Origin of the sequence: Pseudomonas sp. LABIM340 (assembly GCF_040017195.2) — a bacterium.
Classification (GTDB): domain Bacteria; phylum Pseudomonadota; class Gammaproteobacteria; order Pseudomonadales; family Pseudomonadaceae; genus Pseudomonas.
In genome coordinates, this window is the sequence record NZ_CM200227.1 from 1449605 (window position 1) to 1561855 (window position 112251).

Here is a 112251-nt window from a genome sequence, read left to right on the forward strand (position 1 = left end):
CTGCTGCTCCGGCTGCTGACACGGATGCCGGTGCTGGTTTCGCTCCAGCCGCGCAGCAGCATGCCGCCGATCAGGCCGAGCAGGAGCATGCCGTGGAGCAGGGCGGTCAGTCGCGTGTTGAGCAGCATGTCGCCGTGGTGGATATGGCTGAATTCGTGGGCGATCACGCCCTGCAGCTCGTTGCGGTCGAGCTGCTCGATGGCGCCACGGGTGATGCCGATCACTGCATCGCGCGGCGTCAGCCCGGCGGCGAAGGCGTTGATCGAGCCGTCTTCCAGCACATAAACCGGTGGCACCGGCGAGCCGGAAGCCAGGGCCATCTCCTCGACGACATTGAGCAGGCGGCGCTCATCGGCATTGCCGGCACTGAGGTTGAGCAGGCGACCGCCCAGGCTCTCGGCCACCACCTTGCCGCCGGCGCTCAATTGCACCTGCTTGTACAGCGCGCCGAGCACGACCACGCCGATGATCACGGCGGCCACCGAGAGGTACAGCTCCGGGTCGGGCAGGGAGGCGCGGGAGGTCAGGTGCAGCGCCGGTTCACCCAGGTGACGCCAGAGCCAGCCCAGGGCGAAGCTGGTGATGGTCACCAGGCAGACCACCGCAACGGTCAGCAGCAGGACCAGGCGCCCGGTCTGCTTGCGGGCGCGGTCCTGGTGTTCGAAGAAGTTCATCGCGCGTCCTGCGCCGAGGGTTTAGAAGGCGACTTTCGGCGCGGCCTGGATGGCCTTGCTGTCCTCGAACTCCAGCAGGCTGGCGTCCTTGCTGTGGCCGTAGGTGGTGGCGAGGAAGTTGGCGGGGAACGACTGGCGGTAGGTGTTGTACTCCATCACCGCGTCGTTGTAGGCCTGGCGGGCGAAGGCCACCTTGTTCTCGGTGCTCGACAGCTCCTCGCTGACCTGCTGCAGGTTCTGCGAGGCCTTGAGGTCCGGGTAGGCTTCCAGGGTTACGTTCAGGCGGCCCATGGCACCGCCCAGGGCGTTCTCGGCGGCGGCCAGTTGCGCCATGCGGCCAGCGTCGCCGGGTTGCTCGGAAGCGGCTTTCAGACCAGCGACCGCCGCGTTGCGGGCGGCAATCACCGCTTCCAGGGTCTCGCGCTCGTGCTTGAGGTAGGCCTTGGCGGTTTCCACCAGGTTGGGGATCAGGTCATAGCGGCGCTTGAGCTGCACCTCGATCTGCGCGAAGGCGTTCTGATAGCGGTTGCGCAGCGCCACCAGGCGGTTGAATACGCTGATCAGCAGGAAGATGACGCCAGCGATGATGGCGAGGGTGATGATCGAAGAAACGCTCATGGGATGTCCTTATCGGCAGGCGATCGAGCGTCGATCATAGCGGAAAGCCAGTAAAGCGGGCCTCATCCTTTTCCCGATACTTGGGGCTGGTCGTGCTTTTGCTCGGATCGAGCCCGGTGCGCCCCCTGTAGGAGCGGGCCGCTTTTTAGAACGGCACTTGCGCGCGATCGCGCGCATGGCGCGCTCCTACAGGAGAGTCACCCATCTCAGTGAATCAGCGGTTCAGGTACTCGGCGGTGGACACCACCTCGGCGTAGGCGAAAGCCAGGGACGCCATGTAGGACGCGTGTACCTGGGCTGCCGGAACCTTCACGCCGTTGAACTCCAGGTCCAGGGTGGCGCAGGCGTCGTGCAGCACGGTCACCGGGTAGCCGAAGTCGGCGGCGGCGCGCACCGCGCCATCCACGCACATGTGGCTCATGTGGCCGACCACCACCAGCGATTCCACGCCGTGCTGGTCGAGGATGGCCTTCAGGTCGGTGTCGCGGAAGGAGTTGACGTAGTGCTTGAGCACCACCGGCTCGCCGGGCAGATTGGCGACCTTGCCGTGGATCTTCGCGCCGTCGCTGCCGGGGGCGAAGAACGGAGCGTCGGCGCTTTCGAATTCGTGGCGCACGTGCACCACCAGGTCACCGCGTTCGCGGAACGCGGCGAGGACCTTGGCGGCCTGGTCGGCGGCGGCTTCGATGCCGACCAGCGGCCACTTGCCGGAAGGGAAGTAGTCGTTCTGGATATCCACTAGGATGAGCGCTTGCTTGGCCATTTCCGAATTCCTTATTGAGTGGTGAGGAAGTGCGACCAGTATGGTTCGCCGCGCGCCGTGCGGGGATCAGGCGGAACGACAATAACCGGGGGAAAACTGACAATGGTTGTGGAACGGAGCGTCGTCGAGATCGGGTTGCTGCTCTATCCCGGTGTGCAGACGGCGGCGCTGCATGGGCTCACCGACCTGTTCGCGGTGGCCGAGCGCATCGCCAGCGAAGAAGCCGCGCAGCAGCTGCCGGCACTGCGCGTCAGCCATTGGTCCGGTGAGGACGGCGGTGAGCCGCGGCGTGTATTCGACACGCATCCAGGCGCCGACAGTCGCTTGGTCGCCGTGCTGGTGCCGCCCTCGTTGTTCGGGCTGCCCGACGCCGCGCCACTGCGCAACCTCACCGACTGGCTCGCCGCGCGCCACGGCGAGGGCGCCATCGTCGGCTCGGTGTGCATCGGCGGCCTGCTGGTGGCGGAGGCGGGGCTGCTTGACGGCCGCAGCGCCACCGCCCACTGGAGTGGTGCCGAGGCCTTCGGCAAACGCTTCCCGCGCGTGCGCCTGGAGGCGCACAAGCCGATGGTGGACGACGGCGACCTGATCACCTCCGCCGGGCTGATGGCCTGGTCCGACCTGGGCCTGCGCATCGTCGACCGCCTGCTCGGCCCGAGCATTGCCAACCGCACCGCGCGTTTCCTGGTGGTCGAACACAGCGACAGCGCCCAGCAATGCGGCAGCAATTTCTCGCCGCTGCTGGGGCATGGCGATGCCGCCATCCTCAAGGTGCAGCACTGGCTGCAGGGCAACGGCGCGGTGGACGTCAGCCTCGCCGCCATGGCCGCCCAGGCCGGGCTGGAGGAGCGCACCTTCCTGCGCCGCTTCCGCGCCGCCACGGGGCTCAAGCCCACCGAGTACTGCCAGCACCTGCGGGTGGGCAAGGCGCGCGAGCTGCTGGAGTTCACCAACGGCACGGTGGACCACATCGCCTATACGGTCGGCTACCTCGATCCGGGCTCGTTCCGCAGCACTTTCCGCAAGATCACCGGGATGGCGCCGAGCGACTACCGCAAGCGCTTCGGCGCCAAGCCAGCCGAGGTTGCGCTCAGGGACTGACCGATGGCGTGTCCGCCGCCTGCTGCAGCATCTGCGCGAGCAGCGGTGCATATTCCGCGTCGGTCATGGCCGGGTGTACCTGCAGGTGCATCAGGTCGGTCCACTGCAGCATCCAGCGCTGCACATCGAGCGGGTTCTCGGCCTCCGCCAGGCCGAAGCCAAGCATGTGACCCATGGCGTGCCAGCGGCCGACCAGCTTCACGCCGGGCGGCGGCAGGCCGCCGGTCTTGAGGAAACGCTGGATGATCCTGTCGCGGTTTTCGATGGGGATGGTCCAGTTCACCAGATAAAGCATGTCGCACCTCCGGCCCGGCTCCGGGCTTTGATGGGCGCGGACCCGTACCGGCAACGCCGCCGGCGCCGCGCCTGTGTATCCCAGGCGTGACAGCCTCCGGCTGGGAGCGGCGTTCTTCCGACAGGCATAGCAGCAGCCAGCGAAGCGGGAGCGGCCGCTGATCGGCGGTCACCAGGGCAGGTGATCGACGGTCACACCCAGCGATCATTTTCCGCCGTCCGCTCGCCGCCCTGGTCGCCGGTGTTCAGCACGCCGCGTGGCTCGATCAGCATCAGCTGCACTTCGTGCTCGGCATAGGGTTTGTGCTCCACCCCACGGGGCACCACGTAAAGCTCGCCGGCGCGCAGGGTCAGCGGGCCGTCGCGGAAGTCGATGCGCAGCTCGCCGTCCAGCACGATGAAGGTCTCGTCGGTGTCGGCGTGGCTGTGCCAGACGAAATCGCCCTGCAGCTTCACCACCTTGAGCTGGTAGTCGTTCATCTCGGCGATCACCCGTGGTTGCCAGGTTTCGCTGATGCGGTCGAGCTTGTCCCGCAGGTTGATCGGTTGGCGTTGGGTCACGGTGGTTTTCTCCTTGGGATCGGTCTGCCCAAACTACTGCCGGCGCCGGGAGCGGTCTTGCAGGAACTTGCGCTTCGCTGTCGCTCCCCGTGCCGCTGCTGGTCGCCGTGTAGCGCTGAGCAGCGAAAAGCGGGCGACTATGCTCAGAACATCGCGCCTGTTCCCGCCGGAGACCGCCATGTCCACGCCAGCTCCCATCGCTCGCCCCAGCGTCATTCCCTGCCTGCGCTACCGCGATGCGCCCCAGGCCATCGACTGGCTGTGCGCCACCTTCGGTTTCCAGCGGCAGTTGGTAGTCGCCGATGACCACGGCGGTATCGCCCACGCGCAGCTGGCGCTGGCCGACGGCAGTGGGTTGGTGATGCTCGGGTCGTTGCACGACAACGAGTACGGCCGGCTGATGCGCCAGCCCGACGAGATCGGCGGCTGCACCCAGAGCATCTACGTGGTGGTGAAGGATGCCGAGGTGCTGTACCGCGCGGCAGTGGACGGCGGCGCGCAGATCGTCATCGACATCAAGGACGAGGATTACGGCGGCCAGGGTTTCACCTGCCGCGATCCGGAAGGGCACATCTGGAGTTTCGGCACCTACGATCCCTGGCACTGATTTCGCACGTCCCGTCCGCCTTCGCAACATCCTGCCCAACCCCCGCGCTTGACGCTTTCGTCCGCCGAGTGTTCAGATTCGCCCCGTTTCAGGTGCCCCCCGCCGCCGTGCGTGGGGTGAAACGGGAAGCCGGTGCGTCGCCCTCGTGCGATCAGTCCGGCGCTGCCCCCGCAACGGTAAGCGAGCGGAACATCCATTAGGCCACTGTGCTCAGGCATGGGAAGGCGGATGTTTCATGACCCTCGCAAGCCCGGAGACCGGCCTGGAACCTGTTTGGCAAACCCGCGGTGGGCGGGCGTGAGCCGGTTCCCGGGGCGCGCTCGTTCCGGGTCTCGCTGCGCCGCCTGCGAAATCCCGATTTCGAGGCGATCACCTTGCAACATACTTCGTTCCTGAACCGGCGCGCCCTGCGCTGGACTCCCGTTCTCTCCCTGTGTGCCCTCAGCTCGCAGCTCGCTGCGGCGCCGCTCGACCTGGCCGATGAGATCGTCAGCGGCCCTTCCGTGGAGTCCACCACCGTGGCCGACATGGCCCGCTACGGCAGCAAGCTGGAGGTCATCGACCGCCAGCAGATCGAACGCGCCGGCCCCAGCGCCGACATCACCCGTGTGCTGCAGATGTATGTGCCCGGCCTGTTCGTCGCGCCGAAGAACGGCCCGTTCGACTACGGCACCTACTCGCTGCTCGGCGGACGCAACGACGATACGCTGATCCTGCTGGACGGTGTGCGCCTGAATAACCGCCTCTACGGCGGCATCTACATCGACACCCTGCCGACCACCGCAGTGGAGCGCATCGAAGTGCTCAAGGGCGGCCAGGGCCTGCTGTTCGGCACCCAGGCGGTGTCCGGGGTGATCAACATCGTCACCCGCAGCGCGCGCAGTCGCGAAGCTTCCGGCGAGGTGAACCTCGGCCTGGATACCTTCAAGGGTCGCAGCGGCGATGCCCGCGCCGAGAAGATCGTGCAGAACGGCCTGGGCGACCTCGGCCTGATGGCCTACGTCAGCCACAACCGCTCCGACGGCTACCAGCCTTACCGCGACCGCGACATGACCGACACGGTGAGCGACAAGCGTCGCTCCTACGACGTCAATGTGTTCGGCGCCAAGGCCATCCAGGCCATCGGCGATGCCTCGCGGCTGGAGCTGTTCTACCAGTACGCCGACGCCGAGCTGGACTTCGCCCGGCCGACTTCCAACCACCACACCAGCAACAACCGCGTGCAGCAGATCGCCACGGCGACCTTCCAGCAGAGCGTCGGCGATGACTTCAGCTGGTTCGCCAAGACCCACATCAACGACTGGGATACCCGCTACGACCGCGTCTACAACCTGCAGGGCGGCGGCACCCAGGTGCTCAACCACAACGACTACTGGGGCTTCACCGACTGGGGCGCGCAGCTCGAAGGCAAGGCGAAGCTGGCGGGTGGCCACGAGCTGGTCTTCGGCAACGACAACCAGTGGTACAAGGGCCAGGACGATGTGCTGATCATCGACAACGACAAGGCTGAATCCCACGCGCTCTACGCCCAGCTGCGGCCGAACATCGAGGCGCTGCCCGACTGGCACCCGAGCCTGGGTGTGCGCCGCGAGGAAATCTCCGGCGGCGAGGGCGCCACCGTGTGGATGCTCACTTCGCTCTACGACCTCACGCAGCAGCTCAAGCTGCGTGGCCAGTTCGGCACCGCCTTCAAGCTGCCCACTGCCGAGCAACTGTTCGTCAACGAACCGGGCGACGAAGTGGGCAACCGCGACCTCAAGCCCGAGCGCAGCCGCAACGCCGAGCTGGGCCTGGACTACACCGGCGAGCTGTTCGAGCAGCCGTGGAGCGGCAGCGTCACGCTGTTCCGCCGCGAGATCACCGATCTCATCACCCTCGCGGGCGACCAGTGGGTGAACGGCAATGGCGAGATCACCGTGCGCGGCGTGGAAGCCAACGGCCAGTGGCAGGTCGGCCGGCACTGGCAGGTCTCCGCCGACGCCACGCGCAATCGGGTGGACAGCCGCGAAGGCGTGACGGTGAACAACATCCCGCACTTCTTCGCCCGTGTGCGCCTGGGCTATGACGACAACCTCTGGGGCGCGGGCCTTGCCACGCGCTACGTCGGCTCCATCGTCAGCGCCCAGGACGACGACTACGGCCACTACACGGTGCTCGATGGCGACGCCTACCACTATCTCGACGCCGCCCGCGCGCACCGCCTGAGCCTGCTGCTGGAGAACCTGCTGGACCGCGACTACGCCACCGGCCGCACCAGCAACGGCATCCGCCAGGTGGACAACCTCGGCCGGCCGCGCACCGCCGAGCTGCGCTACACCTTCAGCTTCTGATGAGGGCCATCCTGCTGGTCGGCCCGCTGGCCGGAGCCCAGGGCGAGCGCCTGCACCGCGAGGTGTCGGCGCGTCTCGCCAGTGTCGAATGCATCGATACCGGCGAGGGTTTCGATTCGCTCTGGGGGCGGGTGCGCGCGCTGATGGCGGAGGCGCGGGAGCTTTTGCTGGTCGACCTTGAACCGACCGCTGACGGTGCCTACCTCGACTGGTTGCGTGCCGAGCTGGCCGCGCTGTCAGAAGATCATCCGCAGGCGCCGCCGCCGAAAGTCACCGCGTCGGCGCTCGGCCGGCGCGGGCTGGACGCGGCGGCGGTGCTGGCGGCGATTGGTGACCCGGCGCAACAGCTGGATTGCCAGGGCGTCGGCGCAGTGCCGTCGCAGCCGGACTGGTCCGCGCCGCCGCCGCACCGGCATCACCTGTTCCTCTGTACCGGGCCGCGCTGCGTGCGGCGTGGTGCGCTGCCGTTGTGGAAGACCCTGCGTCGCGAGCTGATCCGCCACGATCTCTATGAGAGCACCGAGGGCGCTCTGCTGACGCGCACCGGCTGCCAGTTCCCGTGCAATCGCGGGCCGTTGCTGACGGTGTATCCCGAGCGCGTCTGGTATGGCCTGCGCAGTGATGAGCAAGTGCGCCGGGTGGTGGCGGAGCATTTGCGCGATGGCGTGCCGGTGGCGGAGCTGCGGGTGGATGCTGAGACATGAAGGGAGGATGGTTTTTTGTAGGAGCGGGCCATGCCCGCGATCGCGCGCATGGCGCGCTCCTACAGGTGTTGCTGTTACTCGCGTTGATTCTGGGGGCGAGAAATGCCTTCGCACAGGACTACCGCAACTGCGCCCAGACCTGGCACATCGACCACCCGCCTCAACGCATCCTCGCCCTCAACCAGCACGCTGCCGACCTGCTGCTGGCGCTGGGCGCCGGGGAGCGGCTGATCGGCGTGGCCTACATTGATGACGATCTCGACCTGGCGAAAGGAAGCTATCGCGGCGTGCCGCTGCTGTCGCGCCAGTACCCGTCGGCGGAAGCGGTCTATGCGCAGCGCCCGGATCTGGTGGTGGCCGGCTTCGCCTCGGCCTTCCGGCTGGGCAACCTGTCCCGCGAGGAGCTGGCCGGCCATGGCGTCGCCAGCTATCTGCTGGATGCCGGTTGTGGCGCGTGGCAGGACGACCTGTTCAGCGGTGTCGAGACGGACCTGACGACGCTGGGCGACCTGCTCGGCGAACAGGAGCGAGTGCGCGAGCTGATCGCCCAGCAACGCGCCGAGCTGGCCGAAGCACGCCGGCTTTCGACCGGCCGCCAACTGCTGGAAATCTTCTACCTCGACAGCGCCAGCAACGGCCTGGAGAGCCAGGGCGGGCGTGGCGTGGTCACCCAGTTGCTGCACGCCGCCGGAGCGCACAACCTGTTCGAGGATGTCGATCTGGGTGGCTTCACCGCCAACAGCGAACAACTGCTGGTGCGCGACCCGGAGGTGATCCTGCTGGCCGATGCGCTGTGGTCCACGGCCGAGCAGAAGATCCGAACCCTGCGTGCCGACCCGGTGCTCTCGCGCCTGCGCGCCGTGCGCGAAGGGCGCTTCGTGGCCTTGCCGTTCACCCACCTGTTCCCCGGCGTGCAAAGTGGCCAGGCTGCGCGCGAACTGGCGCAGGCGCTGGAGCGGTTCTGAGGGAGGGGCGTCCCGTCTGTTCACTGGCCACTGTTCCTACCCAAGTGCCGGAGCCCGTGTTAGAAAACGCCCATCGTTCATTCGGAGGCTGTCATGGGCAAGTTGCGCGTTGGAGTGATTTTCGGTGGGCGCTCGGCGGAGCACGAGGTGTCCCTGCAATCGGCGAAGAACATCGTCGACGCATTGGACCGCGAGCGCTTCGAACCGGTGCTGGTGGGTATCGACAAGGAGGGCTGCTGGCACCTCAACGATGCCTCCGACTACCTGCTCAACCAGGAGAACCCGGCGCTCATCGCCCTCAACCGTTCCAACCGCGAGCTGGCCGTGGTGCCGGGCAAGGCTGAGCAGCAACTGGTGGAAACCGGCAGCCGCCAGTTGCTCGAACACGTCGACGTGATCTTCCCCATCGTCCACGGCACCCAGGGCGAGGACGGTTGCCTGCAGGGCCTGCTGCGCATGGCCGACATTCCCTTTGTCGGTTCCGACGTGCTGGGTTCGGCCATCTGCATGGACAAGGACGTGAGCAAGCGCCTGCTGCGCGACGCCGGCATTGCCATCACGCCCTTCGTCACCCTGACCCGCGCCAATGCCGCGCGCACGCCTTTCGCCGAGGCGCAGCGCAAGCTCGGCCTGCCGCTGTTCATCAAGCCGGCGAACATGGGCTCCTCGGTGGGCGTGAGCAAGGTCGAGGACGAGGCTGCCTACGACGAAGCCGTGCGCCTGGCGCTGGCCTTCGACGACAAGGTGCTGGTGGAGTCCGCCGTGAAGGGCCGCGAGATCGAGTGCGCGGTACTGGGCAATGAGCAGCCCATCGCCAGCGGCTGTGGCGAGATCGTCGTGGGCAGCGGCTTCTACTCCTACGACAGCAAGTACATCGACGAGGATGCCGCCAAGGTCGTGGTGCCGGCGGACATTCCCGCCGAGGCCAGCGAGCGCATCCGCCAGCTCGCCGTGGACGCCTTCCTGGCGCTGGAATGCTCCGGTCTGGCGCGGGTCGACGTGTTCCTTACCGAGACTGGCGAGGTGCTGATCAACGAGCTGAACTCGCTGCCCGGCTTCACCCGCATCAGCATGTATCCCAAGCTCTGGCAGGCCGCCGGGATGACCTACAGCGAGCTGGTCAGCCGGCTGATCGACCTGGCCATAGAACGCCACGCCGCGCGCCGCAATCTGCAGACCAACCGCTGATACGCCCCTCGTTTCCTGCTTCTGCGCTACCCTGACACCCCGCCGCCCGAGCTCGGGCGGCTGGCCCCGTGTCCCCATTACCAGCGCAACAAGGAGCACGAGATGAACACCGTGGTATTCGCCGACGGCACCGCCGTTCCCGCCATCGGCCAGGGCACCTGGCGCATGGGCGAGGACAGTTTCCAGCGCAAGCGCGAGATCGCCGCGCTGCGCGAAGGCATCGAGCGCGGTCTGACCCTGATCGACACCGCCGAGATGTACGCCGAGGGTGGCTCGGAAGAGGTGGTCGGCGAGGCGCTGAGCGGCCTGCGCGACCAGGTCTTCCTGGTCAGCAAGGTCTACCCGCACAACGCCAGCCGGCGCGGTATCCCCGAGGCCTGTGAGCGCAGCCTGCGGCGCCTGGGCACCGATTGCCTGGACCTCTACCTGCTGCACTGGCGCGGCCAGTACCCGCTGGAGGAAACCGTCGAGGCCTTCGAGCGCCTGCGTGAGGCCGGCAAGATCAAGCGCTGGGGCGTGTCCAACTTCGACCTCGACGACCTGCAGGAACTGAACGAACCGGCGTGCGCCACCAACCAGGTGCAATACAGCCTGGAGGAGCGCGGCATCGAGTGGGACCTGCTGCCCTGGTGCCAGGAACAGCGCATGCCGCTGATGGCCTACTGCCCGGTGGGGCAGGGCGGCAAGCTGCTGCGCCACCGGGTGCTGGGAGAAATCGCCGGCCGCCACGATGCCACCCCGGCCCGTGTGGCGCTGGCCTGGCTGATCCACCAGCCGGGCGTGATCGCCATTCCCAAGGCGGTGGAGCCGCTGCACGTGCGTGACAACGCCGCCGCGCTGCAACTGCGCCTGACGCCCGAGGACCTCGAAGCCCTCGATGCCGCCTTCCCGCCTCCGACCCGCAAGCGGCACCTGGCGGTGGTCTGACGCCGGAGCCCCGGTCGTCGCTCGCCAGGGCGCGGCCGGGGTGCGGTGCTAGCCTTGCCCCATGGTCACCGACCGGGGAGGGCTGCAGCGATGAGCAACTACACGGCGGACAGCGCCGCCATCAACCGTGTACTGACGGACTACGTCGAGGGCATGACCTTCGGTGACGAGTCGCGCCTGCGCCTGGCGTTTCATCCGTCCTGCAGGATCATCGGCAACTACCATGGCGCGCTGGAGTGGGCGTCGCTGGATGAGTTCATCGGTGCGATCAAGGCCGAGTCGCCGCCCTCCGAAGGCGCGCCGCCGGCGTGGGAGCTGAAGTCGCTGGACATCACCGGCGACAGCGCGGTGGCCAAGGTCACCGACGAGTTCCTCGGCATGCACTTCACCGACTACCTGGCCCTGCTGCGCATCGGCAACGGCTGGCAGATCGTCAACAAGCTCTATTACCTGCACGAATGACGTGGAACGCATCACCCTGCGCGGCACGCCGGAAACCCTGCTGATCACCCTGTACGCCAAGGCGAAGGAGAGCGAGCTGCCCGACAGCCTGCTGCGCGACCATTTCTCGCGGCAGGCGGTGGAGCACATCGACTACGACTTCGCCCGCCTGCACATCGGCCGCGCCGAGCAGGTGGGCATCGCCCTGCGGGCCCGTCTGTTCGATGACTGGGTGTGCGACTTCCTCGCGCGGTGTCCGTCCTGCGTGGTCCTGCAGCTGGGTTGCGGGCTGGACAGCCGGGTCTTTCGCATCGACCCGCCGTCCAGCGTGCAGTGGTTCGAGGTGGACTTCCCGGAAGTGATCGCGCTGCGCGAGCGCCTGTATCCCGCGCGGGAAAACTGCCACTTGCTGGCCAGCTCCCTGACCGCGCCGGACTGGTGGCGCGCGGTGCCGACCGGGCGGCCGGTGCTGGTGATTGCCGAGGGTGTGTTGCCCTATGTGGAGACTGACGAGGTATTCCGCCTGTTGACTGCGCTGACCGCGCGTTTTGGCGAGGGCGAGCTGGTATTCGACGGTTACAGTCGCCTGGGCATCCGCCTGTTGCAGTGGAACCCGATGATCCGCCGCACCGGCGCCGTGCTGCACTGGGGCATCGACGATCCGCAGGAGCTGGAACAACAGGTGCCGGCCCTGCGTTTCGTCGATGCCATCGCCGCCTACGACCGCGCGCAGATCGCCCGGCTGTCCCTGGGCATGCGCCTGCTCTACGAAATCACCCTGGCCATCCCGGCGATGCGCCGCATGGGCCGGCTGCTGCGCTATCGCTTCGGCCCAACGTCCTGAGCAGATGGCCGCCCCGTGCCCCGGCTGCTTTACTGATGCGTCTACGACGACCTTGTTCAGGAGCTGGCGATGAAGCTCGAGCCGTTGATGGAAATGAACGTGAAGGCCAGTGTGCCGTTGGAGATCGGCCGCGTGCCGCAAGGGCAGCGGCTGATCTCGGCGGCCGGCGGTGGTACCTTCAAGGGACAGCGCCTGAGCGGCGAGGTATTACCCGGCGGCGGCGACTGGATTCTGGTGGACAGTGATGGCGGCTGGCACCTGGAAGTGCGCCTGGTGCTGCGTACCGACGATGGCGCGCGCATCCTGATGCAGCACATTGGTCTTCTCGTGGCCAACCCGAAGATCATCCACGCGGTTTCGCGAGGCGACAGTACCGAGTTCGGCGATACCTACTTCATGATCCAGCCGCGCTTCGAGGTCGGCGACGACCGCTACCGCTGGCTCAACCACCAGCTGGCGGTGGGCGAGGGGCGGTTGGGGCCGGGCTGGGTTGAGTATCGGATATTTTCCCTGTCGAACAGCTGAAATGGATATTTCCCGCAGGTGTCACAACCGCTGAGCATAGTGGGGACTACCAGGTATTCGGAGAAGGACGATGCCGCTTCCCCCTGATATGCATCCGTGCGACAAGATTGCTCTCTTCGATGCCGATTGTCCGCTGGGGCGCGACTGGAGTCGATTCCTCCGCCATCAGGATCACGGCCGTCGGGTGAAGCTGCACAGTGTGCAGTCAGCAGAGGGGCGGGCGATTCTCGACTGGTTCGGGTTGCCCGGTGATTGCGTGCGCAGCCTGTTGTACATCGATGATCGGCAGGGTTATGAGCGCAGCGATGCACTGCTGCAGGCACTGGGGCAACTGACCTCTCCCTGGCGCTGGCTGTGCGTCCTCCGGGTGCTGCCGGAGTCCCTGCGTGACAGTTGCCTGGACCGTGTTGTCTACCGCCGTTACCGTCTGTTCGCGAGCAAGCTCGCTCCTACCGTTTCGCCTTAGCGCCGGCGCGCATTTCGTTGGGCCGAGGGGGACGCCTGGTCCTTGCTCGCGAAGCGGATAGGCACGTCATTTCCCTGTAGGAGCGGGCCATGCCCGCGATCGCGCGCATGGCGCGCTCCTACAGTCGGGCGTTGCGCTGCGTCCGATCAGCGCCCCGCCCATCCACGTCAGAAACTCCTGCTAACGCTGGCCACCACGGTCGCCGTGCACACATCGCCGAAGCCGAACTGCGTGCGGCACTCGTTCTGCGACAGGTCGGTGTCGATGTAGCTCACCGCCCAGTCGAAGCCCAGCAGCTCGTGGCTCAGCTTGGCTTCCCACTCATGGTAGGTATCGCGGGTGTCGCCGCTGCCGGAGAGGTAGAGCGGGTCCTTGGCGTCGTTGCGGCCGTAGCGCACGCGCAGCTTGAACTCCGCCGGCAGCTCGGCGTTATAGGCCAGGTAGGTGTAGAGGTTGGCCTGGTTCTCGCCGAAATAGGTCGGGTAGTCGTTGCCGTAGTAGGCCGCCACTTCGAAGCCGTAGGCGTGGAGGATGGCATAGGTGTCGCTCTGGTTGAACTGAGCTTCCTTCGGGTAGGCGTACTTGATGTAGCCCAGGTCCAGGGCGATGTCGTCATTGGCCTGCCAGTACCATCCGGCGTAGTAGTCGGTTTCCTGGCGGGTCTTCAGGCCGCCGCCGAAGTCGACGTTGGAGGTCCATACGCCCAGGTAGGCGCCGGAGGCGTGCTGCAGGGTCAGGCCGAGCTGGGCGGCGGGGTCGTTCTGCGTCTGCGAGATGCCGCGGGTGCGGTAGTCGCTGACCAGGGCGGTGTCGATCTGCAGGGCAAAGCCCTCACCGAGCTCCACGGCCAGGGCGGAGGTGAGCGGGGCGCAGGCGAGCAGCGCGCCGACAAGCCATTGCGGGCGATTCATACGGGGTTCCCTTTGTTGTGATTGTCTGTGGGCAGATGAAAAATCCCGCGCAGCGCCGACCCTCCCGGTCAACTCGGGAAGCTTCGGCAAGGGTTGGGCTGGCGGGCAGGGCGCCGGGGGTGTTCACGCCCCGGCGCAGGAGCCCGGCTCAGAGAGCCGGTTGGTCTTCGGCGCGGTAGATTTCGCGGCCTTCGAACAGGGTGTGGAGCACGCGGGCCTCGTCCAGTTGCTGGTCGGGCACGGTGAATACGTCGCGGTCGAGCACCACCATGTCGGCCTGCTTGCCGGGGGCCAGGCTGCCGATCTTGTCGCCCAGGCCGATGGTCTGCGCGGCGTTGCGGGTGTAGGCGTAGAACATGGTCTGCCGGTCCACGCGCTCGGCGGCGTTGAGCACGCCTTCCTCACCCTGGCGGGTGACGGCCTGGTAGATGGCCTTCAGCGGATCAGGCGTGGACACCGGCCAGTCGCTGGCGCCGGCGATGGTGGCGCCGTTGTCCAGCAGCGACTTGGCCGGGTACATGTAGCGGTAGGCTTCGTCGGCGATGTAGGGCTTCACCAGTTCCACCGTGTAGACCTCGGCGGTGGCCCAGTCCAGCTGCATCGAGGCGATCACGTTCAACTGCTTGAAGCGCGGGAAGTCCTTGGGGTTGACCAGCTGCAGGTGAGTGATCGAGTGGGCGATACCGCTCTGCCGGTCCTTGCGCGCCTGGGCAACGCCGTTGAGCGATTCGCGCACCGCGCGGTCGCCGATGGCGTGCACGTGCACCAGCCAGCCACGGGCATCGGCGGCGCTGACCAGCTCGCCGAAGTGCTTCGGATCGATCAGCAGCTCGCCCGGCTTGTGGCTGTTCTTGTAGTTCTCCAGCAGCGCGGCGGACTGTGCCGGGAACTCGATCACGCCGTCGGCGAAGACCTTGATGCCCGGCAGCGTCAGGTTGGGGATGCCCTGGAACTGCTGGCGGACCTTCTCGATGACCTCAAGATCGGCCGGCGTGCTCCTGGGGTTGACCACCTGCAGTGCGGCGACGTGGGCGGTGAGTTCGCCGTCGCGAGCCAGATCGCGGTACACCGGCAGTACGCCGACGCTCTTCTCGGTGGGCTTGATGTTGAACACTGCCTCGCCCGGTGCGCCGTTGGCGGCAGGGTCCATCCAGGCGGTGATGCCGAGGCTGTTGTTGTACTTGACTGCGGCGCGGCCGGCGCGGTCCATGGTCTCGGTGCTGGCGGCGGGCATGGTCGCAGCGACCAGGTCGAAGCCCGAGTCCACCAGGAAGCCGGTGGGGGCGAAGTCCTTGCCGTGGGCGATGTTGCCCTGTTCCAGCGAGCTGAGGCCGCGCACCCGCTTGGCGTCCAGCTTGGCGCGCTTGAGCATGGCGGCGTTGGCCCAGGCGGTGTGGTGGTCGCTGCCGATCAGGATCACCGGCACTTTCTCCCATTCGCCATGGTTCAGGCGCTCGGCGAGGCCGTCGGCCTTGGACCAGTAGCTGGAGTTCATGCCGTTCATGACCACGACGTCGCCATTCTTCGCCTTGCCGCTGTCGCGGTCCTGCTTCAGGCGGGCGACGAAGGCGTCGAGGTCCATCTCTTCATCCAGCAGGCTGGCGGAGATCAGCTCCAGGCCGCCGAAGATGGAGTGCGAGTGACTGTCGATGAAGCCGGGCATCAGCACCTTGCCGCCCAGGTCGACCTGCTTGCTGCCGGTGCCGGCGAGCTTGCGGATGTCCTCGTTGGAGCCCACCTGCAGCACCTTGCCGTCAGCGACCGCAACGGCCTGCTGCAACGGTTGGCCGGGCTCGGCGGTGAAGACCTTGGCGTTGTACAGGATCAGGTCCGCGTTCTGTGCCTGAGCTTCAAAAGTACCCAGTGCGATGGCGAGCGCCAGCGCGCCCTTGAGCATGCCGTGCATGACTTCCCTCTGCTTTTCGGTGGATTATTGTTGGTCTGCGGCGCAGGCTACTGGCGGACCGGATCGTGCGGAAGTCGCCGCCAGGCATAACACTTGTGAAGGATTGGCACGAATGACGATGGACAGATTCAGCAGCCTGGCAATGTTCGTCGCCAGTGCCGAGACCGGCAGTTTCAGCCGCGCCGCCGAGCAACTGGGCAAGACGCCCTCGGCGGTGACCAAGGCGGTCGGCCAGCTGGAAATCGAAGTCGGCGCGCGCCTGTTCGAGCGCACCACGCGCAGCATGTCGCTGACCGAAGCCGGCCAGCTCTATCTCGATGGCGCCCGCGAGGTGCTGGCGCGGATGCGCGAGACCACCGAGGAAATCGCCCAGTTGCAGCACAGCCTGCGCGGCGTGTTGCGCATCACCGGGCCGCTGATCGTCGGCCCGGTATTCCTCGACCAGGCCTGCGCCGAGTTCCTCGACCTGCACCCGGACGTGCGCCTGCAGGTGGACCTATCCGACAGCTATGTCGACCTGCTCGACGGCCGCTACGATCTTGCCCTGCGCATGGGCAACAGCGATCTGCCGGGGCTGATCGCCCAGCCGCTGGCCGAGAGCCGCCTGGCGCTCTGCGCCACACCCGCCTACCTGGCCCGGCGCGGCACCCCGCGGCACCCCAGCGAGATACTCGACCACGATTGCCTGGTCTATCGCCATCCGGCGCTGGATGATCGCTGGTGGTTCGATGTGGAAGGCGAGCGCTACTCCACCCCGCGCAACGGCCGCCTGAACAGCGACAACCAGGCTGTGCTGTTGACCGCCTGCCTCGCCGGCCATGGCCTGCTGCCTTGCCCGCGCTGGAGCGTGCTGGAACATCTGCGCAGCGGACGATTGGTGACGGTGCTGGATGACTACTTCTTCGAACCGGACACCTTCGGCGCGCAGATCCTCGCGGTGTACCCGAGCAACCGCCGGGCGACGCGCAAGATCCACGCGTTCATCGAACACCTGCGCGACTACCTGCGGCGCGACGGCATTCTTTAAGAGTCAGAGCAACGCCCCGGCCCAGGCCGATACCAGCAGCAGGATCGCCATCAGTTGGTTGAGCCGCTGCATCTGCGCGGGCGAGAGCAGGCGCTGGCTGCCGATACCCAGGCCGGCCCAGACCGCCGTGCAGGGAATCGACACGAGGAAGAACAGCAGCGACAGCAGTTGCACGCGGTCCAGCCGGTCGACGCCGTGGCCGGCATACACGCTGATGACCGCCAGCGCCATCATCCATGTCTTGGGGTTGACCAGTTGCAGCGCGGCGGCGCCCAGCGCTCCCAGGCGTGCGGTGTCGGTGTCACGTTCCAGGTCCGCCGGCGGGCTGCGGAATATCTGCCACGCCAGCCAGCTCAGCCAGAGCACGCCGACCACGCTCATCGCCTGTTGTACGCGTGGCAGGCTGGCCAGCACTTCACCCAGGCCGCTGCCTACGGCGAGTACCAGTGCGGCGGCCGCCGCGCAGCCGCCGAACATGATCGGCAGCGCGGCGCCCCAGCCGAAGCGGGCGCTGTTGCTGAAGACCAGCAGGTTGGTCGGCCCCGGCGTGATCGAGGCGACGAAGGCGAAGAGGATGAAGGGCAGCCATTGGCCGAGCTGCGAGAAGTGCATGGTGGGAACTCCGGTAAATCCGTGGGAGCTCATCTTCGCCAGTGCGGCGGGCTCAGTCTGGAAGCTTTGAGCAGCGCTTGCGGTAGTAGGCGGGGGTCACGCCGTAGGCGCGGCGGAACCAGCGGCCGAGGTGGCTCTGGTCGGCGAAGCCGAGGTCGGCGGCGATGTCCGCCGGTGCCAGGCCGCGCCCGAGCAGCTGCCGCGCGCGGGCCAGGCGCAGCTGGATCAGGTAGGCGTGGGGTGGCAGGCCGAAGGCCTGCTTGAACGCGCGGGTCAGGCGGAAGCGGTCGCAGCCGCTGGCGCGGGCGAGGTCGTCGAGACCGACGTCGGCGGTGAGGTTGGCGTGCAGGTAGTCCCGCGCGCGCTGCGCCACCATGGGCAGATGAACCTGCGCTTCACCGCGCTGGCGCCAATGCAGGTGGCGGGTCATGCCGTCGAGCAGGTCGTCGATGGCGGTCTGGCGGACGATCTTCAGGTCGTTGCCATGCACCGCCTGGAAGGCGTTGTCGACGCGTCGCGCCAGTCGCGGGTCGTCGATCAGCAGCTCGGGTACGCTCAGCTGGCAGTTGCCCGGCGCCTCCTCGAACAGTGTGCCAATCTCGCGTTCCAGCCAGGGCGCGTCGAGGTACAGGGTGCGGTAGGTGAAGCCGCCTTCGGTGGGCGCCTCGCCATCGTGGATGTCGCCGGGCTCAAGGAAAAACACCTGGCCGGTCGTACTGATGTAGCGCTGGTTGCGGCTGCGGAACTGCTGGACACCCGACTCGGTGTAGCCGATCAGGTAGCTGTCGTGCCAGTGCGGGTCGTAGGCGTGGCCCTTGAAATGCGCGCGCAGGCTCTGGATGCCGGTGTCGGCGTCCTGCAGCAGGTCGATCCAGTTGTCTTTGTGCATGGGCCGCCTCCGCACCGCTTGCCCGGTCGGCCAGCATAGCGCGCGAGGAGTGGCTGTCTGGAAGATTCGTGCAGCCATCGATCCGATGGCTGCACGACCGGGGTGAGGATCAGCCGGCGGCAGCCTCGAAGCTGTCGCTGCGCGCCATGCGCCAGATGCGTTCGTAGAACTCGCCTTCGATGTTGCCCGAGAGCAGTTCGCCGGGTTTGAGGAAGTAGTGCAGGTGCGAGAACAGGCGGATCTCGGTGGCCGAGACGCGGCGCACCAGGTGCTTGGCTTCCAGCTGCGACGGGTGCTGGATGCCCGCGGCGGCGATCATTTCGGCCAGGCCTTTTAGCGTGTTGCGGTGGAAGTGGTAGACGCGCTCGGCCTTGTCCGGCACCACCAGGGCGCGCTGGCGCAGCGGGTCCTGGGTGGCGACGCCGGTGGGGCACTTGTTGGTATGGCAGCTCTGCGACTGGATGCAGCCGATGGCGAACATGAAGCCGCGCGCCGAGTTGGCCCAGTCGGCGCCCATGGCCAGCACGCTGGCGATGTCGAAGGCGCTGACGACCTTGCCGCTGGCGCCGATGCGGATCTTGTCGCGCAGGTTCAGGCCGACCAGGGTGTTGTGCACGAACAGCAGGCCTTCGCGCATCGGCAGGCCCATGTGGTCAGTGAACTCCAGGGGCGCCGCGCCCGTGCCGCCTTCCTTGCCGTCGACGACGATGAAGTCGGGGAGGATGCCGGTCTCGTGCATGGCCTTGGCGATACCCATGAATTCCCACGGGTGACCGATGCACAGCTTGAAGCCCACCGGCTTGCCTCCGGAGAGTTCGCGCAGTTGGACGATGAAGTTCAGCAGGCCGTGGGGCGAGTCGAAGGCGCTGTGGGAGGAGGGCGAGATGCAGTCCTGGCCCATGGGCACGCCACGGGTGGAGGCGATTTCCGGGGTCACCTTGTGCTTGGGCAGGATGCCGCCGTGGCCGGGCTTGGCGCCCTGGCTGAGCTTGATCTCGATCATCTTCACCTGCGGGTCGACCGCCTGCTTGGCGAAGCGCTCGGGGCTGAAGGTGCCGTCGTCGTTGCGGCAGCCGAAGTAGCCGCTGCCCAGTTCCCAGGTCAGGTCGCCGCCGTACTCGCGGTGGTAGGGGCTGATGCTGCCTTCGCCGGTGTCGTGGATGAAGCCGCCGAGCTTGGCGCCCTTGTTCAACGCGCGGATGGCGTTGGCGCTGAGCGAGCCGAAGCTCATCGCCGAGATGTTGAACACCGAGATGGAGTAGGGCTGCTTGCACTCCGGGCCGCCGACTGTAACGCGGAAGGTGCACGGGTCGGCCACCGGGGCCGGGCGGATCGAGTGGGCGATGAACTCGAAGCCCGACTGGTAGACGTCGATCAGGGTGCCGAAGGGCTTGTCGGCGGTCTCGTTCTTCGCCCGCGAGTACACCAGGGCGCGCTGAGCGCGGGAGAAGGGCAGGGCTTCCTGGTCGCCTTCGAGCAGGTACTGGCGGATTTCCGGGCGGATGGCTTCCACCAGGTAGCGGATGTTGCCCAGGACCGGGTAGTTGCGGCGTACCGCGTGGCGTTCCTGCAGCAGATCGAAGACCCCGAGCACGCTCAGGGCGAAGGTGGTGAGGGTGAAGGGCCACACCCAGTCATGCCCGAGGAAGGGCAGGCTGAGCACGGTGAACAGGACGCACGCGGCGAAAAAGGCATAGCGGCTGAGCAGCGACAGGTTCATGGAATCTCCAGTCGTCGGGCTTTGATCACGGTCAGGTTGGCCAAAAGGGCCGCCACAGAGCATGGCAGGCATCGCGCGAACGTGCCTGGGCAAAGGTCAATGGGGCGGACTTTTGGAAGTCTTTCTAGTTCTGGCGGGCACCGACGGTAGCCCGAAGTGGGATAAAAAGAAAGCTAGCTAACGATTTTCTCCGGGGCTGAGAAAGCTTGTGACGTTAGCTGCAAGAAACTTCGTGCCTGGGCGGTTCGCGAGCAAGCTCGCATTCAGCCGGATTAACAGGCAATCACGTTGACCGCCAGCCCGCCCTTCGCCGTCTCCTTGTACTTGTCCATCATGTCGCGGCCGGTGTCGCGCAGGGTATCGATGGCCTTGTCGAGGCTGACCAGGTGCTGGCCGTCGCCGCGCAGGGCGAGCTGGGCGGCGTTGATGGCCTTGAGCGAGGCCATGGCGTTGCGTTCGATGCAGGGCACCTGCACCAGCCCGGCCACCGGGTCGCAGGTCAGGCCGAGGTTGTGCTCCAGGCCGATCTCGGCGGCGTTCTCCACCTGTTCCAGGCTGCCACCGAGGACTTCCGCCAGCCCGCCGGCGGCCATGGCGCAGGCCGAGCCGACTTCACCCTGGCAACCGACTTCGGCGCCGGAGATGGAGGCGTTGAGCTTGCACAGGATGCCGATGGCGGCAGCGGTCAGCAGGTAGCGCTCGATACCTTCGGCGTTGGCGCCACTGTCGTAGCGCGCGTAGTAGTGCAGCACCGCCGGGACTATGCCGGCCGCGCCGTTGGTGGGCGCGGTCACCACGCGACCGCCGGCGGCGTTCTCCTCGTTCACCGCCAGCGCCCAGAGGTCCACCCAGTCCAGCGCGCCGAGGGTGGTGGCGATGAGGTTGCCGCTGTCCGCTTCGTTGAGTCGACGGAATAGCATGGGCGCACGGCGCCGCACCTTGAGGCCGCCGGGCAGCGTGCCTTCGGTTTCCAGCCCACGGTTCACGCAGGCCTGCATTTCATCCCAGATGTGCGCAAGGCCGGCGTGGATTTCCTCATCGCTGCGCAGTGCGCGTTCGTTGGCCCACATCAGGTCGCTGATGCGTTTGAAACCGTGCTCGTGGCACAGGCGCAGCAGTTCCTCGGCACTGTGGAAAGGGTGGGGCATCGGGTTGCCCTGCAGTGCGCGGTCGGTGTTGAAGTCCTGCGCATCCACCACGAAGCCGCCGCCAACCGAATAACAGATGCGTTCGGCCAGCAGTTCGCCGCTGTCGTCCAGCGCCCGCAGGTGCAGGCCGTTGGGATGGGCGGGCAGGCTGTCGTCGTGGAAGATCAGCTGGCGCGCCGGGTCGAAGTCGATCTCCTGCACGCCGCCCAGGCGCAGGCGATGGCGCAGCAGGATGTCGTCCACCTGCGGGGCGAGGGCGGCAGGATCGGCTTCGGCCGGATCAATGCCGAGCAGGCCGATCAGGCAGGCGCGGTCGGTAGCGTGGCCCTTGCCGGTGGCGCTGAGGGAGCCGTAGAGATGCACTTCCACGGCGACGGTGCGTGGCAGCAGATCGTCGTCGCGCAGACGGTCGACGAACTCGCGGGTGGCGCGCATCGGCCCCACTGTGTGGGAGCTGGACGGCCCGACGCCGGGCTTGAACATGTCGAAGACGCTGAGGCTCATGGGATTTCCTCCTGTCCTCAAGCATGGACCCGCGTGGCTTCGAATGCTCACCGACCGCTCGACGGCTGGTTGCAGGGGCGCCTGTGAACCGGCCGGCAGTCCGGCGGACTCAGCCCTGCGCTTGCAGAAACAGCGAGAACAGCTCCGACTGCGACTTGATCCCCAGCTTGGAATACATGTGCTTGCGGTGGACCTTCACCGTCTCGGCGGAGATCGCCAGCTTGCGAGCGATTTCCTTGCTGGAGCAGCCGCTGAGCATCAGGCGGCCGACTTCCAGCTCGCGGGCGGTGAGCGGCGTCTCCATCTGCTGCGCGGTGGACTCCAGTCGGTTCTGCCAGCGCGGCGGCGGGGGCGCTTCCTGTACTTCGCGCTCGAAGGCCATGCGCTGGCGCATCAGCCCGGCGACCCAGGGCTGCACGAGGGCGAGCAGGGCGATCTGCTCCGGGGTGAAGCGGCCCTTGCTGCCCACCGAGCAGCAAAGGGTGCGCTCGACGTCGAGTTGTACGTTGATCTGCACTTCGTCGGCGACCACGTTCAAGCTGAAGTAGCGCTGGTAGTAGTCGGTCTGCTCGAACATCTCCGGCGCCACATCGTCCAGGCGGAACAGCCCGCTGCCGGGCGCCTCGCGGCTGGCGATGTAAAAGGGGTCGAGCAGGTAGAGACCCTTGAGGTAGTCCTGGAACAGCGGATCGGGGCCGCCATCCTCGCCCGGGCATTCGGCGAATACCTGGGGACGGCCGTCGCTGAAGAGCAGCACGACCCAGCTGTCGAACGGTACATACTGGCCTAGCAGGCGCACCAGCGAGGTCCAGAAGTTCGGCTTGTCCAGCGCCTCGATCAGCTGCCCGACCGAGCGGTGCCAGGCGATATCCTGAAGGGAAAGGCTCATGACTCTACCCCCGATGGGTTACCACGCGGGCGTAATTACCCGGTGATGGCACGCCCGGCATACTCGGTGGATGCCTTGAGCCGGCGCGGTGCGCATTCTGACCCTTTTGCATCGTCTGGTCACTGGAAGACAAGAATCCGAGGAAGCCCCATGAAAGTAGAACTCGTCCAACTCGCCGGCCGTGATGGCGACGTAGCCTGGAACCTGGCCCGCACCCTGGAGGCCATCCACGCCTGCGCCGACGACACCCAGTTGGTGGTGTTCCCCGAGACCCAGCTGACCGGCTTCCCCACCGAGCAGAACATCGCCGCCATCGCCGAGCCGGTGGACGGCCCCAGCGTGCAGGCCGTGCAGGCTGCTGCGCGTGAGAAGAACATCTCCGTTGCCGTGGGCTTTGCCGAAGCCGCTGACGATGGCCGCTTCTACAACACCACGCTGCTGATCACCCCCGACGGCATCGCCCTGAAGTACCGCAAGACGCACCTGTGGGCGTCGGACCGCGGCATCTTCACCCCCGGCGACCGTTACGCCACCTGTCTGTGGAACGGCGTCCGCGTCGGCATCGTGATCTGCTTCGACATCGAGTTCCCCGAGTCCGCCCGCGCCCTGGGTCAGCTTGGCGCCGAGCTGATCATCGTGACCAACGGCAACATGGACCCCTACGGCCCGACCCACCGCACCGCGATCATGGGCCGCGCCATGGAAAACCAGGCCTACGCGGTGATGGTCAACCGTGTCGGCGCTGGCGACGACGATCTGGTGTTCGCCGGCGGCAGCGCCGTGGTCGATCCCTACGGCCAGCTGATCGTCGAAGCCGGCCGCGAAGAGTGCCGGCAGATCGTCGAGCTCGACTTCGAGCGCCTGGCGCAGTCGCGCCGCGACTACAGCTACCTGGCCGAGCGCCGCTTCGTGCTCCCCGGCGAGATGCGCGAGCACGAAGATGGCCTGCGCGAGCTGATCATTCCCGCCTGATTTTCCCATCCGGCCCACTGCAACTGGGCCGGGGCGCAGGGCTGCGCCGCCACAGCGTTATTCCACATTCGACGGGCGCCCCGAGCGCCCGCAAGGCCTGCGGGTGAGCGCAGGCCAGCAACTGTGCACTGCCATAACAAACACAACGCGGAGTAAGCAGTAATGGCTCGACTGAAACGAACCCTGACGCTGGGTTCGGTGGTGCTGTTCGGCATCGCCTACATGACCCCGATCATCGTCCTCGGCACCTTCGGCATCCTCGCCGACGTCACCCGCGGCGTAGTCCCCTCGGCCTACCTCGTCGCATCCGTTGCAATGCTCTTCACCGCGCTCAGCTATGGGCGCATGGCAGCCGCCTTCCCGGTAGCCGGCTCCGCCTATACCTATGTACGCAAGTCGATCAGCCCCAAGCTGGGCTTCCTCGCCGGCTGGGCGGTGCTGCTGGACTACCTGTTCCTGCCCATGGCGATCTGGCTGATCGGCGCGGCCTACCTGCATTCCGCCTTCCCCGCCGTGCCCCAGGCCCTGTGGGTGCTGGCGTTCATCGGCGTGACCACCGCGATCAACGTGGTCGGCCTGCGCCTGGCGAAGAACATCAACGGCGTGCTGATGCTGGTGCAGTTCCTCGTGCTGATCGCCTTCGTCGGCCTGGCCATCCACTACATCACCGGTGATGGCAGCCGTCCGCTGTGGACCCTGGAGCCCTTCCTCAAGGAAGGCACCCAGCTGCCGCTGATCATGGGTGGCGCGGCCATCGCCTGCTACTCCTTCCTGGGCTTCGATGCGGTCAGTACCCTGACCGAAGAAACCCACGAGCCGCGCAAGACCATTCCGCGCGCCATCCTGCTGATCACCCTGATCGGTGGCGGCATCTTCATCGCCGCCAGCTACTTCGTACAGCTGGCGCACCCGTCGGTGGAGTTCCAGAACGCCGACTCGGCCGCCTACGAAATTGCCCGCAACATCGGCGGCGACCTGTTCGTCAGCTTCTTCCTGATCGGCCTGATCGTCGGCCAGTTCACGTCTGGCCTGTCGGCCCAGGCCAGCGCCTCGCGCCTGCTGTTCGCCATGGGCCGCGACGGCGTGCTGCCGCGCCCGTTCTTCGGGCGCATCAGCAAGCGCTTCGAAACCCCGGTGAACAGCATCGTGCTGTGCGGCGTGGTGGCCCTGCTGGCGCTGCACATGGACGTCACCACCTCCACCTCGTTCATCAACTTCGGCGCCTTCCTCGCCTTCAGCCTGGTGAACCTCTCGGTGATCTTCCACTACTACCTGAACGCCGAGCGCCGCGGCCTGCGCGAGCTGGTGCTGTTCCTGCTGTTCCCGCTGATCGGCCTGCTCGCCGACCTGTGGCTGATGGTCAGCCTCGACCACCTGGCCATCTGGCTTGGCGCCACCTGGCTGGTGCTCGGCGTGATCTACCTGGCGGTGATCACCGGCGGCTTCCGCCAGCAACCGCCGGAGATGCATTTCGAGGAGGCGTGAGCCCCGCGCGGGGCTATGCTGGGGACTCCGAGCCGTGATGCCCGAGGAGATCCCGCCATGCCCCGCCTCACCCTCTACCATTCGCCCCAGACACGCTCCAGCGGCACCCTGGTGCTGCTGGAAGAACTGGGCGCCGAGTACGACCTCGAACTGATCAACATGAAGGCCGGCGAGCAGCGCAAGCCGGAGTTCCTGGCGCTCAACCCGTTGGGCAAGGTCCCGGCGATCCGTCTCGGCGAGTCGCTGGTCACCGAGCAGGGCGCCATCTTCATCTACCTCGCCGACCTGTTCCCCCGGGCGAATCTCGCCCCCGCCCTCGACGACCCCTTGCGCGGCCCTTACCTGCGCTGGCTGGTGTTCTACGGCTCCAGCTTCGAACCGGCCATCGTCGACCGTGCCCTGAAACGCGATGCCGCCCCGCAGGCCATGAGTCCCTACGGCGATTACGACAGCGTGATGCGCGCCCTCGCCGAACAGCTGGAAACCGGCCCCTATCTGCTGGGTAGCCGCATGACCGCTGCCGACGTGCTGTGGGGCGCGGCCCTGCGCTGGACCATCGGCTTCGGCGTAGTGCCCAAGCTGCCGGTGTTCGAGCGCTACGTGGAGCTGGTGACCTCGCGCCCGGCCTTCAAGCGAGTGTGGGAACGGGACGTGCAGTGGGCGGAAGAACACACCCGCGCGGCGGAAGCGAAAGCGCCCTGACACCCGACAACGGACCGCTCCAGAGCCATAGAAGGGTTTCGGTCAGGCGTGGCGGTCCTGGCGCTTTTTGCGGAATCGGTCTCAGGCTATGTGGGAAAGTTCTTTTTTTCGTGTGGCCTTATTTTCCGCCGCAGGGTGCCGGTCAATGATTGCCCCAACGCCGCGTAACCCCATCACACGGCGCCGCTGGAACCATAAGAACCACAGGTGTTGATCGGTTATGTCCCCCGATGGCCCATCCGCAAGGATGGGCCTTTTTTCTGGGGAGACGTTTTTCGTCAGGCAGCCTTGAGCGCTCGCAGGGGTTGCCCGCAGAGAGCGTGAGAGACCGGAGAGCCCGCGTCAGTTTCTTGCCGCGCTGACACCTTCCAGGGTGGCGAAGGAAGTGTCCTTCGCGGTCAGCAGGAAATCGCGCATGAACGGCGCATCCAGCATGTCGGCGCGGATGGCGGCGAACAGGGTGCAATACAGGCCTTTTTCCCCCAGGCGCTTGGCGGTCACATAGCCCCGCGAGCTGTACTCGTGCAGCGCCCAGTTGGGCAGGCTGCAGACGCCGCGTCCGGACGCCACCAGCTGCATCATCATCACCGTCAGCTCCGAGGTGCGTACCTGCGCCGGTTCGACGTCGGCGGGTTCGAGGAAGCGGGTGAAGATGTCCAGGCGATCACGCTCGATGGGGTAGGTGATCAGCGTCAGGTTGGCCAGGTCTTCCGGGACGATGAACGACTTGCCGGACAGCGCGTGGTGGTTGTCCACCGCCAGCAGCGCCTCGTAGGTGAACAGCGGCACGTAGGTGATGCCGGCGATGTCCACCGGGTCGGAAGTCACCACCAGGTCCAGGTCGCCGCGGGCCAGCGCCGGCAGCGGGGCGAAGGAGAAGCCGGAGGCGAGGTCCAGCTCCACTTCCGGCCAGGCGTCGCGGAACTGGTCGATGGTCGGCATCAGCCACTGGAAGCAGCTGTGGCACTCGATGGCCATGTGCAGGCGGCCGGCGGTACCGCCGGCCAGGCGCGCCAGGTCGCGTTCGGCGCCGCGCAGCTGCGGCAGCACGGCGTCGGCCAGCTGCAGCAGGCGCAGGCCGGCACTGGTGAAACGCACCGGCTTGGTCTTGCGGATGAACAGGGACAGGCCGAGGCGCTCCTCCAGTTCCTTGAACTGGTGGGACAGGGCGGACTGCGTCAGGTGCAGGCGCTCGGCGGCCTCCACTAGACTGTCGGCTTCGCGCAGGGCATGCAGGGTTTTCAGGTGACGGAGTTCAAGCATGGCGCGGCCTCGCCTCAGTATGAGGAAATCTTGATGAAACGGCAGAACAATTGAGCTGCTCTCATGATAAGCCGGCGACTGGCACTTCACCAGCACGCATTCGCCGGGCTCGATTCACCTTGTTGGGGTCACCAGCTCAGATAGAACATGCCCTTGGCCAGCAGCACGATCAGCACCACGTGGGCGAACACGCTGTAGTGGATGCGCCGGGAACGCTGGCCGGTCATGCGCCCTGAGCGGAAGGAGTACATGGCGAAGATGAAGTGGCCCAGGACGCTGGTGGCCAGCAGCAGCTTGAGGCTGAGCAGCGTGGCGAAGGGCGATGCCAGCGGGTCGGTCAGCAGCGGCGCGTAACGCAGGTGCAGCATGCCCAGGCCGCTGCCGAACAGGGTCAGGATCACCCAGGGCATCACCCGGCGCAGGCGACGGCCCAGCGCGCCCTCGACCATTTTCATCGCCCGTGCCGGCACATGGCGGTGGACGCTTTCCAGGATCAGCACTTCGAAGAACACCGTGCCGACGAACATGATCGCGGCGAACAGGTGCAGCACCAGCAGGATGGGGTAGGCCATGAGGAAACTTCCGAGCGGGGGTTTCCTATCTTCGCCAGTGCATGGGGCGACCTCCCTTGATCCGGATCATGGGAAGGTCCGTCGGTGACCGCTCAGCGCCTTTCATCAAACTGTCACGGACCTGTGGCAGAGCGAGCGACGGAAATTCATCAGAATCGCGCTCAACTGGGGTTTTGCGTTCCGGATTTTCATTCATGCGTGCTTTCCTGCTGGCAGTCGCACTTTGCTGCGGCCTGTCCTCTCTTTCTTTTGCCGATCGGGCGGTTGCCGCCGATCGTTGCGATGCGCGGGTGCCGACCGAACTGGTCGACCTGGGTGACGTGCGCCTGGCGTACCAGAGCATTGGTCGTCCGCAGGACCCGACGCTGCTGCTGGTCATGGGCCTGGGCGGCCAGTTGATCCATTGGCCGGACGAAGTGGTCGAGGCGCTCTGCCAGCAAGGTTTCCGGGTGATCCGCTACGACAATCGCGATGTCGGGCTGTCTTCCTGGCGCGTTCCTGTGCCCAGCGGCAACCTGACCTACGAAGTCATTCGCTATCGCCTCGGCCTGCCCGTGAGTGCGCCCTACAGCCTGACCGACATGGCCGGCGACGCGCTGCACCTGCTCGACGCCCTGCATGTCGAGCGTGCCCATGTGCTGGGCGCGAGCATGGGCGGGATGATTGCCCAGCACGTGGCCGACATGGCGCCCGACCGGGTGATCAGCCTGACGCTGGTGATGACCAGTTCCGGCGCCGAAGGCCTGCCGGCGCCCAGCGAATCATTGCTGCGCCTGCTCGCCCGGCGCGAAGCGGCCAGCCGCGAACAGGCGATCGAGCAGCAGGCGGATTTGCTGGCGGCCCTTGGCAGCCCGGAAGTGCGCGATGATCGCCAGCAGTTGCTGCAGCAGGCGGCGCGTTCCTACGACCGTGCCTTCACCCCGGAAGGCGTGCAGCGGCAGATGCTGGCGATCCTCGCCGAGCCGAGCCGGGTGGAGCTGCTCAACCGCCTGAACGTTCCGACCCTGGTGGTCCACGGCACCGCCGACCCGCTGCTACCGGTGATGCACGGCGTGCACGTGGCGGCGCACATCCGCGGTTCGGTGCTCAAGCTGATTCCCGGCATGGCGCACCGCTTCCAGGAAGACTTCAAGGAGCCGCTGCTGGGCGCGGTGCTGCCTTACCTGCGCGAACATCAGGGCGGCGGGCACGTCGCACAGCTCTGATCGCCCGCCTCAGGGTTCGCTGAACGGCAGTGGCGCCTCTGTTTCGCGCCGCACCGAGAACGCGTTGAGCGTCATGGCCACCAGCGCGTAGTAGCCGAAGATTCCCACCAGCTCCACCAGCCCGGCCTCACCGAAGCAAGCTGTGGCTGCTTCGTACAGCGCCTGGTCGATGCGTCGGGTCTCGTACAGCGAGCGGCCCAGGTGATGGATCAGGCGTTCGTCTTCACGCTGGAAGTCCGGTGTTCGATTCTGCCGCAAGGCCTCGATCACTTCGTCGCTGAGGCCGGCCTGGCGCGCGATGGGTTCGTGGATCTGCCATTCGGCCTGGGATTGCCACCAGGCGGCGGTGACCAGGATCGCCAGTTCGCTCAGCCGCAGTTCCAGGCGTGTGCCGTAGCGGCAGAAGGCGCCGAGCTTCTGGGCGTTGTCCGCCAGCCCGGGGCTGTGCACCCAGGCCAGGAACGGGCCGTCCAGATTGCCGCGCGGACCGCTGAGGATCTCCTGCAATACGCGGCGCTGGTCGTCGTCCATGTTGGCGTCGGTCAGCGGAGAGAGGCGTGAATCGATTTTCATGCGAGATCCTTCAGAGGCTGCCGATGGCTTTGACGATGGCGCGCTGCAGCTTTTCAGTCAGTTCATCCAGTTGCGCTTCTTCGAGGATGAAGGGCGGGGCCAGCAGGATGTGGTCGCCGCGGCGGCCATCCAGCGTGCCGCCCATGGGGTAGCACATCAGGCCCTCCTGCATGGCGGCCTTCTTGATCCGTGCGTGCAGTTTCGCTTCGGCGGTGAAGGGCGTCTTGCCGGCGCGGTCGGCCACCAGTTCCACACCCTGGAAAAGCCCGCGGCCGCGAATGTCACCGACGTTGGGGTGCTCGCCAAGGGCGCTGCGCAGGCGTTGCTGCAGCTGTTCGCCCAACTCCCGCACGCGTGGCAGCAGGTTGCGCTGTTCGATGGTCTTCTGCACGGCCAGGGCAGCGGCGCAGGCGGTGGCATGGCCGATATAGGTGTGGCCGTGCTGGAAGAAGCCCGAGCCGTTGGCGATGGCGTCGTGGATGCGCTGGCTGACCAGGGTGGCGCCAATGGGCTGGTAGCCGGCGCCCAGGCCCTTGGCGATGGTGATCAGATCGGCGCTGATGCCTTCCTGTTCGGCCGCGAACAGGCTGCCGGTACGGCCCATGCCGCACATCACTTCGTCGAGGATCAGCAGTACGCCATAGCGGTCGCAGATTTCCCGCACGCGCCTGAAGTAGCCCGGCACGGCGGTCACCGCGCCCAGCGTGGCGCCCACCACCGGCTCGGCAACGAAGGCCATGACCTTGTCCGCACCGAGGTTGAGGATTTCCGTTTCCAGTTCCCGTGCCAGGCGTTCGCCGTAGGCTTCCGGCGTTTCGCCTTCGGCCTGGTCGCGATAGGCGTAGCAGGGGCTGACGTGGCTGACATCGATCAGCAGCGGCTGGAACTGCTGGCGTCGCCAGGCGTTGCCGCCGGCAGCCAGCGCACCGAGGGTGTTGCCGTGGTAGCTCTGGCGGCGGGCGATCAGGTGTGTGCGCTGTGGCTGGCCGATCTCCACGAAGTACTGGCGGGCCAGCTTGAGCGCCGCCTCCACCGCTTCCGAACCGCCGGAAACGAAGTACACCGAGCGCATCCCGGCCGGGGCGCGGGCGATCAGGAAGTCGGCCAGTTCTTCCATTGGCTCGCTGGTGAAGAAGGAGGTATGGGCGTAGGCCAGGGTGCCGATCTGCCGGCGCACCGCTTCGATCACTTCGGCGTCGCTGTGCCCCAGGCAGGACACCGCGGCTCCGCCGCTGGCGTCGAGGTAGCGACGGCCCTCGCTGTCGATCAGGTAGGCGCCGTCGCCGCGAACGGCCGTGGGGTAGGACTGGATGAGGCTGCGGTGCAGGACGTGGCTCATGGTGACCTCCAGGGGTTTGCGCAAATATTAAATGCATTTTAATTCTTGGCAAATTTTTCTTGCTAGAAATGACGCTGCTCTGCATCTGGCTAATGCGCTCCCTGCGGTGCTTTCCTTCGATTTGTCGCGTGCGTCAGGCGGGGAACGGGGTGTTTGAGGTGGGAAAAATACTTGCAAATAAATTTATTGCATGTTTATTTTGCACAAAAGCACGCAAGTGCATGCAGCCCCTGACGGGGGTTAGCCGCTCAAAACAATAAAGTCCGGGTCTTGGCCCGTTGCATCGAACTGCCGCTAATGCGCGCCAGCCCCAGGGCATGGCGCATCCCGCCGTCCCGCAAGAGGAAGTCCTGCATGAAAAAGCTGCTGCAAGCCTCGTTCGCCGCTCTCTCCCTGTTCGCCGCCAGCCAGTCGATGGCGGCCGACAAGGAGCTGCTGATCGCCACCGATACCGCCTTCGTTCCCTTCGAGTTCAAGCAGGGCGACAAGTACGTCGGCTTCGATATCGATCTCTGGGCAGCCATCGCCAAGGAGATGGGCGTGAGCTACCAGCTCAAGCCGATGGACTTCAACGGCATCATCCCTGCGCTGCAGACCCGCAACGTCGATGCGGCCCTGGCCGGCATCACCATCAAGGAAGACCGCAAGCAGGTCATCGACTTCTCCGACGGCTACTACGACAGCGGCTTCCTGCTGATGGTCAAGGCCGACAACGACAGCATCAAGAGCTCTGCCGACATCGCCGGCAAGAGCCTGGCGGTGAAGAGCGGCACCTCGGCGGCGGACTACGCCAAGGCCAATCTGAAGGCCGGCGACCTGCGCCAGTTCCCCAACGTCGACAACGCCTACCTGGAGCTGCGTACCGGCCGCGTCGATGCCGCGATGCACGACACTCCCAACGTCCTCTACTACATCAAGACCGCCGGCGACGGGCAGGTGAAGGCCGTGGGCGAGCAGATGATGGCGCAGCAGTACGGCATCGGTTTCCCCAAGGGCAGCGAGCTGCGCGAGCCGGTGAACGCGGCCCTGAAGAAGCTGCGTGAGGACGGCACCTATGCGCAGATCTACCGCAAGTGGTTCGGCACCGACCCGAAATAAGACGAGGTAGGCATCCATGCATTTTCAATGGTCCGCCATCTGGGACGCGTTGCCGGTGCTGCTCGAGGGCGCCCGGCTGACCCTGTGGATATCCATTCTCGGTCTGATCGGCGGCGCGGTGATCGGCCTGGTGGCCGGTGTCGGCCGCGCCTACGGCGGCTTCATCGGCAGTCGCGCGGCGCTGGTGTTCGTCGAGCTGATCCGTGGCACGCCGATCATGGTCCAGGTGATGTTCATCTACTTCGCCCTGCCGCTGATGATCCCGGTGCGCATCGATCCGTTCAGCGCGGCGGTGGTCACCATCATGATCAACTCCGGCGCCTACATCGCCGAGATCACCCGCGGTGCGCTGCTCTCGGTGAACAAGGGCTTCCGCGAGGCGGGGCTGGCACTGGGGCTTTCCGGGCGCGACACGCTGCGCTACGTGATCGCTCCGCTGGCCTTCCGGCGGATGATCCCGGCGCTGGGCAACCAGTGGATCGTGAGCATCAAGGACACCTCGCTGTTCATCGTCATCGGCGTCGCCGAACTGACCCGTCAGGGCCAGGAGGTGATCGCCGGCAACTTCCGCGCGATGGAAATCTGGTCGGCGGTGGCGGTGATCTACCTGGTCATCACCCTGGTGTTGAGTTACGTGCTGCGGCGCATGGAATCGAGGCTGAAGATCCTATGATCGAGTTCAAGCAGGTCGCCAAGCACTTTGGCGAGACCAAGGTGCTCCACGACATCAACCTGAAGATCGGCAGCGGCGAAGTGGTGGTCATCATCGGCCCTTCCGGCTCCGGCAAATCGACGCTGCTGCGCTGCATCAACAAGCTCGAAGTGATCACCGACGGCCAGTTGTTCGTCGATGGCATGGAGGTCAACGACCCGAAGGTGGACGAGCGCCTGATCCGCCAGGAGGCGGGGATGGTGTTCCAGCAGTTCCACCTGTTCCCGCAGATGACCGCGCTGGAAAACGTCGCCTTCGGGCCGATCCGCGTGCGGGGGGCGAAGAAGGCCGACGCCGAGGCGCTGGCGCGTACGCTGCTGGCGAAGGTGGGGCTCTCCGAGCGCGCCGGGCACTATCCGTCGGAGTTGTCCGGCGGCCAGCAGCAGCGCGTGGCCATCGCCCGCGCACTGGCGGTGAAGCCCAAGCTGATGCTGTTCGACGAGCCCACCTCGGCGCTCGACCCCGAGCTGCGCCATGAAGTGCTGCAGGTGATGAAGGACCTGGCGGAGGAGGGCATGACCATGGTCATCGTCACCCACGAGATCGACTTTGCCCGCAAGGTCGCTTCGCGGCTGATCTTCATCGACCAGGGCCGCATCACCGAGGACGGCGACCCTGCCAGCCTGATCGGCAACCCCACCAGCCCGCGTCTGCGGGAGTTCCTGCAACATGTCGCCTGAGGTGCGCCGATGATCCTGCAACCCCTGAAACTGGGCGGCAGCCCGTATGACATCGGCCTGGGGCTCGGCCGCTTCGGCCGCGATGCGGTGCATCAGCGCCTTCGCCCGCTGCCACTGTGGCGGAGCCTCGCGGCCCTGGCTGGAGCGGGCGTGGCGAAAGCCATGCAGGCGCAGGTCGAGGCCGACTTCCCGCATATCTGGGAGGAAATCCGCGGCCTGGCCGATGGGCTGGAGCTGCCGGTCGAGGAAGTCTTCCTGTGGAACTGCCGCGGCGATTTCGTCAGCCCGCAGAGTGTGGATGGCTGCACCACGGTATTCGGGCCGACCGCCGACGGCTGGCTGATCGCCCACAACGAAGACGGCCTGCCCTCCCTCGAGGGTGCCTGCGGCCTGCTGCAAGCTACGCCGGAGCACGGCATGGCTTTTACCAGCTTCGTCTACCCCGGCTCCATTCCCGGCCACACCTTCGCAGTGAATGCCGCCGGGCTGGTCAGTACGGTGAACAACATCCGCCCGACCAGCATCCCGGCCGGCCTGCCGCGTCAGGTACTGGCCCGTGCGGTGCTGGATTGCGCCAGCCTGGATGAGGCGGTCGACGTGCTCTCCCGCGCAGGCCGCGCCGGTGCCTTCCACCATGCCCTCGGGCAGGTCGGCTCGGCTCATCTGCTGAGCGTCGAAGCCTGCTCGGCCGGCGTGGTGGTGCGCAAGGTGCGGCGTCCCGGCGGGCACTCCAACCATCTGCTGGATGCCGGGCTGGACGCCGCCGGCCAGCGCATCACCGGCAGCTCCGGCAGCCGCCAGCGCCGCGTCGACGGGTTGCTGGGGGAGGGCGGCGGTCTGCTCGACGAGGCCCGCGCGCTGGCGATCCTGCGCGATGGCGCTGATCCCGGGCTGCCGATCTACCGTCGTGCGGCGGACGACCCGGACGATGAGAGCACCCTGGCCACCGCCGTATTTCTCATCGGCGCGAACTCGGTAGAATGGCGCGTCTACTGCCAGCCGGACGTCCAGCACGTGGAAGCCGCCGGCAGTATCCGCCCTTCTTCCGCCAACGGACCTGCCCGATGACCCAAGCGCCCGCCGCACTGCCCGATAACCTGGGAGCCCTCAAGCAGCTGCTGGAGGCTATCGAGCGCGGTGAGTCGGGCATCTCCCTGGGCGGTAGTTCGCGGCGGGTGCTGGCTGCATTGATCGAGGCGCCGCAGCGCACCGCGGTGTCCTCCATCAGCGAGCTGGCGGAGCAGCTCGGGGTGAACGCCTCGACCTTGTCGCGCCTGGCCCAGCGCCTGGGCTACGGCGGTTTCAGCAAGTTCCAGGACCTGTTCCGCCGCGAGCTGACCGAGGGCAAGAATTTCTACAGTGACCAGGCCTCGCGCCTGCTGCTGACTCCTGCCGACACCACGCTGTCGCGCCTGACCCGCCTGGGCCGGCAGGAAAGCACCAACATCGCCAGCCTGATCGAGCAGGTCGAGCCGGAAGTGTTCTCCCGCGTGGTGGAGCTTCTCGCCAGCGCGCGCCGGGTGCGCATCCATGGCATGCGCCAGTTCACTTCGCTGGCGCTGTTCATGTCCTACGGCCTGGGCATGCTGCGCCAGGACGTGGCAGCGCTGGATGCCAGCCGCCAGGGCGTGGCCGATGCGTTGGCGCAACTGGATGCTGGCGATGTGCTGGTGGTCGCCAGCTGCTTCCCCTACACGCCCAGCGTGCTGGCTACGGCGGAAGTCGCCGCGCGCCATGGCATCGAGGTCGTGGCCCTGACCGATTCCTCCAGCTCGCCGCTGGCGAAGGTGGCGCGGCACAGCTTCTATGTGCCCAACCACAGCCTGTTCTACAGCAACAGCATGTGCGCCTTCATGCTGCTGGCGCAGGGCTTGTTGAGCGAGGTGGCGGGGCGATTGGGCGAAAGCGCGCTGGAATCACTGCGCCAGCGCGAAGAACTGATCAGCGAGCTGAACGCGTCGCTCTGAGGCGACGCTGCCTCAGGCAACCTGGGTACTGGGCTCCAGCGGGCTTTCGCTGCTGAGGAACTGCTCCAGGCGCTCGCGCTGCCGGGCATTGAGGAACAGGCCGAGCTTGGTGCGGCGCCAGAGGATGTCATCGGCGTCGCGCGCCCACTCCTCGTGGACCAGGTATTCCACTTCCCGCGCATAGAGCCCGGCGCCCAGGTGTTCGCCCAGTTCGCTGAGGTTGTGCGCGCCGTCCAGCAGCTTCCAGATGCGGCTGCCGTAGGTGCTGGCCCAGCGCCGGGCGAGGGCAGGGTCGAGCTGGCGCAGGCGGTCCATGAGCTGGATGGCCAGGTCTTCCACGCAGGTCATGGCTTCACCGCCAGGCAGCGGGGCACTGGCAGTCCAGCTGGCTTTCATCACGCCGGCGAAGTGCGGCGCCAGTTGTTCGAGCGCGGCCTCGGCGAGTTTGCGGTAAGTCGTCAGCTTGCCGCCGAACACCGACAGCAGCGGCGCTTCACCGGGGGTGTTGTCCAGCGCCAGGGTGTAGTCGCGGGTCACGGCCGAAGGGTCGTCGGATTCGTCGTCGCACAGCGGGCGCACGCCGGAGAAGCTGCGCAGGATGTCCTGGCGGCCCAACTGGTGCTTGAAGTGGGCGTTGACCACGTTGAGCAGGTAGTCGGTCTCTTCTTCGCTGATGCTGATCTTCGCCGGGTCGCCCTGGTACTCGCGGTCGGTGGTGCCGATCAAGGTGAACTGGCGCAGGTAGGGAATGGCGAAGACGATGCGCCGGTCCTCGTTCTGCAGGATGTACGCGTGCTCGCCCTCGTACAGGCGCGGCACGATCAGGTGGCTGCCCTGGATCAGGCGGATGCCGTAGGGCGGCTTCTGGCGCAGTTCCTCGCGCAGGAAGCGGTCGACCCAGGGGCCGGCGGCATTGACCAGCGCGCGGGCGCGCACCGAGTACAGGCTGCCGTCGCGGCGCTCCAGGTGCAGGTGCCACAGGCCCTTGCTGCGCCGGGCGCTGACGCAGCGGGTGCGCGGATGCACATGGGCGCCGTTCTCGCGGGCGGCCATGGCATTGAGTACCACCAGGCGGGCGTCGTCTACCGAGCAGTCGGAGTATTCGAAGCCGCGGGTGATTTCGCCCTTCAGCGGGCTGTCCAGGCCGAAGCGCACGCCACGGGAAGCCGGCAGCTTCTCGCGCTTGCCCAGGTGGTCATAGAGGAACAGGCCGGCGCGGATCATCCAGGCCGGGCGCAGGTGCGGGCGGTGGGGAAGCACGAAGCGCAGCGGGTGGACGATGTGCGGTGCCTTGGCCAGCAGCACCTCGCGCTCGGCGAGAGCTTCGCGGACCAGGCGGAATTCGTAGTGTTCCAGGTAGCGCAGGCCTCCGTGGACCAGCTTGCTGCTGGCGGAGGAGGTGTGGGCAGCGAGGTCGTGCTGTTCGCAAAGGAACACCGACAACCCGCGCCCGGCAGCGTCCGCCGCGATCCCTGCGCCATTGATGCCGCCGCCGACGACGGCCAGGTCATAGACTTCGGCCAGGGGCGCGTGGCGCTTGCTGGTTGGGTTCATGGGGGCCGCCTTGGGGATTGAAAGTGAATCTTGTGATGTTCGTTTTCGAAAATATCCTAGTTCAGTGAATGAAATATGACCAGTCTTGAGCGCGAATTCGCGCAGGCATTCGTCTGAATGTTCGAAAGTGAAGGCGGTGAGCGCGGCTCAGACCAGTTCGAGCTGGACCTTGTGCTGGTGCAGCAGGCGCGCCACGGCGGCGGGCGGCGGGCTGTCGGTGAACACCCGGCTGACCAGGGAAATCGGCCCCAGGCGCACCACGGCGTTGCGCCCGAACTTGCTGGAGTCGGCGGCGAGGAACACCTGCCGGGCGTTGTCGATGATGGCGCGGGAGACGCGCACTTCCTGGTAGTCGAAGTCCAGCAGGCTGCCGTCCTCGTCGATGCCGCTGATGCCGACCACGGCGAAGTCGACGCGGAACTGCTCGATGAAGTCCACTGCCGCCTGCCCGACCACGCCGCCGTCGCCGCGTACGGTGCCGCCGGCGATCAGCACTTCGAAGTCGTCCTTGCCGGCGAGGATGCTGGCGACGTGCAGGTTGTTGGTGATGACCTTGAGGTTCTGGTGGCCGAGCAGGGCGCGGGCGATGGCCTCGGTGGTGGTGCCGATGTTGATGAACAGCGAGGCGTTGTCCGGGATGTGTGCGGCGATGGCATCGGCGATGCGCTGCTTCTCGTCGCGCATCTGGTCGGCGCGGGTGTTGTAGGCGGTGTTCTCGATGCTCGAGTCCCAGGCCGCGCCGCCGTGGTAGCGGCGAAGCAGGTTCTGTTCGGCGAGCTGGTTGATGTCGCGGCGGATGGTCTGCGGGGTCACGGCGAACTGCTGGGCAAGTTCCTCGATGCTCAGGTAGCCGCGTTCGCGGACCAGATCGAGGATGCTTTGCTGTCGGGGTGGCAGGTTCATGCGCTGTGCTCGTGCGGACGGGCGAAGGGACAAGAATGCCGCAGCGGGGGCCTTGCTGTCATGCGCGGCAGTCCCTGTAGGAGCGCGCCATGCCCGCGATCGCGCGCATGGCGCGCTCCTACAGTGTTGCGGTATCAGTCCTCGGCGGCCCAGCCGCGCGTGCGCTCCACGGCTTTCTTCCACCCTGCATACAACCGCGTGCGCTCTGCTTCGTCGCAGGCCGGCTGGAACACCCGCTCGATCACCGCCTTGTTCTTCAGCTCCGCCAGGCTACCCCAGAAACCGCAGGCCAGACCCGCCAGCACCGCAGCGCCGAGGGCCGTGGTCTCGCGCATCTGCGGGCGCTCCACCGGGGTGCCGAGGATGTCGGCCTGGAACTGCATGAGGAAGTTGTTGGCCACCGCGCCGCCATCCACGCGCAGGGCGCGCAGCGGCTCGCCGGCGTCCTGCTGCATGGCGTCGAGCACGTCGCGGGTCTGGTAGGCGATGGATTCCAGGGTGGCGCGGATCAGGTGGTCGGCCTTCACTCCGCGGGTCAGGCCGAACAGCGCGCCACGGGCATAAGGGTCCCAGTAAGGCGCGCCGAGGCCGGTGAAGGCGGGGACCAGGTAGACGCCGTTGCTGTCCTTCACCTTGGTGGCGAAGTACTCGGAGTCGTGGGCGTCGTTGATCACCTTCAGTTCGTCGCGCAGCCACTGCACGGTGGAGCCGCCGTTGAACACCGCGCCTTCCAGCGCATAGGCCACTTCGCCGCGCGGTCCGCAGGCGATGGTGGTGAGCAGGCCGTGGGTGGATTTTACCGCGTTGGCACCGGTGTTCATCAGCAGGAAGCAGCCGGTGCCGTAAGTGTTCTTCGCCTGGCCCGGTTCCACGCACATCTGCCCGAACAGCGCGGCCTGCTGGTCGCCGGCGATCCCGGCAATCGGCGTGCGGTGCACACCCAGGCCGCCGACCTTGGCGTGGCCATAGATTTCCGAAGACGGGCGCACCTGCGGCAGCATCGCGCGCGGTACGTCCAGCGCGGTGAGCAGGCGTTCGTCCCAGTCGCGCTTGTGGATATCGAACATCAGGGTGCGCGAGGCGTTGGTGTAGTCAGTGACATGCACCTCGCCTTCGGTGAGCTTCCAGATCAGCCAGGTGTCGACCGTGCCGAACAGCAACTCGCCGCGTTGCGCGCGTTCACGGGCGCCTTCGACGTTGTCGAGGATCCACTTCAGCTTGGTACCGGAGAAGTAGGGGTCGATGACCAGTCCGGTGGTGTCGCGGATGTGCTGTTCCAGGCCGTCGCGCTTGAGCTGCTCGCAGATCGCCGCGCTGCGCCGGCACTGCCAGACGATGGCGTTGTGGATTGGCCGGCCGGTGGCCTTGTCCCACACCAGGGTGGTTTCGCGCTGGTTGGTGATGCCGATGGCGGCCACTTCGGCGACGCTGATGCTGGCCTGGGCGAGGGCTTCCACCAGGGTCGAACTCTGGGTCGCCCAGATTTCCATCGGGTCGTGTTCGACCCAGCCCGGCTGCGGGTAGATCTGCGCGAATTCGCGCTGGGCCGTGCTGACCACGTTGGCGTCGTGGTCGAAGATGATGGCGCGCGAGCTGGTGGTGCCCTGGTCGAGGGCGACGACGTATTTCTTGTTCGTAAGGTCGGTCATGGCAGCGGCCTTGTGCGGACTCCGTTCGGCAACCCCGGCGGCAGGGCCGGGTAGGGATTGGCGGTGAACATACGGGATTCATCCCCGTCGGTGAAGCGAACACCGTGCAGTGCGCCACACCTTGGCTTACTGTTATGCGCTGGAAAGCCGCCTGCGAGAAGCCCGCCGATCATGACCCCCGCCATCGACCTGCTGAAGAAGAACCGCGCCGAACACCACGTGCTGAGCTACGAGCACGACCCCAAGGCGCCGTCCTACGGCCTGGAGGCCGCCGAGAAGCTCAACCTCGACCCGGCGCGGGTCTTCAAGACGCTGCTGGCGGCAAGCGAGAAAGGCGAGTTGCTGGTGGCGGTGGTGCCGGTGGTGGGCACCCTGGACCTCAAGGCGCTGGCCCACGCGGCGGGCGTGAAGAAAGCCGACATGGCCGACCCCAATGCCGCGCAGCGCGCCACCGGTTACCTGGTGGGTGGCATCAGCCCGCTGGGGCAGAAGAAGCGCCTGCGCACCTTCATCGACGAATCTGCACAGGGCTTCCCGACCATCCATGTCAGCGCCGGCCGGCGCGGCCTGGAAGTGGAGCTGAGCGCCGAGACCCTGGCCGGGCTGACCTCGGCGAAGTTTGCGCCGATCGGCCGCCCCTGATCGCTCAACCCCGGGGACTGTGTGGTCCCCACTGTACGGTTCGCCGCCCGCCGGCTTCTGTCATGCTCGGCCATCACTTACAAGGAGATCGCCATGCTGCTCGACTTCCATCAGGTGGACGCCTTCACCGACCGTCCCTTCGCCGGCAACCCGGCCATGGTCTATCGCCTCGATGCTTGGCTGAACGACGAGCTGATGCAGAAGATCGCCGCCGAGCACAATCTCTCGGAGACCGCCTTCCTGGTGAAGGAGCCCGAGGGCTGGCGCATCCGCTGGTTCACCCCGACCGCCGAAGTACCCCTGTGCGGCCACGCTACCCTGGCCAGCGCCCATGTGCTGTTCGAGGTGTTCGAGGAGCCGGGCGAGGTGCTGGAACTCAATTCGCTGTCCGGCCCGCTGCGCGTGACCCGCGAGGACGGCCGCCTGGCGCTGAACTTCCCGGCGCAGCCGCCGAGCGAAACCGGCGCCACCGTGGAACTGGCCAGCGCACTGGGCGTGGACGTGGTGGACGCACTGAGCAACGCCTCGCACCTGCTGGCGTTGCTGGAATCCGAGCAGGCCGTGCGCGACTGCAAGCCCGACTTCGCCGCCCTGGCGCGCCTGCCGTACCTGGGCGTGATCGTCACCGCGCGCAGTGAGGACTACGACTTCGTCTCGCGCTTCTTCGCCCCGGCCATCGGCCTCAACGAAGACCCGGTGACCGGCGCCGCCCACTGCAGCCTGATCCCCTACTGGTCGGGCCGCCTGAACAAGCTGCAGATGCGCGCTTTCCAGTGCTCCGAGCGCGGCGGCGAACTGTGGTGCCGCCTGGAGGACGACCGCGTGAGCATCGCCGGTTATGCGCGCCTGGTGGCCAGCGGTCGTCTGCTGGTTGTTTGATCTGTGACCGGGGGGATTTCGCCTTCCCGGCGTAGGCTGGCCTTCACTGAAAGCCGCGCCCCTCTGGCGCGGTTCGCAGCTTCGCAGGCACTCCCATGGCAACTCTGGTCATCGCTGACTACCACACCCACACCGGCTCCGCCGTTCTCGCCCCGGCGACCCTGAACACGCTGGCGGCCGCCCGGCAGATCGGCGGTGACGTGCATCTGTTGCTGGCCGGCAGCGGTCTGGGCCAACTGGCGGAGCAGGCTTGCGGCATCGATGGCGTCGCGCGCGTCGTGCTGGTGGACGATCCCGCCTACGACCACCTGCTGGCGGAAAACCTTTCCGCACTGGTCGTGCAGCTCGCTCCCTGCTACAGCCATGTTCTCGCGCCTGCCACCGCCATGGGCCGCGATTGCCTGCCGCGTATTGCCGCGCTGCTGGACGTCGATGCAGTTTCCGATGTCATCGCGGTGATCGACGACGAGACCTTCCAGCGCCCGATCTACGCCGGCAATGCCATCGCTACAGTGCGCTGCGAAGGTCCGGTGAAGGTGCTGGGTATCCGGCCAACGGCCTTCGACCCGGTATCTGCGGAAGGCGGCAACGCCGAGCTGGAAAGACGCAACGGGGCTGGCGACCTCGCGTTGGCATCCTGGCAGGGTGAGGAGCGTCCGGACTTCGAGCGCCCGGCACTGGAGTCGGCGCGGGTGATAGTCGCTGGCGGACGCGGCCTGCAGACCGAGGAAGGTTTCGCGGCGCTCTATCCCCTGGCGGATCGCCTGCACGGCGCCGTCGGCGCTTCGCTGGCGGCGGTGGACGCGGGCTTCGCACCGGCAGAGCTGCAGATCGGTCAGTCCGGGCGCATCGTCGCGCCGGATCTTTACCTGGCAGTAGGGATATCCGGTGCGGTGCAGCACGTGGCGGGCATGAAGGACGCCAAGGTCATCGCCGCGATCAACCTCGACCCCGATGCACCGATCTTCGAGATCGCTGATTACGGTCTGCAGGGCGACCTGTTCGAGTTGCTGCCGGCGTTGATGCTCGAGTTGGACAGCGCGCTCGGCTAGAGCGCCACGCTGCCCTGCGCCGGGAACAGCACCAGGTGCTCGGCGGCTACGCCGATGGCCACTTCGTCGCCCGGTTGATGGTCGGAGTGGCTGGGGAAGAGTGATTCCAGCTGGGTGCCGGTGGGTAGTTGCAGGCGATAGAGCGTCGCCGCGCCGAGGAACGACTTGCCGACAATCCGCGCCTTCAGCGCGCCATCGGCGGCCGGCACCAGGTCGTCCGGACGCAGCAGCACATCCACCGCGCTGCCGTCCGGCAGGCTATAGGCACGGTTGCCGCGCAACAGGCCCAGTTCGGTCTGCACCGCATCGCTCCCGCACATCTGTCCGCGAATGAAATAGCCCTGGCCGACGAAGCTGGCGACGAAGGGTGTCTGCGGTTCGTGGTAGAGGTTGAACGGGGTGTCCCACTGCTCCAGCACGCCATGGCGGAACACGCCGACGTGGTCGCTGACGGCGAAGGCTTCTTCCTGGTCATGGGTGACCAGGATGGCGCTGGTGCCGCGCGCCTTGAGGATGTCACGGACCTCATGGCTGAGCTGCCGGCGCAGTTCCACGTCGAGGTTGGAAAAGGGTTCGTCGAGCAGCAGCAGTTGCGGCTGTGGCGCCAGCGCGCGGGCAAGGGCCACGCGTTGTTGCTGGCCGCCGGAGAGTTCATGGGGGAAGCGCTGGCCGAGGCCGTCGAGTTTCACCAGTTCCAGCAATTCGCCGACGATGCGCTCGCGCTCGGGGTGCTTGCGGATGCCGAAGGCGATGTTGTCCGCCACCGACAGGTGCGGGAACAGCGCGTAGTCCTGGAACACCATGCCGATCCGGCGCTTCTCCGGCGACAGGGTGAAGCCGGGTCGGGAAATCACTTCGCCGGCCAGTTCGATGCGGCCGTTCTGCACCGGCTCGAAACCGGCGATGGCGCGCAGGGTGGTGGTCTTGCCGCAGCCCGAGGGGCCGAGCAGGCAGCCGATGTCGCCGGCGTTCAGGTGCAGGCTGACGCCTTGCACCACACGCTGCTGTTCATAGCCACAGGAAAGATCTTCGAGGTTGAGCAGCAGCGTTTGGGTCATCGGGCTCTAAGCAGGGATCAGGCGTAGTGGGCGTGCTCGACCAGCAGTTCGAGCAGCGCCTTCTGGGCGTGGAGACGGTTTTCCGCCTGGTCCCAGGCCACGGAGCGCGCGTCGTCCAGCAGGTCTTCGCTGATCTCTTCGCCTCGGTGGGCCGGCAGGCAGTGCATGAATAGTACATCCGCCGCCGCGCCGTCGAGCAGCGCACGTGTTACCTGATATGGCTGGAACAGGCGCAGGCGTGCGGCCGCTTCGTCTTCCTGGCCCATGGAGGCCCAGACGTCGGTGCTCACCAGGTGTGCGCCGGCCACCGCCTCGCGCGGGTCGCGGAAGATCTTCACGCGATCGCCGGCCAGTTCCATCAGCGCGGCGTTCGGCTCGTAGCCTTCCGGGCAGGCGACATTCAGCTGGAAGTCGAAGCGGATCGCCGCCTCGATGTAGCTGTTGCACATGTTGTTGCCGTCGCCGATCCAGGCTGCGGTCTTGCCGGCGATGCTGCCGCGGTGCTCGAAGAAGGTCTGCATGTCGGCCAGCAGCTGGCACGGGTGCAGGTCGTCCGACAGGCCATTGATCACCGGCACACGGGAGTTCTCGGCGAACTCGATCAGGTTGCTGTGGGCGAAGGTGCGGATCATCACCGCATCGACCATCCGCGACATCACCCGAGCGGCGTCGGCAATCGGCTCACCGCGGCCCAGCTGGGTGTCGCGCGGGGAGAGGAAGATGGCCTGGCCGCCGAGCTGGATCATGCCGGCTTCGAAGGAAATCCGCGTACGGGTCGAGGCTTTCTCGAAGATCATGCCCAGCACGCGGTTCTTCAGCGGTTCGTAGAGCACGCCTCGGTCTCGCAGGTCCTTCAGCTCGGTGGCGCGGCGGATCAGACCGAGCAGTTCTTCGGTCGTGTAATCCAGCATCGAGAGGAAGTGACGTGCGCTCATGGTTCGTACCTACTACTTATTCTCAGAAATCAGGCCGAGGTACCGACCGGCTTTCGTGAGAAAAAACGGGCTGAACCTGCGGCGGGACCGCATGGAGCGGAAAATGGGGGAAGGCGCGATCCTATAAGGAAATGACGGATCTACGCAAGTTTCCCCCGGAGGGCCCGTCGGGCGGGGCTTCAACATGGTCGTTCCTGATGCCCCGCGATTCACCCGACGGAAGCTGGTGGTGCTTCGCCAGGCCAGGATTCATAGTGCTTTCGACCCCGCGACCGGCCCCATGAGGCGCTGGCGACAACAATAACGAGGCGAGCCATGAGCAAGACCCTCCACCACCGTGCGTGCCACCTGTGCGAGGCCATCTGCGGCCTGACCATCGAGACCGAGGACGAGCGCATCCTCTCGATCAAGGGCGATGCCCTGGACAGCTTCAGCCGCGGCCACGTCTGCCCCAAGGCGGTGGCGCTGCAGGACATCCAGAACGACCCGGACCGCCTGCGCCAGCCCGTGCGCCGCGTCGGCAACGAGTGGCAGCCGATCGGCTGGGACGAGGCCTTCGAGCTGGTCGCCACGCGCCTTGCAGAGATTCGTGAACGCCATGGCAACGACGCCGTGGCCGTGTACCAGGGCAACCCCAGCGTGCACAACTACGGGCTGATGACCCACAGCAACTACTTCCTTGGCCAGCTGAAGACCCGCAACCGTTACTCGGCGACCTCGGTGGACCAGTTGCCGCATCACCTGGTCAGCCAGCAGATGTTCGGCCATGGCCTGCTGATTCCGATTCCCGACATCGATCACACCGACTTCATGCTGATCCTGGGCGGCAACCCGCTGGCCTCCAACGGCAGCATCATGACCGTGCCGGACGTGGAGAAACGCCTGAAGGCGCTGAAGGCGCGTGGCGGCAAGCTGGTGGTGGTCGACCCGCGCCGCACCGAGACGGCGGCACTGGCGGACCAGCACTTGTTCGTCCGCCCCGGCGAAGATGCGGCGCTGCTGCTGGGCATTCTCGACACGCTGCTCAGCGAGGGACTGACCCGCGTAACCGCCCTGCCGGTGAACGGCCTGGAGGCGGTACGCGAAGCGTTGGCGCCATTCAAGGTTGAAGTCATGGCCGCCCGCTGCGGTGTTCCGGCCGACGACATCCGCCAGCTGGCGCGGGCTTTCGCCGCCGCCGACAAGGCCGTCTGCTACGGGCGCATGGGGGTTTCGACGCAAGTCTTCGGCAGCCTGTGCCAGTGGCTGGTGCAGCTGATCAACCTGGTCACCGGCAACCTCGACCGCGTCGGCGGCACCCTGTGCACCACGCCGGCGGTGGACCTGGTGGCGACCACGGCGGGCGGCGCGTTCAATCGCTGGCAGAGCCGTGTATCCGGCCTGCCGGAATACGGCGGCGAGCTGCCGGTGGCGGCGCTGGCCGAGGAGATGCTCACCGAAGGGGAAGGGCAGGTGCGCGCGCTGGTGACGGTGGCCGGCAACCCGGTGTTGTCCACACCCAATGGCCGCCGTCTGGAACAGGCGCTGGATGGCCTGGAGTTCATGCTCAGCGTTGATCTGTACATCAACGAGACCACCCGCTACGCCGACCTGATCCTGCCGCCCACCGCGCCGCTGGAGCACGATCACTACGACACCACCTTCAACGTCTTCGCGGTGCGCAACGTCACCCGCTTCAACGAGGCGATCCTGCCCAAGCCCGAAGGCGCTCTGCACGACTGGGAAATCTTCGTCGGTCTGGCCAAGGCCTATGCCGCGCGCCAGGGCAGCGAGCTGAAGCCGACCATGGCGCCGGAGCAGATGATCGAAATGGGCCTGCGCTTCGGCCCCTACGGCGATGCCAGCGAGCACAAGCTCAACCTGGCGCGGCTGCGCGAGCACCCGCACGGGCTGGACCTGGGCCCGCTGCAACCGAACCTGGCGCCGCGCCTGAAGACCGCCAGCCGCAGCATCGAGGCGGCCCCGGAGATCTTCCTGGGCGACCTGCGCCGCTTCGCCGACAGTCAGTCCCATGCCATTGACCAACTGCTGCTGATCGGCCGCCGTCACGTACGCAGCAACAACTCGTGGATGCACAACTACCACCGCCTGGTGAAGGGCAAACCGCGCCACCAGTTGCTCATGCACCCGCAGGACCTGGCCACGCGCGGGCTGGTGGACGGGCAGAAGGTGCGGGTGCGCTCGCGGGTTGGCAGCATCGAGATCGAGGTGGCTGCCAGCGATGAAGTCATGGCCGGTGTGGTCAGTCTGCCCCACGGTTGGGGGCACGGTCGGCCGGGCGTGCAGCTGTCCATCGCCCGCGAGCAGGGCGGCGCCAGCGCCAACGACCTGACCGACGAGCGCCATCTGGATGCGCTCTCCGGCAACACCGCGCTCAACGGCGTGCCGGTGGAGGTCGAGGCGGCCTGACAAGCTGACGCACGTCACCTGCAAAGCCGAGCGTTGCACTCGGCTTTGCAGTACAATGCGCGGTACCGTGCCGGCCTGTGCCCCGAGAGGCGACTGCCGGGTCAGTGTCTGATTGTTAAGCCGAGGAAGTTCATGGATATCATCGATACCATCAAAGAGCAGATCTCCAGCAACCCTGTTCTGCTGTACATGAAGGGTTCGCCGAACGCTCCCCAGTGCGGTTTCTCGTCCCGCGCCGCGCAGGTGCTGATGGCTTGCGGCGAAAAATTCGCCTATGTCGACATTCTGCAGAACCCGGAAATCCGCGCCAACCTGCCCAAGTACGCCAACTGGCCGACCTTCCCGCAACTGTGGGTCGGTGGTGAGCTGGTCGGCGGCAGTGACATCCTGGCCGAGATGTTCGAGAAGGGTGAGCTGCAACCGCTGATCAAGGACGCCGTGAGCAAGGCCAACGCCTGAGTCTTTCGTGCTGTCGCACAAAGCCCCGCCTTGGCGGGGCTTTGTTTTTGGGAAGAAATAAAAGATGACTGAACAGACGCGGGCCAACGCCGCGCGCTGGGCGTGCGGATACTGCTTCGCCATGGGCGGGATGGTCCATGGCAGCGTGATGGGGCGGGTGCCGGCCCTCAAGAGCATGACCGGGGTGGACGAGCAGCAACTGGGCCAGGCCCTGTTGGGCGCGGGCTTCGGCGCGCTGCTGGCGTTCGCCTTCGCCGGCGCGCTGGTGCGCCGCTACGGCAGCCGGGCGATCACGGTGATTTCCGGGTTGGCGCTGATGGCGACCTTCCCCTTGCTCGGGCTGGCGCAGGATGTCTGGGTGCTGGCGGCGGGCTTCCTCGCCGTCGGCCTGACCTTCGCGACCATGGATGTGGCGATGAACACCCAGGCGGTGGAAGTCGAGCGGCGTCTCGGCCGCCCGTGCATCTCCAGTTTGCATGGCATGTACAGCCTGGGCGGCCTGGTCGGTGCTGTCGGCGCGGCGGCCTTCGCCGACCTCGCGCCGATCTGGCACTTCAGCCTGCTGGCACTGGTCGCCGTGGCGATCCTGCCGTTCTTCGCCCGCCATCTGTTCGAGGGGCGTCCGGAACCTATGGAGGAGGAGGCGCCAGCCCAACGTGGCTGGCGCCTGCCGCCACCGGCTCTGATCGGCCTGGGTCTGCTGACGCTCTGCGCGTTCGTTTCCGAAGGAGCGGTCGCCGACTGGGGCGCCTTGCTGCTGCACCAGGTGCTGGGCGCGTCCGAACGCCTGGCAGCGCTGGGCTTCGCGGCATTCTCCGCGACCATGGTACTGGGCCGGCTGTTCGGTGATCGCCTGCGCGTGCGCTTCGCCGACGAGGCGTTGGTGCGCAACCTCGCACTGCTGGCCATCGCGGGCATGTTCCTGGCGCTGTTCAGCCCGTGGGTTGCCGGCGCGATTGCCGGATTCGCCCTGGTGGGCGCGGGACTGTCGGTGGTGGTGCCGATCCTGATCGGCGCGGCGGGCAACCGGCCGGGCGTCGAGCCTTCGCGCGGCGTGGCGGCGGTGGCGTCGTTCGGCTATGGCGGCTTGCTGATGGGCCCGCCGCTGATCGGCTTCCTCGCCGAGCACGTGGGCTTGCGCCTGTCGTTGCTGGTGGTGGTGGGGCTGTGCGCGGGGCTGGTGCTGAAGGCGTCACTGGTGCGCCGTCCGCCGAAGGCGAACGTCTAGAAGGGAAGGGCACCGGCGTCCACAACTGCGCCGGTGCCTTTTTTCGATCAGTCGTCTTCGTGCATGTGCGACTGCAGGTAGTTCTCCAGACCGACTTTCTGGATCAGGCCCAGCTGGGTTTCCAGGTAGTCGATGTGCTCTTCCTCGGACTCGAGGATGTCCTTGAGCAGGTCGCGGCTGACGTAGTCATGCACGCTTTCGCAATGCACGATGGCGTCGCGCAGGTCCTTGCAGGCCTTGAGTTCCAGGTTCAGGTCGCACTGCAGCATTTCCTGGGTGTTCTCGCCGATCAGCAGCTTGCCCAGGTCCTGCAGGTTGGGCAGGCCTTCGAGGAACAGGATGCGTTCGATGAGCTTGTCGGCGTGCTTCATCTCATCGATGGACTCGTGGTACTCGTGCGCGCCGAGGCGCTTCAGGCCCCAGTCGTTCCACATGCGCGAGTGCAGGAAGTACTGGTTGATGGCGATCAGCTCGTTGCCGAGGATCTTGTTCAGATGCTGGATGACTTTCTTGTCGCCTTTCATGCCGGGGTCCTGCCGTGTGGAGTGGGAGAGATTGAAATTCTCGCGCCCTTATAACCATCTGTCAAACATAAGTCCTTGAATTTGCTATAAAAAGGAATATGAATGCGAATGTTTTCATTCCGCAACTTGGCGCTAAACCACTGAATTGCGGGCATAAAAAAACCGGGCCAAGGCCCGGTTTCTTCGGAATTTCTGCTGAACTGATCAGCGGTATTTTTTCTCAGCTCGCCGCGTAGGCCAGGTTGTAGTTCATCGCCTGGGCGCTTTGCAGTTCGCCGAGGGTATCGCGAACTACCTGTTTGGCCAGGCAGGCGCACTTGCCACACTGAGTGCCGACGCCGGTGCACTCGCGCACTTCGCGATAGTTGCAGGCGCCGTCGTAGATCGCATCGCGGATCTGGGTATCGGTAACACCGTTGCAGAGGCAGACGTACATGGTTGCACTACAGTCGCTGTGGGGTTGTTGGAGGCGATACTAATAATAATGAGAATGATTGTCAAAATTTACCGGGGACGCTTTCGACGGTCTCCGATAAATGGTCGCGGCGTCAGTGAGTTAGCGGTGAAAGCCGCATGGATGAAGGCATTGCGCGCCAGGTGTATGATGGCTGCCCCTCTGGAGCGGCAGCCCCTCAAGCCCGGCAGTTTCGACCGGTCAGCGGGCTTTTCGCTCCCAAGCGCCTCACCATTTCCGGAGACAAGGAATGAGCGTACTCGTAGGTAAGAAAGCTCCCGATTTCAACGTGGCCGCCGTGCTGGGTACTGGCGAGATCGTCGACAGCTTCGTGCTGTCCGAAGCCATCAAGGGCAAGTACGGCCTGGTGTTCTTCTACCCGCTGGACTTCACCTTCGTGTGCCCGTCCGAGCTGATCGCCCTGGACCACCGCATCCCTGACTTCCAGGCGCGCAACGTCGAAGTGATCGGCGTCTCCATCGACTCCCACTTCACCCACAACGCCTGGCGCAACACCCCGGTGGACAAGGGCGGCATCGGCCCGGTCAAGTACACCCTGGCCGCCGACATTACCCACGAGATCTGCAAGGCCTATGACGTCGAGTCTGAAGGCGGCGTGGCTTTCCGTGGCGCCTTCCTGATCGACCAGAACGGAGTGGTGCGTTCGCAGATCGTCAACGACCTGCCGCTGGGCCGTAACATGGACGAGCTGCTGCGCCTGGTCGACGCCCTGCAGTTCACCGAGGAGCACGGCGAAGTCTGCCCGGCCAACTGGAAGAAGGGCGACAAGGGCATGACTGCCTCGCCCGAAGGCGTTGCCGCCTACCTGGCCGAGAATGCCGGCAAGCTGTAAAGCTGCTGGTGAATAAAAAAGCCCCGCAATTGCGGGGCTTTTTTATTCAGGACGGCGCGATCAGTGATCGTCTTCCATCCAGCCGCCGAATTCCTTCCAGCGGTTGACGATGCCGCAGAACAGCTCGGCCGTCTTTTCGGTGTCGTAGCGCGCCGAGTGGGCCTCGCGGTTGTCGAACTCGATGCCGGCGGTCTGGCAGGCCTTGGCCAGGACGGTCTGGCCGTAGGCGAGGCCGGCGAGGGTAGCAGTGTCGAAGCTGGAGAACGGGTGGAACGGATTGCGTTTCACGCCGCTGCGGTTCACCGCGGCATTGAGGAAGCCCAGGTCGAAGCTGCTGTTGTGGCCGACCAGGATCGCCCGCTTGCAGCCGTTGGACTTCAGCGATTTGCGGATGCCACGGAAGATTTCAGTCAGCGCCTGTTCTTCCGGCACGGCCATGCGCAGCGGGTGGTCCAGCTTGATGCCGGTGAACTCCAGCGCGGCCTGCTCGATGTTGGCGCCTTCGAAGGGCTCCACACGGAAGAAGTAGGTGTGCTCGGGGAACAGGTAGCCGCTCTCGTCCATGCCGATGGTGACGGCAGCGATTTCCAGCAGGGCGTCGGTGCCGGCGTTGAAACCGCCGGTCTCGACGTCCACCACGACCGGCAGGTAGCCACGGAAGCGGCGCGCCATCGGGTGGCGCGGGCCGGGCGGGAAGGAACCGTCGAGTTCTTCTTCGAAGATTTCGTTCTCGTCACTCATGCCTCGGTCTCCAGCAGGCGCCAGCGCAGTTTTTCACCCGCGCGCAGCGGGACCACGTCGAAGTCGCCGAACGGCAGCGAGGCGGGGGCTTCCCATTCTTCGCGGACCAGGGTGATGCGGTCGCTGTTGCGCGGCAGACCGTAGAAATCCGGGCCGTGGAGGCTGGCGAAGCCTTCCAGCTTGTCCAGCGCCTTGCGCTGCTCGAAGGCTTCGGCGTACAGCTCGATGGCGGCGTAGGCGGTGTAGCAGCCGGCGCAACCGCAGGCGGCTTCCTTGGCGTGGCGTGCGTGGGGAGCCGAGTCGGTGCCGAGGAAGAACTTCGGACTGCCGCTGGTGGCGGCATCCAGCAGGGCTTCCTGGTGGGTGTTGCGCTTGAGGATCGGCAGGCAATAGAAGTGCGGGCGGATGCCGCCAACCAGCATGTGGTTGCGGTTGTACAGCAGGTGGTGCGCGGTGATGGTGGCGCCGACGTTGGCCGGGGCGGCCTTGACGAAGGCGGCGGCATCGCCGGTGGTGATGTGCTCGAAGACCACCTTGAGGGTCGGGAAACGCTCGACCACGCGGGTCAGGTGCTCGTCGATGAAGCGCTTCTCGCGGTCGAACACGTCGACCTCGGCGCGGGTCACCTCGCCGTGCACCAGCAGCGGCAGGCCGACTTCGGCCATGGCTTCGAGCACGTGGAAGATGTTGTCGACGCTGGTGACGCCGGAATCGGAGTTGGTGGTGGCGCCGGCCGGGTACAGCTTGGCGGCGTGCACGAAGCCGGAGGCCTTGGCGGCACGGACTTCCTCGGCGCTGGTGCGGTCGGTGAGGTACAGCACCATCAGCGGCTCGAAGCGGCTGCCGGCGGGACGGGCGGCCAGGATGCGCTGGCGGTAGGCGTCGGCTTCGGCGGCGTTGCGTACCGGTGGGACCAGGTTCGGCATGATGATGGCGCGGCCGAAGGTGCGGGCGGCGTCGCCGACGGTTTGCGCGAGTGCGGCGCCGTCGCGCAGGTGGATGTGCCAGTCGTCGGGGCGCAGGAGTGTCAGGCGGTCGGACATGCGGATTCCAGGGGTGCGGTTGCAGCGGGAAGAGGGTGAAATGCTACCGGAAAAGGCCGCCGCCGGCACTCGCTATCAAGTTTTGCCGAGGCCGACCGATAGAATCTGGGACGCCTCTTTATCTGTATGGAAGCCACCGTGCGCCAGCCCTCCCTTCTCCTGCTCGCTCTCTGTGCCAGCCTCCCGGCCTGGGGGCTGACCTTCCAGACGCGCATGGAAAGTGCGCAATGGACGGTGGAGGGGGATCAGTTCGAGTGCCGGCTGTCGCAGAGCGTGACCGGATTCGGCCTGGGCGAGTTCGTCTGGCGCGCCGGCGAGTTGCCGACCTTCCGTCTCAAACCGCAGACGGGCTGGCTGGGCAGCGGCTCGGCAACCCTGCTGGCAGCCGCGCCGCCATGGCGCCCGGGGCAGGGCGACCTGAACCTGGGGGCGGTGCGGGTGGGCTCGGGCGATGTTCCCTTCAACAGTACCCAGCAGCAGGCCGGGCGCCTGCTCGGCGGCCTGCTGGAGGGGCGCGCTCCGGAGGTGCGCCACCGCACGCGTACCGGCGAGAATCTGCTGGTACGGCTGATGCCGACGCGTTTCGCCGACGGATACGTGAAGTTCCAGGACTGTTCGACGAAGATGCTCCCGGTCAATTTCGACCAGGTGCGTCAGAGCCAGGTAGGCTTCCCGGACGGCGGCACCGAGGTCGACCCGCTGGGCCGCGCCAAGCTGGACATCATCCTGCAGTACATGAAGGCCGACCCGACGGTGAACCGCATCGAGCTGGACGGCCATTCCGACAACAGTGGCAACCGCCTGGCCAACCGCGAGGCCTCGCGTCGCCGCGCCATCGCGGTGATGGAGTACCTGAAGGCCAATGGCGTGGCGGAATCGCAGATCACCGTGCGTTTCTACGGCGAGCGTTACCCGCTGGTGAAGAACAATTCCGCCGCCAACCGTGCGCAGAATCGCCGGGTTACGGTGAACCTGTCCCGCGAGGCGGTCGTCGAACAGGCTCCCGCCGAAGCCCCGCCAGCCCCTGCCGTACCGGCTCCCAGCCCCGCCAGCGCGCCGACTCAGGGCGCCTCAGCGCCTGCCGCCAACGCCTCCAACCCGCCTGCAACGCCGCCTTCAGCACCCAAGGGCTGAGCTGCGGCGTCGGGTCGCACCGACGATAGTATTTGTCGCTTTGTCGTCAAAAGCTGTCGCCCCTCTGTAAATTATTCCGAGCGGACAGTAGAATCGGTCCCTTTCGTGACAACCCCCGTGGAGTTGAGTGGCATGGCGGACGTGAAGAAGGTAGTCCTGGCGTATTCCGGTGGCCTGGATACCTCGGTAATTCTGAAGTGGCTGCAGGATACCTATAACTGCGAAGTGGTGACCTTCACCGCCGACCTGGGTCAGGGCGAAGAGGTCGAACCGGCCCGCGCCAAGGCCAAGCAGATGGGCGTGAAAGAAGTCTTCATCGAGGACCTGCGAGAAGAGTTCGTCCGCGACTTCGTCTTCCCGATGTTCCGTGCCAACACCGTCTACGAAGGCGAGTACCTGCTGGGTACCTCCATCGCCCGTCCGCTGATCGCCAAGCGCCTGATCGAGATCGCCAACGCCACCGGCGCTGACGCCATCTCCCACGGCGCTACCGGCAAGGGCAACGACCAGGTGCGTTTCGAGCTGGGCGCCTACGCGCTCAAGCCGGGCGTGAAGGTGATCGCTCCCTGGCGTGAGTGGGACCTGCTGTCCCGCGAGAAGCTGATGGACTACGCCGAAGCCCACAACATCCCGATCGAGCGCCACGGCAAGAAGAAATCGCCGTACTCCATGGATGCCAACCTGCTGCACATCTCCTATGAAGGCGGCGTGCTGGAAGACACCTGGACCGAGCACGAAGACGACATGTGGAAGTGGACCGTCTCCCCGGAGAAGGCCCCTGACGCCGCGACCTACATCGAGCTGACCTACCGCAAGGGCGACATCGTTGCCATCGACGGCAAGGACATGTCTCCGGCCCAGGTACTGACCGAGCTGAACCGCATCGGCGGCGCCAACGGTATCGGCCGTCTGGACATCGTCGAGAACCGTTACGTCGGCATGAAGTCCCGTGGCTGCTACGAAACCCCTGGCGGCACCATCATGCTCAAGGCGCACCGTGCCATCGAGTCGATCACCCTGGACCGCGAAGTCGCTCACCTCAAAGACGAGCTGATGCCGCGCTACGCCAAGCTGATCTACACCGGCTACTGGTGGAGCCCGGAGCGCGAGATGCTCCAGCAGATGATCGATGCCTCCCAGGAGCACGTGAACGGCGTCGTGCGCCTGAAGCTGTACAAGGGCAACGTCATCGTCACCGGCCGCAAGTCCGACGACTCGCTGTTCGATGCCAACATCGCGACCTTCGAGGAAGACGGCGGCGCCTACAACCAGGCCGATGCCGCTGGCTTCATCAAGCTCAACGCGCTGCGCATGCGTATCGCCGCGAACAAGGGCCGCAAGCTGTTCTGATAAGCTTGCGTCTCCCGTGACAAGCAGACCCCGGCCACGAGCCGGGGTTTGTGTTTATAAGCCCGCCAACCGGGCACCTGATGAGGAAAGAACCGATGAGACTGCTGCACACCATGCTGCGCGTCGGCGACATGGACAAATCCATCGCCTTCTACACCGAAGTCCTGGGCATGACCCTGCTGCGTCGCAAGGATTATCCGGACGGCCAGTTCACCCTGGCTTTCGTGGGCTACGGCAACGAAGACGACAACAGCGTCATCGAGCTGACCTACAACTGGGGCGTGGACCAGTACGAGCTGGGTACCGGCTATGGCCATATCGCCCTGGAAGTGGCCGACGTCTACAAGGCTTGCGACGACATTCGCTCCCGTGGCGGCAAGATCACCCGCGAGCCGGGCCCGATGAAGCATGGCACCAGCATCCTGGCCTTCGTCGAAGACCCGGACGTACCCCAAAGTATTCACTGATTTGACACCCTTCTAAAGTCGTCTAGATATGGACAGGAGCCTCCTTGGCAGGGATCCTGGTCATGCCTCTCCCTCGCGCGCAATCCGTTCTCGTTAAAAGCTTCCGCCTGACAGAGACCCAGCCCTTGTGCGGTATGGAGGGGACAGTCGTCAGCACTCCCCTAGCCACCTATCGCGTCTCACCCACCGACTCAGCCACGCCGGCGGTCAGCTTCCCGTTGGTCAGAACAGCCGACGGCGCAATTTGGCAGGAAGCCTGTCTTTTCCTGATATATAAATTTCAAAACAATTGTAAGGTCAAAACCTGCGTAGGTTTGGCGAAAGACTTAGCTTTGTATCGGCGATATTTGGATGCTGAGGGGTTAGATTTTCGACATTTCCCATCAGAGCAAAATCGACGTGTCACATATAGCTATCGGGGACATTTAAGGCTTGAGGTTGAGGCCGGTCAGATATCAATAAAAACTGCTAGGCGGAAACTTTCAGCTGTTATTCAGTTCTATAAGTGGCTAGCACAAGAAGGCTTGTTTGTTCCAGAGAATTCTCCTTGGAAGGCTAAGAGGATTCTAATTAGCGTCGATAACGATGGGCGTAAACCAGCTCGTCGTTTAGTAGAATCAACTGACATAGCCTTTAAAATTCCCAATGTAGCAGACATAACGATCGTAACCGACGGGGGAAGGCTTCGTCCTCTGTCGGATGAGGAACTCGATACATTAATTAAATCGCTCTACTCTCTGCAGAATGCCGAGATGCTTTTAGCTCATTTGGTGGCGCTGTCCACGGGGGCACGTATTCAAACTGTTCTAACACTTCGCCAAGAAGATATTGTTAATTGTAGTAAGGGTCTAAATAATTGCGCCTATCTACCTGTTGGCCCTGGAACCGGTATCGATACGAAATATGGGGTCAGCTATACTTTGGTTATGGATTGGTTCTTGGTTGAGCGGCTCAGGATCTATATTTCCAGTGAAAGATACAAAGATCGACTTTATAAGAGCGAAGGTGAAAGATTTAAAGGTAAGGAATATTTATTTCTGACAAATCGAGGGGGGCCATACTTTAAGTCCCTACAAGATCCTGGCTATGATTTGGCAAGATATCATGGTGAAGGTGCGGCGGTTAGGCAGTTTATCCAAGATCGAATTCGCCCGATATTGGCCTCTCATGGGAAGGGCTTCAGTTATACATTTCATGATCTCCGGGCGACTTTCGCAATGAATTTGTTCAACAGTCTTTCTGAACGGAGGGAGTTGCAACCCTCTCAAATACGTGAGTATCTGAGGTTCAGATTAGGGCATGCATCACATAAAGCTCTTGATAGTTATACGAGTTTTAACGAGCTTAATAAAATATCGATGCTTGCGCAAGAGAACTGGGAGGGACGTCTTCGCTCTTTTTTGAGCCGGGAATTTAAAAATGACTATGATTACCCGGCAGACTGAGAACATCTCTTTAAATGATAAGGGTTCCTACACTTCCGTTAACCCCTCGGCAGTTTTGTTGACGTTTGGTAAGAATCGCATCGATATGGGGTCTTACTGCTATTCGGTTAGAGATAGGAGCGCTAATAGTCGTTCGGGTATCAAGAGAGTTGATTTAGATTCATTGTGTCCGGTCAGGACTAGGGTCGTTGATTTAGTTATCAAGTTTCTTTTTTCACAAAGGCATCAAGCCGGAAGATCCGTAGATACAGTTTACGGGTATTGGAGAAATTACAAGTATTTCTTTGAGTGGTGCGAGTCTAAGGGCAGCCTTCCAAGTTTGCTAGATACTATTGCTAGGCGAAGGGCAGTTCAAGATTTTTGTGCTGAGTTGCTCATTGAGTACCGTCTAGATCCAAAAGCTACCAATAGGTACTCATTCCTACAGAATGCTGCGATTGGGCATACGTCGTTAATTTTTTCAGACGAGTTGGTTGGGCAGGGAGTCTCTAAGATTTACCACAATAGCTCTATTGGTGGAGTGACTGAGGCACCTGAAGAAGAGCTACAAGCGAAGTCATATGCAATGTGTGAGGCTGTGTATCTTTGTTTTTCAGGTTTTTTTATGAAAAATTTGCGCTACCCATTTAAGTTTGAGTTGCCTGCTTATCTTGGTGGAAGTGTTTGGGTATTCCCTTGTATTGTTAAGTTTGTGTCGCCATTTAATTTTGATCGGAAAAAGCAAGATAAATCGGCGCGGGCGTATAATTTTGAAAGTGGTTATATTCGGTCGGCCGCCGCTTTAACTGATATCTATAAAAATAGTGATACAGCCTATAGTTGCAGGAAGCTGGCAGAAAGAACATTGTTGGAGTCGAATGCAGATCCTTTTCATTTTCGAAGGGTGGAGTTGGCCAACCACGCCATTACTGCATTTATGAGTATATTCCAAGCAAATACAGGAATGAATTTGGGGCAGGTTATCTCATTGCCTTGGGCTAAAGGGTTTGATGTTGAAAAGGCTGATCAGGGTTTTAGGGTTGTAAAGTGGCGTGCCGGTGGGATAGTCATAAAATTTCGTACGACGTTAGCTTTTTTTGCTGTATTTAAAGAGTTCTTGGAATTTAGATCTTTGCTATTGCAGGGCAAGGAATTTTCTACTCTATTTTTCCATTTGAACAATAGGCGAGGCGCTTATTGCCTGGACTCAGGGATACAGAATAGATTTGAAAAGTTTTTGCGAAAAATTGATTCAAACTTCACGTTGTTGAAAACTCGGCAATGGCGATCTGCTAAATCTGACTCTGTTATTCAGAGGAATAGCATATTTACTACCGCTGATTCCTTGCAGAACACTCCATCCACCGTGCGTGCTCACTATGTGGAAGGCAGCGAGGGCGATCAAAAGCGGCAATTCAAGAACTTCTTTGAAGCACTCTCAAAAGTTGTAGTTTTAATAGGTAGTGGTCTCAAGGATATTGCCTTGGCCAAATGTGAAAATCCTGGTAGTCCCCTGCAAATTACCAATATTCCAGTTATTCCAGACTGTAAGTCTGAGGTTGGATGCTTGTTTTGCACATATTTTCGAGTCCATGCAAACGAAACTGGTCTCAGAAAACTTATGAGTTGTCATTACTTTGTGCAGAGAATTTCTTATTCAAATCCAAGTGATCAGTTTCAAAATGAAATATACCTTCCTGTTATTAGTAGGATTGAAGAAATAGTAAATTATATAGCGGGGCTTTCGCCTGAAATGCATGACCTGGTTAATAAGGTCAGGGTTAGTGTTTATGATGACTATGAACTGGATGCTTACTGGTCGGATAGAATTGAATCATTAGTGCAAGTAGGGTACTTGTGATGAAAACTATACCAAATCTTCAGGGCGGTCCACTGCGTGTTTGCGCTTTGCAAACGGTGCCTGAGTTCTCCGGAGATATGATCGTCTCTTGGGGGCCTGATGGGCAACCGCGATCTTACTTTTCTGATCTTGTTTGGGACTTCTCCGCATATAGCTCCAATGGCAAACCATCAAATTTTTTGTTTAACAACTGGTGTTTGCGTAAGAGATTTCCCACTGAGCAGGAGTGTCTGATAATTGAAGAGTTTAAAAAGTGGATATGTTATTTAATTTATTTGAGGGGCGGAATTCCGATTTCTATAACTACTGTGAAACATTTTTTCGATTTGATCGTCTTGATGTGCCGTTTTGCTCGTGAAAAGAATTTGAATCTTATTCATGTTATGTCTATTGATGAGGTGTGTTTGGAGTTTGTTGAGCGACATAGCCCCAATCAATTGCGAAGTCTAGGTCAGTTAATTTCTACCTTTCAACAATTTTCATTTAGCGAAATTCAGTTCGAGGTAGTTGGGCGGTCCTTGTTGGAGAAGGTTAAGGCCCGCCAAACTGCGTACCGAAACAATCAACCATCTAAGCAACACCCGCCTCTGCCAACGAGAATCTACTCGACATTTATTGCTAACTTGACTGCTGATCTGCAATATAACGAGAAGTTGTTGCCATCTCTATTAGGGCTCACTGCTGCGTGCTTTAATTACCGGAGACTTCCGCAAGCGTGTCGTAATGAGGGTGCATTTGTCTGTTTGCTGGAGTCCTGTGATCTTCATGCCCATTTTAGTGGCCGAAACTTCTCGCTCACCTTAAATGGACTGAATCGCGCAATTTTAGAATTGTTCGCATCGTGCAAGCTGGTCATTCACACTTTTTCCGGTATGCGAGATGGCGAGGTGGAGTTTTTAGAGCGTGACTGTTTAGCTCCGGTTTCGAGATTCGGAGTTAAACACTATATGATTAATGGGTATACGACGAAGTTTACAAATGGAAAGAAAATCTCTGCCAGATGGGTTGTCTCCGAAGAAGCGTATAGAGCAGTTTGCTTAGTTAGAGAAATTTCAGGTCTGATCCATAAGTTAGTATACGGCGTTGATCCTAGGCCAAATTCTCCGCTATTTCTCAGTCCGGGATTGTTTAGTAAAAGATTCAGGACTAAAGAGGGCGCTGAATTAGGAGTGCCTAGACTCGATCTGTGTCATTTTAAAGAGCTTCAAAGGCGTTTAATATCTAATATTGAAGTGGCGGATCTTGAAGAGCTGAATAATATTGATCCGTTTAGAGTATGGGATCTTGAAAGCGATTTCAGGGTCGGTAATCCGTGGCGTTTGACTGTTCATCAATTGAGAAGGTCTTTAGCCTTGTATGCTACACGATCCGGCTTAGTTACTCTGCCTTCACTGAAACGTCAGCTTCAGCATATTACAGAGGAAATGACGCGTTACTATGCATCTGGAAGTTTTTTCGCAAAAAATGTTCTCGAGCCATATTCTGAGCATTTTTCTGAGATTTACTTTAATTCGTTGCCAGAATCCCAGGCTTTAGCCTTCATGAGAAATGTTCTTAATTCGTCGGAACCTATTTTTGGTGCTGCGGGAACCTGGTATAAAAAGCCAGATGGAGTAGAAGTCACTAGTGTCAGTGTTGTGGAAATTACCAAGCAGGTTAAAAAAGGAATTTTAAATAATACTGATACCCCGGTGGGGAGTTGCACAAAGGTTGGTGATTGCCCGCATCGCTCCTTTGGGGTTTTTAGTCATTGTGTGAGCGCGTGTGATAAGTCTGTGCTGAAGCTTAGTAAGCTTGAACTGTTAATTTCAGCACAGCAAAAGAGGGTGGATAATCTGGATTCAGCTAGCATTATGTGGAATAACGAGCATGCGGTCCTTATGGATTACATGTATGCTCGGGATAGAATTTTGAAAAAGAAAGGAGGTCGGTAATGGATGCCTTGAATGAATATTATCAGGCGCTCGAGCGGCTTGTTAATAATACTCCATTAAGACTGGATCGAGGAAGCAAGATATCCAAGGATACTGTCGCTTTAGAGGCGGGGAGAGGTAGGGGTAGCATTAAGAAGTCTCGAGTTCAATTTTTTGATTTGATCGAGGCTATCCAGTTGGCTGCGTCTAATCAGAGGTCTACCACTGCTCCTGGGGAAGAGCTGCGTGAACTTGTTAATCAGTACAGAGACCTTTATGAAGCTGCGTTGGTTAGGGAAGTTTCACTTTTGTCAGAATTGACAAAGTGCAAAGCAGACCTCGCGAAGGCGAGGTCTGCTGGGGTAAAGCGGGTCAAGTAGATTTTTGAATTAGCTCGATTTTATAACCGTCAGGATCCGCAACAAATGCGATAACTGTTGTGCCGTGCTTCATTGGGCCCGCCTCTCTCGTAACAACACCACCATTGTTACGGATGTCGTCGCAGGCTTTTGCAGCGTCTTGGACTTCAATTGCAATATGGCCATAGCCAGTGCCAATTTCATAGCTATCGACTCCCCAGTTATGGGTTAACTCGATAACACTGCTGTCTTCTTCATTGCCATAGCCGACAAATGCCAAGGTAAATTTACCCTCAGGATAGTCCGCCTTACGCAGCAGTGTCATTCCCAAAATTCTGGTGTAGAAGTCCAAGGACTTATCGAGATCTCCTACGCGTAACATAGTATGAAGCAGTCGCATTATGTTTCTCCTCATTAAGTTTTCTTCATTATACATGAATTTAGTTTGGCTAAGTGTTGGGAGTACGATCCAGGCCTGACTTGAACTAGTAATCTGCCAGATTTTCCTCACATTCATTAAGACATTTAGTTCATTTCTCCCGCTCATTGCGGCGTCTCTGGGTTAGCAGCTTTGGAAGAAAAGCGCTTGAAAAAACGATACGTATCGTATAATTAATGAGCTTCCGTTGCCGCTTGCTCCGCTTTCGATTGAGGAAGGCAGCAGCTGTTTAGGGGATCGGAGAGGAGACGGAGCCCTAGAGGTCCGGCCCAGAAGCAGTTTTGGGACTGAGCCTTTCGGCGCGCTCTGTAAGCGATTCCCTCACTAACAAGACTCGGCCCTAGAGAGCCGATTCCGGCGTCATTCCTTTACTGAGAGAAGCCACGAGAATGTCGAACCCAAGAGGTGCCGCTGCGGTGTTGGCAAGCTCACTCCGAATTAACGGGGTGGAGATCAAGAACCGAATCATCCTGGGACCAATGGCTGTATTGAGGCCCCAAGAGGATGGTCGCCCCAGCGATCAAAGCATTGCGTTTTTGAAGCGCAGAGCTCAGGGCGGAGTGGGGCTGGTCATTGTTGGCGGGTCTGTTTGCAGTGAGCGTGCTTGGAACGAGTCACCCTTCGTACCGGTACTTCGTTTCGACAAGGAGGAGTTTCTTGAGGATCTGAAGCGGCTTACTGATGCTGTACATGCGGAAGGGGCACCAGTTTTTGCCCAACTCTTCCCCAGCTTTGGCCGCATGGGGGTGCCTCGCAATGGTAAGTCGATCTCGGCAGCGAGTCCGAAGCCCGTGAGAATTGGTTCCGGAGGTCTGCCTGACCATCTCTACATCCCAGGAGGCCATGTCTCACCGACACCAAACGAGGCGTCTGTGGAAGAGATTCAGGAGCTGCAGGCTAGCGTGGTAGCTGCCGCGCTCCGCGTCAAAAGGGCGGGTTTCGATGGCGTCGAGATAGGGGCGCACATGTGCTATTTCTACTCGTCTTTCCTCTCGCCATTGTCGAATCAGCGCACCGATGAGTATGGCGGTACAGCTGAAAACCGCGCTCGTATCCTCCATGACCTGGTTGCTGCAGTTCGTGCTGAGGTGGGGCCAGATTATCCAGTGGGCGTTCGTATGAGCGTGAACGACCATATGCCAGGCGGGCAAGGACCTGAGGGTTTTGCGGACGTGGCCGCACACATTGCTAGGGCCGGCCTCGATTTCGTTTCGCTCAGCGAGGGCAACTACGAGTCGATGCGCGACAACGTACCTAGCACCTCTGGAAATATGCTCGACCACGGGGAGCCACAGGCTTTCCGGAAAGCCCTCGGCAGCGAGGTGCGGTTATTCCTCTCAAGTACACCAAGGCCGTTCCAGGCGGCGGCAGCAATCGTGGCAGGTCATGCCGATGGCAGCATGTTAGCTCGGCAGATGCTCGCTGACCCGGATTATGCTGTGAAGGTACTTGAGGGACGTGACAGTGAGATCGTCTGGTGCGATCACAGCAACTCATGTCTGCGCCGACTGATCCTCAATGCGCCTGTTGCCTGCCACAAGAACCCCGAGATGGGGCGCGAGGATCCGAATGCTCAGTTGGCCACCACAGGACAGAATCTGGCTGTATGGGCGGCGGGGAATCGATTGCTGATGGGGATTGCTGACAAGATCGCGCGATTCATCAAAAGAAGCACCGCGACTTGAGTTCTTTCCTCTGCTATTCCCCGTGCTGGGGCGACTAAGGATGATCTGAGCGAGGTTCCTGCCTCTAAGGTTTCACCTTCCACTGAGCGTTGTGGCCGCACGTTACCTAGAGGGCTGTCGCTACCTCCACCGCCGCGATACTTTTATAGGCTAGGGATGGGAGGGGAAAAGGATGTTCTGGAAAAGAGAAAAGACGGTGCGGATTGAGTTTCTCAGCCCGCCAGTCATGGTGTCTGCGACCGCACCGCTAAGCGTGGGCGAAACGAAGCCACAGGGACACGGGCTGCTCAGCGTTGAGCAGTTCCTTAAGCTTGCAACGATCATGGTTGCGGTCGTGAATACTGCCTCGGTCGTACTCGGCTACATGCGTTATGTCGGGGTGCTCCAGCAGTATGGGATCAGTCGAACAGAAGTAGCCTTCACGCTCTCTGACCTGCTGTCGTTCGGGTACGTTGGTTTTCTAAACATGACGCTCTCTGGGCAGGTTGCGGTGGCAGCGGTCAGCACTGCGATATGCCTGCCGGTGATGGCTGTGGTGATTCGACTCAAGAAGAGCATGCATCAGTTGCTTCAGTTCCTTCTTGTCTGGGGCATTTCAACGGGGCTCTTTTTTCTGGTAACGGCCCCTTACTGGGTCGGCTATAACCCAGGAAAAGAGGCAGCGCTGCGGATGGCTGCCAAGTCGCTGAAGGTCGAGGAAGATGATCTCAAAGGGCTTTCGATTGAGCAGGAAGTCAGCACGGATACCGGCTCGTTAACGGGCACCATCCTTCTGGCGATGCCTGAGATTACGTATCTGCTAAAAGAAGATGTGCTCTACAAGATTCGTGCATCCGATGGCCATGTTTTGCGGCGGACGCACTTGAAACCGGACCTGAGATCAGCGTCCCCAAAAGAATGAAGCCCGGCACAAGGTGAACTGAGTGCACACCGTTTGGCCAGGCTGCATTAGGTAGAGTACTGCTTACTCTGAAAGTCAGCTGTCGCCAGCCCGCTGTCCTGTGTTGATCAGCTCAGGCTGTAATGCTTGGACGGGGCAACTGATGGAACGAGCGGCTAAAGTAAACAAGTCCATCGCCTCTGTCGCGAACCTCAATGTTGTCTAGTCGCACAAGAAGCACCGAATGGGTACCAACCTCTTGCACTTCAGTCACTTGACCCTCCAGGTTTGCCAGAGCGCCGGCTAGGCGTGGCTGGCTGCCTGGGCGCAATCTCCATTCGTGCAGGCCGAATCGCTGTTCCATAGCTACTTTCGTCATCCCTGCAAATTGCCTAGCAACCTCGACGTGCTCACTGGCAAGCACATTTACACAGACGTGTCCGTTTGCCTTGAAGATTGCGTTTGTTGAGCTGCTGCGGTTAATGCAGATCAGCAGCGTCGGCGGAGTATCCGTAACCGAACAAACCGCTGTAGCGGTGATTCCGCATCGTCCAGAGGCGCCATCTGTTGTGATAACGCTGACAGCAGCTGACATATGCGCCATGGCTTCGCGGAAGGCCTGTTGATGTGGGGTGGGCTGAAGCATGAGACCTCCTACTGACGGATGCGATCGAGGGCATTGATGTCCTGGGGGTTGGTCAAGTGAGGCACCGTCCAGCCTTGTTCGTCGTAGTCGGCCATACACTGCTCCACCAGACTCTGCATGCCAGCTAAGGCACCGGAGGCACGGGCATAAGCTAACGTTTGCAATCGAATGTCATCCTGATTGCCGGCGTAGTTGATCTCATAGAGTTCATGACGGCCGCCGAACTCGCTGCCAATAGCATCCCAGAGGAGCTTGAGTACCTTTACGCGCTGGCGATGGTCCATTCCGCCAGACCCCCGACAATAGGTAGTGAGGTATTGGTCTAGCTCGGGGTTTGCGAAGTCTCGAACGCCACTAGGTTGATAGATCAAGCCGCTGGCCACTGTCTGCTCGATTATCTTTTTGATTGCTGGGTATGCGGTCGGCGCCAACACACGATAAACCTGCTGCGCCTGGTTGCTTGGCAGAAGCGCTGGAGTACTCCAACCTTCCTGTCGTTCGGGTGCGCCGCACATGGCGTCGGTGAGCGACCAGAAGAGATTTCGCCAGGCAATCACTTCGCCTAATTGCGCAGACACGCCACGGAACTCCAGAGAGCCGGTGCACTCCAGGGCACGTGTCAGGAGGCCTGATATGAAGTCCAGCTTCACTGCCAGGCGAGTGCACCCCTGCATTGGATAGAGGCGACCGAACCCGCCCACGCTGGCGAAACGACGGCAGCGGTCGTAGTCGCGGTAAACCAGTACGTTTTCCCACGGTACGAATACGTCGTCCAGGATGAGAATTGCATCGTTCTCGTCGAAACGGCTGGACAGTGGGTAATCGAAAGGAGAGCCACTTAGTCCTGCCTGCAGCTCATACGATGGTCTGCAGATGAGCTTTAGTCCTGGGCTGTTCATAGCCGCAACGAACATCAGGGCGAAGTCCGGATCGTCGCCCATCACCTGAGCAGAGCCGAAGCCGATGAAGTTGTAGTGAGTCAGGGCTGAATTGGTTGCCACTACCTTGGCGCCCTTTACGATGATGCCGCCCTCAACCTCTCGGACGACTCGGATGAAGACATCCTTCACTTCGTCACTGGGTTTGTCGCGGTCGATGGGTGGGTTGACGATGGCATGGTTGAGGTACAAGCACGACTCTTGGATGCGCGAGTACCATGCCTGCGCATTAGGTGCGAAGTCGCCGTAGAACTCTGGATTGGCTCCCAACACGGCACCGAACGCTGCCTTGTAGTCGGGCGTACGCCCCATCCAGCCATAGGACAAGCGCGCCCAGTCGGCGATGGCATCGCGCTGTTCGCGCAGTTCTTCAGCAGTTTTGGCGACGCGGAAGAATTTGTGGGTGTATCCACCATTACCCGTATCCGTGGGCCAGCACAGTTTTTCACGGCTTTCCGGAGCGTGCAGTGCATCGTAGAGACGGGCTATAGAGGCGGCTGAATTGCGGAAGGCGGGGTGAGTCGTGACGTCCTTTACGCGATCACCGTAGATGTAGATCTCGCGATCATCACGCAGGCTGGCTAGATATTCCTCGCCCGTAAATGGGCGATTTTTGGATGCACGCAGGTCTTCGGGGTTCATGATCATCTCCGCTATTTGTAGTTATGGAAGGCCGGATAGGCTGCGGAGAATCATGGCGCCCAGTCGGGCTAGGCAACATGAAGCTTAGGTCGGAAAACTTGTATTTTTCGCAAGCCCTTCATCAAGGCTACAGAAACGGAAGTCACGAGGCGTAACGCCAGTCTGTTGAGAAAAGAAGCGAGAGAAGTACCCCGGATCTTTGAAGCCCAGCGTGAAGCAAATTTCGTTGATTGATAGGCCGCTGTGGACCAGTAGTCGTCGCGCTTCCTGAGTCAGCCGCTCAAAGACCAGGCGTTTGGCTGACATGTTCGCTAGGCGCCGGCAGACCAAGTTAAGCCGGGCTGGGGTTAGCCCCAGGTTCTCTGCATAGCGCGGAAGCGGCCAATGTTCGTGATAGTGCTGCTCCACCAGTTGGTTGAAGCGGTGGAAAAGCAGTAGGTCTTGCCGATGTACGGGCCAATCAGGTTGAGTGCTCTCAGAGAAGCGCAGCATGGTTACGAGGATCAGCCGAACCACGGCGTGCAAGTTGAATTCGCGGCCTGGGCGGTCTGTGGCGAACTCTCTCTGCAACAAGTGAAATAGGTCGTTGATTTGCTCGGCATCTTTGGCCAAATCGCCCTTCTGATGCCCCAGGTCGACACAGAGAGGACGTTCAAGGCGAAGATCAGGCCTCGGGGAGGTTTGACCATTACCAAACAGTTGCCATACCAGTTGCTGGCGTACGGTTAGCACGTGGCCCTCGCAGTCCGCATCGGTGACGAAGGCGTGGGGAATCCCTGGCGGAGTGAAGAACAACATAGGGCCTTGTAGACGATAAGGCCGGTCGTCTAAGTAGACGTGCACTTGGCCGCGGACCATGTAATGCACTTGGAAGAATCGATCATGGCGGTGCACTGCCACGCTGCGACCAAAGAACGCTGAGAGGTGACCGTGGGCGTCATAATGCAGGTCGGCCCCAGCGTAGCGCTGATCGTATTCACGACCGAGATCGAGGATGGGGATTGCGGCTAGGGGACTTGAGCTATTCACAGTGGTGGTCTGCCGCTTTTCGAATTCGGAAGCATGCCTTTGACGGCGCGATTGGGCAATTTCTGTTGCGTGACCACTTACGAATTTTGAGTAGCTTCGCGGAAGGGGTCTAGTGGTCGACCGCTGACGATTAGCGTGAACTCGCTTCTAGCGTGGCAGGCTATTTCGTGCGGAAAAAAATATGAAAAAAATGAGAAGGGAATTTCTTGAAAATTGCTTGAAAGTATTGAGGTAGAGAGGTTTTCGCCTGAGAAATAATCGGCATTCCTGGCTGCTCGAGCTCCTCCAAAATAATACCTGATTCTGCTTTGCGGGGACCCCTAATACTTCTGCGGAGATCGATAATGTATTGGTTCATTAGCGAACACCTGTGGTATCGACTGGCCACCTGTTGGTGAGCGAAGTAATCTCCTCATAGGTAGCCAACTGCCACACAGGATTAGGGATGATCGTATGCAAGACTCTCGTCGCACTATGCCGGCGGTTCTGGATCGTCATATCGAGACCGAGGACCAGGACGCTTTTGGGCACCGGCACTACGCCCAAGCGCTACGATGCCTGATCGAGGATGAAGGCCATCGGCCCCCTTTTAGCATTGGTCTGCTAGGCGGCTGGGGAACGGGCAAAAGCTCAGTCAAAGAGCTTTACACGCGCGCCTTGGCTGACGACACCTCGAAGGATACGAAGCAGCACCCTCGCAGCCAGCGGTTCAAAAGTATCACGTTCAATGCTTGGCGCTTCGGCGGTAAAGAGCAAGACATCAAGCGAGCTTTACTTCGCCATGTCTTCCTTGAGCTTGGGGGCGACGAAGGTAAGCTTCAGGATGAGCTCTACCGAAATGTCACGCATACGGAGTCAGTCACCAAGTCCATCTCCGAATTGACTTGGCAGCATCTCATTAGCTGGGCCGCGCCGGTGCCAGCTTTCTTGATTGCCTTCTTCACCTATCTCCTTGTCGTTTGCGTAGGTTTGGCTTGGCTACCGCTCAATAATTGGAGCGTCCAGGCGGCTTTCGTTTTGGCTGCAACTGGGATTTATGGCTACCTCATAAAGGTCATGAAGCCTTCTTCCGTCAGCCCATTCAACACCGTTACGAGGGTCCATCTCCCCAGTGTGACCGCAGAGCAATACGAAGAGCTACTCCTTCAGCAACTTCGCAAATTCAAGCCCGCCAGAGGTAACGCAGTACCGTACGAGCGACTGGTCATCTTCGTTGATGACCTTGATCGGCTTTCCGCTGAGGAGATGGTCCTAGGGCTGGATGCCGTCCGCACGTTTATGGAGATTCCTACTGACAAGCTTCCAAAGAATTTGGGACTGGTTTTCGTGATCTCTTGTGATGAAGGGAAGGTCGCCGACGCCCTTTCTCGCCGACGAGGTAACCCGGAGCAACCTGGCTCGATCTTCAACCCAACTGATGCCAGGCGTTATCTCGATCGGATTTTTCAGTTCAGGTTGGAGATCCCACCGCCACCGCGTAATGACATGCGGCAGTTCGCGCTCTCAAAGCTCAAAGCTTTCCCAGATATCGTGAGTCAGGTCTCAGAGAAAGGAGCATCGGTCGAGCAGGTAGTTGATCGTATGATCCACGCAAACGTCACAGACCCCCGAAACGCTCTTCAGATCGTTAACGCTTTCACCCAGACTTGGTGGTTGGCTCGGGCAAGAGAACAGGATGCGATTGGAAGTGATCTCCCGGGGGGGCTTCACGAGGGGGCGGTCACGAACCACCCAATCCCCCTGGGTGCCCTCAGTGCAGCGCGAGTCAGCTTCCCTGGGTTCTACCGCGATCTTCAAGACGATCCGCAACTCCTTCTCCGGTTGACCAGCCTGATGGTTAAACACACTCCTCTGAGAAGCGAGCCGATGGAATCTCGCCATGTCCTCAAGCGATATGTGGAGGAAGATGGGGATGGTAAAACCATCCTGGTGGAGGGTAACCGGGAGCTTCGCCAGTTCCTCTCAAGTCTGGTTGGCATCCATTGGCCTGACTCCCTTCAAAGTCTGCTTCTCCTCTCCGAAGATTTTGTGACTCGCCAATACGGCGGCCAGGCTTCGCGAATCTACGGGTACTTGGTCTCTGGAGATACACAAGGTTTCTTGGAGGCTCTTTCGCCGCGAGCCAACGACTTCCTGAGCGATCAGGAGGCGCAGCTGCTTCACGGCATGCTTAGCGAGCTCCATCGTACGGAGGAGACACTCAAATTTAACGCAATGCGCGTTGTAGCAGATGTGATTGGCAGGCTGCCGCCGCGAACACGTACCCTGATCCTTGGCATTCTGTGCAATGACATCGTCACCTCTCGGGATCTTCGCTCTCTCCTTGGCATCGAGAAGATTGCGCGAATTACGGAAGTTGCTGGCCCGACCGATCAACAACATATTGCTTCCGTGCTCGTTGAGGAATTGCTTGTAAGCGATCAGAAAATCACGATGCGGCTACCCAGCGGCCAAGCTCCAAACCTCAATGAAGCTGTTGAAATGGCCAAAGGAGCAGCAGGCATTGTTCTATCGGTGTTTGCTGCCCATGGGTTGCCTTATCAAGCGAAAGTGCACCTCACCGACTGGGTCTGTGAGCGCACCGTTATGGTTGATATCGGTGCCGTCAAACTGAGCTTCATTGAACTGCAGCACTGGGTGGATACCTACGAAGAGGCACTTCTGCACGAGATCGGACCTCGCTATATCGACCAATTGACGACTGAGCTTCGCCGTTTCGAGGAGAAAGCAGAAGGCTTCGAGTCGCTCGACTCATTAGACATGCGATCGATAGCCGCGCGGGTTGACAGCGTGTGGGCGCGTTTGGCTAGCGAGGGGGAAGAAAGCAGGTCGAAGCTTTGGGAGCAGGTCGCTAATCTTGCAGAGGCACATGCTCCTGAAGTGACCGACAGCGTAATGAATGCCGTCGAGAGCTATGCGCCCTATGCTCAGGACGAGCAGTTGCTGGAGTGCCTCACTCGGTTCAGTCATCGAGTGTCTCGCTTTGAAAAAGCACCGCTCGATTATGGACGAGCGTTCCGACTGCTTGTCGATAAAGGTGCGGAGCGCCTGGATCATTTCAACGATGAGTACTTTGACGACTACGCGAGTCTTTCGATTGAGTTGGCTCGTATCAACGGTTGCGGGGACGACGCAGCTGAGGTCTTCCGAACCTTCATCGTTCATAACACGCGTGCCCTCAATTCGGTGGCTAGTGCTTGGATTGAAGAACCGCTCACTAACGTTCCAAGCGTGTGCCGCAGGCAGTTGTTTGCTAGCTATGGAGCCTTGCCGGAAGAGGCTCAGGAGGCGTTGGCCGATAGCTTAACGAACCTGACGGATAGCTCGGAGCTCGACGAAGACGATGGGGCTGTTTACCTCGACGCGGCAGAGAATCTTCCAGCTGAGTCTTGGGGCGATGCTTATTTACAGCTTCATCTTGATCAGTTGCTGCCGAAGCTCAGCGGCAGGGTTGGCAGCTGGGACGAATACCTTTCCCAAATTTTACCTGGGCTTTCTCAAGTCTTTGTCCATACCAGTCCAGGCGTTCTTGGGCCGGCTCTGCAGGCGCTTTTCAGTGGAGCTAGATCGTATAAAGACACGTTTGATCCGCTGCACGGCCACTTTGTCGGTCGATGGCCATCGGTTGAAAAGCTTTCCCATGGATATGCGCCGCAGACCATATTTGGAGAGGTCATGCAGACTGCGAATTCATCGCCTGGGTTCGTAGGCCGCAATGCTCTCGCGTCCATGAAGAGCATGTTGGTCGATAAGGTTGTGCCCGAAACGCTGGCCATCAGTCTCGTCGAAGTGGCGTGCGTAGTCTGGAGGCAACGGCCTGCAGAAGCCGTCGATCTCCTGAGCACGGGGAAGGAGGATTTGTCTGCTGCTCAGGTTGCTGATTTGGTTGACACCATCGACGTCAATGACGATGAAGAGATTGGGTTGCTGGGTCGGGTGTGGGGCGTAGTCGTACCAAACCAGTCTGCTGCGAGTGATCTGGACGTGACAAAAGCGGTTCTGCTTAAGGGGAAACGTGGGACGGTCAACGATCCCGACCTTGCATTCGCAATGTGGTGCAGTGCACTGGGGGACGAAGCTCATAGCAACCTCCGGAAGCTGCTGTTGGACGCTGCGACCAACGATGAGCAGCGAGCACGTCTGTTTAGCCAGATAACTCGCAATATAGGCTTCCAGGATGATGCAGAGCTAAAGGAGATTCCTGGATTGGCCTTGAAACTATTCCAAACAGGCGACTCGCCGCTTGCGTGGGCTGCCGTCAAATCTCGTCGACCGGAGATTGATAAGCTCCTCCATACACAGGAGGAGCGGTTGGGGCTCGCGCGGTTGCTGCTCAATGAGTTGCAGAGTGGTGCTTCTGAGACCGCAAAGGGGTACATGGCGGAGTGGGCAAAGTCCTTGGGAACCGAGGCAGTGTTGAAGGACGTGGATCCCCTAAGGTTGTCTGAGCGAGAGCTCGACATCATCAGCAGCGTGTTTGGAAGCAGCCGTTCAATGTCTGGCCTTCGGCGGCGTTGGAGTCGTCGGTAGCGAGGTAAAGTGAAGGGTTTCAGGAGTCTATGAGAACGGTCGCTAATCCAGAGGGACAATCAAATCGCTCTCCTAGTGACACGTATCCCTGATATCCGTGGTGACAGGGTCAGCGCGTGGGCAGTGATTAGCGTTTTGCTGGCGGTTCGAGTGGACTGACTCCGAGATCTCACCCCTTAGGTCAAAGGCGTTTGGACTACGAGTTGCAGTTCGAGTAATGTACCGCCCAGAGTGTGCATGAGCCTCCCCGCTCTCTAAATCCAGATGAGGTCCGTGTAGCACCCACTGTGGTCAGCTCGTAAAGGGCAAAAAGCAGGACGACCAGGCAGCGGCTGGTCCCTTTCTCGGAAATTGCCTTGCATCGTCGAAGCCCCGCTAGTGCGGGGCTTTTGCGTATCTAACCCATGCCAGCAACTGGGGACTCATAGCTCAATCGAGATTATGAGCAATATGCAAGACAAGCTTCAGGGGCTCAGAACTCGCCGCAATGCCGAAGAGAATGTCTCGCTTGCTGCGAGGCAGCTGCTTCGCGCAACGCTTGGCGGTGGCCTTGATAGCACTGTCAGTGCCATGGATTTTGGCTGCTAGCAGAAGAGCAAGAACAGCGTCCTGAAGGTTCACTTTGAAACGAGCTCCGTGGGGTGACCCACAATGATTTCTTTGTCAGGCGAAGTCCTTAAGTCTGACGCACCCTGACCAATTACCCAAGCGACGTCGCAATCGCTTCTTGTCTTGATACGTTGGCTGCGGCCATGAGGTTTTTGATGCGAACAGATGATGACTTGGAACGCCAGATGCGTGAGGCCCTAGGCGTCCAGCCTAGGAAAGCAAAAGAGACAATTGAAGCTAGTAATCCGATGAGAGGGTACCTGATCGTCCTTAGCGTCCGCCGGCAGGATGGGCCCGCATTTCGGTATGAGTTTCGCTCGCGCTCATTGAGCCGGACTGAGGCAATCCTGGAGGCGGAGAAAAGCGCTCGAGCCGATGGTTACAGGCCCTGGGCGTTGCTGGATGTTATCGATGCGTAGCGATAAGGCTCAAGGGCAGCCTGACTCACCTCGTCGCGACATTGAGATTTTCGTTTATTTCGAATAAAAGAATCGTGATGACCTGGCGAAATTGACGGAAGTATCCATGCCTAAATCTACGGCTACCCCTGTAGCTTTACCTACCGAGATGGAGGTCGTAGCTGCTGCGGAAGCGCTTCGGGTTCTAGAGCCTCTGCTCTCAGCAGAGAAGACATTGGACATGCGGCTGGTTTCCTCTGCCGGTGGTCGTCGGCCTATCGCAGTGCCAACTTTGGCTCTGCACCTGCTTGTAAACCTGCTGAATGAAATCGCTTCCGGAAACGCGGTTAAAGTCGTCCCCATCCAGGCGGAATTGACGACTCAGGAAGGCGCAGATCTGCTTAATGTTTCCAGGCCGCACCTGGTGAAACTGCTGGATGAAGGGGTCATTCCTCATACCAAGACTGGCCGTCACCGGCGGGTGAAACTTGCAGATCTGGTTGCATTCAAGGAGACACGTGAGCAGACCAGTCAGACTGCCATGGATCAGTTGGCAGCGGAGGCGCAGGCGCTTGTGATGGGGTATTGATGACCGGCTCCCAGGAGGGAAAATGGCGGTGAAGGGTGATGCCGATCTGCTTCATTTCCGTCGAACTGACCTTGCTGCCCAAATGGTCTCCATATTTGAGCATCGACTTCAGCCTGCTTTGACACTCTTCGCTTCAGAGCAGAAGGGGATGACGACTTTCCTGCAGCAAGATTTCGTTCCCTTAGCGAGACAGCACGGATTCCTGGTGGCTTCGGTGGACTTATTGGCTGAACCTGACTATCCCGAGAGGGCCATTGCCGTGGCACTTCAAGAGGCTGTCTGCGCAGGTCAGAGTCAGAGCCAGAATCACGATCTGGCGCTTTTACGCAGCTTGAACCTCATGGTGAGAAGAGCAAAAGCGATCTTGAGGGCCCGCCGCGGCCGGGTGTCATTGGCGTCGGGCAAAAGCTGCAACTTGAAAGCGGAGCTCAAGCAGTTCAATAAGGCTGGAAAGGGAAGAGCTTTGCTCGTTATTGAGGCTACTGAACACTTGGCAAGCCGGTCAGCATTCGAGACATTAACGGCTAAGTTGAGAGCGCTTCTGCAGGCTCCGGATAGTGGGGTGCAAGTCGTATTCGCAGGGGCGTCAGGGCAAGGACACGCAGCTCTATTTCGACGTAACGATGCGCCCTTCTACCACTACGGCTTTGAGATGGATTTCCCAGACCACTCACAGGGAGCAGGACACCAGTTAAGCCGACGATTCGGCTAGCTCCACTAGAGAGGCTGACTCGAAATACTGCCTGCTATGGTCGATCGCTGCCTTCACTTTCAGCGGTAAATTCTTTCCTGCAGTCAAAATGAAGACGTCGATGTCGTCCGTGGTCTGGTCTGGCAGAACGGGACAGAGGGAACCGGCACGAATATCGTTGATGACTTCCGGCAGCAGAAAACGACCCACTCCAAAGCCGAGCATGGCCATCTCACGAAGGGCCAGGCTGCTATTGGTCAGGTGCTTTGGAGGCAGCTGTAGGCTTTCCCCCGAGCCCTCAAGCGGCAGATCTATCGAGAAGAATTTAGGGTCTACCGCAGTATTGACGATCAGATCATGATGCTTGAGATCTTCAGGACTGGTGATAGCGGATCGATGAGCTAGGTAGCTAGGGGAGGCGCACAGAATCCGCTTCCAGGTCGCTACTTTGCGGCTGATGAGCGTCGAGTCTTTCTGCGGCCCGAAGCGGATCGCAAAATCCACCTGATTCTCCCTTAGATCGATGAATCCGTCCTTGGAGAAAATTTCCAGATGAAGGCCTGGATTCTCGTTAATTAGGTGCTCAATCGACTTGCTGACGTGAGCAATCGACGTCCCGATAGCGGCGGCGATCTTCAGCCTCCCCGACATCTCCTCTCGATAGTGCGAAAGCTTGGCTTCTGACTCTGATAGTAGAGCCAGTGCTTGCTCGCAGGTCTCGTAGTAAATCCTTCCCGCTTCAGTCAGCGAAATACCTTTTGGAGTCCGGTTGAGCAGGCTCACCCCGATCTGTTTTTCGAGCCCTGTGATCTTCTGACTAATCGCTGATACCGAAACTCCTAAAAGCTTCGCAGCGCGACTCATCGAGGCCAGCTCTGCTACAGCCCGGAACGTACTGAGCGCCGCAAAATCCTTCACCTTTAAGTATCTCTTAAACCTGCTTTAAGCCACAGGGTACTGGAAAGCAGTAGGTGACTAAATATTATTAGGTTGTTCATTGTTAAAACATTTCGGAATAACCATAGAAGAGCCACCTACGTTGAAAATGATCCTTTGGGGCCTGCCTTTGTCGGTGGTGCCGTTTGCCCTCTGCAGTGTTTCCGAGGCCGCCGAACAACCGCAGGCTGTCATTGAGGAGGCCACCACGCTCTCGACTGTCGTGGTCAAGGGCAAGCTTGAAAAAGATAAACAGGACATCGACAAGAAGCAGCTTGAAGACAGCAACCTGCACATTGCATCTGATGGCTTTGACGATCATGGCTATGCAAAGTTGGGGGGCGGGAATTTTCATTCTCGGCTCTACGAGCTCGGTCAGAACATCAATCTGATCGACGACAAGCTTGCTGCTCGCGTCTCCCTGCACAGTGAGTCCCGCGACAGCTACTACGAAAACTTGGATGGTCCAAGCCTCAACCCTATCCATGATGATGCTGCGCGAGTGCAGTTCTTGGTGAAGCCAGACGACGTGTCAGACTTGCTGATTGGTCTGAACTATCGGGACTACCGCGATGACGGCAACATCCGATTCCCGCGGGGAACGTCGGCGACTGGGACTACGAATTTTGGGTACCAAACAGCGGATAGTTGGCACCGGCTCTCGCTGAACACTCCGACGTGGAGTGATCTACGACAGTTCGGGGCATCTAAGAGGGGCCCCAGCTTCGGAGGCAGGCAAGGTGCTTGGCTTCAATCAGTCGTTTTCCTATCTAGGAAACGTAGTTGGGCCGCTGCTAGGAGGAGCACTATATGCGTGGTTTGGCTACGAGGTGTTCTTCCTTGGTCTCGCTGCACTAGCGTTGGCTTCCGCGCTCTCGTTGTTACCTAAGAGAGCTGGAACCCAGATCGACACCTCGAATGCGTAGCCCCCAGAATAAGGGGGCATTGCTTTTTGATCAGCGCTGGCTCTTTCGAGGGCTTTCCAAGCAAACCGAGCCATCGCTTTTATGGTGCTCAAGCTCGTCAAGAGCGCCCTTGGGTCATGGAGTTGATGAAGTTCGCAGCAATGGCAATCGCTTTGCGTCCTTCCGATAGAGCTGGTGCGAACATGTGCCAAACGTGGAACATTTTTGGCCAGACTTCTAGCGTAACTTCCACACCTGCAGCGCCCGCGGCTCTGGCGAGAGCGCATGCATCGTCCAGTAGGATCTCTTCCTCTCCAACCTGAATCAGGAGAGGAGGGAGGCCTTTCAAGTCGGCTGCGAGAATAGGAAGAGGATCGACTGAGAGTCCGCTGAGATACGCTGACGCGCTACCTCTGAGCTTTTCAACAGACAGGAAGGGATCAATGGATGCCTTCGTCTGAATGCTCTCACCTGAGAGTGACAAGTCTACCCAGGGAGAGAGCAGGACGACGCAGCCGGGCATCTGAATGCCTTTTGCCTTGGCTTCAAGCAAGCTACTCAAAATGAGTTGAGCACCTGCTGAGTCACCAACCAGCGCAATTTCACTGCCCGGCTGAGTTTTGAGAATCTCTTCATAGGCATCGAGTACGTCGTTTCGAGCCGCTGGATAAGGGTGCTCTGGAGCCAGCCTATAGTCGAGAACGTAGGCAGTTGCGGACGAGGAGACTGCCAGTGTGCCAGCAATACCTGAGAAGCCCTCTGCGCTACCTACCAGGAACCCTCCCCCATGAACGTAAAGAATCGAACGAGTAGGGGACGAAGACTCGACAATCTGCGCTGGCACGTTCGCTAGTTCAGAGCTGTTGACGGTGCATTGCGAGGGTACCGGGAAACGTTTGCAGAGGCGGTCATAGCCGTCTCGTGCCTCGCTCAGCGATGTCGGAGGGGTCGTTCGCCGAGCAAGTAGCTCAGCATGAATGGAGTCTAGTTCTTGTCGGCTCATTGTTGCCTCAATGCTGCAGCAGTCAGATGTCGAGTACGAGCTTCGCGGACTTGGCGCGGGATACGCATTGGAGAATCACCGAGTTGGAGTCACGCTCTTCATCACTGAGTACGTAATCGCGGTGGTCCACTTCGCCCTCAAGAACACGGCACTCGCATGTGCGGCAGAGGCCCTCGCGGCAGGAGAAGGGGGCCATGATTCCCGCCTCCTCTAGCACATCGAGAATGCTCTTGTCGGCTGGCACGGTGAGCTCCATTTGACTCTGGGCTAGTTCGACCACGAAGCTGTTGTCGGGCCCTTTCTCGGTGTCGGAGGAGGTGGGGACGCTGAAGAGCTCAAAGTGAACCTGGCTGCTAGGCAAGTAGCGTTGGCTCACACCGCGGACTGCATCCATGAGAGGTGAAGGACCACAGCAGTAAATATGATCGGATTGGCCTGCTTGGCTGATGAACGACTCAAGGTCAGGGTGCCCGAGTTTTTCATCATCCGCATGCAAGAACAGGTCTCCCCCTCGAGGCAGATGCTCAATGTACGCGGCGCGTGAGCGGGATCGTACACAGTAGAGAAGTTGCCAGGGTTTGCCGATCGAGTCGCACCAACGAATCATGCTGAGGATCGGTGTGATGCCGATCCCCCCTGCGATGAAAAGGTACTTTTTCGCGTCCGGATTCAGAGGGAAATTGTTTCGAGGAGCACTGATCTCTAGGCTGTCGCCAGCCTGGAGTTGTCGATGAATGAAAGACGAACCGCCGCGTGAGATTTCAGAGAGACCGATCCCTAACGAATAGCTCCCTATAGAGGGATCGTACAGGTGGATCGAGTACTGCCGGATCAGGCCATTTGGCAGGCGAATGTCGATATGGGCACCTGGCTCACTAGCAGGCAGCTGCTGACCGCTTTCTGCCACCAATTGCAGGTCTAGTATCGATTCTCCTGCCTTCGAAATTGATACAACGCGTGTGCGAATCCAGTCATTCATTTCAGACCTCCTGGACCTGCACAGGATTACTCGCGGCCTGTTCGGCTTTGTAAGCCTTAGCTACCAACCACCTGAAGTAAGACAGAGCGGCGTCGGCGCCAATCGGGATCATTTTGAAGTCAGACGTGAGCCTCAGCATTTTGTCTTGCGCATGAATCATGTCGCTGTCTTCTTGGAAAGCCTTGATGACTTGGTCGTGAATCGCTTTCGTGACGTTCAAGTCATCAATAGCGAAGTTATGCGGCTGCGCAAAGAAGTAGTGAGTCGAATCATCGGTTTCCGGGGTGAGTGCTTGCGTGCTTCTGAATTCAGCAGCGTTCACTCGATTGCCCGATTTTGCGTCATGGCCGACCGGCTGCATGCCTGAGTCCATCAGGAAGATGCTCGGGAGCACGAAGTCATAAATGTTCCAGCGATCCACAGGGCCGGGATAATTCTTGATTGCCTGAACAAAGGGAGCCGGTTTAATCCCCTCACCCCAGCGGGTCACTCGGACGCCATTGGGCAGCTTCTCCACTTGAGGAATGCACGCGGCATACGCTTCGTCGCCACCCAGGGTGGTCGGATGGACGTAGGGCAGATGAGCTAGATCCAGTAGGTTGTCTGCGATGAGAAGGTAGTTCGTGGTGTAGTAGGTATAGCCCTCAAGGCTCCGCCATTCCGGGTCATCCAGCCAATGAGTGTCTGGGATTTGTGTCGGATCCGCCAGGCTAGCGTCGCCCATCCAGATCCAAATCCATTTGTGCTTTTCAACGATAGGGAAGGCACGAACTTGAGCCTGAGGAGGGATCCGGTCTTGGCCGGGAATCTCTACACAACGTCCGGCGGTATCGAACAGCAACCCGTGATACATGCAACGAAGTCGATCACCTTCCAGACGGCCTTTCGACAGAGGAGCACCGCGGTGGCAGCAACGATCCTCAAAGGCCGTAACCGAGCCGTTGGAGTCTCGCCACAGTACTACAGGCACATTCAAGAAGGTTCGGGCCAGCATTTCGTCTTTCGGGACTTCACTGGACCAGGCGGCCACGTACCAAGCGTTTCGAATCAGCATCAAATTATCCTCAGGTCTTGTTGTTGTGTTGCCTTGCACTGCATCAGCCTAAGGAGTGATGATGTATGTGCATAGATCATGAGGCTAATTCAGACCATGCACAGTATTCATGGTAAGAAATTCGACATGAACCTTTTGGTTGCCTTCGACGCCCTATTGCGAGAGCGGAACGTGTCAAGGGCGGCAGAACACCTGGGCTTGACTCAGAGTGCTATGAGTCATGCGTTGAGGCGTTTGCGAGAGTTTTACGAGGACCCGCTCTTTGTTCGTGTCGGAGACGCTATGAGGCCAACGCCTTTCGCAGAGACGATGGCCGCCTCTGTGCTGGAGATCATGTCCGCTGTGCAGAGCAACCTCATGATCCAGTCGAATTTTGACCCAACGACGTCCACGAGGGTCTTCAGTCTGTGCATGACCGATATGGGCGAGTTGGTCTTTTTGCCGCGGTTGATTGAGGAGTTGCAGAAGGTTGCCCCCAGCTGCCGAATTAAAACATCTCAACTGCCTTCGGAAAATATTCTTAACTCGCTCGAAAGGGGCGAAGTCGATCTGGCGATCGGCTCGCACTATATTCAGGACTCCAGCCTGTTTCAGCAGGAGCTATTCCGTCACTCGTTCTCAACTATTGTTAGCAGAACATTTGCCAAGGATGAGATGGATCTCGAAACATTCCTTTCAATGAAGCATATTTCTGTGGTGCTTTCGGATAAAAGCACGCGTTACGATCAATTCATTGATGATCTTGGGCACCGAAGAGAGATATATCTGACTACGCCACATTTCATTACTATTCCAATGATACTTGAAAAGAGTCCGCGTCTGATTGCTACCGTTCCAACAGAGCTTGGAAAGACATTCGAACGATATAATGCAATTAAGATAATAAAGCCGCCTGTCCCGTCTCCAGAGTTGTACCTTCGACAGTACTGGCATCCGCGCTATCACCATGAATCAGGAAATATCTGGCTGCGGCAGTTAGTTAAATCTGTCTTTGATAGGTATATGAACTAAAAACGGCCCCGATTGGGGCCGTTGTGATTAGTAAACGGAGTTCATGCCAGGGCTTTGCGCGCTAGGTGTCTTACGATAACGACCGGCCAGTTCCTGCAGTGAGCGCATTAGGAGGGTCGTATCGACGCCTACGGCGACGAACTTGGCTCCCAGTTCCAGATAACGGCGTGCAAGCTTCTCGTCTGCGCTCAGGATACCAGCGGCTTTTCCTGCACGTTGGATTCGGACGATCGCATCTTCAATCGCTGCCTGTACTTCTGGGTGACTTGGATTGCCTCGGTGCCCCATAGCTGCGCTGAGGTCAGCTGGGCCGATGAATACGCCATCAACGCCTTGTACTGCTGCGATCTCGTCCAAGTTGGCGAGACCCTCCAGGTTCTCAACCTGGACCAGCAAGCACATCTGATCATCGGCCTCATCAAGGTATCCAGGAATGCTGTTCCAGCGCGAGGCACGAGCAAGGGCGCTTCCTACCCCGCGTACACCGAAGGGCGGGTAGCGCATTGCGCGTACAAGCTGCAGTGCCTGCTCTGCTGAGTCCACCATGGGCACGAGAAGCGTCTGAGCGCCAATATCGAGCAGTTGCTTAATCAGAACAGTATCGCCAACTACTGGGCGAATGATGGGGTGGGCCGGATAGGCTGCGACCGCTTGTAGTTGCCCGAGTAGGCTTCTGAGATCGTTGGGTGCGTGCTCACCATCCATCAGCAGCCAGTCGAAACCAGCATTGGCCGCCAGTTCTGCACAGTAGGGATCGGCCAGACCGAGCCAAAAGCCGATCTGTGGTTCGCCAGCCAGAAGGCGTTGTTTGAAGGTGTTGATTGGAAGATTCATGGGGCGTCCTTAAAGGGTGAGGGACGGCCCGAGACCCCGGTTGATGCGAGCTGCCAGGCTCATCAGCAGTGTAACCGGGCCGTCACCTCATGATCAGACGAAGCGGCAGGAGATGCTGCCCAGTTGGTCGTAATCAACGTGGAAGGTATCGCCGGGCGCAGCAGCCACTGGACGAGTGAAGGAGCCGCCGAGGATTACCTGGCCAGGCTCAAGAGTTACGTCATAAGGGGCGAGCTTGTTTGCAAGCCAGGCCACACCTTTCGCGGGATGGTTAAGTACGGCTGCGGAAACGCCAGACTCCTCGATAACGCCATTGCGATAGAGGACTGCCGGTACACGACGCAGGTCGATATCGCCCGGTCGTACGGCGCGGCCACCCATCACGACGCCGGCGTTCGCTGCGTTGTCAGAGATGGTATCGAAGACCTTCCGGGTAACCTTCGTCTCCGGATCAACCTGGTGAATTCGCGCATCGATGATCTCGAGTGCCGGGATTACCCACTCAGTGGCTTCCAGCACGTCGAATAGGGTGACATTCGGGCCGCGGAGCGGTTTGCCGAGAATGAATGCCAGCTCGACTTCCACACGCGGGACGATAAAACGCTCGAAAGGAATGTCGCTTCCTTCTTCGAAGAACATGTCGTCAAGCAAAGCGCCGTAATCCGGCTCTGTGATATTGGAGGAGACCTGCATGGCACGCGAGGTCAGGCCGATTTTATGACCTTTGAGTGTGCGGCCGTCGGCGATCTTCTTCTCCACCCACGCTCGCTGGATGGCGTAGGCGTCCTCAATCGCGATATCCGGATAGTCGAGGGAGAACTGACGTACTTGTTGGCGCGAGCGCTCAGCGGCGTCGAGGCGAGCGGCGGCTTGCTTGATCAGTTGCGGGTCGAGCATGGGAACCTCAGGAAGTCTTTGCGAACAGAGGATGAAGGCTGCTGTGCTTGGCGTCGTAGACCTGCCCAGGACTCTCGTCGATCTGCAAGGTGATGCCGATGGGGCGACGAGCCAAAAGCTCATCGAGTTCGTCACGAAGGACTGCCAGGAGGCTGTCTCCAACTTGCTTATGCACAGCAGGACTCCGGCCGGCGCCCATGCGTAAGTTGGCGTAGAGGAAGCCGTAGGCTCCCTTGCCATCAGCTACTGCAGCGTGAGCGGCCGGGTAGGCCAGAACACGGGTCCCGCCAACGGGGAACACCGATTTGCCGGTTTCGTCACGCAGTTCGAGCATACAGTCGGCCAAGGAGCGGCAAAGGCCACTGATGTCCGCTTCCACTTCCAGATCGGGGCTATAGAGCAGAACAAAATGAGGCATGTCTCGCTCCTTACAGCCGGCTGGTGGATGGACGTCCATCCTGATCAGATGCTTGTGCTGCTGGGATTGCAGTGCCGTCTTGCGGAGTTATCGGGAAGATGGCGTTGATCTGGCCGGTGGCGGACGATCCGAAGTAGGGGGTAATCACTTCTGCTTTGCCTTCGTAGTCGGACCAGCCCAGGGCACCAAGAAGCATTGCGGTATCGTGCATGAAGCCTTCACCGTGCCCCTTAACTGCGTACTCGGGGAGCATGTTGCAGAAGGCTTCCCACTCACCGTTCTCCCACATCTTGACGACGCGAAGATCAAGCGTTTCCAGGAACGGACTCCAGACCTTGGTTGCGAACTGAGGCGCTTGCCCGTTCTGAGCAAAACGATGAGACAACGAACCGCTAGCCAAGAACGCCACGCTACCGTCGTAGTACTTTTCAACTGCTCTGCGCATGGCCCAGCCGAGGCGGGCACTGTCGTTGAGGTAGTGCGAGGTGCAGAGCGCGGACACGGAGACCACTTTGAAATGCTGGTCTTCGTTCATGTAGCGCATAGGGACCAAGGTCCCGTATTCCGGGCCCAGGGTCGTTGCGTCATGCGCCATGGTTTCCACCCCTAGTCTGTTGCACTCGTCCGCGAGCAAGCGGCCTAGCTCAGGGTTGCCCGGAAACGCATAGGGCATGTTCGCGATGAAATGGGGCAGCTCGTTACTGGTGTAGATGCCCTCGAATTTTGGGGCGCAGTTGATATGGTAGTTCGCGTTGACGAGCCAGTGCGTGTCGAAGACCACGAGGGTGTCTACACCGAGCTCACGGCAGCGACGACCGATCTCTTTATGTCCATCGATGGCAGCCTGGCGATATCCCTGATTCGGTCCGGGAAGCTCGGACAGATACATGGAGGGAACATGCGTGATTTTGGCAGCCAGAGCGAGTTTGCCCATGACGGTTCTCCTAGCGGCGCCGCCGCAAAAGCGGCGCTCGTATTCTTATGTTTGTTAGCTGCGCGCCAGTGATGGAAGCGGCCTTGATGGACGCTTCCATTGTTGCATGGCTCAGAGCCCCCAGCGCGGAATGTGATGGCTGCCCATGGAGATGCAGACGTTCTTGATTTCGGCAAAGACTTCGAAGCTGTATTGGCCGCCTTCGCGGCCAGTGCCAGAGCCTTTCACGCCACCGAACGGCTGACGTAGATCGCGAACGTTTTGGCTGTTGATGAAGACCATGCCAGCTTCGATGCCTGCGGCCAGGCGGTGGGCTTTGCCGATGTCCTGGGTCCAGATGTAGGACGCCAGGCCGTATTCGGTGTCGTTTGCCAGGCGCAGCGCTTCGGCTTCGTCCTTGAACTTCAACAGGCAAACTACCGGACCGAAGATCTCCTCCTGGGCGATGCGCATCCGATTGTCCACGTCGGCAAAGACCGTCGGCTGGACGAACTGACCACGTGCGAGGTGTGCCGGAAGGTTGGCAGGGCGATCGAGCCCGCCAGCCACAAGGCGTGCGCCTTCTTCGATACCAATGCGGATGTAGCCAGTGACCTTGTCGTAGTGTTGCTGGGTGATCATCGAGCCGACTTGAGTCTTCGGATCTTGCGGGTCACCGACGATCAGGCGCTTGGCGCGAGCTGCGAACTCCTCGACGAAGCGGTCGTAGACCGATTCCTGGATGAAGATCCGGCTGCCGGCGGTGCAGCGCTCGCCGTTCAGCGAGAAGATGGTGAACAGCGCAGCGTCGAGTGCGCGATCAAGGTCGGCGTCGTCGAAGATCAGTACCGGCGACTTGCCGCCCAGCTCCATGGAGTACTTCTTCAGGCCTGCGGTCTGCATGATCTTGCGGCCGGTGGCGGTGCCGCCGGTGAAGGAGACTGCGCGTACGTCCGGGTGGCGCACCAGGGCGTCACCAGCAGTGGCGCCGTATCCTTGCACAACGTTGAGCACGCCCGGTGGGATACCAGCTTCGAGGGCCAGGCGCCCAAGTTCATTGGCGGTCAGCGGCGACAGCTCGCTCATCTTCAGGACCGCGGTGTTACCCAGTGCTAGGCAAGGAGCGGTTTTCCAGGTGGCAGTCATGAACGGAACGTTCCACGGCGACACCAGGCCACACACACCCACCGGCTGGTACAGGGTGTAGTTGAGCATCTGGTCGTCGACCGGGTAGCTGTGGCCATCCATGCGGGTGCACACTTCAGCGAAGAACTCGAAGTTGTGCGAGGCGCGGGGGATCAGGACGTTCCGGGTTTGGTGGATCGGGAGGCCGGTGTCCAGGGTTTCCAGCTCGGCCAGGTTAGGCACGTTCTGATCGATCAGTTCGCCCAGTTTGCGCATGAGCTTCGCGCGTTGCTTCGCCGGCGTGTTGGCCCATTTCGGGAAGGCCTCTTTGGCTGCAGCCACAGCGAGTGCAATCTCCTCCGCACCGCCGCTGGCTACTTCCGCGATAACGTCAGTGGTCGCCGGGTTGATGGTTTCGAAGACTTCTTTGCTTTCGACCTCACGGCCGTTGATCCAGTGTTTGATCATTCTGCTGACTCCAATTACACACGGGCACGGTTCGCGAAGAATTCGGCTTCGCTGACGATTCGGTTGACTAGGCGGCCGACACCTTCTACTTCCACCACCACCTCATCGCCGGGCACCACGTCGGCCAGACCTTCCGGCGTGCCGGTGGCAATCATGTCGCCCGGCTGCAGAGTCATGAAGCTGGAGAAATATTCGATCAGGTAGGGAATGTCGAAGATCATGTCGGAAGTGGAGCCTTCCTGTTTCAGCTCACCATTGATCCAGGTGCGCAGCTTCAGGTTCGACGGATCCGGCACATCAGCGGCATCGACGATCCAGGGGCCAACAGGCGTGGTGGCATCCCGGTTTTTAACTCGCAGGTTGGGGCGGTAGTAGTTCTCGAGGTAGTCACGGATGGCGTAGTCGTTGCAGACGGTATAGCCGGCGAGATACGAGAGGGCGTCTTCCCGTTTTACGTTGCGTGCCGGCTTACCAATCACTGCTACCAGTTCGCACTCGTAGTGCATGTAGGCAACGTTGTCCGGACGCCATGTGGTTTGGTAGTGGCCGGTGTAGGTGCCCTTGGATTTGACGAACGCCAGCGGTTCAGTCGGTGCCTTGAAGGCCAGTTCTGCGGCGTGATCGGCATAGTTCAAGCCGAGTGCAAACATCGTCCCTTCTGCCGGGGGCAGCCATTCCACTTCGCGCTCGCCGAGGAGTTGGCCATTGGGCAGACGAACAGCGTTGTCGCCCTCAACGCTCACAGTGTGGACTTCGCCCTGGTAGCGAATACGTGCATGTTTCATCTCAGGCTCCCTCCGCCACGATGGTGTTGCGCAGACGGCCGAGACCCTCGATCTCTACCACGACTTCATCACCTGGTTGGACATCGACGCGTCCCTCTGGGGTGCCGGTGATCAGCACATCCCCTGCGTGCAGCGTCATGAATTCGCTGATTTCAGCGATCAGCTGAGGAAGGCGGCGCACAAGGTTCGCAGTGCTGTTTTCCTGGAGGACTTCGCCGTTGACCAGCACACGGATCGGGAGGGCGTGAGGATCAGCGATCTGGTCGCGCTCAATCACTTCGCTGCTCAGCGAGCAGAAACCATCGCGGCATTTTCCGCTCACTACTGGGCGGTAATAGCTGTCTTCGGGCAGGCTGAACTCGTTAACGATCACGTAACCCGCCACATATTCCAGGGCATCTGTCTCGCTCACTCGACTGGCGTCTCGTGCAAACACGACGCCAAGCGCAGGTCCCGGTTGGAGACGCTCGACACCAGCGGGGAAGACCACCTTCTTGCCGTCGCCATTTCGAGTGTTTGGCGTCTTGATGAACAGCACCGGCTTGACCGGCGGCTTCTGGTAGGGCGGCTGCTGGAATTCCTCCAGCCGGCTCTGCAACAGGCCTTGATAGTTCAGCGCGACGCCGAACAGGGTGCCGGTTGCTACTTCGCTGGCAGCGCGAGGCATAGCTTTCTCTCCTGGTTCCTTCCGCCCCAATGGCGGTTAGAGATAGTTAACATGTTCATTTATAGTTAATATGTTAACTATGGTCAACCCCCTCAAGGCGCTGGCTGGAGCTAGAAAGGTTGGGAGTGTTTCGCCCTGACACATCGTTTTGCTTGGTTTGCAGGGCCTGAATAGCTGTAGAAGTTGCATTTGCCCGGAAGAGGGTAAAGCTGGTTAAAATCTTTCCAATTTCACTGAGAACGTCCCTTTCATGAACAACCCTCGGCCGTCTTTGACCCTCACCCTTCTGCAGGCGCGTGAGGCCGCCATGGCCTTCTTCCGTCCATCGCTGAACCGGCATGATTTGACTGAGCAGCAATGGCGCATCATGCGGATCCTCCGTCAGCAGGGAGAGATCGAGATATTTCAGCTCGCTCAACAGGCGTGCATTCTCAAACCGAGCATGACTGGGGTCCTGGCTCGAATGGAGCGGGATGGTCTGATTCGCCGGTGGAAGTCCGAGTACGATCAGCGGCGTGTGCTGGTGTGCCTCAGTGAGAAAGGGCAGCAATGCTTCGTAGGCATGAGCGACGACATGGAGCGCAATTACCAGCGCATCCTCGAGCAGTTCGGTGACGACAAGCTCCAGCAGCTTCTGGGCCTGCTTGACGAGCTGAAGCAGATCAAGCCCTGAGCAGGTAGCGGTGAGTCTTCACCATGGCGCGTACACCGATCCCAAATATCGACATTGGCCAGGTCTACGATCTCCGTTATGCGGAGGCCGAGGTGCACTACGAAGAGCTGGGTAAGCTGGCGGCATTCTTCGGACGCAACATGCCGGTGCATCGCCATGACCGCTTCTTCCAGGTGCACTATGTGAAGAGCGGGTCGGTGCGTGTCTACCTGGATGATCGGCTCTACCACCGCCGCGGGCCATTGTTCTTTCTGACGCCTCCAACTATCCCTCACGCCTTTGTCACCGAGGATGATGCTGACGGACATGTGCTGACAGTTAGACAACAGCTGCTTTGGCCGCTCCTCGCGGTGGAGCAGGGGCTAGCTGCTGGCCCTCAGATCAAACCGCTGTGCGTGGCGTTTGATCAATTGGATGACGCTCTCGCTGCAGAAGTGGAGCGTGTCGATAAGCTCTTCGAGTTCTTACGTGAGGAGTTCAGTGGCGAGCGACCTGGGCGAGATGTTGTGCTGGTCGACATGGTTCGCCTGATATTCGTAAGCCTCCTGAGGCTGTCGTCTCGTTCGCTCAAGGCCCAGCCCATGCGGCGAGATGACTTGAGCTTTTTCCAGCGATTCAATCAGCTCATCGAGCAGCACTACCCAGAGCATTGGCCTCTGAGTACTTACGCGGAGTGTATTGGCGTTACTGAGACTAGGCTCAACGATATTTGTCGGAGAGTGGCAGGTCTTCCATCGAAGCGTTTGGTGCACGAGCGACTGATGCAGGAAGCCAGGCGTTTGCTGCTTTTCGGCGGTGGCTCCGTCAACGAGATTTGCTACCAGTTGGGCTTCAAGGATCCCGCCTACTTCAGTCGATTTTTTGCCCGTAACGCCGGTATGGCGCCTGGTGAGTACCGACTCAGCAAGGCAGGTGACAAGGAGGAGGCATGGCGGTAGCTAAGTGCTTTTGCTCTGCATTTGGAGCCGACTCTGACATGTTGTTGACCTAGCATTTCCTCATCTGCTTAAGAGCCGCTAGCCCTGGGTTGAGTGCATTTGGTTAACTTGTTAACTTTGTGTGTCGCCCCGTCCCGGAGCTCTTATGCCGTCCGTAGATCGTCCACAGCGACTAATTGTTGCCCTGGCCGGGCTGGTCGCCTTCGCCCCTCTCTCCATTGATACATACCTGCCTAGCCTTCCGTTGATCGCGTCTGACTTGGCTTCGAGAGCGGATGAGGTGCAGCTGACTATTAGCCTCTTCCTAGCAGGGCTCTGTGTGGGAATGCTGTTTCTTGGGCCTTTGTCTGATTGTTACGGCCGACGCCGGCTGTTGGTCGGAGGAATTGCCCTATATCTGCTGGCGACCCTTGGCTGCATGTTTGCGCATACCACGGCTTCGCTGATTACGTGGCGCTTTTTCCAAGCGTTGGGTGGTGCTGCAGCGTCAGTCCTTGGGCGAGCGATAGTGCGGGACCTGTTCCCTTTGAAGCAGTCCGCACGAGTTCTGTCGCTTATGCACTTGGTGACGATGGTGGCCACATTGGTAGCGCCGCTGTTGGGAAGCCTCCTCGCGGATCTCGCAGGCTGGAGGGCGATATTCGCCTTGCTGTTTGTTTTCGCTGCCATGTGTCTGCTCACTGTGCTATTCCAAGTGCCAGAGAGTCTCCCGGTAGAGCGTCGAGGTAAGTCACTTGGTCAGGCATTTCGTGCCTATGTCCGGATAGCTGCACAGCCTGCCGCGTTGGGATATCTGCTATGCATGGGACTCACGTTTGGGGGAATGTTCGCCTTCATCACGGCGTCTCCGTTCGTCTATATCAAGCACTTTGGAATCTCGCCTCAGGCCTACGCTTGGCTGTTCGCTCTCAATATTGCCGGCGTGATTGTGATCACCAGCTTCAACGCACGCTTTGTGGGGCGGTTGGGACCATCCCGGATGCTTTCCTTCGGCACGGGGCTAGTTCTGTTTGCCGCGATGTTGCTGTTGGTTGTTGGTATGAGTGGCCTGGCAGGGTTTTCTGCGCTCGTGTTCGGGGTGCTGATTTTCGTTAGTGTCACTGGGCTGGTAGGAGCCAATTGTGTAGCTAGTTTGCTGTCGCTGTTTCCAAATCAGGCGGGTGCAGCTGCGGGGCTGGCTGTTGCAGGGCAGTTTGCTATGGGAACTGCCTGTAGCGCAGTAGTTGGCCGACTTTCCGATGGCTCGCCGTGGGCGATGTGCGTCGTCATGGGGGTAGCGGGTATCGGCTGCTTCCTAGCCCTGCAGCTCGCACGCAGAGCCTCTCTGTCCGCAGAGTCAGCCGGGTGATTCACGTTCCTGCTTGATGCCCTCGGAGGCGGCTCTGACCGCGCTCCAGATGCAGTAACAGAGCAGGGTAATCCCGGCGATGGCCATTGCCTTTGGGCCTCCATATTGCGAAGCAAGGAATCCGGCAATTAGTCCGCCAATTGCATCAAAGCCAAATCTTGTGGCCGTGTAGATGGAGACAACTCGGCCGCGGAGATCATCGGGAGCGTCGCCCTGCAGGATAATGTTGGTTCCGACATTGTTGACCGTAACCCCCGCTCCCAGCAGAACCATCGCGGCCAAGGAAATGTACAGGCCGTGGCTGAACCCAAGCAGCAGTAAACCCAGGGCGCTTATCAGAGCAGAAACGAACAATGCGCGCGGAAGTCGTTTTGAATCCTGATGATTTGCGAGATACAGGCTCGACACTAATGAGCCGAGCCCAGCTGCACCCCATAGCCAGCCAAGCGTTTGCGCATCTCCGGAAAGAACATCTCTTGCGAATACTGGAAGCACCGCGGCGTAGCTCGAAGCAGTGAGGTTGACCAGCAACACCCCCAGTATCAGTCGGCGAACGTTGGTGGTGCAGAAGGCGTACTCAAGACCTTCGCGAAACACTGCGCCCATGCTGCCGGAGACGCGTGTGGTCGGTTTCGTACTGGCGCGCAGCAGGTTCGCTACAAGGGCCAGATACGATAGTGCATTGAGCGAGAAGCAGACGCTTTCACTGGTGAATCCGAGCAGTAGACCGGCCATTGGTGGGCCAATGAACCGCGAGCAAGTGAAGAGGGTAGCGTTCAGTGCCAAGGCATTGGGCAGGTCACCCCGATCGCTGACGAAGTTGCTGAGCAGCGACTGGCGCAGCGGCGTATCGAAGGCATTTAGTACGCCGAGAAACGCAGACATCGTAACGATCATCGTTGGGGTGATCATTGCGCTGGCTGTCAGTATGGCCAGCGCCGCAGCTTGAACTGCCATAAGGCTTTGAGTGATCAGCAGCAATCGACGCTTATCGTGGCGATCGATCCAGGCGCCAGCGAGAGGGCCGATGAAAAGCTGAGGCAGTAGGGCTAGGCAGCTGGTTATCCCTAGGAGCGCAGCAGAGTCTGTCAGGCGGTAGATCAGCCACGCCAGGGCAACTTGTTGGATCCATGTCCCCAGTGTAGAGACCGAGTGGCCAGCGAAATACAGGCGGAAGTTTCGATGCCGAAGAGCTCTCAGGCTCCTTGGCCAGGCAAAGGTCGCAGGCATGGACCACTCGCTCGGACGGAGAAAACGCGATGATAACGGAAAAGTCCCTTCATAAGGTTTAGATGTTAACTAAATGCCGATGGTATCGGGGTTGTAGCGTACTTGTACTGGCGAAAGAGCCTTGGAAAAGTCGTGAAAAGTACAATCGAGTGCCCGGAAGTTGCATTCAAGTTGGTGGCGGCACGATCCCATAATCGCCCTGCCTCTCTCGCTGATGGCGAGAGCTATGCCTGCACATGTCGGCCGTCTTGCGTGACAACGCCGACCTCAAGGCAAGCCACCAATAACAATCAAGGGCCGCCGAAATGAAAGCACCGAACCCTCTTCTTGAAGATCTGAAATCGATTCTTCCTGCCATCGCGGCCAACGCCGAGCGAGCGGAGAAGGACCGAATGGTCCCGGCTGAAAACATCGCTCTCCTCAAGGGGATTGGGATGCATAGAGCCTTCCAGCCTCGTTGCTACGGCGGCATGGAAATCTCTCTGCCGGAGTTCGCTGATTGTGTTGTCGCTTTGGCAGGGGCATGTGCTAGCACCGCATGGGCTTTCAGCCTTCTGTGCACACATAGTCACCAACTGGCTATGTACTCTAAGCAGCTCCAGGACGAAGTATGGGGAGAGAACTCTGACGCAACAGCGAGCAGCAGTATCGCGCCCTTCGGCAGAACCCAGGAAGTTGAAGGAGGTGTTCTGTTCAGCGGCGAGATGGGCTGGAGTAGCGGGAGTGATCATGCGGAGTGGGCAATCATGGGGTTCCGGCGCCGTAATGCCACTGGTGAGGAGCTCTACTGCTTCGCTGCTCTGCCTCGTAGCGACTACGAGATCCGGGATGATTGGTACGCCGCAGGCATGAAGGGCAGTGGAACGAAGACTCTGATCGTGAAAGACGCTTTCGTGCCCAACCATCGTATCCAGACCGCGAAAGACATGATGGAGGGGAAGTCCGCAGGCTTCGGTCTTTATCCCTACAGCAAGATTTTCTTCACGCCCTACCGGCCGTATTTTGCAAGTGGCTTCTCGGCCATCAGTTTGGGCATCGCAGAGCGAATGCTGGAGGCCTTCAGGGAAAAAACTCGCAATCGCGTTCGTGCCTACACCGGTGCCAATGTCGGGGCGGCCACTCCGGCATTGATGCGTTTGGCTGAATCGACGCATCAGGTCGCCGCGGCGAGAGCATTCCTGGAAAAGGTCTGGCAGGAGCATGCAGATCACGGTGAGCGACATCAGTACCCGAACCGGGAAACACTGGCCTTCTGGCGCACTAATCAGGCCTATGCCGTGAAGATGTGTATCCAGTCAGTCGATCGACTCTTCGAAGCTGCAGGTGGCACTTCATGGTTTGAGAGCAACGAAATGCAGCGGCTGTTCCGTGACTCGCATATGACAGGTGCTCACGCTTACACCGACTATGACGTTTGTGCACAGATTCTTGGACGAGAGCTGATGGGCCTGGAGCCTGATCCGACCCTCGCCTGACCAACAGCCTCTCTTCAAACGTGATAGCTCGCCGGCCTCGCCGGCAAGTAGGGACGTGCCATGAATCAGAACAACGAAGTGGGCCTAGACCCGCGTGCCTTCCGGCGTGCTTTGGGTAACTTCGCCACCGGCGTTTCCGTAATGACTGCGGCCGCCGGTGCCGAGCGTGTTGGCATGACCGCCAACAGCTTCAACTCGGTCTCTCTGGATCCGCCCTTGGTGCTCTGGAGTATCGATAAGCGCGCGAGCAGCCTGGACGTATTCAACCGAGCCAGCCACTACGCAGTAAATGTGCTGGCTGCGGATCAGATTGATCTGTCTAACCAATTTGCTCGCCAAAGCCCCGATAAATTCGCTGGAGTCAATTGCGAAAAAGGGGCTGGAGGAGCTCCGCTGTTGCCGGATTGCGCTGCGCGCTTTCAGTGTGAGATGCATCAGCGTGTGGATGGTGGGGACCACTGGATCTTGATAGGTCGGGTTGTGGCATTTGACGATTTAGGACGGGCACCTCTGCTTTACCACCAGGGCGTGTACTCCAGTGTTCTGCCTCATCCCAGGCTGCGTGAAGCCCAAGCTGGTTTACCTCGAACCGCTTTCCAGGGCCGCTTGAATCACAACCTCTACTACCTCATGACTCAAGCTGTGCGCTGCTATCAGGCTGATTATCAGCCACGCCAGCTGGCAAGCGGCCTGCGTACTAGTGAGGCACGCATGCTGATGGTCATGGAGAGGGACGCCAGCCTGAGTACTGTTGCACTTCAGCAGCTCGTGGCGATGCCATTGCGGGAGATTGAGGAGGCTCGAGCCAACCTGGAGCGCAAAGGCTTGGTGCAGAGAAGTGAAGACGACTGCTCGTTGACTGCGGCGGGTCAAGACCAGGCTGAAACGCTGTGGAGTATCGCTGAAGAGCAGCAAGCACAGGTCTTCGCTCAATTTACTCCAGAGCAGCTCGAGGGCTTTAAGTCCGTGCTGTGCGGTCTGATCGCTAGCGGCTAAGCCGGGGAGCTGGCAGGGCAGTTGCCAGAAGGGAGGGGCTTACGGTCGCCTCCCTTTTTGGTGTGCGGGCGAATATTTTCCAGATGCGCTGCATCTGCCGTTTCTGGTGGTATGCAGTTTTGCCATTACTCGCTGATTCTTATGGCTTTTCAGCTGCTTGGAGGCTGGATTTTGCTCGTTTGACAATACGATACGTACAGTATTATATTTGGCCAGGGTAGAACGAGAACAAAAAATGACCAGTCACACACTTCGCGTAATGTGGTTTGTGCCTCCTGCGATCGCAGTTGCTGCTTCCTGGAGAGCGTGCGCGGGTTTGTCGGTTGAGACGAGCCGGACCCAATCTTCAGATGAGCAGTTTGCTGCGCTCTTGGACGGAAGCGTTGATGCCGTCGTCACCTCAATGGACAACGTCTTCCATTGGAATCATCGGCCCGGCCCCAAGGATTTCGTCATAGTGGCTCAGGTCGAGAATACGACGCCACTGTCCATCGTTGCCTCCCCGACCATCAAAAGTATCGGCGATCTCAGTGGTGCAAAGATCCTGGTTGATGCCCCTGAAAATGGGTTTGTCATTGCCCTCAGGGCAATGCTGAATCAAGCAGGTTTGAATCTGCCTGACTACACGCTTGCCCCAGTGGGCGGTGTCAAAGAACGCTTTGTGTCGCTGTTGAAAGGGGATGGCGATGCCACTCTGCTTGGCCCACCGTATGATGCTCTCGCAGTCAAGGAAGGGATGCGCAAGGTGGCTGAGGTGCAGGCGTCTTACCCCCAGTTCCCTGGGCAGGGGCTGGTTGTCAGAAAGTCATCGTTGTTCTCGAATCCAGGCATACAGATGTGGTTGAAAAACCTTTCCGAGAGCATCGCTCTGTTTCCCGCGAATCTGGAAAGGCTCCGGAATAGTCTTTCCAGCGAAGGGCTTCCTGAAGCTGCTATTAACGCAATGGTTAAGTCGGTCCCTGCATCACTTACTCCTGATGAGCGTGGCGTAAATCTGCTAATCGAGCATCGGCGGTTGCTTGGGCTTATCGGATCGGATGCTACGTACGATCAAGTTGTATACCTTGGTTGACATAATAAATTTGGAGTGGGCATGAAAAAGTTCGCATTGGGTACGTTCTCTACTCGAAATGCAAATTCTGAGAAATTCGCAGGCCTGGTGGTGGATCGGAAGGTTGCTCCGATTTCCAGGCTGGCAGAAGAGTACGGCTTGCCGCAGCTTGGTGGGAAAAGCGTACTCGCTCTTCTCGAATCGTGGTCCAGTTCCTTCCAGACACTCAAGGCACTGGTGGAAAAAGTTGATACTACCGAATGGTGTGATGAGAGCCATCTAAAGTTTCATCCAGCAGTAGATCTTCCTCGCCAAGTATTCTGCACTGGCGCAAACTATCGAAAGCACGTGGTCGATATGACCGTAGATGCCAATGTCGGACCAGAAGGGCTAAGCAAAGAAGAGCTTAAGAAGTGGGCTGAGGAGATGATGGACAATCGGGTCGCTAACGGCGAGCCGTATGTATTTACCAAACCAGTGTCCGCGATCTCCGGCCCCTATGATGATCTGATTTTGCCGCCAACTACTGAAAAACCCGACTGGGAGTTGGAGTTGGCAGTCGTGATAGGTAAGGAGGGATACAACATCCGCGAAGCGGATGCGATGGATTATGTGGCAGGTTATACGATCGTAAATGATATCTCTGCACGCGACCTGATTCCGCGAACCGATTATAAAATGCTCGGTACCGACTGGTTCCGCTCGAAAGGGCAACCGGGTTTCCTGCCTCTGGGGCCTTACGTTGTGCCTAAGTGCTTCATCCAGAACCCGTACGATCTGCTTATGAAGCTCACGGTTTCCGGAGCAACAATGCAGGATGAGACTACTGCAGATATGCTATTTAATATTGAAAAGCAAATCGCGTACATCTCCAAGTACGCAAGGCTCTTACCTGGCGACATTATCTGCACTGGTTCTCCTGCCGGTAACGGTACCCATTACAATCGTTATCTCGCTGAAGGTGACGTAATGTGGGGTGAGATTTCTGGATTGGGCTATCAACGCCAGAAGTGCGTTGCCAAAGCTGGGTGAGCCGAATATGCAAACTCTTAATGATAACCCCGATCGTGCACTGCTCGAGAAAATTATATCGGAGCAGATTTTCGATGTTGCGCTAGAAACAACTGAGGGGCTGAAAGAACTGGGTGCTCGATTAGTCTATGGATCTCCAGGTGAGTTGGAATTCAGTTTCTTAGTTACGCCTAAAGCAATTCAGGGGAATGGTGTTGTTTCAGGTGGTACGTTGATGACAATGCTGGACTATGCAATGGCTTATGCGGTGCTTAGTAAGCTCCCATTTGGCAAGACCTGCGCTACAACCAGTATCACAGTAAACATGCAGTCTGCGGCAACTCCTAAGCTTCTTAAGGTTACTGGGACTGTTGATCGTGTTGGTCGACAAGTTGCTTTTGCTAGAAGTGAGGTCCATGACCTTGAAAGAAATTCGTTAATAGCTAATGCCTCGGCAACATTCTTTGTAATGGATGTTACTCCGAGCGGTAAAAAAATTTAATCGTATAGCATACGAAACGTCCCGTTTCTTTGGAGGGGTTATGAATAAACCGGCAAACGTGGGTTACGCAGCAGCTCGACGAATTGTTACCGGTCACAACGAGCAAGGTGAATCCATCATCGTTAGCGATGGCCATGCGTTGAACGTCATTGCCGAGCCCGGAAAGCCTGTAGCCCAGGTGCTATGGGCAACTGGTGAGGGTCGTGCGGTTGGCGATGAGCCTGCGCCGGCGGGGCACAAGTTCGGCTTCCATTCTGAGGGCGGTTCACTGCTGCGGATCGTCGACTTTCCGCCAGATGAGTCGTACGACAAAGAGAAGCTTCTCGAGTTTCTCGACAAAGAAGGTGTTCGTGACAAAGCGCAACCACGGCACTTCTGGTTCCACAAAACCGAGTCGCTGGATTACGCAGTAGTCCTTGAGGGCGAGATCTACGCGATGCTCGATCAAGGTGAGTCGCTAATGAAGGCTGGCGACGTTCTGATTCAGCGAGCCACCAACCATAGCTGGTCGAACCGATCGGGCAAGAACTGCCGGATGCTCTTCGTCCTCTTGGCTCTCAATGAAGGAGAGGAACTGTGAAAAAAGCGATCATTACCGCTGCTATCACCGGTGGCGCGCACACACCCTCGATGTCGTCTTACCTCCCGGTGACTCCCGATGAAATTGCCGAGCAGGCGATTGAGGCGGTTAAGGCCGGTGCTGCCATTGTTCACCTTCACGCGCGAAACCCGGAGGATGGTCGTCCTACTGGTAGCCCTGAGGTATTCCGCGAGTTTGTCGGCCGCATCAAGCGAGAAACTGATGCGATCGTGAACATCTCCACCGGTGGTGGTGGTCCGGGCATGCCAATCAATGAGCGTGCCGCTGCCGGCATCGATCTGCAGCCTGAGATGTGTTCACTGAATATGGGGTCGATCAACCTCAACCTGTCTGAGATGGCCAAGAAGGATAGGGAGTGGAAGTATGACTGGGAGGTCCAGCACCTTGAGGCGACCAAAGACCTGGTGTTCAAAAACACCTACGCGGATATCGAGTGGATCCTGAAAACGATCGGCGGTGCGGGAAGTCGCTTCGAGTTCGAGTGCTACGACGTCAGCCATCTCTACACCCTGAAGTACTTCCTTGATCAGGGCCTGGTAAAGCCACCGCTGTTCATTCAAACCATCTTCGGTTTGCGCGGTGCCATCGGCTCGCACATCGAGGACGTGTTGCATCAGAAGCGGACCGCAGATCGCCTGTTTGGCGACAAGTATCACTGGTCTGTGCTCGGGGCCGGGAAGGATCAAATTCCGCTGTCGACAATCAGCGCAATCCTGGGTGGGAACGTGCGCGTAGGTCTGGAGGACAGCCTGTACATCGGCCGTGGCGAGCTCGCAGTATCGAATGCTGCGCAGGTGCGCAAAATCAGGGAAATTCTTGAGGGCCTTGGGATTGAAATCGCGACTCCGGCGGAGGCGCGTGAAATCCTGGCCCTGAAAGGTAAGGACAACACAGCGTTCTAAGTCCGAGGTTTGTCTACCTCTTTGCCGGCCTTATGGCCGGCTTTTTTTTATGCATTAATTGATGCCGAGCAGGTGATACACGTAGGCGATGTGCGACTCGGCAAAAGCCTCGTCGAGGGGGGCGTGGCCCAGCATGAGGCGCATGTAGACCGCACCGTAGATCACGTCCATGAGAATCTCGATGTTGGTGTCTGCGGGAATTTCTTCACTCGCCTTCCAGTCTTCAAGCACTTCGCGCACGACGGCTCGACGACCATAATGGAAGCGCTCACGGAAGGCTCGCAATATCGAAGGATCCGATTGCCCTTCAGCGATGATCTGGGCAACCAGGCGTCCTGGCCAGCCTGAATACTGCTCGACCAAAGATTTGAAGTGGTAAGCCAGTGCTTCTCGTGGGCCGAGCTCGCGGGGAATGGTTGTCTTAACCAGGTGGTTCTCCATGAAGGCATCGATCACAACCAACGCCTTGGAGTCCCACCAGCGATAGATTGTTGCCTTGCTCACCCCGGCCTCTCGTGCGATCGCTTCGATAGAGATGGCCTGAATGGATTTTTCCTGGAGAAGGGCGATGGTCGCGTTGAGAATCTGGCGGCGAGTAGCCTCGCTGCGGGGGCGGCCGACCGATGTTTTTTCGTTCGATGCGGTCTTCTTAACCTGCATGCATCCGTCCTTTCGATTTGGCTAAAACGCTCGTGCAGCTCGCTTTGGAGATGCTTACGAGACGAATCGGTCAGTATATTGTCAGCGCTTCGGTTTTGCTACCGCGGCGCGTGAGTCTTGGGGTTAGGAGCGACAATCTGGCTGCTGTCGGTCTCACGTTGTTTAGTCTAGCAAATGGCTTTACAAAACGGTACGTGCCGTATAGATTGGTTTTCGGCTCCCAAGATCCAGGCCAGGTTCACGCGGCCCGCTGAGGAAGTATCTGCCTAGATGCCTTGGAGGGTCGGTTTGTACCATGAGTGATGATTAAAAGTGCAGCTCAGTGCATCCGTCTGGCAGGTGGTCACGATTGGGTGCGCAGAGAGGCAGTAAGCGTTGGCAGAATATGGCGGCAGGTGATCGCAAGAGCGCAGGCCTTTCATGTATGAGCCACTGGCGGGTCTCTGCGAGCCCGCTAGTCGGACCGACGGCACGATGAATAATAAAAAGGTGATCGAATGAATATTATTGGCCCGGATACGCTCGTCTTTGGTGTGGATGACGTTGCTCTCTGCGAGCAATTTCTGACTGACTATGGCCTGAAGCCTGTCGGCAACGGTCGTTTCGAAGCCCTGGACGGCACCGGCGTTGAGCTGAAGCATCGCAACGATCCTTCTCTGCCTGCCTGGGATCTTCCGACCGCCAACATGTTGCGCAAGACCGTCTATGGCGTTAAAGACGCCTCGGTACTCCAAGAGATTAAGCAAGAGTTCGAAGGCGAGCGTGAGGTTAAGATCCTTGCCGATGGCTCCCTGGAGCTGGTGGACGACCTTGGCTTCGCATTGGGCTTTCAGGTTACCGTTCGCAAGCCGCTCGATCTGCCCGCAGAGGTTGTGAACGCCCCCGGCGATACTCGCCGCCCCGCAAACGTCACTGGCGTTCCGTCCGATGTTGCTACCCCCATCGATGCCCGCCCGCGTTCGCTTTCTCACGTCGTCTTCTTTGTTCCCGACATCGAGAAGGCTGAGGCGTTCTACACCAATCGACTTGGTTTCAAGCTGACTGACAAGTTTGTCGGCATGGGCCCCTTCCTGCGTCCGGCAGGTACCTTTGAACACCACACTCTGTTCTTCATCCAGACCCCACCGCAGCTGCAGGGTTGTGAGCATTTCACCTTCCACATGGGGGGGCCAACCGAAGTTCTCACTGCTGGCTCTGCCATGATGGAGAAGGGTTACGAGACATTCTGGGGACCTGGTCGCCACCGTTTCGGCTCCAACTGGTTCTGGTATTTCAACACCCCAATGGGCTGCCATATCGAGTACGACGCGGATATGGATCAGCACGACGACAACTGGGAACCACGGATTGCCCCCGGCATCATGGATAACTCCCAGATCTTCCTGTTCCACTGGCGTGAGCAATGGGCCCCAGGTGGTGATCCGCACTAAGAAGGTCAATTCGGGTAAGACCCTGTGGATAGAATTTGCCATATCGATGATGTCTTGCCCGGAACTTCAATTGGGTTCCGATATTCAGCGTTTGGAAAAGACGATATCTTTCTGGTTAATAAGTCTGGAACGATATTTGGATATCGAAATTCCTGCCCTCACTGGCCAGGTTCGCCACTGCCGATGAAGAAGGGACAATACCTCGATGGTGAGTCCAAGTTTATCGTCTGTCATGGTCATGGGGCGCTGTTTGAAGTTGAGACCGGTGTTTGTATTCACGGCCCTTGCCTAGGGGAGAAGTTAACCGCTTTGTCTGTGGAAGTAGATAAGGACGGTAATGTATTCGTAATAAACACCTAGAATAGTTCTCTTAGCTTTTGCCATGCTCCAAGGTTGGCTGGGTAGGGAGTCTATTGTCCGGGTGGCTCAAATCTCATTAGAACAAAAACAAAAAAGGAGTCTCTCCATGAAACGTATCGGTGCTTTGCAAGCTGTCGCCTGTTTGATCGGTTCCTTGTTGGCTTCGCACGTATATGCGCTGGAAAATGGTACGTCCAGTTACCCTTCTGGTACCGTGACAGTGATGAACGGGATCGTGGGCGCTCCAGGCGAAACCCACTTCTACACATACAACAAGCTTATTGATATTGACTCAATCAGAGACAATGACGGCGATAAGGTTTTCCCTAAGGCTAAAGGGCGTGTTCACGCACACGCAATCCGGGTTGTTCATACCCTTGATGGCCCAAAGTTTATGGGTGGGGATATTTCTCTGCAGGCTGCGTTACCGTATGTAGAGGCTCACATCAACATTCCAGCCCTTGGTCCGTATGAGCGTGATTCTGTCAGTGGTATTGCGGACCCTATGTTTGGATTCTTGGTTAGCTGGATGTCTGCAACGTACATGCATAACATCGATATCGAGCTGATTGAGCCATGGGGGAAGTACGACAAGAATGCGCTTGTAAACGCAGGTAATAACAGCCGGGCGCTCTATTTTGGGTATGCCTTCACTTGGTTCCCGATGGAACGTCTCGAGTTGAGCTCTAAAATCAGCTTGAACTATAGCTTCGAAAACAACGATACGGACTACCAGTCGGGCGTTCAGTTGGTTGCTGACTATGGTTTGAACTATCACGTGACGCAAAATTGGTTGGCAGGCGTCGGTGGTTTTGTCTCCACCCAGTTGAACGACGACCAATCTCACGGTCACGATGTTGGAAACCGCAGTCGGAGCACCAAGATTGGTCCGCAGATCGGTTACGGAACTCGTGAGTGGGGTGTCGTAGCTGCATACCAAAATGATATTTACTCTCGAAATACCTCCGAGGGAGATATCATCATGCTGAACGGTTTCATGAAATATTGATCCTTTCCATAGAAAGGCCCAGCTTCTGTGGATGGGCCTTTCTATTGTGAGATACCACGATCTAAAGCTGAGCCCTGCCTCATTGGAGGTGGGAGCAGGCTTTCTAGATCACAGGCTCGATATTGTAGGTTTCCACACCTTTGCTCCGCGTATGTCGAATTTCCGCTCAGCGCTATAGCAGTGGCTGTCGCCACTGAAGGATTACCTAGGGGGAACAGTTAAATTTCTAGGTCTTGATTCCTTTGGTTTCCGCCGCCTAGCAACCACGGAGTAAATAGGACAGTTTATCTATGCCTTGAATATCTTATCCATCGTCGGTGCCCACTTTAAGCAGGTGTATTTGGCGAGGTGTTCCCGGTAACTGTTATAAGATGCTTGACCACCGATTTTTTCGACGCTCGGTGCCCGCTTCCGGTCGGTAGGAGCCACAATGACGCAGCATCAGGTGCCAGGAGACTTCAAAGTCAAATTGCGTAGCTTGGCGCAGCAACTGATGACTGCGCTAAGTGAGCGCATACGCACAGGCGAGCTCAGTCGCGGTGACAAACTGCCGACTGAGTCGCAGCTCATGGCCGAGCACGGGGTTAGCCGTACCGTAGTTCGTGAGGCTATTTCTCGGCTGCAGGCGGCGGGACTGGTTGAGACACGGCATGGGATCGGTACTTTTGTGCTGAGCCCGTTGACTGATGTCTTTCTGATCGATGTCGCAGCCATGAACACTGTTCGTGAAGTGTTAGATGTGCTGGAGCTGCGTGTTGCCCTTGAAGTGGAATCAGCCGGTTTGGCTGCACAACGACGTAGCGATGCGCAGCTGGCTGACATGCGGGGCGCGTTGGACGAGCTCAACGATAAATCCACACATGCAATTGGCGCGGTGTTGGCGGACTTTCGATTTCACCTTTGCATTGCCCAGGCAAGCGGAAATCGCTATTTCGCGGACCTTGTCCACCATTTGGGTAGCAGCGTTATCCCGCGCTCACGTATTGATTCCGCACGTCTAGCTCATCGAGATCAAGCGAGTTACATGCAGCGTCTGCAATATGAGCACGAAGCGATTTACGCCGCTATTGCACTTCGTGACGCTGAAGGGGCAAGAATGGCAATGCGTCTGCACCTGAGTCGCAGTAAAGCGCTGTTTGGTCAGGCTTACGAAGCGGTCCAGACACATTGTCCCTTAACAGCGTGAACCGTGGTTATGGTCCATTTTCGGACGACTCAACGGGGATAGCGACGGATGGTGATCTGGTGTGGCCTGCTGCGCAGGATCGTCTCAGCGAGGCAGCGATCTGACACCAATGCCTTCTGGCTTTTGTTGTGGTTAATACGAGGCCTTTTGTGCCCGCTTCTGGTCGATAACAGATGATGAGTCTTGGCTCTTGCCAGCCAACGTAAGGTGTAGCCCCATCTGGCGAGAGTGTGGTGCCGGTCATGAACGGATTGCCCAACAAAAACTGGCCGCATCAGCAGCATCTTCGACTGTGCCTAGGGGCCGCTTCGTGGCCCTAACAGGTGCGTGATGAGATGACGGGTGTCCAGCGGCATACGGTGGGATGGACCGATACCCGTGTGCGGACGGCGTGGTTGGCGACCTTTAATAGCGCAAGGGTAAACCTGCGCTCAGAGAGGTCTGCCTGCGTGGTGTGTTAAATCGCAGCTAACGATTCTTTGAATAGCTTCTTCGGCACCGTAGCTCGAAGCATCACCATAACTTGATGAGTGCGGCACTTCACGAGCTTTCGTCCGTAAAGGCAGGAGCAGGGGCAGGGTTGCTTGTTTGCCCGGCGCTTCTTCAACGTCAATGTCTCAAGGTGGCGCAAGACGTCATCTTGAGTCGCGCAGCCAAATAGCGTGGCATAGTCCTCGAGAATACGGGGAGGCGGCGGGAGCCCTGTTTCTTCGGCCAAACCGTCTCGCTAGTATGTGGCCACCTGCCACCTGCCACCTGCCACCTGCCGCCGGTGCCTTGGGTGCCGAAATGCTTGAAGGGATTCAGAATGATACGAAGGTTCCGGCTTGAGCAAAAAGGCCGCTACGAGAAGCTGGTAATAGCTCAACGTTTGTCGGACATGGTGGACAATTACCTAGATGGGCGCTCTGCACCGTTGCTGATCGGTGCCGAACAAGGTGGTATCGGCGAATGGGATGACGTGGTCATCTACCATGCGGATGAGCATTACGAGCACTTCCAGATCAAGCGGCAGACGACACCCTTCAGCGATAAGCACATCGATAAAGCCGACTACATCAAGTCCTATAAACCCAAGGCCGGCAACAAGGCAGCAGCAAGTGCAACGCCAGTTGTCCCGCCCGATAGCGCTATCGACTCTGAGCTCGATAAGGCCATGAAGAGCTTGTCTGCCTGGAGTCTCACACCCCAGTCCAAGCAGCCGCCAGCCCGCGCTTTTTCACTCATCCTGCTCGGCCTGGACGTTGTCATCAAGGGTAAGCCAAGTGACTTCATCACCGCCAATCACCTGCACGAGTTTTGTCGACTCTGCAAGCAGGACGGTCTTGCTCTGGCTGCCCTATCTAGCCGCCCCGATACCCCAACGCAAAACGTCTATAAATGGTTGACGACCTGGTGTGGCTTTACCGACTGGGATCATGTTCGACAAACCATGCGGACACTTACGATCCATGCCGTAGGGAGCGAAGAGAACCTTGAAGAGCGTGCGTGCGAGTCGTTAGGACGGCACTTTTATGATTCGCGGGCGACCCTTGAGAAGCTGGTGGGGTACATTTCTACAAGTACCACGGATGTTAACGCCATCAGCTGTCACGCGATGGCCAACCATCTCAAAGACGCACGCCGGTCAGATGCTGTGACTTGGACGCAATACCTCATGAGGCCGCAGGCTGGATCCAGTTGGATGGTCGCCGGTACCCACAACTTGAATGGTACGACGAGCTTGCCAGCGGCCCATGCTGCCACGGAAGTGGTCGGTCACCACTGGACAGCGGGCGGTAACAACAGAAAGCTGCGGTTGCACGCTACCTATTGCCCGCCTACGCCAAATACCGTGGCCCTCCACTCGGCCATCCTTCGCCTAGCCCTGCACTTGAAGAGCGGCAGCCATTGCCTGCTTCTGGGTGAGCCGCTTTGGCGCCAAGGCGCTGGGAATGAGTTGGGTAGAACGCTTGGGATCAGCGAGAGTGATCTTGATGAGCTTCCTTGGATAGACAATTCAGAGGCGCTGTCTTGCGCGTCGGGTCGCGAAATCTCGTCGATCCTGGAGACGCGAGATGAATCTTCAGCACTTCACCGGGCAATGAACGATCTTGTGTGGGAGCAGCTACAAGCCCGCATCACGACCAGGTTGAACTCGGTATCCGACATCCCATTACTGGCAGCATTGGAACCGAAGTGGCGCTCTTGGGCCTCTGAGCTAACAGCCGACGCCGCTGCGCGTGAGTCACTGCTAGAACAACTCATGTACCCCAAAACAGAAGGCTTAGATGGGAAACACGCGCTGCGCGTCGGGCCTCGCACTGCAGACCTGCTGGAAACCGCCATTCTGATGCTGCTTCTGGTTTGCGTCGCAATCGGTAACGACGATGGCAATTGGCGCGAAATCCCTGACGTTGGCGATGTTCTCAGCATTGCGTTGCAGAACTGGTCAGGCGCATCAGGCGACCACAGCGGTGCCAGGCCTGTTGCCGACGACCTGATGGCCATTTTGGGGCCTTCACCAGCGGCGGTAGTCATTCTCGCGGGCGTCGAAGGGTCTCCCACGAGCTTGCTTGAGTCCGGTATGGCTGATGATTTTGAGACCAGTAACAGCATGGCGGCTGAGCGCCAGCCCAGGCTGCTGGTGACACGATTTGGGGTGCTCAAGCATTTGCGTAACGGGACACTCGCCCAGCTAAAGCAGCAATTCCAACGTCATTGGGATGCTTGGCGCGACGCGCGTGAAGCAGCAATCGAAGCTCATGGGGAAGGACACTAATCATGCTGACACTGCAGGAAGTGGCTGGCGCAATCATTCAGCGTGTAGAGGGTCGGTATGACGTGTGTCCCCAGGACGTAACGGAGCTCATGCTGCCTGAGGTCGACTACGACTCGCATGTTCTTCGACTCAAGCGCTCCCACATCGAACGGGCGGGCTGGCGGACGGTTCTGCTCATCGAGCTTCCGCTGACTGCCCTTCAGGCAGCCAACCAGTGGGCCGCCGATGTCCGGGATGTGCTGCCCGAACCAGAGACTGCCGACCTCTATATGTTTCTGATGATCAGCGGTATCGCCAAGGATGACGCTGCGCGGATTGAGACTGATGACAGATTTTGCCGCAAGGTTGTTGTGCGCGAATCTGAAGCAGCTGGTGATTTTCTTAACCGGACATTCTTGGCGGTCTTGGATCCCGCTGGCGATGTCGAGACGCTGAGCGATCCATTGGTGTCGGCGCTGAACACGCTGTCCAACGCACACCCTTGGTCTGCTCCACACATCGCCGCTTGGAAAACGCAGCTTCTGACCAACCAAAACGGAGCGGATGTGGTGCGTGTTCTTACCGATTCGCTGAGTGAAAGCGAGGTTCAGTCGTGAGCAAGTTGAATTCAATCACTCTGTCGAACCTGCGCAAATTCGGGTCGGACGTCACCATCGAGCTGAGTCCCGGAGCGACTATTTTGCTCGCACCAAATGGTACTGGCAAAACAACGGTATTCGAGGCGATCGAGTTTGGCCTAACTGGGAAAATCGCGCGTCTCCGTGACGACCTTGCCCACATCATTCGTGATGATCAGGCGGCAGCGACAGTCAGTCTGAGTTTTTCTGAGTTAACTGCGACATCACGCGTGACTGCAGCGGGCGAGGTCAGCCGGGACGGAGACTTGAGCAGCGTCTTCCCTAATGTGTCTGCAAATGACATCCCATTCTTGCTGCGTCTAACCCACCTCTTGGATCAGAGGGAGAACGGGTGGATCGTTAATGCAGAAGAAAAGGAAGCCGGATCCCAGTTGGCGAAGCTGCCGATTGGTCGCGACGGTTCTAAAGCTCGCGCCAACCTCGCTGCCGTACGACGGTCGCTGACGGAGCAAAAAGCCCGTGCGGAAGAAGTGTTGATTGGGCATGAGACTGATTTGAACGAGTGGACTCGACTACTTCAGGAGCGTGACATCGCTGCTGCCGGTGCAGTAGGTGCATTAAGACCGCGCGATCGAATTGCCGACGCTCTCTCTGACGCTGCAAACCAGACGCAAAGCCTGAGCCAGATTCCACCTGGTTTATTGACCGGGCCTGTAAGCCAGGAGGGGCTGACGATTTCACACTCCGCATTGACCGAGATCTTGCAAGGGAAGGTCGAGCGGACTCGGGCGCATATTTCAAGCCTTGCCTTGGTATTCGATCTTGTTGAAAGCTTTGTTGCGGCGCAGGAGCAGCTCGAAAAGCTCAATGAAGACCTCACGGCAGCGAGTCAGACACTCGATAAACACGCGAACACGAGGGCTGACGGCAATGCCGCATTGCTGGAGCATCAGGCCAGTATCCACTCTGCACAGCAAGAACTTACCAGGATCGGGCAGCAACTTGAGCGCCTGATTGGAGAAACCACTGCAAAACAGGAGATCGCTCACCGAAATGAAGCATTGACGTCAGCGATTGCTGCCCTACGCGAGGCTGAAGAAGATTCTCGTGTACTTCGCGAGCAGCATGAGCGCAACCAACGGGTTCGCAACCAGCATGCTCAGATTGACGCCCAGCTTCATGGCATTAACCAGACTGAGCAGCGCTTGGAGGCGGGCCGTCTAATGCTTGCCGACTGGCAGGCCACTGAGCAGCGAATCGGCGAGGTTGTTCAGCAAATCACGGCTCTCGGAGAGCTTATCGATAGACAGAGCATCGATCGGGATGCCGAACGTTCCTCGTATGAGACGTGTAAAGCTGCGGAGGCCACTGCCCGATCACTTTATGAGATGCTCAGTTCTTCCGCCGACGCAATCCGTCAGGCCGTTGCATCCATAGCGCAACATCTTCCCGCTGACCAAGATCAATGCCCGCTTTGCCTGGAGCCGCATGGTGCAGCCAAGCTTCAGTCCCGTGTGGCTCAGGCCCTTGAAGCGATCAATCCGAGTTTGATTGCAGCTGAGCAGCAATTGCGAGCTGCTGTAGAAGCGTTGACGGCCAGTGAGGTCGCGGTTGAGAAAGCGCAGCAAGTACTAGACCTCAGCCGAATGGAGCTGGGTGCTTTGGAGGCCAGCCGCCAGGATCTGGGACGACGAGTTGCGCAGTTTCGTACCGATCCGATTTTGGCTAGTGACTCGCTCCCGTTGGCAACGGAGTCGCTCAGGGAGCAACTCGATGGTATTGCTCCTGCCAAAAAGCGTTTGACTGATCAGCGAGCGGCTTTGGACGCTCTCCCTTCCCCTGAAGCCTTTGAACAAACCGAGGGGGCCTCCAACTCGGCACAGCACATGCTCGACTTGGCCCGAGCTCAACAGAGCGAAGCGTCTACGCGGCTGGATCAAGCAGTTGCCGCACTGGCCGCCCTCACCTCTGGAGAACCGCTGGCTCGTACGCTTGAGCAACTCACTGCAGAAAAAGCGCAGCTGGAACAGCAGATCAGTGATCTGAACGGGAAGGTTGAGACTGTGCAATCCGCCCTAGGCACCCAGCAGCATCAGTTGGCTGTGTCATTAACCGCAGTCAAGGGAATTGAGGAAGAAATCAGAAGTGTTCAAACGCTCCTTCTTCAAATCCGGGCGAGCTGGCAAGAGCAGGATTTGACCGGCGACCCACTTGCGGAAGCTGCGCAGGCCCGTGAAGCGACGCTGCGCGCTACGTTGACCCTTCTGGAGGGGTATGTTTCAGCACTCGAAGGCATTGGGGTGGAGATCTCTGCTTGGGCCAAGCTGAACGAATCACAACTGGCTCAGCGGTTGATTGATGCTCAGCGTCTTGACCGATCAGAAGAGGCCTTCGAAGCGTACCTCAATGACAGCATCAACGCGGCACGCTCCAGCTTCTTGGGGTTATCCTTGATCTCGGACGCGATGGATTTGCTGGACGGCTCACTCAAGAAAGAAATTGAGAATGTTCAGAAGCATGTCGGCAAGGTGGTACCCCGCTGGCAGGCGCTGCTAAAGCGTGTTGTGCGAGAGTCCAGGTTCCACGAGGCAAGCCTGAAATTCTTCAACTTGTATAACAAGGATCGTGCCGGCGTTTCTGTACCGCTTGGCAATAAAGCGGTACCGGTACCTGATATCGCGAGTGAGGCACAGTTGACGGATCTTCAGCTGACCTTCCTGCTCTCAATGGCGATGAGTCATCAGTGGTCTCCTTGGAAAGCACTGTTATTGGATGACCCGACTCAGCATCACGACCTGGTACATGCCTCTGCGGTTTTCGATTTACTGCGTGACTACATCGTTGATCATGGTTTCCAGGTCGTTATCGCTACCCATGATGCTCTGCAGGCTCGTTACTTCATGCGCAAGCTGCAAAACGACGGAATTGAGGCCAAGATCTGGACGCTTGTGCCGACTGAAGATGGCGTCACTGCGCAAGCAGGGAGCTGGAAACAACGCATTCAATAATGCGGATATTTTTTCGGGCCTCGATTTAAATGCAAGCTGAGCGCAAGCCAAGACCTCACGGAGGTTGGGTTTCGCGCTGCGGTAGGTACGCATCTATCGATCCGCCATCTTGGGGCCGAAACAGCTCTTGGGGTATGACTGCTTCTGGCCGGAAGCGGCCCTCAGGTCGCGCACGATGCACCCTAGTCCTTCACTCATGTGGAGGACAAATCATGACTACGCGGGCTTTCATCGCCCGCGCGCCCCAGGCAGTGATCAGCGCAAGGCTATCCAGGTAGTCTTGAGATTGGTGTAGTTGTCGAAAGCATGCAGCGAGAGGTCTCGACCAAAGCCCGACTGTTTAGCTCCGCCGAAAGGAACACAGGGATCCAGCGCGTCCACGGTGTTGACCGATACTGTCCCGGCCTGCAGACGACTCGCTACCCGATGCGCACGATTCAGATCGTCAGTCCAAACGGAAGCAGCAAGTCCGTAGATACTGTCGTTGGCTAGTTGAATGGCCTCCTCCTCTGAATCGAAGGGCATCACCGCGAGCACCGGACCAAACACTTCATCTCGGGCGAGGCGGCTATCGGGCTTCACGTCCGTAAAGATGGTCGGCTCGATGAAGTTATCGGAGCCGTTGAAGCTCAGCTGACGTCCTCCGAATACCAGACTCGCACCATCCTCCTGAGCGGAGCGGATGAAGCTCAAGATGTGCTCCGTCTGACGTGCATCGACTATGGCACCCGCCGTACTTGAAGGATTCAGCGGGTCGCCTGGCAGCCAGTTGCGCGCCTTGCTGATCAGCCGCTCGACGAATTCGTCGTGAATAGAACGCTCGACTAGAAGCCGCGCGTTGGCCGAACACACTTCACCCTGGTTGAAGAAGATGCCGAAGGCAGCCTTCTCCGCAGCAACATCAAGGTCCTGGCAATCGGCAAACACCAGATTGGCGCTCTTGCCGCCGCACTCCAGCGAAACCCGTTTGAGGTTGGACTTCGCCGAATACTCCATGAAGTATTTGCCCACTTCGGTGGACCCGGTGAATACCAGCGAATCGACATCCATGTGCAGGCCAAGCGCCTTACCCGTGGCCGAGCCGACACCGGGCACTACGTTGAGTACACCTTCCGGAATGCCTGCCTCTAGCGAAAGCTGAGCCAGTAGCAGTGCAGAGAACGGCGACTGCTCCGCCGGCTTCAAGACTACCGAGTTACCTGCGGCCAAAGCAGGGGCCAGCTTCCAGGCAGTGGTATCGAGGGGGAAGTTCCACGGTACCACTGCTGCGATAACCCCCAGAGGCTCACGAGTGATAGTCGCCAGTGCGCTGTGGCCGGTTGGAGCAACTTGGTCGTAGAGCTTGTCGATGCTCTCCGCGTACCAACGAAACACCGCTGCACCGCCTGGTACGTCGATGTTGAATGCATCATTCACTGGCTTACCCATGGCCATGGATTCCAGCAGCGCGAATTCTTCCCGGTGCAGCACGATCAACTCTGCGAGGCGCAGCAATTTCTGTTGCCGCTCACGGGGTGCCAAGCGTGACCAGACACCTGACTCGAACGCCTGCCGGGCAGCTGTCACTGCCGCATCAACATCGTTGGCAGCACATGACGCAACTCTCGCAAGCAAGTGGTTTGTCGCGGGGTTGCTCACGTCCATGGTCATGCCATCGGCAGCACTGACGAAGCGCCCGTTGATAAAGGCCTTGTCGATGAAAACCTGCCGGGCAGCACGTTGCTGCCAGTAGCCGAGATCGAACACTCTCTGCACTCCTGAGCTCGCCGCACGCGCGGCGTTCGTAAATTGGTAAGGAGGCTCTGCCTCAACACACACTAGGCAAAGCGTGTTTGGATGTTGAAAAGGATTTCCGCCAACGCATGTCGGAGGTGAGACGAGAGCCACTCCATGGCCCTCGCTTCAGGTGTCACTTGCGTGATCTCAGCGGTAGTTCTGTTCCCGCTTGTAGGGAATAAGTTCCACCTTCTCGTCGAGCTCACGGGCATAGCGATGGCCCGCATATACAGCTGCAGCGATGGTGGCAGGCGCGTCACAGTCTCCGCCTCGCTCGACGCTAAGCAAACCGGCAGCGGCCCACTTACCCTCGCACTGCATTAGCTCCTGATAGAGCGCGTCGTCCGCATCGCGGGCGGTGACAACTATCAATGCGCCGCATTGCATCAAGGTCGATTTGCCGGTCATGGTGCAGGAGAGTGTCACGCTGTCGCCTTCGATGGCATCGACCATATGCTGGGTTTTCAGCACGACTCCCATTTCCATGAGGCGGGCCTGAATACGATGCTGCTCCATGGTGTTCTCCGTCCAGGAGGACACCAGCGCGGCTGGCGTCACCAGCGTGACTGCCTTGCCTTCCAGCGCGAGCTTCTCGGCAATGACCCCACCCATGTAGTAATGGTCGTCGTCGAAGATCACCACCGGTCCGGCGATGTCTTTGCCATCCATGACGTCATCCGGGGTGAATACGTTCGCCTGCTCATGGCCCGGCAGCGGCTTGTAGTGCGCACGGCCAATGGCATTGCGCCGCCAGCGCGAGCCGGTAGCCAGAAGGACGTGGTTGAAGCCAAGCTCCAGCACCTCGTCGGCGCTGAGCTTGTTGTCCAGGTAGATGTTCACGTTTGGCATCTGCTTGAGTTGCAGCTCTCGGTAATCCTTCACGCGAATCCACTCCGACAGTCCCGGCAGCCTGGCCTCCTTTGTGACGCGTCCGCCAAGCTCCGTTTCGGCATCCGCCAGGCATACCTCATAACCGCGCTTGGCTAGCTGGAAAGCCGCTTCTAACCCAGTTGGTCCCGCGCCGACCACGAGCACGCTGGAGTCAGACTTCTTCGGCTGGATCTTCTCCGGGTGCCAGTCTTTTCGCCACTCCTCGCCGATTGTGGGGTTCTGGGTACAGCGAATCGTGGTGTGCAGCAAGTCGGCGCTGACGCAGATGTTGCAGCCAATGCACTCGCGAATTTCGTCAAAGCGATTTTCGTTGATCTTGTTCGGCAGATACGGATCGGCAATCGAGGGACGCGCGCCGCCGATGAAATCAACAATCCCTTTCTTCACCAGCGAAACCATCGCGTCTGCCGAGGTGAACCGTCCAACGCCGACGACAGGCTTCGAGGTCAACGCCTTGATGCCGGTGATGTATTCCGTCTGATGTCCTTCGCTGGAGAAGCGCGAGGTGATCGAGTCGTTGGACCAATCGCTGAGGTTGACGTCCCAGAGATCGGGCAGTTCGCCCAGCAGTTCGACAACGGCGTGGCCATCCTCTTTGGCTGAGATACCGTCGGCGCCAAGCAGGTCCTCGATGCCGAAGCGAACCGCTACCGCACAGGTGTCACCGACCGCGTCCTTGGTCACCTCAATCATTTCCCGCATGAGACGCGCACGATTCTCCAGAGAGCCGCCGTACTCATCGGTGCGACGGTTATGGCGGCGGGAAATGAAGTGCTGCGGCAGGCCAAAGCCGTGTGCCGCATACACGTAGATGATGTCGTAGCCGGCACGCTTGGCGCGGATCGCTGCATCGCGCTGCGCCCGCAAAACTTCCTTGATGTCACTCTTCGACATGGCGCGGGACTGAATCGGGTAGTTCCCCCAGAAGGGATTGCCCGACGGGCCGACCGGGATCTCGCGGCTGATCAAGTTAGAGGCGACGTGTCCTGCGTGAGCGATCTCGACCCCCGCCAGGGAACCGTGCTGCTTGATCTTCTCGACCAGTCTTTGGTGATAGCTAATGTCCGAGTCATCGAACAGCTTTGGCATGATGTACGGGAGGATGTCCGCGTTAGGCGAAATCTCGGTCATCTCAACGCAGACCGTGCCCCAGCCGCCGGCAGCCTTCATACCCCTGAACTCAGCAGAAGCATTGGGATAGATATCCCCCATCCCTGCAGCATGCGGCACGGCATAGAAGCGGTTGGGCGCTGTCACCGGCCCAATCTTCACTTGATCGAAAAGAATATCGTAGCGGGGATCACGACTCATTTTTCAGGCCTTTTATTGTTATTGGCTTGTTTGCACGCCGCGCTGGTTCAGATGTAAAGCGCGAAGTATTTCTTGAACTGCGTGGTCATGTTCCAGACCAGATGGGTTCCGCGGCGGATCGAGAAACTGTCACCGGCCTTGAACACTTGTGTTTTGCCATCCGCAGTGATCTCAACGGTGCCTTCCAGGACCAGGCAGTACTCGTCGGCGGGATAGCTCTTGATCTCTTCGCGGCAGGGAGAGCACTCCCAGACGCCCACCGAGAAGCGTTCATCCGCACTGGCCAAGAAGGTCTGCGCGCTCTCGCTCGGCAGGACACCGCCAGGGACGTTTTCCGCCGAAACATAGTGGCTCGGCTCCAGCGCCTTTCCGTCGATACCGTTCGGGCTGAGTCTGTTTACGTTGCTCATCGAGAAACCTCTTGGTCTTGATTGGCGGCCACTAGGGCCAACGGTCCGCGCAGATTACTCATCACCTGGCAGCCAAATCCTCCCAGCCTAGAAGCTGAGAAGAAGTGCTTTGGGAATAGGTCCGAGCGAAGAAACTTGGCGGGTGATACACCAGGCCCGGCGAGACGGACCGCGGCTTTCAGCCCGCTACAGGGAAGGCTTTGTCGTCGAGGCGATCCTTGCGCTGCGACTCCTTGAGCAGGGGCACGATCAGCGCAAAACCAAGGGTCAGAAACGCTGTCGCAACCACAGCGATAAGCACGAAGCTCCCCTCATTGATCAAATTGGCCGCGATGAAGGGACCAAAGGCCAAGCCTGCACCAATGGCGGCATTTGCCAGGGACAGGAGACGGCCCGAAACATCGACCGCTGCGCACGCACCTACGAGGTACGGCAGCAGGAAACTCCAGAAACCGAAGTACACGCAGCACGAAATAGCGAAGTACAGAGCACTGATCGAGGTACTGGAAAGCAGGTAGAAAGAGACGACGCAGCCCAGCACACCGAAGACAACGGGGAGCAGCCGACCGTAATTCGCTCCGAGTTTGGCCGCAGCACCACCACCCACGAGACCGGCAATCGACATCGCCGAGAACGCTGTGCCTATGTCATCAGGGCTCAACCCACCTGCGTTACCGATGCGCTCCAAGTAGGTGTACTCGGTCATCAAGCCGACGTAGACGAGAAGAATCGCCAGAACACCGGCGACAGCCTTGATCGACAATCTTTTCTCACCCGCGCTGGCCGCCTGTTCGGTTTTGAGCGCCTGCTCGGGGATGAAGCGAAAAAGAGCACCGCCCAGCACCAACATCACCGCCAGCGCGATGAACCCACCGGACACGCCGATGACCCAGAAGTATTTGAAACCCACTACTCCGAAAGCAGCCTGGAACACCAACCACCAACCATAGGCCGAGTCAGGGTCACGCATCTGGCCCATGACCGCGAAGGTCACTGCAGT

General features: G+C 60.1%; 106 protein-coding genes and 1 riboswitch (2 of these 107 only partly in view). Of the genes, 58 read left to right on the plus strand and 48 right to left on the minus strand.

The window, feature by feature from the left end:
- The 3 genes from ABKS89_RS06855 to ABKS89_RS06865 all read right to left on the minus strand — a co-directional run.
- On the minus strand, nucleotides 1–674 hold the 5' end (the start) of the coding sequence (locus ABKS89_RS06855; RefSeq protein ID WP_348587930.1) for a M48 family metallopeptidase. 1237 nt of this gene lie to the left of the window's left edge; only the first 674 of its 1911 coding nucleotides appear in the window; its start codon is at nucleotides 672–674; its stop codon lies beyond the left edge, outside the window.
- 21 nt (nucleotides 675–695) lie between these two features.
- On the minus strand, nucleotides 696–1292 hold the full coding sequence (locus tag ABKS89_RS06860; protein ID WP_138212478.1) for a LemA family protein: 597 nt from the start codon (nucleotides 1290–1292) through the stop codon (nucleotides 696–698).
- A 214-nt stretch (nucleotides 1293–1506) separates the two neighbouring features.
- Nucleotides 1507–2055, minus strand: a complete 549-nt coding sequence (locus tag ABKS89_RS06865) for a cysteine hydrolase family protein (RefSeq protein WP_348587929.1) — start codon at nucleotides 2053–2055, stop codon at nucleotides 1507–1509.
- 102 nt (nucleotides 2056–2157) lie between these two features.
- Here ABKS89_RS06865 and ABKS89_RS06870 point away from each other — a divergent pair, with 102 nt between their 5' ends.
- A complete protein-coding gene (locus tag ABKS89_RS06870; protein WP_138212480.1) occupies nucleotides 2158–3156 on the plus strand; it encodes a GlxA family transcriptional regulator in 999 nt (332 codons plus the stop codon).
- Here ABKS89_RS06870 and ABKS89_RS06875 read toward each other — a convergent pair.
- Nucleotides 3146–3451, minus strand: a complete 306-nt coding sequence (locus ABKS89_RS06875) for a DUF3303 domain-containing protein (RefSeq protein ID WP_138212481.1) — start codon at nucleotides 3449–3451, stop codon at nucleotides 3146–3148. The two genes, ABKS89_RS06870 and ABKS89_RS06875, sit on opposite strands and share 11 nt — an antisense overlap.
- Nucleotides 3452–3642: 191 nt before the next feature.
- Nucleotides 3643–4011, minus strand: a complete 369-nt coding sequence (locus ABKS89_RS06880; protein ID WP_138212482.1) for a cupin domain-containing protein — start codon at nucleotides 4009–4011, stop codon at nucleotides 3643–3645.
- A gap of 178 nt (nucleotides 4012–4189) precedes the next feature.
- Here ABKS89_RS06880 and ABKS89_RS06885 point away from each other — a divergent pair, with 178 nt between their 5' ends.
- The 10 genes from ABKS89_RS06885 (at nucleotide 4190) to ABKS89_RS06930 (ending at nucleotide 13008) form a co-directional block, all read left to right on the plus strand.
- Nucleotides 4190–4618 carry a VOC family protein gene (locus ABKS89_RS06885; protein ID WP_348587928.1) on the plus strand — a complete coding sequence of 143 codons (429 nt, stop codon included), beginning with the start codon at nucleotides 4190–4192 and terminating at the stop codon, nucleotides 4616–4618.
- Nucleotides 4619–4691: 73 nt separating this feature from the next.
- A riboswitch (cobalamin riboswitch) is annotated at nucleotides 4692–4898 on the plus strand.
- A 94-nt stretch (nucleotides 4899–4992) separates the two neighbouring features.
- Nucleotides 4993–6948: a TonB-dependent receptor domain-containing protein gene (locus ABKS89_RS06890; RefSeq protein WP_518300990.1), complete on the plus strand. Its 1956-nt coding sequence runs from the start codon at nucleotides 4993–4995 to the stop codon at nucleotides 6946–6948.
- Nucleotides 6948–7652 (plus strand): (2Fe-2S) ferredoxin domain-containing protein, encoded by a 705-nt coding sequence (locus ABKS89_RS06895; protein ID WP_348587927.1) that lies wholly within the window; start codon nucleotides 6948–6950, stop codon nucleotides 7650–7652. Before ABKS89_RS06890 ends, ABKS89_RS06895 begins: the two co-directional genes overlap by 1 nt.
- Before the next feature lie 65 nt (nucleotides 7653–7717).
- Nucleotides 7718–8617: an ABC transporter substrate-binding protein gene (locus tag ABKS89_RS06900; RefSeq protein WP_348587926.1), complete on the plus strand. Its 900-nt coding sequence runs from the start codon at nucleotides 7718–7720 to the stop codon at nucleotides 8615–8617.
- 93 nt (nucleotides 8618–8710) lie between these two features.
- Nucleotides 8711–9805, plus strand: coding sequence for a D-alanine--D-alanine ligase (gene ddlA, locus ABKS89_RS06905; RefSeq protein WP_348587925.1), 1095 nt, complete (start codon nucleotides 8711–8713; stop codon nucleotides 9803–9805).
- Nucleotides 9806–9907: 102 nt separating this feature from the next.
- Nucleotides 9908–10732 (plus strand): aldo/keto reductase, encoded by an 825-nt coding sequence (locus ABKS89_RS06910; protein WP_348587924.1) that lies wholly within the window; start codon nucleotides 9908–9910, stop codon nucleotides 10730–10732.
- 90 nt (nucleotides 10733–10822) lie between these two features.
- Entirely contained in the window at nucleotides 10823–11194 is a 372-nt protein-coding gene (locus tag ABKS89_RS06915) for a nuclear transport factor 2 family protein (protein WP_348587923.1), read from the plus strand.
- Between the two features lies 1 nt (nucleotide 11195).
- Nucleotides 11196–12017 (plus strand): class I SAM-dependent methyltransferase, encoded by an 822-nt coding sequence (locus ABKS89_RS06920; protein ID WP_348587922.1) that lies wholly within the window; start codon nucleotides 11196–11198, stop codon nucleotides 12015–12017.
- Between the two features lie 69 nt (nucleotides 12018–12086).
- On the plus strand, nucleotides 12087–12542 hold the full coding sequence (locus tag ABKS89_RS06925) for a DUF3237 domain-containing protein (RefSeq protein ID WP_138212490.1): 456 nt from the start codon (nucleotides 12087–12089) through the stop codon (nucleotides 12540–12542).
- Between the two features lie 70 nt (nucleotides 12543–12612).
- Nucleotides 12613–13008, plus strand: coding sequence for a thiol-disulfide oxidoreductase DCC family protein (locus ABKS89_RS06930; RefSeq protein ID WP_138212491.1), 396 nt, complete (start codon nucleotides 12613–12615; stop codon nucleotides 13006–13008).
- Nucleotides 13009–13175: 167 nt separating this feature from the next.
- Here the strand turns inward: ABKS89_RS06930 and ABKS89_RS06935 are convergent, their stop codons facing one another.
- Together ABKS89_RS06935 and ABKS89_RS06940 are read right to left on the minus strand one after the other, a co-directional pair.
- The gene (locus ABKS89_RS06935) at nucleotides 13176–13919 is read right to left on the minus strand and encodes a TorF family putative porin (protein ID WP_138212492.1); all 744 of its coding nucleotides are present in this window, start codon (nucleotides 13917–13919) and stop codon (nucleotides 13176–13178) included.
- Nucleotides 13920–14067: 148 nt separating this feature from the next.
- Nucleotides 14068–15825: an amidohydrolase gene (locus ABKS89_RS06940; RefSeq protein WP_348587921.1), complete on the minus strand. Its 1758-nt coding sequence runs from the start codon at nucleotides 15823–15825 to the stop codon at nucleotides 14068–14070.
- 118 nt (nucleotides 15826–15943) lie between these two features.
- Between ABKS89_RS06940 and ABKS89_RS06945 the strand changes: the two genes are divergently transcribed.
- Entirely contained in the window at nucleotides 15944–16852 is a 909-nt protein-coding gene (locus tag ABKS89_RS06945) for a LysR family transcriptional regulator (protein WP_138212939.1), read from the plus strand.
- Between the two features lie 3 nt (nucleotides 16853–16855).
- On the opposite strand, the gene ABKS89_RS06950 is transcribed toward ABKS89_RS06945, so the two are convergent.
- From ABKS89_RS06950 to ABKS89_RS06970, 5 genes are all read right to left on the minus strand, one after another.
- Complete coding sequence (locus ABKS89_RS06950) at nucleotides 16856–17464, minus strand: LysE family translocator (protein ID WP_138212494.1); 609 nt, start codon at nucleotides 17462–17464, stop codon at nucleotides 16856–16858.
- A 52-nt stretch (nucleotides 17465–17516) separates the two neighbouring features.
- Complete coding sequence (locus ABKS89_RS06955; protein WP_348587920.1) at nucleotides 17517–18353, minus strand: AraC family transcriptional regulator; 837 nt, start codon at nucleotides 18351–18353, stop codon at nucleotides 17517–17519.
- Nucleotides 18354–18462: 109 nt separating this feature from the next.
- On the minus strand, nucleotides 18463–20073 hold the full coding sequence (locus ABKS89_RS06960) for an FMN-binding glutamate synthase family protein (protein ID WP_081517682.1): 1611 nt from the start codon (nucleotides 20071–20073) through the stop codon (nucleotides 18463–18465).
- A 272-nt stretch (nucleotides 20074–20345) separates the two neighbouring features.
- A complete protein-coding gene (locus tag ABKS89_RS06965; RefSeq protein WP_348587919.1) occupies nucleotides 20346–21725 on the minus strand; it encodes an L-serine ammonia-lyase in 1380 nt (459 codons plus the stop codon).
- A gap of 109 nt (nucleotides 21726–21834) precedes the next feature.
- Nucleotides 21835–22614 carry a helix-turn-helix transcriptional regulator gene (locus ABKS89_RS06970; RefSeq protein ID WP_138212499.1) on the minus strand — a complete coding sequence of 260 codons (780 nt, stop codon included), beginning with the start codon at nucleotides 22612–22614 and terminating at the stop codon, nucleotides 21835–21837.
- Nucleotides 22615–22764: 150 nt separating this feature from the next.
- Here ABKS89_RS06970 and ABKS89_RS06975 point away from each other — a divergent pair, with 150 nt between their 5' ends.
- The 3 genes from ABKS89_RS06975 to ABKS89_RS06985 all read left to right on the plus strand — a co-directional run bounded on the left by ABKS89_RS06975 (nucleotide 22765) and on the right by ABKS89_RS06985 (nucleotide 25773).
- Nucleotides 22765–23586 (plus strand): carbon-nitrogen hydrolase family protein, encoded by an 822-nt coding sequence (locus tag ABKS89_RS06975; RefSeq protein WP_348587918.1) that lies wholly within the window; start codon nucleotides 22765–22767, stop codon nucleotides 23584–23586.
- 162 nt (nucleotides 23587–23748) lie between these two features.
- Complete coding sequence (locus ABKS89_RS06980) at nucleotides 23749–25071, plus strand: APC family permease (RefSeq protein ID WP_138212501.1); 1323 nt, start codon at nucleotides 23749–23751, stop codon at nucleotides 25069–25071.
- A 57-nt stretch (nucleotides 25072–25128) separates the two neighbouring features.
- Complete coding sequence (locus ABKS89_RS06985) at nucleotides 25129–25773, plus strand: glutathione S-transferase family protein (protein ID WP_348587917.1); 645 nt, start codon at nucleotides 25129–25131, stop codon at nucleotides 25771–25773.
- Nucleotides 25774–26115: 342 nt separating this feature from the next.
- On the opposite strand, the gene metR is transcribed toward ABKS89_RS06985, so the two are convergent.
- Together metR and ABKS89_RS06995 are read right to left on the minus strand one after the other, a co-directional pair.
- Nucleotides 26116–27036, minus strand: a complete 921-nt coding sequence (gene metR / locus ABKS89_RS06990; RefSeq protein WP_138212503.1) for a transcriptional regulator MetR — start codon at nucleotides 27034–27036, stop codon at nucleotides 26116–26118.
- 128 nt (nucleotides 27037–27164) lie between these two features.
- On the minus strand, nucleotides 27165–27608 hold the full coding sequence (locus tag ABKS89_RS06995) for a CopD family copper resistance protein (protein ID WP_138212504.1): 444 nt from the start codon (nucleotides 27606–27608) through the stop codon (nucleotides 27165–27167).
- A gap of 194 nt (nucleotides 27609–27802) precedes the next feature.
- On the opposite strand from ABKS89_RS06995, the gene ABKS89_RS07000 reads away from it, so the two are divergent.
- Nucleotides 27803–28813: an alpha/beta fold hydrolase gene (locus ABKS89_RS07000; RefSeq protein ID WP_348587916.1), complete on the plus strand. Its 1011-nt coding sequence runs from the start codon at nucleotides 27803–27805 to the stop codon at nucleotides 28811–28813.
- A 9-nt stretch (nucleotides 28814–28822) separates the two neighbouring features.
- Here ABKS89_RS07000 and ABKS89_RS07005 read toward each other — a convergent pair whose 3' ends face one another.
- Both ABKS89_RS07005 and ABKS89_RS07010 read right to left on the minus strand, forming a co-directional pair.
- Nucleotides 28823–29386 carry a carboxymuconolactone decarboxylase family protein gene (locus ABKS89_RS07005; protein WP_348587915.1) on the minus strand — a complete coding sequence of 188 codons (564 nt, stop codon included), beginning with the start codon at nucleotides 29384–29386 and terminating at the stop codon, nucleotides 28823–28825.
- Nucleotides 29387–29396: 10 nt separating this feature from the next.
- The gene (locus ABKS89_RS07010) at nucleotides 29397–30725 is read right to left on the minus strand and encodes an aspartate aminotransferase family protein (RefSeq protein WP_348587914.1); all 1329 of its coding nucleotides are present in this window, start codon (nucleotides 30723–30725) and stop codon (nucleotides 29397–29399) included.
- A gap of 354 nt (nucleotides 30726–31079) precedes the next feature.
- Here ABKS89_RS07010 and glnH point away from each other — a divergent pair, with 354 nt between their 5' ends.
- From glnH to ABKS89_RS07035, 5 genes are read left to right on the plus strand one after another with little or no spacing between them, the layout of a single operon-like run.
- Nucleotides 31080–31823 carry a glutamine ABC transporter substrate-binding protein GlnH gene (gene glnH / locus ABKS89_RS07015; RefSeq protein WP_192435126.1) on the plus strand — a complete coding sequence of 248 codons (744 nt, stop codon included), beginning with the start codon at nucleotides 31080–31082 and terminating at the stop codon, nucleotides 31821–31823.
- Between the two features lie 16 nt (nucleotides 31824–31839).
- Nucleotides 31840–32496 (plus strand): glutamine ABC transporter permease GlnP, encoded by a 657-nt coding sequence (gene glnP / locus ABKS89_RS07020; protein ID WP_081517695.1) that lies wholly within the window; start codon nucleotides 31840–31842, stop codon nucleotides 32494–32496.
- Nucleotides 32493–33215, plus strand: coding sequence for a glutamine ABC transporter ATP-binding protein GlnQ (gene glnQ, locus ABKS89_RS07025; RefSeq protein ID WP_081517696.1), 723 nt, complete (start codon nucleotides 32493–32495; stop codon nucleotides 33213–33215). The genes glnP and glnQ overlap by 4 nt, the downstream gene beginning before the upstream one ends.
- Nucleotides 33216–33224: 9 nt before the next feature.
- On the plus strand, nucleotides 33225–34283 hold the full coding sequence (locus ABKS89_RS07030) for a C45 family autoproteolytic acyltransferase/hydrolase (RefSeq protein WP_348587913.1): 1059 nt from the start codon (nucleotides 33225–33227) through the stop codon (nucleotides 34281–34283).
- Complete coding sequence (locus tag ABKS89_RS07035; RefSeq protein ID WP_081517697.1) at nucleotides 34280–35182, plus strand: MurR/RpiR family transcriptional regulator; 903 nt, start codon at nucleotides 34280–34282, stop codon at nucleotides 35180–35182. The genes ABKS89_RS07030 and ABKS89_RS07035 overlap by 4 nt, the downstream gene beginning before the upstream one ends.
- A gap of 12 nt (nucleotides 35183–35194) precedes the next feature.
- On the opposite strand, the gene glpD is transcribed toward ABKS89_RS07035, so the two are convergent.
- The 3 genes from glpD to glpK form a co-directional block, all read right to left on the minus strand.
- Nucleotides 35195–36736 (minus strand): glycerol-3-phosphate dehydrogenase, encoded by a 1542-nt coding sequence (gene glpD / locus ABKS89_RS07040; protein ID WP_348587912.1) that lies wholly within the window; start codon nucleotides 36734–36736, stop codon nucleotides 35195–35197.
- A 147-nt stretch (nucleotides 36737–36883) separates the two neighbouring features.
- Nucleotides 36884–37639, minus strand: coding sequence for a DeoR/GlpR family transcriptional regulator (locus ABKS89_RS07045; RefSeq protein WP_138212508.1), 756 nt, complete (start codon nucleotides 37637–37639; stop codon nucleotides 36884–36886).
- 134 nt (nucleotides 37640–37773) lie between these two features.
- The gene (gene glpK, locus ABKS89_RS07050) at nucleotides 37774–39288 is read right to left on the minus strand and encodes a glycerol kinase GlpK (RefSeq protein ID WP_348587911.1); all 1515 of its coding nucleotides are present in this window, start codon (nucleotides 39286–39288) and stop codon (nucleotides 37774–37776) included.
- A 171-nt stretch (nucleotides 39289–39459) separates the two neighbouring features.
- Between glpK and ybaK the strand changes: the two genes are divergently transcribed.
- The 3 genes from ybaK to ABKS89_RS07065 all read left to right on the plus strand — a co-directional run bounded on the left by ybaK (nucleotide 39460) and on the right by ABKS89_RS07065 (nucleotide 41861).
- Nucleotides 39460–39930 (plus strand): Cys-tRNA(Pro) deacylase, encoded by a 471-nt coding sequence (ybaK, locus tag ABKS89_RS07055; protein ID WP_138212510.1) that lies wholly within the window; start codon nucleotides 39460–39462, stop codon nucleotides 39928–39930.
- A gap of 93 nt (nucleotides 39931–40023) precedes the next feature.
- Nucleotides 40024–40809: a PhzF family protein gene (locus tag ABKS89_RS07060; RefSeq protein WP_348587910.1), complete on the plus strand. Its 786-nt coding sequence runs from the start codon at nucleotides 40024–40026 to the stop codon at nucleotides 40807–40809.
- Between the two features lie 95 nt (nucleotides 40810–40904).
- Nucleotides 40905–41861, plus strand: a complete 957-nt coding sequence (locus ABKS89_RS07065; RefSeq protein ID WP_348587909.1) for an electron transfer flavoprotein subunit alpha/FixB family protein — start codon at nucleotides 40905–40907, stop codon at nucleotides 41859–41861.
- On the opposite strand, the gene ABKS89_RS07070 is transcribed toward ABKS89_RS07065, so the two are convergent.
- Together ABKS89_RS07070 and argF are read right to left on the minus strand one after the other, a co-directional pair.
- Complete coding sequence (locus ABKS89_RS07070; protein ID WP_138212513.1) at nucleotides 41858–42919, minus strand: ABC transporter ATP-binding protein; 1062 nt, start codon at nucleotides 42917–42919, stop codon at nucleotides 41858–41860. The two genes, ABKS89_RS07065 and ABKS89_RS07070, sit on opposite strands and share 4 nt — an antisense overlap.
- A 17-nt stretch (nucleotides 42920–42936) precedes the next feature.
- Entirely contained in the window at nucleotides 42937–43854 is a 918-nt protein-coding gene (gene argF / locus ABKS89_RS07075) for an ornithine carbamoyltransferase (protein WP_081517705.1), read from the minus strand.
- 315 nt (nucleotides 43855–44169) lie between these two features.
- On the opposite strand from argF, the gene ABKS89_RS07080 reads away from it, so the two are divergent.
- From ABKS89_RS07080 to ABKS89_RS07090, 3 genes are all read left to right on the plus strand, one after another.
- Nucleotides 44170–46263: a molybdopterin oxidoreductase family protein gene (locus tag ABKS89_RS07080; RefSeq protein ID WP_138212515.1), complete on the plus strand. Its 2094-nt coding sequence runs from the start codon at nucleotides 44170–44172 to the stop codon at nucleotides 46261–46263.
- A 132-nt stretch (nucleotides 46264–46395) separates the two neighbouring features.
- Nucleotides 46396–46722: a Grx4 family monothiol glutaredoxin gene (gene grxD / locus ABKS89_RS07085; protein ID WP_017521010.1), complete on the plus strand. Its 327-nt coding sequence runs from the start codon at nucleotides 46396–46398 to the stop codon at nucleotides 46720–46722.
- Between the two features lie 64 nt (nucleotides 46723–46786).
- Nucleotides 46787–47950 (plus strand): MFS transporter, encoded by a 1164-nt coding sequence (locus tag ABKS89_RS07090; protein ID WP_192289625.1) that lies wholly within the window; start codon nucleotides 46787–46789, stop codon nucleotides 47948–47950.
- Between the two features lie 47 nt (nucleotides 47951–47997).
- On the opposite strand, the gene bfrB is transcribed toward ABKS89_RS07090, so the two are convergent.
- Both bfrB and ABKS89_RS07100 read right to left on the minus strand, forming a co-directional pair.
- On the minus strand, nucleotides 47998–48474 hold the full coding sequence (gene bfrB / locus ABKS89_RS07095; RefSeq protein ID WP_017521012.1) for a bacterioferritin BfrB: 477 nt from the start codon (nucleotides 48472–48474) through the stop codon (nucleotides 47998–48000).
- Between the two features lie 220 nt (nucleotides 48475–48694).
- A complete protein-coding gene (locus tag ABKS89_RS07100; RefSeq protein WP_348587908.1) occupies nucleotides 48695–48910 on the minus strand; it encodes a bacterioferritin-associated ferredoxin in 216 nt (71 codons plus the stop codon).
- A 268-nt stretch (nucleotides 48911–49178) separates the two neighbouring features.
- On the opposite strand from ABKS89_RS07100, the gene ABKS89_RS07105 reads away from it, so the two are divergent.
- Nucleotides 49179–49781 (plus strand): peroxiredoxin, encoded by a 603-nt coding sequence (locus ABKS89_RS07105; RefSeq protein ID WP_138212517.1) that lies wholly within the window; start codon nucleotides 49179–49181, stop codon nucleotides 49779–49781.
- A gap of 60 nt (nucleotides 49782–49841) precedes the next feature.
- On the opposite strand, the gene rnt is transcribed toward ABKS89_RS07105, so the two are convergent.
- Nucleotides 49842–50522, minus strand: a complete 681-nt coding sequence (gene rnt / locus ABKS89_RS07110; protein ID WP_037011317.1) for a ribonuclease T — start codon at nucleotides 50520–50522, stop codon at nucleotides 49842–49844.
- Nucleotides 50519–51565, minus strand: coding sequence for a dihydroorotase (pyrC, locus tag ABKS89_RS07115; RefSeq protein ID WP_138212518.1), 1047 nt, complete (start codon nucleotides 51563–51565; stop codon nucleotides 50519–50521). Before pyrC ends, rnt begins: the two co-directional genes overlap by 4 nt.
- A gap of 138 nt (nucleotides 51566–51703) precedes the next feature.
- Here pyrC and ABKS89_RS07120 point away from each other — a divergent pair, with 138 nt between their 5' ends.
- From ABKS89_RS07120 to ABKS89_RS07145, 6 genes are all read left to right on the plus strand, one after another.
- Nucleotides 51704–52699, plus strand: a complete 996-nt coding sequence (locus tag ABKS89_RS07120; RefSeq protein ID WP_348587907.1) for a flagellar protein MotY — start codon at nucleotides 51704–51706, stop codon at nucleotides 52697–52699.
- A 132-nt stretch (nucleotides 52700–52831) separates the two neighbouring features.
- On the plus strand, nucleotides 52832–54049 hold the full coding sequence (locus ABKS89_RS07125) for an argininosuccinate synthase (RefSeq protein ID WP_348587906.1): 1218 nt from the start codon (nucleotides 52832–52834) through the stop codon (nucleotides 54047–54049).
- A 95-nt stretch (nucleotides 54050–54144) separates the two neighbouring features.
- Complete coding sequence (gene gloA, locus ABKS89_RS07130) at nucleotides 54145–54516, plus strand: lactoylglutathione lyase (RefSeq protein WP_348587905.1); 372 nt, start codon at nucleotides 54145–54147, stop codon at nucleotides 54514–54516.
- A gap of 44 nt (nucleotides 54517–54560) precedes the next feature.
- A complete protein-coding gene (locus ABKS89_RS07135) occupies nucleotides 54561–55961 on the plus strand; it encodes a tyrosine-type recombinase/integrase (RefSeq protein WP_348587904.1) in 1401 nt (466 codons plus the stop codon).
- The gene (locus ABKS89_RS07140) at nucleotides 55936–57801 is read left to right on the plus strand and encodes a site-specific integrase (RefSeq protein WP_348587903.1); all 1866 of its coding nucleotides are present in this window, start codon (nucleotides 55936–55938) and stop codon (nucleotides 57799–57801) included. The genes ABKS89_RS07135 and ABKS89_RS07140 overlap by 26 nt, the downstream gene beginning before the upstream one ends.
- Nucleotides 57801–59735 (plus strand): hypothetical protein, encoded by a 1935-nt coding sequence (locus ABKS89_RS07145; protein ID WP_348587902.1) that lies wholly within the window; start codon nucleotides 57801–57803, stop codon nucleotides 59733–59735. The genes ABKS89_RS07140 and ABKS89_RS07145 overlap by 1 nt, the downstream gene beginning before the upstream one ends.
- A 351-nt stretch (nucleotides 59736–60086) precedes the next feature.
- Here the strand turns inward: ABKS89_RS07145 and gloA (ABKS89_RS07150) are convergent, their stop codons facing one another.
- Nucleotides 60087–60473 carry a lactoylglutathione lyase gene (gloA, locus tag ABKS89_RS07150; protein WP_348587900.1) on the minus strand — a complete coding sequence of 129 codons (387 nt, stop codon included), beginning with the start codon at nucleotides 60471–60473 and terminating at the stop codon, nucleotides 60087–60089.
- A 485-nt stretch (nucleotides 60474–60958) separates the two neighbouring features.
- On the opposite strand from gloA (ABKS89_RS07150), the gene ABKS89_RS07155 reads away from it, so the two are divergent.
- Nucleotides 60959–62197: an oxidoreductase gene (locus ABKS89_RS07155; protein ID WP_518300991.1), complete on the plus strand. Its 1239-nt coding sequence runs from the start codon at nucleotides 60959–60961 to the stop codon at nucleotides 62195–62197.
- A 172-nt stretch (nucleotides 62198–62369) separates the two neighbouring features.
- The gene (locus tag ABKS89_RS07160) at nucleotides 62370–63098 is read left to right on the plus strand and encodes a hypothetical protein (RefSeq protein ID WP_348587898.1); all 729 of its coding nucleotides are present in this window, start codon (nucleotides 62370–62372) and stop codon (nucleotides 63096–63098) included.
- A gap of 112 nt (nucleotides 63099–63210) precedes the next feature.
- On the opposite strand, the gene hpaC is transcribed toward ABKS89_RS07160, so the two are convergent.
- From hpaC to hpaA (ABKS89_RS07175), 3 genes are all read right to left on the minus strand, one after another.
- Nucleotides 63211–63723, minus strand: coding sequence for a 4-hydroxyphenylacetate 3-monooxygenase, reductase component (gene hpaC / locus ABKS89_RS07165; RefSeq protein WP_348587897.1), 513 nt, complete (start codon nucleotides 63721–63723; stop codon nucleotides 63211–63213).
- 8 nt (nucleotides 63724–63731) lie between these two features.
- Nucleotides 63732–65303 carry a 4-hydroxyphenylacetate 3-monooxygenase, oxygenase component gene (gene hpaB, locus ABKS89_RS07170; protein ID WP_348587896.1) on the minus strand — a complete coding sequence of 524 codons (1572 nt, stop codon included), beginning with the start codon at nucleotides 65301–65303 and terminating at the stop codon, nucleotides 63732–63734.
- Between the two features lie 84 nt (nucleotides 65304–65387).
- Nucleotides 65388–66332, minus strand: a complete 945-nt coding sequence (gene hpaA, locus ABKS89_RS07175; protein WP_348587895.1) for a 4-hydroxyphenylacetate catabolism regulatory protein HpaA — start codon at nucleotides 66330–66332, stop codon at nucleotides 65388–65390.
- A 453-nt stretch (nucleotides 66333–66785) separates the two neighbouring features.
- Here hpaA (ABKS89_RS07175) and ABKS89_RS07180 point away from each other — a divergent pair, with 453 nt between their 5' ends.
- Nucleotides 66786–70862, plus strand: a complete 4077-nt coding sequence (locus ABKS89_RS07180; protein ID WP_348587894.1) for a KAP family P-loop NTPase fold protein — start codon at nucleotides 66786–66788, stop codon at nucleotides 70860–70862.
- Nucleotides 70863–71291: 429 nt separating this feature from the next.
- On the opposite strand, the gene ABKS89_RS07185 is transcribed toward ABKS89_RS07180, so the two are convergent.
- Nucleotides 71292–71483 carry a DUF7740 domain-containing protein gene (locus ABKS89_RS07185; RefSeq protein ID WP_348587893.1) on the minus strand — a complete coding sequence of 64 codons (192 nt, stop codon included), beginning with the start codon at nucleotides 71481–71483 and terminating at the stop codon, nucleotides 71292–71294.
- 513 nt (nucleotides 71484–71996) lie between these two features.
- On the opposite strand from ABKS89_RS07185, the gene ABKS89_RS07190 reads away from it, so the two are divergent.
- Both ABKS89_RS07190 and ABKS89_RS07195 read left to right on the plus strand, forming a co-directional pair.
- On the plus strand, nucleotides 71997–72458 hold the full coding sequence (locus ABKS89_RS07190; RefSeq protein ID WP_348587892.1) for a helix-turn-helix domain-containing protein: 462 nt from the start codon (nucleotides 71997–71999) through the stop codon (nucleotides 72456–72458).
- 22 nt (nucleotides 72459–72480) lie between these two features.
- Nucleotides 72481–73170, plus strand: a complete 690-nt coding sequence (locus ABKS89_RS07195; RefSeq protein ID WP_348587891.1) for a hypothetical protein — start codon at nucleotides 72481–72483, stop codon at nucleotides 73168–73170.
- Here the strand turns inward: ABKS89_RS07195 and ABKS89_RS07200 are convergent.
- The gene (locus ABKS89_RS07200) at nucleotides 73150–74067 is read right to left on the minus strand and encodes a LysR family transcriptional regulator (RefSeq protein ID WP_348587890.1); all 918 of its coding nucleotides are present in this window, start codon (nucleotides 74065–74067) and stop codon (nucleotides 73150–73152) included. The two genes, ABKS89_RS07195 and ABKS89_RS07200, sit on opposite strands and share 21 nt — an antisense overlap.
- An 82-nt stretch (nucleotides 74068–74149) precedes the next feature.
- The gene (locus ABKS89_RS07205; RefSeq protein ID WP_518300992.1) at nucleotides 74150–74440 is read right to left on the minus strand and encodes a hypothetical protein; all 291 of its coding nucleotides are present in this window, start codon (nucleotides 74438–74440) and stop codon (nucleotides 74150–74152) included.
- Nucleotides 74441–74825: 385 nt separating this feature from the next.
- Between ABKS89_RS07205 and ABKS89_RS07210 the strand changes: the two genes are divergently transcribed.
- The gene (locus ABKS89_RS07210; RefSeq protein ID WP_518300993.1) at nucleotides 74826–75011 is read left to right on the plus strand and encodes an MFS transporter; all 186 of its coding nucleotides are present in this window, start codon (nucleotides 74826–74828) and stop codon (nucleotides 75009–75011) included.
- Nucleotides 75012–75108: 97 nt separating this feature from the next.
- Here the strand turns inward: ABKS89_RS07210 and ABKS89_RS07215 are convergent, their stop codons facing one another.
- Genes ABKS89_RS07215 through ABKS89_RS07225 form a run of 3 tightly spaced genes read right to left on the minus strand, consistent with a single transcriptional unit; the run spans nucleotide 75109 to nucleotide 78026 of the window.
- Nucleotides 75109–75993, minus strand: a complete 885-nt coding sequence (locus ABKS89_RS07215; protein WP_348587888.1) for an alpha/beta hydrolase — start codon at nucleotides 75991–75993, stop codon at nucleotides 75109–75111.
- 22 nt (nucleotides 75994–76015) lie between these two features.
- A complete protein-coding gene (locus ABKS89_RS07220) occupies nucleotides 76016–76972 on the minus strand; it encodes a PDR/VanB family oxidoreductase (protein WP_348587887.1) in 957 nt (318 codons plus the stop codon).
- A gap of 1 nt (nucleotide 76973) precedes the next feature.
- The gene (locus ABKS89_RS07225) at nucleotides 76974–78026 is read right to left on the minus strand and encodes an aromatic ring-hydroxylating dioxygenase subunit alpha (protein WP_348587886.1); all 1053 of its coding nucleotides are present in this window, start codon (nucleotides 78024–78026) and stop codon (nucleotides 76974–76976) included.
- A gap of 126 nt (nucleotides 78027–78152) precedes the next feature.
- On the opposite strand from ABKS89_RS07225, the gene ABKS89_RS07230 reads away from it, so the two are divergent.
- Nucleotides 78153–79037 carry a LysR family transcriptional regulator gene (locus ABKS89_RS07230; RefSeq protein WP_348587885.1) on the plus strand — a complete coding sequence of 295 codons (885 nt, stop codon included), beginning with the start codon at nucleotides 78153–78155 and terminating at the stop codon, nucleotides 79035–79037.
- Nucleotides 79038–79064: 27 nt separating this feature from the next.
- Here ABKS89_RS07230 and hpaI read toward each other — a convergent pair whose 3' ends face one another.
- From hpaI to ABKS89_RS07265, 7 genes are all read right to left on the minus strand, one after another.
- Entirely contained in the window at nucleotides 79065–79871 is an 807-nt protein-coding gene (hpaI, locus tag ABKS89_RS07235; protein ID WP_348587884.1) for a 4-hydroxy-2-oxoheptanedioate aldolase, read from the minus strand.
- Nucleotides 79872–79964: 93 nt separating this feature from the next.
- On the minus strand, nucleotides 79965–80768 hold the full coding sequence (gene hpaH, locus ABKS89_RS07240) for a 2-oxo-hept-4-ene-1,7-dioate hydratase (protein WP_348587883.1): 804 nt from the start codon (nucleotides 80766–80768) through the stop codon (nucleotides 79965–79967).
- A gap of 7 nt (nucleotides 80769–80775) precedes the next feature.
- Complete coding sequence (locus tag ABKS89_RS07245; protein ID WP_348587882.1) at nucleotides 80776–81186, minus strand: 5-carboxymethyl-2-hydroxymuconate isomerase; 411 nt, start codon at nucleotides 81184–81186, stop codon at nucleotides 80776–80778.
- Between the two features lie 10 nt (nucleotides 81187–81196).
- Nucleotides 81197–82120, minus strand: a complete 924-nt coding sequence (gene hpaD, locus ABKS89_RS07250) for a 3,4-dihydroxyphenylacetate 2,3-dioxygenase (protein ID WP_348587881.1) — start codon at nucleotides 82118–82120, stop codon at nucleotides 81197–81199.
- Nucleotides 82121–82231: 111 nt separating this feature from the next.
- Nucleotides 82232–83692, minus strand: a complete 1461-nt coding sequence (gene hpaE / locus ABKS89_RS07255; protein ID WP_348587880.1) for a 5-carboxymethyl-2-hydroxymuconate semialdehyde dehydrogenase — start codon at nucleotides 83690–83692, stop codon at nucleotides 82232–82234.
- 14 nt (nucleotides 83693–83706) lie between these two features.
- Nucleotides 83707–84477, minus strand: coding sequence for a fumarylacetoacetate hydrolase family protein (locus tag ABKS89_RS07260; protein WP_348587879.1), 771 nt, complete (start codon nucleotides 84475–84477; stop codon nucleotides 83707–83709).
- A 1-nt stretch (nucleotide 84478) separates the two neighbouring features.
- Entirely contained in the window at nucleotides 84479–85144 is a 666-nt protein-coding gene (locus ABKS89_RS07265) for a fumarylacetoacetate hydrolase family protein (RefSeq protein ID WP_348587878.1), read from the minus strand.
- 250 nt (nucleotides 85145–85394) lie between these two features.
- On the opposite strand from ABKS89_RS07265, the gene hpaR reads away from it, so the two are divergent.
- The 3 genes from hpaR to ABKS89_RS07280 all read left to right on the plus strand — a co-directional run bounded on the left by hpaR (nucleotide 85395) and on the right by ABKS89_RS07280 (nucleotide 88103).
- Nucleotides 85395–85817, plus strand: a complete 423-nt coding sequence (gene hpaR / locus ABKS89_RS07270) for a homoprotocatechuate degradation operon regulator HpaR (protein WP_348587877.1) — start codon at nucleotides 85395–85397, stop codon at nucleotides 85815–85817.
- Nucleotides 85818–85840: 23 nt separating this feature from the next.
- A complete protein-coding gene (gene hpaA / locus ABKS89_RS07275; protein ID WP_348587876.1) occupies nucleotides 85841–86755 on the plus strand; it encodes a 4-hydroxyphenylacetate catabolism regulatory protein HpaA in 915 nt (304 codons plus the stop codon).
- Between the two features lie 145 nt (nucleotides 86756–86900).
- Nucleotides 86901–88103, plus strand: a complete 1203-nt coding sequence (locus ABKS89_RS07280; protein WP_348587875.1) for a Bcr/CflA family multidrug efflux MFS transporter — start codon at nucleotides 86901–86903, stop codon at nucleotides 88101–88103.
- Here the strand turns inward: ABKS89_RS07280 and ABKS89_RS07285 are convergent.
- Nucleotides 88092–89333 (minus strand): MFS transporter, encoded by a 1242-nt coding sequence (locus tag ABKS89_RS07285; protein WP_348587874.1) that lies wholly within the window; start codon nucleotides 89331–89333, stop codon nucleotides 88092–88094. The two genes, ABKS89_RS07280 and ABKS89_RS07285, sit on opposite strands and share 12 nt — an antisense overlap.
- Before the next feature lie 305 nt (nucleotides 89334–89638).
- On the opposite strand from ABKS89_RS07285, the gene ABKS89_RS07290 reads away from it, so the two are divergent.
- The 7 genes from ABKS89_RS07290 (at nucleotide 89639) to kce (ending at nucleotide 95871) form a co-directional block, all read left to right on the plus strand.
- Nucleotides 89639–90808, plus strand: coding sequence for a p-hydroxyphenylacetate 3-hydroxylase oxygenase component (locus ABKS89_RS07290; RefSeq protein WP_348587873.1), 1170 nt, complete (start codon nucleotides 89639–89641; stop codon nucleotides 90806–90808).
- Between the two features lie 60 nt (nucleotides 90809–90868).
- Nucleotides 90869–91804, plus strand: coding sequence for a p-hydroxyphenylacetate 3-hydroxylase reductase component (locus ABKS89_RS07295; RefSeq protein ID WP_348587872.1), 936 nt, complete (start codon nucleotides 90869–90871; stop codon nucleotides 91802–91804).
- 235 nt (nucleotides 91805–92039) lie between these two features.
- Nucleotides 92040–92876 (plus strand): ABC transporter substrate-binding protein, encoded by an 837-nt coding sequence (locus ABKS89_RS07300; RefSeq protein WP_348587871.1) that lies wholly within the window; start codon nucleotides 92040–92042, stop codon nucleotides 92874–92876.
- A gap of 21 nt (nucleotides 92877–92897) precedes the next feature.
- Entirely contained in the window at nucleotides 92898–93887 is a 990-nt protein-coding gene (locus ABKS89_RS07305; RefSeq protein ID WP_348587870.1) for a fumarylacetoacetate hydrolase family protein, read from the plus strand.
- 7 nt (nucleotides 93888–93894) lie between these two features.
- The gene (locus ABKS89_RS07310; RefSeq protein ID WP_348587869.1) at nucleotides 93895–94368 is read left to right on the plus strand and encodes a PaaI family thioesterase; all 474 of its coding nucleotides are present in this window, start codon (nucleotides 93895–93897) and stop codon (nucleotides 94366–94368) included.
- A 40-nt stretch (nucleotides 94369–94408) separates the two neighbouring features.
- Nucleotides 94409–94948 carry a cupin domain-containing protein gene (locus ABKS89_RS07315; RefSeq protein ID WP_348587868.1) on the plus strand — a complete coding sequence of 180 codons (540 nt, stop codon included), beginning with the start codon at nucleotides 94409–94411 and terminating at the stop codon, nucleotides 94946–94948.
- Between the two features lie 50 nt (nucleotides 94949–94998).
- Nucleotides 94999–95871, plus strand: coding sequence for a 3,5-dioxohexanoate:acetyl-CoA acetone transferase (gene kce / locus ABKS89_RS07320; RefSeq protein ID WP_518301031.1), 873 nt, complete (start codon nucleotides 94999–95001; stop codon nucleotides 95869–95871).
- A gap of 54 nt (nucleotides 95872–95925) precedes the next feature.
- Here the strand turns inward: kce and ABKS89_RS07325 are convergent, their stop codons facing one another.
- Nucleotides 95926–96531, minus strand: a complete 606-nt coding sequence (locus tag ABKS89_RS07325; protein WP_348587866.1) for a TetR/AcrR family transcriptional regulator — start codon at nucleotides 96529–96531, stop codon at nucleotides 95926–95928.
- A 497-nt stretch (nucleotides 96532–97028) separates the two neighbouring features.
- On the opposite strand from ABKS89_RS07325, the gene ABKS89_RS07330 reads away from it, so the two are divergent.
- From ABKS89_RS07330 to ABKS89_RS07360, 7 genes are all read left to right on the plus strand, one after another.
- Entirely contained in the window at nucleotides 97029–97961 is a 933-nt protein-coding gene (locus ABKS89_RS07330) for a VOC family protein (protein WP_348587865.1), read from the plus strand.
- A gap of 24 nt (nucleotides 97962–97985) precedes the next feature.
- Nucleotides 97986–98321 carry a Rieske 2Fe-2S domain-containing protein gene (locus ABKS89_RS07335; protein WP_518300994.1) on the plus strand — a complete coding sequence of 112 codons (336 nt, stop codon included), beginning with the start codon at nucleotides 97986–97988 and terminating at the stop codon, nucleotides 98319–98321.
- A gap of 106 nt (nucleotides 98322–98427) precedes the next feature.
- Nucleotides 98428–99330: a SphA family protein gene (locus ABKS89_RS07340; protein ID WP_348587864.1), complete on the plus strand. Its 903-nt coding sequence runs from the start codon at nucleotides 98428–98430 to the stop codon at nucleotides 99328–99330.
- 430 nt (nucleotides 99331–99760) lie between these two features.
- Entirely contained in the window at nucleotides 99761–100516 is a 756-nt protein-coding gene (locus tag ABKS89_RS07345) for a FadR/GntR family transcriptional regulator (RefSeq protein WP_348587863.1), read from the plus strand.
- An 808-nt stretch (nucleotides 100517–101324) separates the two neighbouring features.
- Nucleotides 101325–103277 carry an ABC-three component system protein gene (locus ABKS89_RS07350; RefSeq protein WP_348587862.1) on the plus strand — a complete coding sequence of 651 codons (1953 nt, stop codon included), beginning with the start codon at nucleotides 101325–101327 and terminating at the stop codon, nucleotides 103275–103277.
- Nucleotides 103278–103279: 2 nt separating this feature from the next.
- Complete coding sequence (locus ABKS89_RS07355) at nucleotides 103280–103873, plus strand: ABC-three component system middle component 1 (RefSeq protein WP_348587861.1); 594 nt, start codon at nucleotides 103280–103282, stop codon at nucleotides 103871–103873.
- Nucleotides 103870–106863: an AAA family ATPase gene (locus ABKS89_RS07360; protein WP_348587860.1), complete on the plus strand. Its 2994-nt coding sequence runs from the start codon at nucleotides 103870–103872 to the stop codon at nucleotides 106861–106863. The genes ABKS89_RS07355 and ABKS89_RS07360 overlap by 4 nt, the downstream gene beginning before the upstream one ends.
- Before the next feature lie 255 nt (nucleotides 106864–107118).
- Here the strand turns inward: ABKS89_RS07360 and ABKS89_RS07365 are convergent, their stop codons facing one another.
- The 4 genes from ABKS89_RS07365 to ABKS89_RS07380 all read right to left on the minus strand — a co-directional run.
- Nucleotides 107119–108609: an aldehyde dehydrogenase gene (locus ABKS89_RS07365; protein ID WP_348587859.1), complete on the minus strand. Its 1491-nt coding sequence runs from the start codon at nucleotides 108607–108609 to the stop codon at nucleotides 107119–107121.
- Between the two features lie 177 nt (nucleotides 108610–108786).
- Complete coding sequence (locus ABKS89_RS07370; RefSeq protein ID WP_348587858.1) at nucleotides 108787–110841, minus strand: oxidoreductase; 2055 nt, start codon at nucleotides 110839–110841, stop codon at nucleotides 108787–108789.
- Between the two features lie 47 nt (nucleotides 110842–110888).
- The gene (locus ABKS89_RS07375; protein ID WP_348587857.1) at nucleotides 110889–111251 is read right to left on the minus strand and encodes a cupin domain-containing protein; all 363 of its coding nucleotides are present in this window, start codon (nucleotides 111249–111251) and stop codon (nucleotides 110889–110891) included.
- A gap of 178 nt (nucleotides 111252–111429) precedes the next feature.
- Nucleotides 111430–112251: the 3' portion of an MFS transporter gene (locus ABKS89_RS07380; protein WP_348587856.1), read on the minus strand. 354 nt of this gene lie beyond the right edge of the window; 822 of the gene's 1176 nt are visible here — the last part of the coding sequence; its start codon lies off the right edge, out of view; it ends in the stop codon at nucleotides 111430–111432.

What these genes read in the sequence shown, in the direction of transcription:
- ABKS89_RS07260 (WP_348587879.1), bottom strand. Translation starts at nt 84,477, where the DNA reads ATGAAACATGCACGTATTCGCTACCAGGGCGAAGTCCACACTGTGAGC.
- hpaH (WP_348587883.1), bottom strand. Translation starts at nt 80,768, where the DNA reads ATGCTCGACCCGCAACTGATCAAGCAAGCCGCCGCTCGCCTCGACGCC.
- glpK (WP_348587911.1), bottom strand. Translation starts at nt 39,288, where the DNA reads ATGACCGACCTTACGAACAAGAAATACGTCGTCGCCCTCGACCAGGGC.
- ABKS89_RS06885 (WP_348587928.1), top strand. Translation starts at nt 4,190, where the DNA reads ATGTCCACGCCAGCTCCCATCGCTCGCCCCAGCGTCATTCCCTGCCTG.
- hpaD (WP_348587881.1), bottom strand. Translation starts at nt 82,120, where the DNA reads ATGGGCAAACTCGCTCTGGCTGCCAAAATCACGCATGTTCCCTCCATG.
- ABKS89_RS07145 (WP_348587902.1), top strand. Translation starts at nt 57,801, where the DNA reads ATGAAAACTATACCAAATCTTCAGGGCGGTCCACTGCGTGTTTGCGCT.
- ABKS89_RS06925 (WP_138212490.1), top strand. Translation starts at nt 12,087, where the DNA reads ATGAAGCTCGAGCCGTTGATGGAAATGAACGTGAAGGCCAGTGTGCCG.
- glpD (WP_348587912.1), bottom strand. Translation starts at nt 36,736, where the DNA reads ATGAACCCAACCAGCAAGCGCCACGCGCCCCTGGCCGAAGTCTATGAC.
- ABKS89_RS07220 (WP_348587887.1), bottom strand. Translation starts at nt 76,972, where the DNA reads ATGAATGACTGGATTCGCACACGCGTTGTATCAATTTCGAAGGCAGGA.
- ABKS89_RS06985 (WP_348587917.1), top strand. Translation starts at nt 25,129, where the DNA reads ATGCCCCGCCTCACCCTCTACCATTCGCCCCAGACACGCTCCAGCGGC.
- ABKS89_RS07010 (WP_348587914.1), bottom strand. Translation starts at nt 30,725, where the DNA reads ATGAGCCACGTCCTGCACCGCAGCCTCATCCAGTCCTACCCCACGGCC.
- ABKS89_RS07245 (WP_348587882.1), bottom strand. Translation starts at nt 81,186, where the DNA reads ATGCCTCATTTTGTTCTGCTCTATAGCCCCGATCTGGAAGTGGAAGCG.
- ABKS89_RS07065 (WP_348587909.1), top strand. Translation starts at nt 40,905, where the DNA reads ATGGCAACTCTGGTCATCGCTGACTACCACACCCACACCGGCTCCGCC.
- ABKS89_RS06860 (WP_138212478.1), bottom strand. Translation starts at nt 1,292, where the DNA reads ATGAGCGTTTCTTCGATCATCACCCTCGCCATCATCGCTGGCGTCATC.
- gloA (WP_348587900.1), bottom strand. Translation starts at nt 60,473, where the DNA reads ATGCGACTGCTTCATACTATGTTACGCGTAGGAGATCTCGATAAGTCC.
- kce (WP_518301031.1), top strand. Translation starts at nt 94,999, where the DNA reads ATGTCGTCTTACCTCCCGGTGACTCCCGATGAAATTGCCGAGCAGGCG.
- ABKS89_RS07375 (WP_348587857.1), bottom strand. Translation starts at nt 111,251, where the DNA reads ATGAGCAACGTAAACAGACTCAGCCCGAACGGTATCGACGGAAAGGCG.
- pyrC (WP_138212518.1), bottom strand. Translation starts at nt 51,565, where the DNA reads ATGTCCGACCGCCTGACACTCCTGCGCCCCGACGACTGGCACATCCAC.
- ddlA (WP_348587925.1), top strand. Translation starts at nt 8,711, where the DNA reads ATGGGCAAGTTGCGCGTTGGAGTGATTTTCGGTGGGCGCTCGGCGGAG.
- ABKS89_RS07325 (WP_348587866.1), bottom strand. Translation starts at nt 96,531, where the DNA reads ATGCAGGTTAAGAAGACCGCATCGAACGAAAAAACATCGGTCGGCCGC.
- ABKS89_RS06945 (WP_138212939.1), top strand. Translation starts at nt 15,944, where the DNA reads ATGGACAGATTCAGCAGCCTGGCAATGTTCGTCGCCAGTGCCGAGACC.
- hpaI (WP_348587884.1), bottom strand. Translation starts at nt 79,871, where the DNA reads ATGAATCTTCCAATCAACACCTTCAAACAACGCCTTCTGGCTGGCGAA.
- metR (WP_138212503.1), bottom strand. Translation starts at nt 27,036, where the DNA reads ATGCTTGAACTCCGTCACCTGAAAACCCTGCATGCCCTGCGCGAAGCC.
- ABKS89_RS06875 (WP_138212481.1), bottom strand. Translation starts at nt 3,451, where the DNA reads ATGCTTTATCTGGTGAACTGGACCATCCCCATCGAAAACCGCGACAGG.
- hpaB (WP_348587896.1), bottom strand. Translation starts at nt 65,303, where the DNA reads ATGAACCCCGAAGACCTGCGTGCATCCAAAAATCGCCCATTTACGGGC.
- ABKS89_RS07265 (WP_348587878.1), bottom strand. Translation starts at nt 85,144, where the DNA reads ATGCCTCGCGCTGCCAGCGAAGTAGCAACCGGCACCCTGTTCGGCGTC.
- ABKS89_RS07230 (WP_348587885.1), top strand. Translation starts at nt 78,153, where the DNA reads ATGAACCTTTTGGTTGCCTTCGACGCCCTATTGCGAGAGCGGAACGTG.
- ybaK (WP_138212510.1), top strand. Translation starts at nt 39,460, where the DNA reads ATGACCCCCGCCATCGACCTGCTGAAGAAGAACCGCGCCGAACACCAC.
- ABKS89_RS06965 (WP_348587919.1), bottom strand. Translation starts at nt 21,725, where the DNA reads ATGAGCCTCAGCGTCTTCGACATGTTCAAGCCCGGCGTCGGGCCGTCC.
- ABKS89_RS07125 (WP_348587906.1), top strand. Translation starts at nt 52,832, where the DNA reads ATGGCGGACGTGAAGAAGGTAGTCCTGGCGTATTCCGGTGGCCTGGAT.
- ABKS89_RS06915 (WP_348587923.1), top strand. Translation starts at nt 10,823, where the DNA reads ATGAGCAACTACACGGCGGACAGCGCCGCCATCAACCGTGTACTGACG.
- ABKS89_RS07355 (WP_348587861.1), top strand. Translation starts at nt 103,280, where the DNA reads ATGCTGACACTGCAGGAAGTGGCTGGCGCAATCATTCAGCGTGTAGAG.
- ABKS89_RS06865 (WP_348587929.1), bottom strand. Translation starts at nt 2,055, where the DNA reads ATGGCCAAGCAAGCGCTCATCCTAGTGGATATCCAGAACGACTACTTC.
- ABKS89_RS07350 (WP_348587862.1), top strand. Translation starts at nt 101,325, where the DNA reads ATGATACGAAGGTTCCGGCTTGAGCAAAAAGGCCGCTACGAGAAGCTG.
- ABKS89_RS07280 (WP_348587875.1), top strand. Translation starts at nt 86,901, where the DNA reads ATGCCGTCCGTAGATCGTCCACAGCGACTAATTGTTGCCCTGGCCGGG.
- ABKS89_RS06955 (WP_348587920.1), bottom strand. Translation starts at nt 18,353, where the DNA reads ATGCACAAAGACAACTGGATCGACCTGCTGCAGGACGCCGACACCGGC.
- hpaC (WP_348587897.1), bottom strand. Translation starts at nt 63,723, where the DNA reads ATGCTTCAGCCCACCCCACATCAACAGGCCTTCCGCGAAGCCATGGCG.
- ABKS89_RS06995 (WP_138212504.1), bottom strand. Translation starts at nt 27,608, where the DNA reads ATGGCCTACCCCATCCTGCTGGTGCTGCACCTGTTCGCCGCGATCATG.
- ABKS89_RS07330 (WP_348587865.1), top strand. Translation starts at nt 97,029, where the DNA reads ATGAATATTATTGGCCCGGATACGCTCGTCTTTGGTGTGGATGACGTT.
- ABKS89_RS07295 (WP_348587872.1), top strand. Translation starts at nt 90,869, where the DNA reads ATGAATCAGAACAACGAAGTGGGCCTAGACCCGCGTGCCTTCCGGCGT.
- ABKS89_RS07090 (WP_192289625.1), top strand. Translation starts at nt 46,787, where the DNA reads ATGACTGAACAGACGCGGGCCAACGCCGCGCGCTGGGCGTGCGGATAC.
- ABKS89_RS06935 (WP_138212492.1), bottom strand. Translation starts at nt 13,919, where the DNA reads ATGAATCGCCCGCAATGGCTTGTCGGCGCGCTGCTCGCCTGCGCCCCG.
- argF (WP_081517705.1), bottom strand. Translation starts at nt 43,854, where the DNA reads ATGAGCGCACGTCACTTCCTCTCGATGCTGGATTACACGACCGAAGAA.
- ABKS89_RS07030 (WP_348587913.1), top strand. Translation starts at nt 33,225, where the DNA reads ATGATCCTGCAACCCCTGAAACTGGGCGGCAGCCCGTATGACATCGGC.
- ABKS89_RS07080 (WP_138212515.1), top strand. Translation starts at nt 44,170, where the DNA reads ATGAGCAAGACCCTCCACCACCGTGCGTGCCACCTGTGCGAGGCCATC.
- glnP (WP_081517695.1), top strand. Translation starts at nt 31,840, where the DNA reads ATGCATTTTCAATGGTCCGCCATCTGGGACGCGTTGCCGGTGCTGCTC.
- hpaA (WP_348587876.1), top strand. Translation starts at nt 85,841, where the DNA reads ATGGCGCGTACACCGATCCCAAATATCGACATTGGCCAGGTCTACGAT.
- ABKS89_RS07340 (WP_348587864.1), top strand. Translation starts at nt 98,428, where the DNA reads ATGAAACGTATCGGTGCTTTGCAAGCTGTCGCCTGTTTGATCGGTTCC.
- grxD (WP_017521010.1), top strand. Translation starts at nt 46,396, where the DNA reads ATGGATATCATCGATACCATCAAAGAGCAGATCTCCAGCAACCCTGTT.
- ABKS89_RS07100 (WP_348587908.1), bottom strand. Translation starts at nt 48,910, where the DNA reads ATGTACGTCTGCCTCTGCAACGGTGTTACCGATACCCAGATCCGCGAT.
- ABKS89_RS06940 (WP_348587921.1), bottom strand. Translation starts at nt 15,825, where the DNA reads ATGCACGGCATGCTCAAGGGCGCGCTGGCGCTCGCCATCGCACTGGGT.
- ABKS89_RS06930 (WP_138212491.1), top strand. Translation starts at nt 12,613, where the DNA reads ATGCCGCTTCCCCCTGATATGCATCCGTGCGACAAGATTGCTCTCTTC.
- ABKS89_RS07370 (WP_348587858.1), bottom strand. Translation starts at nt 110,841, where the DNA reads ATGAGTCGTGATCCCCGCTACGATATTCTTTTCGATCAAGTGAAGATT.
- hpaR (WP_348587877.1), top strand. Translation starts at nt 85,395, where the DNA reads ATGAACAACCCTCGGCCGTCTTTGACCCTCACCCTTCTGCAGGCGCGT.
- ABKS89_RS07345 (WP_348587863.1), top strand. Translation starts at nt 99,761, where the DNA reads ATGACGCAGCATCAGGTGCCAGGAGACTTCAAAGTCAAATTGCGTAGC.
- ABKS89_RS06895 (WP_348587927.1), top strand. Translation starts at nt 6,948, where the DNA reads ATGAGGGCCATCCTGCTGGTCGGCCCGCTGGCCGGAGCCCAGGGCGAG.
- bfrB (WP_017521012.1), bottom strand. Translation starts at nt 48,474, where the DNA reads ATGAAAGGCGACAAGAAAGTCATCCAGCATCTGAACAAGATCCTCGGC.
- ABKS89_RS07045 (WP_138212508.1), bottom strand. Translation starts at nt 37,639, where the DNA reads ATGAACCTGCCACCCCGACAGCAAAGCATCCTCGATCTGGTCCGCGAA.
- ABKS89_RS06960 (WP_081517682.1), bottom strand. Translation starts at nt 20,073, where the DNA reads ATGAACCTGTCGCTGCTCAGCCGCTATGCCTTTTTCGCCGCGTGCGTC.
- ABKS89_RS07205 (WP_518300992.1), bottom strand. Translation starts at nt 74,440, where the DNA reads ATGAAAATTCCCGCCCCCCAACTTTGCATAGCCATGATCGTCAAAGCC.
- ABKS89_RS07290 (WP_348587873.1), top strand. Translation starts at nt 89,639, where the DNA reads ATGAAAGCACCGAACCCTCTTCTTGAAGATCTGAAATCGATTCTTCCT.
- ABKS89_RS07005 (WP_348587915.1), bottom strand. Translation starts at nt 29,386, where the DNA reads ATGAAAATCGATTCACGCCTCTCTCCGCTGACCGACGCCAACATGGAC.
- ABKS89_RS06950 (WP_138212494.1), bottom strand. Translation starts at nt 17,464, where the DNA reads ATGCACTTCTCGCAGCTCGGCCAATGGCTGCCCTTCATCCTCTTCGCC.
- ABKS89_RS07310 (WP_348587869.1), top strand. Translation starts at nt 93,895, where the DNA reads ATGCAAACTCTTAATGATAACCCCGATCGTGCACTGCTCGAGAAAATT.
- ABKS89_RS07140 (WP_348587903.1), top strand. Translation starts at nt 55,936, where the DNA reads ATGACTATGATTACCCGGCAGACTGAGAACATCTCTTTAAATGATAAG.
- ABKS89_RS07190 (WP_348587892.1), top strand. Translation starts at nt 71,997, where the DNA reads ATGCCTAAATCTACGGCTACCCCTGTAGCTTTACCTACCGAGATGGAG.
- ABKS89_RS07315 (WP_348587868.1), top strand. Translation starts at nt 94,409, where the DNA reads ATGAATAAACCGGCAAACGTGGGTTACGCAGCAGCTCGACGAATTGTT.
- glnH (WP_192435126.1), top strand. Translation starts at nt 31,080, where the DNA reads ATGAAAAAGCTGCTGCAAGCCTCGTTCGCCGCTCTCTCCCTGTTCGCC.
- ABKS89_RS07215 (WP_348587888.1), bottom strand. Translation starts at nt 75,993, where the DNA reads ATGAGCCGACAAGAACTAGACTCCATTCATGCTGAGCTACTTGCTCGG.
- ABKS89_RS07000 (WP_348587916.1), top strand. Translation starts at nt 27,803, where the DNA reads ATGCGTGCTTTCCTGCTGGCAGTCGCACTTTGCTGCGGCCTGTCCTCT.
- ABKS89_RS07160 (WP_348587898.1), top strand. Translation starts at nt 62,370, where the DNA reads ATGTTCTGGAAAAGAGAAAAGACGGTGCGGATTGAGTTTCTCAGCCCG.
- ABKS89_RS07225 (WP_348587886.1), bottom strand. Translation starts at nt 78,026, where the DNA reads ATGCTGATTCGAAACGCTTGGTACGTGGCCGCCTGGTCCAGTGAAGTC.
- hpaE (WP_348587880.1), bottom strand. Translation starts at nt 83,692, where the DNA reads ATGATCAAACACTGGATCAACGGCCGTGAGGTCGAAAGCAAAGAAGTC.
- ABKS89_RS06870 (WP_138212480.1), top strand. Translation starts at nt 2,158, where the DNA reads ATGGTTGTGGAACGGAGCGTCGTCGAGATCGGGTTGCTGCTCTATCCC.
- gloA (WP_348587905.1), top strand. Translation starts at nt 54,145, where the DNA reads ATGAGACTGCTGCACACCATGCTGCGCGTCGGCGACATGGACAAATCC.
- ABKS89_RS06980 (WP_138212501.1), top strand. Translation starts at nt 23,749, where the DNA reads ATGGCTCGACTGAAACGAACCCTGACGCTGGGTTCGGTGGTGCTGTTC.
- ABKS89_RS07285 (WP_348587874.1), bottom strand. Translation starts at nt 89,333, where the DNA reads ATGCCTGCGACCTTTGCCTGGCCAAGGAGCCTGAGAGCTCTTCGGCAT.
- ABKS89_RS07060 (WP_348587910.1), top strand. Translation starts at nt 40,024, where the DNA reads ATGCTGCTCGACTTCCATCAGGTGGACGCCTTCACCGACCGTCCCTTC.
- glnQ (WP_081517696.1), top strand. Translation starts at nt 32,493, where the DNA reads ATGATCGAGTTCAAGCAGGTCGCCAAGCACTTTGGCGAGACCAAGGTG.
- ABKS89_RS07195 (WP_348587891.1), top strand. Translation starts at nt 72,481, where the DNA reads ATGGCGGTGAAGGGTGATGCCGATCTGCTTCATTTCCGTCGAACTGAC.
- ABKS89_RS07105 (WP_138212517.1), top strand. Translation starts at nt 49,179, where the DNA reads ATGAGCGTACTCGTAGGTAAGAAAGCTCCCGATTTCAACGTGGCCGCC.
- rnt (WP_037011317.1), bottom strand. Translation starts at nt 50,522, where the DNA reads ATGAGTGACGAGAACGAAATCTTCGAAGAAGAACTCGACGGTTCCTTC.
- ABKS89_RS07070 (WP_138212513.1), bottom strand. Translation starts at nt 42,919, where the DNA reads ATGACCCAAACGCTGCTGCTCAACCTCGAAGATCTTTCCTGTGGCTAT.
- ABKS89_RS06975 (WP_348587918.1), top strand. Translation starts at nt 22,765, where the DNA reads ATGAAAGTAGAACTCGTCCAACTCGCCGGCCGTGATGGCGACGTAGCC.
- ABKS89_RS06970 (WP_138212499.1), bottom strand. Translation starts at nt 22,614, where the DNA reads ATGAGCCTTTCCCTTCAGGATATCGCCTGGCACCGCTCGGTCGGGCAG.
- ABKS89_RS06910 (WP_348587924.1), top strand. Translation starts at nt 9,908, where the DNA reads ATGAACACCGTGGTATTCGCCGACGGCACCGCCGTTCCCGCCATCGGC.
- ABKS89_RS07035 (WP_081517697.1), top strand. Translation starts at nt 34,280, where the DNA reads ATGACCCAAGCGCCCGCCGCACTGCCCGATAACCTGGGAGCCCTCAAG.
- ABKS89_RS07180 (WP_348587894.1), top strand. Translation starts at nt 66,786, where the DNA reads ATGCAAGACTCTCGTCGCACTATGCCGGCGGTTCTGGATCGTCATATC.
- ABKS89_RS07305 (WP_348587870.1), top strand. Translation starts at nt 92,898, where the DNA reads ATGAAAAAGTTCGCATTGGGTACGTTCTCTACTCGAAATGCAAATTCT.
- ABKS89_RS07300 (WP_348587871.1), top strand. Translation starts at nt 92,040, where the DNA reads ATGACCAGTCACACACTTCGCGTAATGTGGTTTGTGCCTCCTGCGATC.